The organism is Planotetraspora mira (assembly GCF_016863275.1).
Lineage (GTDB): Bacteria > Actinomycetota > Actinomycetes > Streptosporangiales > Streptosporangiaceae > Planotetraspora > Planotetraspora mira.
In genome coordinates, this window is record NZ_BOOO01000016.1 from 226,400 (window position 1) to 340,508 (window position 114,109).

At 68.9% G+C, this 114,109-nt stretch carries 104 protein-coding genes, 3 tRNA genes and 1 pseudogene (1 of these 108 only partly in view); 46 read left to right on the plus strand and 62 right to left on the minus strand.

The window, feature by feature from the left end; all coding sequences use genetic code 11:
- Positions 1-1,165: the 5' portion of an FIST signal transduction protein gene (locus tag Pmi06nite_RS16075; RefSeq protein ID WP_203953785.1), read on the minus strand. Its footprint begins 23 nt before the window's first position; the window shows 1,165 of its 1,188 coding nt (coding positions 1-1,165); it begins with the start codon at positions 1,163-1,165; the stop codon falls past the left edge of the window.
- Between the two features lie 157 nt (positions 1,166-1,322).
- Here Pmi06nite_RS16075 and Pmi06nite_RS16080 point away from each other — a divergent pair, with 157 nt between their 5' ends.
- From Pmi06nite_RS16080 to Pmi06nite_RS16095, 4 genes are all read left to right on the plus strand, one after another.
- The gene (locus Pmi06nite_RS16080; protein WP_203953786.1) at positions 1,323-2,732 is read left to right on the plus strand and encodes a sigma 54-interacting transcriptional regulator; all 1,410 of its coding nucleotides are present in this window, start codon (positions 1,323-1,325) and stop codon (positions 2,730-2,732) included.
- A 51-nt stretch (positions 2,733-2,783) separates the two neighbouring features.
- Entirely contained in the window at positions 2,784-4,733 is a 1,950-nt protein-coding gene (locus tag Pmi06nite_RS16085; RefSeq protein WP_203953787.1) for a vWA domain-containing protein, read from the plus strand.
- 249 nt (positions 4,734-4,982) lie between these two features.
- Entirely contained in the window at positions 4,983-5,414 is a 432-nt protein-coding gene (locus Pmi06nite_RS16090) for a hypothetical protein (RefSeq protein ID WP_203953788.1), read from the plus strand.
- A 48-nt stretch (positions 5,415-5,462) separates the two neighbouring features.
- On the plus strand, positions 5,463-6,668 hold the full coding sequence (locus Pmi06nite_RS16095; protein ID WP_203953789.1) for an MFS transporter: 1,206 nt from the start codon (positions 5,463-5,465) through the stop codon (positions 6,666-6,668).
- 24 nt (positions 6,669-6,692) lie between these two features.
- Here the strand turns inward: Pmi06nite_RS16095 and Pmi06nite_RS16100 are convergent, their stop codons facing one another.
- Both Pmi06nite_RS16100 and Pmi06nite_RS16105 read right to left on the minus strand, forming a co-directional pair.
- Complete coding sequence (locus tag Pmi06nite_RS16100) at positions 6,693-7,832, minus strand: cystathionine gamma-synthase (RefSeq protein ID WP_203953790.1); 1,140 nt, start codon at positions 7,830-7,832, stop codon at positions 6,693-6,695.
- 25 nt (positions 7,833-7,857) lie between these two features.
- A complete protein-coding gene (locus Pmi06nite_RS16105; RefSeq protein ID WP_203953791.1) occupies positions 7,858-9,228 on the minus strand; it encodes a cystathionine beta-synthase in 1,371 nt (456 codons plus the stop codon).
- 120 nt (positions 9,229-9,348) lie between these two features.
- On the opposite strand from Pmi06nite_RS16105, the gene Pmi06nite_RS16110 reads away from it, so the two are divergent.
- The 3 genes from Pmi06nite_RS16110 to Pmi06nite_RS16120 all read left to right on the plus strand — a co-directional run bounded on the left by Pmi06nite_RS16110 (position 9,349) and on the right by Pmi06nite_RS16120 (position 13,115).
- A complete protein-coding gene (locus Pmi06nite_RS16110; protein ID WP_203953792.1) occupies positions 9,349-10,326 on the plus strand; it encodes an SGNH/GDSL hydrolase family protein in 978 nt (325 codons plus the stop codon).
- Between the two features lie 47 nt (positions 10,327-10,373).
- Positions 10,374-11,744: an outer membrane protein assembly factor BamB family protein gene (locus tag Pmi06nite_RS16115; RefSeq protein WP_203953793.1), complete on the plus strand. Its 1,371-nt coding sequence runs from the start codon at positions 10,374-10,376 to the stop codon at positions 11,742-11,744.
- A 150-nt stretch (positions 11,745-11,894) separates the two neighbouring features.
- Positions 11,895-13,115, plus strand: a complete 1,221-nt coding sequence (locus Pmi06nite_RS16120) for an acetyl-CoA C-acetyltransferase (protein ID WP_203953794.1) — start codon at positions 11,895-11,897, stop codon at positions 13,113-13,115.
- A 133-nt stretch (positions 13,116-13,248) separates the two neighbouring features.
- On the opposite strand, the gene Pmi06nite_RS16125 is transcribed toward Pmi06nite_RS16120, so the two are convergent.
- The 3 genes from Pmi06nite_RS16125 to Pmi06nite_RS16135 form a co-directional block, all read right to left on the minus strand.
- Complete coding sequence (locus Pmi06nite_RS16125) at positions 13,249-13,659, minus strand: PPOX class F420-dependent oxidoreductase (RefSeq protein ID WP_203953795.1); 411 nt, start codon at positions 13,657-13,659, stop codon at positions 13,249-13,251.
- Positions 13,660-13,721: 62 nt separating this feature from the next.
- A complete protein-coding gene (locus Pmi06nite_RS16130) occupies positions 13,722-13,940 on the minus strand; it encodes a DUF4287 domain-containing protein (RefSeq protein WP_203953796.1) in 219 nt (72 codons plus the stop codon).
- Between the two features lie 188 nt (positions 13,941-14,128).
- Complete coding sequence (locus Pmi06nite_RS16135; RefSeq protein ID WP_203953797.1) at positions 14,129-14,914, minus strand: Bax inhibitor-1/YccA family protein; 786 nt, start codon at positions 14,912-14,914, stop codon at positions 14,129-14,131.
- Between the two features lie 886 nt (positions 14,915-15,800).
- On the opposite strand from Pmi06nite_RS16135, the pseudogene Pmi06nite_RS41885 reads away from it, so the two are divergent.
- Positions 15,801-16,709, plus strand: a pseudogene (locus Pmi06nite_RS41885) (sensor histidine kinase); the annotation flags it as partial.
- Positions 16,710-16,781: 72 nt separating this feature from the next.
- Here the strand turns inward: Pmi06nite_RS41885 and Pmi06nite_RS41890 are convergent.
- A complete protein-coding gene (locus Pmi06nite_RS41890; RefSeq protein ID WP_239113948.1) occupies positions 16,782-17,753 on the minus strand; it encodes an asparaginase in 972 nt (323 codons plus the stop codon).
- Position 17,754: 1 nt separating this feature from the next.
- Positions 17,755-18,549, minus strand: a complete 795-nt coding sequence (locus Pmi06nite_RS16145; protein WP_203953799.1) for a Clp protease N-terminal domain-containing protein — start codon at positions 18,547-18,549, stop codon at positions 17,755-17,757.
- Between the two features lie 213 nt (positions 18,550-18,762).
- Here Pmi06nite_RS16145 and Pmi06nite_RS16150 point away from each other — a divergent pair, with 213 nt between their 5' ends.
- Positions 18,763-19,638, plus strand: coding sequence for an SDR family oxidoreductase (locus Pmi06nite_RS16150; RefSeq protein WP_203953800.1), 876 nt, complete (start codon positions 18,763-18,765; stop codon positions 19,636-19,638).
- A 47-nt stretch (positions 19,639-19,685) separates the two neighbouring features.
- Here the strand turns inward: Pmi06nite_RS16150 and Pmi06nite_RS16155 are convergent, their stop codons facing one another.
- The 4 genes from Pmi06nite_RS16155 to Pmi06nite_RS16170 form a co-directional block, all read right to left on the minus strand.
- Positions 19,686-20,705: a CU044_5270 family protein gene (locus Pmi06nite_RS16155; RefSeq protein ID WP_203953801.1), complete on the minus strand. Its 1,020-nt coding sequence runs from the start codon at positions 20,703-20,705 to the stop codon at positions 19,686-19,688.
- The gene (locus Pmi06nite_RS16160; protein WP_308442503.1) at positions 20,698-21,306 is read right to left on the minus strand and encodes an RNA polymerase sigma factor; all 609 of its coding nucleotides are present in this window, start codon (positions 21,304-21,306) and stop codon (positions 20,698-20,700) included. The genes Pmi06nite_RS16155 and Pmi06nite_RS16160 overlap by 8 nt, the downstream gene beginning before the upstream one ends.
- A gap of 379 nt (positions 21,307-21,685) precedes the next feature.
- A tRNA-Leu gene (locus Pmi06nite_RS16165) sits at positions 21,686-21,806 on the minus strand.
- Between the two features lie 54 nt (positions 21,807-21,860).
- Complete coding sequence (locus Pmi06nite_RS16170) at positions 21,861-22,025, minus strand: hypothetical protein (protein WP_203953802.1); 165 nt, start codon at positions 22,023-22,025, stop codon at positions 21,861-21,863.
- A gap of 1,607 nt (positions 22,026-23,632) precedes the next feature.
- Between Pmi06nite_RS16170 and Pmi06nite_RS16175 the strand changes: the two genes are divergently transcribed.
- Complete coding sequence (locus Pmi06nite_RS16175; RefSeq protein ID WP_203953803.1) at positions 23,633-24,775, plus strand: ImmA/IrrE family metallo-endopeptidase; 1,143 nt, start codon at positions 23,633-23,635, stop codon at positions 24,773-24,775.
- Positions 24,775-25,278, plus strand: coding sequence for a hypothetical protein (locus Pmi06nite_RS16180; RefSeq protein WP_203953804.1), 504 nt, complete (start codon positions 24,775-24,777; stop codon positions 25,276-25,278). Before Pmi06nite_RS16175 ends, Pmi06nite_RS16180 begins: the two co-directional genes overlap by 1 nt.
- Here Pmi06nite_RS16180 and Pmi06nite_RS16185 read toward each other — a convergent pair whose 3' ends face one another.
- From Pmi06nite_RS16185 to Pmi06nite_RS16215, 7 genes are all read right to left on the minus strand, one after another.
- On the minus strand, positions 25,279-26,133 hold the full coding sequence (locus Pmi06nite_RS16185; protein ID WP_203953805.1) for a DUF6602 domain-containing protein: 855 nt from the start codon (positions 26,131-26,133) through the stop codon (positions 25,279-25,281).
- Between the two features lie 57 nt (positions 26,134-26,190).
- The gene (locus Pmi06nite_RS42985; protein WP_373317301.1) at positions 26,191-26,457 is read right to left on the minus strand and encodes an HAD family hydrolase; all 267 of its coding nucleotides are present in this window, start codon (positions 26,455-26,457) and stop codon (positions 26,191-26,193) included.
- A 694-nt stretch (positions 26,458-27,151) separates the two neighbouring features.
- Positions 27,152-27,224, minus strand: a tRNA-Leu gene (locus tag Pmi06nite_RS16195).
- Between the two features lie 46 nt (positions 27,225-27,270).
- The gene (locus tag Pmi06nite_RS16200; protein ID WP_203953807.1) at positions 27,271-27,804 is read right to left on the minus strand and encodes a peptide deformylase; all 534 of its coding nucleotides are present in this window, start codon (positions 27,802-27,804) and stop codon (positions 27,271-27,273) included.
- Positions 27,804-28,355, minus strand: coding sequence for an ACT domain-containing protein (locus Pmi06nite_RS16205; protein WP_239113949.1), 552 nt, complete (start codon positions 28,353-28,355; stop codon positions 27,804-27,806). Before Pmi06nite_RS16205 ends, Pmi06nite_RS16200 begins: the two co-directional genes overlap by 1 nt.
- 146 nt (positions 28,356-28,501) lie before the next feature.
- On the minus strand, positions 28,502-29,869 hold the full coding sequence (locus tag Pmi06nite_RS16210; RefSeq protein ID WP_203953808.1) for an NAD(P)/FAD-dependent oxidoreductase: 1,368 nt from the start codon (positions 29,867-29,869) through the stop codon (positions 28,502-28,504).
- A 152-nt stretch (positions 29,870-30,021) separates the two neighbouring features.
- Positions 30,022-30,900 (minus strand): uracil-DNA glycosylase, encoded by an 879-nt coding sequence (locus tag Pmi06nite_RS16215; protein ID WP_203953809.1) that lies wholly within the window; start codon positions 30,898-30,900, stop codon positions 30,022-30,024.
- A gap of 112 nt (positions 30,901-31,012) precedes the next feature.
- Here Pmi06nite_RS16215 and Pmi06nite_RS16220 point away from each other — a divergent pair, with 112 nt between their 5' ends.
- Positions 31,013-32,218 carry a cytochrome P450 family protein gene (locus Pmi06nite_RS16220; RefSeq protein ID WP_203953810.1) on the plus strand — a complete coding sequence of 402 codons (1,206 nt, stop codon included), beginning with the start codon at positions 31,013-31,015 and terminating at the stop codon, positions 32,216-32,218.
- Here Pmi06nite_RS16220 and Pmi06nite_RS16225 read toward each other — a convergent pair.
- The 9 genes from Pmi06nite_RS16225 to mfd form a co-directional block, all read right to left on the minus strand.
- Entirely contained in the window at positions 32,192-33,241 is a 1,050-nt protein-coding gene (locus tag Pmi06nite_RS16225; protein ID WP_203953811.1) for an HAAS signaling domain-containing protein, read from the minus strand. The genes Pmi06nite_RS16220 and Pmi06nite_RS16225 overlap by 27 nt on opposite strands.
- Positions 33,238-33,564, minus strand: coding sequence for a PadR family transcriptional regulator (locus Pmi06nite_RS16230; RefSeq protein ID WP_203953812.1), 327 nt, complete (start codon positions 33,562-33,564; stop codon positions 33,238-33,240). The genes Pmi06nite_RS16225 and Pmi06nite_RS16230 overlap by 4 nt, the downstream gene beginning before the upstream one ends.
- A gap of 68 nt (positions 33,565-33,632) precedes the next feature.
- On the minus strand, positions 33,633-34,619 hold the full coding sequence (locus tag Pmi06nite_RS16235) for a Ppx/GppA phosphatase family protein (protein WP_203953813.1): 987 nt from the start codon (positions 34,617-34,619) through the stop codon (positions 33,633-33,635).
- Positions 34,574-35,101 carry a DUF501 domain-containing protein gene (locus tag Pmi06nite_RS16240; RefSeq protein ID WP_203953814.1) on the minus strand — a complete coding sequence of 176 codons (528 nt, stop codon included), beginning with the start codon at positions 35,099-35,101 and terminating at the stop codon, positions 34,574-34,576. Before Pmi06nite_RS16240 ends, Pmi06nite_RS16235 begins: the two co-directional genes overlap by 46 nt.
- Complete coding sequence (locus Pmi06nite_RS16245) at positions 35,101-35,517, minus strand: FtsB family cell division protein (RefSeq protein ID WP_203953815.1); 417 nt, start codon at positions 35,515-35,517, stop codon at positions 35,101-35,103. Before Pmi06nite_RS16245 ends, Pmi06nite_RS16240 begins: the two co-directional genes overlap by 1 nt.
- Before the next feature lie 59 nt (positions 35,518-35,576).
- Positions 35,577-36,857 (minus strand): phosphopyruvate hydratase, encoded by a 1,281-nt coding sequence (eno, locus tag Pmi06nite_RS16250; RefSeq protein ID WP_203953816.1) that lies wholly within the window; start codon positions 36,855-36,857, stop codon positions 35,577-35,579.
- A 104-nt stretch (positions 36,858-36,961) separates the two neighbouring features.
- Positions 36,962-37,918 carry a nucleoside triphosphate pyrophosphohydrolase gene (locus Pmi06nite_RS16255; RefSeq protein ID WP_203953817.1) on the minus strand — a complete coding sequence of 319 codons (957 nt, stop codon included), beginning with the start codon at positions 37,916-37,918 and terminating at the stop codon, positions 36,962-36,964.
- A 364-nt stretch (positions 37,919-38,282) separates the two neighbouring features.
- Entirely contained in the window at positions 38,283-38,906 is a 624-nt protein-coding gene (locus tag Pmi06nite_RS16260; protein WP_203953818.1) for a hypothetical protein, read from the minus strand.
- A 95-nt stretch (positions 38,907-39,001) separates the two neighbouring features.
- Complete coding sequence (mfd, locus tag Pmi06nite_RS16265; protein WP_203953819.1) at positions 39,002-42,499, minus strand: transcription-repair coupling factor; 3,498 nt, start codon at positions 42,497-42,499, stop codon at positions 39,002-39,004.
- A 172-nt stretch (positions 42,500-42,671) separates the two neighbouring features.
- Here mfd and Pmi06nite_RS16270 point away from each other — a divergent pair, with 172 nt between their 5' ends.
- Positions 42,672-43,403: a methyltransferase domain-containing protein gene (locus Pmi06nite_RS16270; protein WP_203953820.1), complete on the plus strand. Its 732-nt coding sequence runs from the start codon at positions 42,672-42,674 to the stop codon at positions 43,401-43,403.
- On the opposite strand, the gene Pmi06nite_RS16275 is transcribed toward Pmi06nite_RS16270, so the two are convergent.
- Together Pmi06nite_RS16275 and Pmi06nite_RS16280 are read right to left on the minus strand one after the other, a co-directional pair.
- Positions 43,400-44,671 carry a hypothetical protein gene (locus tag Pmi06nite_RS16275; RefSeq protein WP_203953821.1) on the minus strand — a complete coding sequence of 424 codons (1,272 nt, stop codon included), beginning with the start codon at positions 44,669-44,671 and terminating at the stop codon, positions 43,400-43,402. The genes Pmi06nite_RS16270 and Pmi06nite_RS16275 overlap by 4 nt on opposite strands.
- Positions 44,668-45,189, minus strand: a complete 522-nt coding sequence (locus tag Pmi06nite_RS16280) for a SigE family RNA polymerase sigma factor (protein ID WP_203953822.1) — start codon at positions 45,187-45,189, stop codon at positions 44,668-44,670. Before Pmi06nite_RS16280 ends, Pmi06nite_RS16275 begins: the two co-directional genes overlap by 4 nt.
- A gap of 54 nt (positions 45,190-45,243) precedes the next feature.
- Between Pmi06nite_RS16280 and cysC the strand changes: the two genes are divergently transcribed.
- Positions 45,244-46,515, plus strand: a complete 1,272-nt coding sequence (gene cysC, locus Pmi06nite_RS16285; protein WP_203953823.1) for an adenylyl-sulfate kinase — start codon at positions 45,244-45,246, stop codon at positions 46,513-46,515.
- A gap of 24 nt (positions 46,516-46,539) precedes the next feature.
- Here the strand turns inward: cysC and Pmi06nite_RS16290 are convergent, their stop codons facing one another.
- Positions 46,540-47,589 carry a glycoside hydrolase family 26 protein gene (locus Pmi06nite_RS16290; protein WP_239113952.1) on the minus strand — a complete coding sequence of 350 codons (1,050 nt, stop codon included), beginning with the start codon at positions 47,587-47,589 and terminating at the stop codon, positions 46,540-46,542.
- Positions 47,590-47,928: 339 nt separating this feature from the next.
- Between Pmi06nite_RS16290 and Pmi06nite_RS16295 the strand changes: the two genes are divergently transcribed.
- From Pmi06nite_RS16295 to Pmi06nite_RS16320, 6 genes are read left to right on the plus strand one after another with little or no spacing between them, the layout of a single operon-like run.
- On the plus strand, positions 47,929-49,047 hold the full coding sequence (locus Pmi06nite_RS16295; protein ID WP_203953825.1) for a hypothetical protein: 1,119 nt from the start codon (positions 47,929-47,931) through the stop codon (positions 49,045-49,047).
- Positions 49,044-50,300, plus strand: coding sequence for a hypothetical protein (locus Pmi06nite_RS16300; RefSeq protein WP_203953826.1), 1,257 nt, complete (start codon positions 49,044-49,046; stop codon positions 50,298-50,300). The genes Pmi06nite_RS16295 and Pmi06nite_RS16300 overlap by 4 nt, the downstream gene beginning before the upstream one ends.
- The gene (locus tag Pmi06nite_RS16305) at positions 50,297-51,295 is read left to right on the plus strand and encodes a hypothetical protein (protein WP_203953827.1); all 999 of its coding nucleotides are present in this window, start codon (positions 50,297-50,299) and stop codon (positions 51,293-51,295) included. Before Pmi06nite_RS16300 ends, Pmi06nite_RS16305 begins: the two co-directional genes overlap by 4 nt.
- Entirely contained in the window at positions 51,292-52,149 is an 858-nt protein-coding gene (locus tag Pmi06nite_RS16310; RefSeq protein ID WP_239113953.1) for a sulfotransferase, read from the plus strand. The genes Pmi06nite_RS16305 and Pmi06nite_RS16310 overlap by 4 nt, the downstream gene beginning before the upstream one ends.
- Entirely contained in the window at positions 52,146-53,507 is a 1,362-nt protein-coding gene (locus tag Pmi06nite_RS16315; RefSeq protein ID WP_203953909.1) for a lipopolysaccharide biosynthesis protein, read from the plus strand. Before Pmi06nite_RS16310 ends, Pmi06nite_RS16315 begins: the two co-directional genes overlap by 4 nt.
- Entirely contained in the window at positions 53,504-54,427 is a 924-nt protein-coding gene (locus Pmi06nite_RS16320) for a sulfotransferase (RefSeq protein ID WP_203953828.1), read from the plus strand. The genes Pmi06nite_RS16315 and Pmi06nite_RS16320 overlap by 4 nt, the downstream gene beginning before the upstream one ends.
- A gap of 202 nt (positions 54,428-54,629) precedes the next feature.
- On the opposite strand, the gene Pmi06nite_RS16325 is transcribed toward Pmi06nite_RS16320, so the two are convergent.
- From Pmi06nite_RS16325 to Pmi06nite_RS16360, 8 genes are all read right to left on the minus strand, one after another.
- A complete protein-coding gene (locus Pmi06nite_RS16325) occupies positions 54,630-54,977 on the minus strand; it encodes a hypothetical protein (RefSeq protein ID WP_203953829.1) in 348 nt (115 codons plus the stop codon).
- A 25-nt stretch (positions 54,978-55,002) separates the two neighbouring features.
- Positions 55,003-55,818: a WecB/TagA/CpsF family glycosyltransferase gene (locus Pmi06nite_RS16330; RefSeq protein WP_239113954.1), complete on the minus strand. Its 816-nt coding sequence runs from the start codon at positions 55,816-55,818 to the stop codon at positions 55,003-55,005.
- Positions 55,819-55,835: 17 nt separating this feature from the next.
- Complete coding sequence (locus tag Pmi06nite_RS16335) at positions 55,836-56,738, minus strand: glycosyltransferase family 2 protein (protein ID WP_239113955.1); 903 nt, start codon at positions 56,736-56,738, stop codon at positions 55,836-55,838.
- Between the two features lie 26 nt (positions 56,739-56,764).
- Positions 56,765-57,676, minus strand: a complete 912-nt coding sequence (locus Pmi06nite_RS16340) for a sulfotransferase family protein (protein WP_239113956.1) — start codon at positions 57,674-57,676, stop codon at positions 56,765-56,767.
- Between the two features lie 83 nt (positions 57,677-57,759).
- Positions 57,760-59,022 carry a sulfate adenylyltransferase subunit CysN gene (cysN, locus tag Pmi06nite_RS16345; protein ID WP_203953832.1) on the minus strand — a complete coding sequence of 421 codons (1,263 nt, stop codon included), beginning with the start codon at positions 59,020-59,022 and terminating at the stop codon, positions 57,760-57,762.
- Positions 59,023-59,143: 121 nt separating this feature from the next.
- The gene (gene cysD / locus Pmi06nite_RS16350) at positions 59,144-60,058 is read right to left on the minus strand and encodes a sulfate adenylyltransferase subunit CysD (protein ID WP_203953833.1); all 915 of its coding nucleotides are present in this window, start codon (positions 60,056-60,058) and stop codon (positions 59,144-59,146) included.
- A 19-nt stretch (positions 60,059-60,077) separates the two neighbouring features.
- On the minus strand, positions 60,078-60,839 hold the full coding sequence (locus Pmi06nite_RS16355) for a 3'(2'),5'-bisphosphate nucleotidase CysQ (protein WP_203953834.1): 762 nt from the start codon (positions 60,837-60,839) through the stop codon (positions 60,078-60,080).
- Positions 60,840-62,279, minus strand: coding sequence for a sugar transferase (locus Pmi06nite_RS16360; RefSeq protein ID WP_203953911.1), 1,440 nt, complete (start codon positions 62,277-62,279; stop codon positions 60,840-60,842).
- A 120-nt stretch (positions 62,280-62,399) separates the two neighbouring features.
- On the opposite strand from Pmi06nite_RS16360, the gene Pmi06nite_RS16365 reads away from it, so the two are divergent.
- Positions 62,400-63,050 carry a 3'-5' exonuclease family protein gene (locus Pmi06nite_RS16365; RefSeq protein ID WP_203953835.1) on the plus strand — a complete coding sequence of 217 codons (651 nt, stop codon included), beginning with the start codon at positions 62,400-62,402 and terminating at the stop codon, positions 63,048-63,050.
- Here the strand turns inward: Pmi06nite_RS16365 and pth are convergent.
- From pth to Pmi06nite_RS16390, 5 genes are all read right to left on the minus strand, one after another.
- On the minus strand, positions 62,970-63,590 hold the full coding sequence (pth, locus tag Pmi06nite_RS16370) for an aminoacyl-tRNA hydrolase (protein WP_203953836.1): 621 nt from the start codon (positions 63,588-63,590) through the stop codon (positions 62,970-62,972). The genes Pmi06nite_RS16365 and pth overlap by 81 nt on opposite strands.
- A 65-nt stretch (positions 63,591-63,655) precedes the next feature.
- The gene (locus tag Pmi06nite_RS16375; RefSeq protein ID WP_203953837.1) at positions 63,656-64,273 is read right to left on the minus strand and encodes a 50S ribosomal protein L25/general stress protein Ctc; all 618 of its coding nucleotides are present in this window, start codon (positions 64,271-64,273) and stop codon (positions 63,656-63,658) included.
- Positions 64,274-64,606: 333 nt separating this feature from the next.
- A complete protein-coding gene (locus Pmi06nite_RS16380; RefSeq protein ID WP_203883331.1) occupies positions 64,607-65,584 on the minus strand; it encodes a ribose-phosphate diphosphokinase in 978 nt (325 codons plus the stop codon).
- Positions 65,585-65,844: 260 nt separating this feature from the next.
- Positions 65,845-67,308: a bifunctional UDP-N-acetylglucosamine diphosphorylase/glucosamine-1-phosphate N-acetyltransferase GlmU gene (glmU, locus tag Pmi06nite_RS16385; RefSeq protein ID WP_203953838.1), complete on the minus strand. Its 1,464-nt coding sequence runs from the start codon at positions 67,306-67,308 to the stop codon at positions 65,845-65,847.
- Between the two features lie 164 nt (positions 67,309-67,472).
- Positions 67,473-67,544: transfer RNA gene (locus Pmi06nite_RS16390), tRNA-Gln, on the minus strand.
- Between the two features lie 400 nt (positions 67,545-67,944).
- On the opposite strand from Pmi06nite_RS16390, the gene Pmi06nite_RS16395 reads away from it, so the two are divergent.
- The 4 genes from Pmi06nite_RS16395 (at position 67,945) to Pmi06nite_RS16410 (ending at position 73,235) form a co-directional block, all read left to right on the plus strand.
- Complete coding sequence (locus Pmi06nite_RS16395) at positions 67,945-68,883, plus strand: acyl-CoA desaturase (RefSeq protein ID WP_203953839.1); 939 nt, start codon at positions 67,945-67,947, stop codon at positions 68,881-68,883.
- A gap of 232 nt (positions 68,884-69,115) precedes the next feature.
- Positions 69,116-70,165 carry a TetR/AcrR family transcriptional regulator gene (locus tag Pmi06nite_RS16400; protein ID WP_239113957.1) on the plus strand — a complete coding sequence of 350 codons (1,050 nt, stop codon included), beginning with the start codon at positions 69,116-69,118 and terminating at the stop codon, positions 70,163-70,165.
- Positions 70,166-70,223: 58 nt separating this feature from the next.
- A complete protein-coding gene (locus Pmi06nite_RS16405) occupies positions 70,224-72,326 on the plus strand; it encodes an RNA degradosome polyphosphate kinase (RefSeq protein ID WP_203953840.1) in 2,103 nt (700 codons plus the stop codon).
- 39 nt (positions 72,327-72,365) lie between these two features.
- The gene (locus Pmi06nite_RS16410) at positions 72,366-73,235 is read left to right on the plus strand and encodes an NUDIX hydrolase (RefSeq protein WP_239113958.1); all 870 of its coding nucleotides are present in this window, start codon (positions 72,366-72,368) and stop codon (positions 73,233-73,235) included.
- 60 nt (positions 73,236-73,295) lie between these two features.
- Here the strand turns inward: Pmi06nite_RS16410 and Pmi06nite_RS16415 are convergent, their stop codons facing one another.
- Both Pmi06nite_RS16415 and Pmi06nite_RS16420 read right to left on the minus strand, forming a co-directional pair.
- Positions 73,296-74,750: a CYTH and CHAD domain-containing protein gene (locus Pmi06nite_RS16415; protein WP_203953841.1), complete on the minus strand. Its 1,455-nt coding sequence runs from the start codon at positions 74,748-74,750 to the stop codon at positions 73,296-73,298.
- 71 nt (positions 74,751-74,821) lie between these two features.
- Entirely contained in the window at positions 74,822-75,580 is a 759-nt protein-coding gene (locus Pmi06nite_RS16420; protein WP_239113959.1) for a trans-aconitate 2-methyltransferase, read from the minus strand.
- 86 nt (positions 75,581-75,666) lie between these two features.
- On the opposite strand from Pmi06nite_RS16420, the gene Pmi06nite_RS16425 reads away from it, so the two are divergent.
- Positions 75,667-76,191, plus strand: a complete 525-nt coding sequence (locus Pmi06nite_RS16425) for a MarR family winged helix-turn-helix transcriptional regulator (RefSeq protein ID WP_203953842.1) — start codon at positions 75,667-75,669, stop codon at positions 76,189-76,191.
- A gap of 293 nt (positions 76,192-76,484) precedes the next feature.
- Positions 76,485-77,255, plus strand: a complete 771-nt coding sequence (locus Pmi06nite_RS16430; protein WP_203953843.1) for a carbonic anhydrase family protein — start codon at positions 76,485-76,487, stop codon at positions 77,253-77,255.
- Between the two features lie 287 nt (positions 77,256-77,542).
- Here Pmi06nite_RS16430 and Pmi06nite_RS16435 read toward each other — a convergent pair whose 3' ends face one another.
- Together Pmi06nite_RS16435 and Pmi06nite_RS16440 are read right to left on the minus strand one after the other, a co-directional pair.
- Complete coding sequence (locus tag Pmi06nite_RS16435) at positions 77,543-79,363, minus strand: ABC-F family ATP-binding cassette domain-containing protein (RefSeq protein WP_203953844.1); 1,821 nt, start codon at positions 79,361-79,363, stop codon at positions 77,543-77,545.
- Between the two features lie 12 nt (positions 79,364-79,375).
- Positions 79,376-80,293: a 4-(cytidine 5'-diphospho)-2-C-methyl-D-erythritol kinase gene (locus Pmi06nite_RS16440; protein ID WP_203953845.1), complete on the minus strand. Its 918-nt coding sequence runs from the start codon at positions 80,291-80,293 to the stop codon at positions 79,376-79,378.
- A 137-nt stretch (positions 80,294-80,430) separates the two neighbouring features.
- Here Pmi06nite_RS16440 and Pmi06nite_RS16445 point away from each other — a divergent pair, with 137 nt between their 5' ends.
- Together Pmi06nite_RS16445 and Pmi06nite_RS16450 are read left to right on the plus strand one after the other, a co-directional pair.
- Complete coding sequence (locus tag Pmi06nite_RS16445; protein WP_203953846.1) at positions 80,431-81,849, plus strand: serine/threonine-protein kinase; 1,419 nt, start codon at positions 80,431-80,433, stop codon at positions 81,847-81,849.
- On the plus strand, positions 81,846-83,435 hold the full coding sequence (locus tag Pmi06nite_RS16450) for an FG-GAP repeat protein (protein WP_203953847.1): 1,590 nt from the start codon (positions 81,846-81,848) through the stop codon (positions 83,433-83,435). Before Pmi06nite_RS16445 ends, Pmi06nite_RS16450 begins: the two co-directional genes overlap by 4 nt.
- A 27-nt stretch (positions 83,436-83,462) precedes the next feature.
- Here the strand turns inward: Pmi06nite_RS16450 and rsmA are convergent, their stop codons facing one another.
- Positions 83,463-84,395, minus strand: a complete 933-nt coding sequence (rsmA, locus tag Pmi06nite_RS16455) for a 16S rRNA (adenine(1518)-N(6)/adenine(1519)-N(6))-dimethyltransferase RsmA (protein ID WP_239113960.1) — start codon at positions 84,393-84,395, stop codon at positions 83,463-83,465.
- Between the two features lie 145 nt (positions 84,396-84,540).
- Here rsmA and Pmi06nite_RS16460 point away from each other — a divergent pair, with 145 nt between their 5' ends.
- Together Pmi06nite_RS16460 and Pmi06nite_RS16465 are read left to right on the plus strand one after the other, a co-directional pair.
- Positions 84,541-86,157 (plus strand): serine/threonine-protein kinase, encoded by a 1,617-nt coding sequence (locus tag Pmi06nite_RS16460; protein ID WP_373317303.1) that lies wholly within the window; start codon positions 84,541-84,543, stop codon positions 86,155-86,157.
- Positions 86,154-87,557: an FG-GAP repeat protein gene (locus Pmi06nite_RS16465; protein ID WP_203953849.1), complete on the plus strand. Its 1,404-nt coding sequence runs from the start codon at positions 86,154-86,156 to the stop codon at positions 87,555-87,557. The genes Pmi06nite_RS16460 and Pmi06nite_RS16465 overlap by 4 nt, the downstream gene beginning before the upstream one ends.
- A gap of 1 nt (position 87,558) precedes the next feature.
- Here Pmi06nite_RS16465 and Pmi06nite_RS16470 read toward each other — a convergent pair whose 3' ends face one another.
- From Pmi06nite_RS16470 to Pmi06nite_RS16480, 3 genes are all read right to left on the minus strand, one after another.
- Positions 87,559-88,413, minus strand: a complete 855-nt coding sequence (locus Pmi06nite_RS16470) for a TatD family hydrolase (protein WP_203953850.1) — start codon at positions 88,411-88,413, stop codon at positions 87,559-87,561.
- A gap of 440 nt (positions 88,414-88,853) precedes the next feature.
- Positions 88,854-90,635 carry a methionine--tRNA ligase gene (gene metG, locus Pmi06nite_RS16475; protein ID WP_203953851.1) on the minus strand — a complete coding sequence of 594 codons (1,782 nt, stop codon included), beginning with the start codon at positions 90,633-90,635 and terminating at the stop codon, positions 88,854-88,856.
- A gap of 207 nt (positions 90,636-90,842) precedes the next feature.
- Positions 90,843-92,063 carry a glycosyltransferase gene (locus tag Pmi06nite_RS16480; RefSeq protein WP_203953852.1) on the minus strand — a complete coding sequence of 407 codons (1,221 nt, stop codon included), beginning with the start codon at positions 92,061-92,063 and terminating at the stop codon, positions 90,843-90,845.
- Between the two features lie 95 nt (positions 92,064-92,158).
- Here Pmi06nite_RS16480 and Pmi06nite_RS16485 point away from each other — a divergent pair, with 95 nt between their 5' ends.
- Positions 92,159-93,664: a hypothetical protein gene (locus Pmi06nite_RS16485; protein ID WP_203953853.1), complete on the plus strand. Its 1,506-nt coding sequence runs from the start codon at positions 92,159-92,161 to the stop codon at positions 93,662-93,664.
- A gap of 36 nt (positions 93,665-93,700) precedes the next feature.
- Here the strand turns inward: Pmi06nite_RS16485 and rsmI are convergent, their stop codons facing one another.
- A complete protein-coding gene (gene rsmI, locus Pmi06nite_RS16490) occupies positions 93,701-94,489 on the minus strand; it encodes a 16S rRNA (cytidine(1402)-2'-O)-methyltransferase (protein ID WP_203953916.1) in 789 nt (262 codons plus the stop codon).
- Positions 94,490-94,629: 140 nt separating this feature from the next.
- On the opposite strand from rsmI, the gene Pmi06nite_RS16495 reads away from it, so the two are divergent.
- The 5 genes from Pmi06nite_RS16495 to Pmi06nite_RS16515 all read left to right on the plus strand — a co-directional run bounded on the left by Pmi06nite_RS16495 (position 94,630) and on the right by Pmi06nite_RS16515 (position 99,925).
- Positions 94,630-96,237 carry a dolichyl-phosphate-mannose--protein mannosyltransferase gene (locus tag Pmi06nite_RS16495; protein WP_373317304.1) on the plus strand — a complete coding sequence of 536 codons (1,608 nt, stop codon included), beginning with the start codon at positions 94,630-94,632 and terminating at the stop codon, positions 96,235-96,237.
- 85 nt (positions 96,238-96,322) lie between these two features.
- A complete protein-coding gene (locus Pmi06nite_RS16500; RefSeq protein ID WP_203953854.1) occupies positions 96,323-97,621 on the plus strand; it encodes a hypothetical protein in 1,299 nt (432 codons plus the stop codon).
- A gap of 181 nt (positions 97,622-97,802) precedes the next feature.
- Positions 97,803-98,258 (plus strand): DivIVA domain-containing protein, encoded by a 456-nt coding sequence (locus Pmi06nite_RS16505; RefSeq protein WP_203953855.1) that lies wholly within the window; start codon positions 97,803-97,805, stop codon positions 98,256-98,258.
- Between the two features lie 117 nt (positions 98,259-98,375).
- On the plus strand, positions 98,376-98,834 hold the full coding sequence (locus Pmi06nite_RS16510; RefSeq protein WP_203953856.1) for a hypothetical protein: 459 nt from the start codon (positions 98,376-98,378) through the stop codon (positions 98,832-98,834).
- Positions 98,835-98,875: 41 nt separating this feature from the next.
- Positions 98,876-99,925 (plus strand): phosphotransferase enzyme family protein, encoded by a 1,050-nt coding sequence (locus Pmi06nite_RS16515; protein WP_203953857.1) that lies wholly within the window; start codon positions 98,876-98,878, stop codon positions 99,923-99,925.
- 66 nt (positions 99,926-99,991) lie between these two features.
- Here Pmi06nite_RS16515 and Pmi06nite_RS16520 read toward each other — a convergent pair whose 3' ends face one another.
- Positions 99,992-100,870 (minus strand): hypothetical protein, encoded by an 879-nt coding sequence (locus Pmi06nite_RS16520; protein ID WP_203953858.1) that lies wholly within the window; start codon positions 100,868-100,870, stop codon positions 99,992-99,994.
- The gene (locus Pmi06nite_RS16525; protein WP_203953859.1) at positions 100,867-101,187 is read right to left on the minus strand and encodes a PadR family transcriptional regulator; all 321 of its coding nucleotides are present in this window, start codon (positions 101,185-101,187) and stop codon (positions 100,867-100,869) included. The genes Pmi06nite_RS16520 and Pmi06nite_RS16525 overlap by 4 nt, the downstream gene beginning before the upstream one ends.
- A gap of 114 nt (positions 101,188-101,301) precedes the next feature.
- On the opposite strand from Pmi06nite_RS16525, the gene Pmi06nite_RS16530 reads away from it, so the two are divergent.
- From Pmi06nite_RS16530 to Pmi06nite_RS16560, 7 genes are all read left to right on the plus strand, one after another.
- Positions 101,302-102,237, plus strand: coding sequence for an amidohydrolase family protein (locus Pmi06nite_RS16530; RefSeq protein ID WP_203953860.1), 936 nt, complete (start codon positions 101,302-101,304; stop codon positions 102,235-102,237).
- Positions 102,238-102,352: 115 nt separating this feature from the next.
- On the plus strand, positions 102,353-102,946 hold the full coding sequence (locus Pmi06nite_RS16535; RefSeq protein ID WP_203953861.1) for a DinB family protein: 594 nt from the start codon (positions 102,353-102,355) through the stop codon (positions 102,944-102,946).
- A 77-nt stretch (positions 102,947-103,023) separates the two neighbouring features.
- The gene (locus Pmi06nite_RS16540; RefSeq protein ID WP_203953862.1) at positions 103,024-103,797 is read left to right on the plus strand and encodes a maleylpyruvate isomerase N-terminal domain-containing protein; all 774 of its coding nucleotides are present in this window, start codon (positions 103,024-103,026) and stop codon (positions 103,795-103,797) included.
- A gap of 191 nt (positions 103,798-103,988) precedes the next feature.
- Positions 103,989-104,537, plus strand: a complete 549-nt coding sequence (locus Pmi06nite_RS16545) for a hypothetical protein (RefSeq protein WP_203953863.1) — start codon at positions 103,989-103,991, stop codon at positions 104,535-104,537.
- 61 nt (positions 104,538-104,598) lie between these two features.
- Positions 104,599-105,537 carry an aldo/keto reductase gene (locus Pmi06nite_RS16550; protein ID WP_203953864.1) on the plus strand — a complete coding sequence of 313 codons (939 nt, stop codon included), beginning with the start codon at positions 104,599-104,601 and terminating at the stop codon, positions 105,535-105,537.
- Between the two features lie 161 nt (positions 105,538-105,698).
- Positions 105,699-106,580, plus strand: coding sequence for a hypothetical protein (locus Pmi06nite_RS16555; RefSeq protein ID WP_203953865.1), 882 nt, complete (start codon positions 105,699-105,701; stop codon positions 106,578-106,580).
- A complete protein-coding gene (locus Pmi06nite_RS16560; protein WP_239113961.1) occupies positions 106,577-106,948 on the plus strand; it encodes a GntR family transcriptional regulator in 372 nt (123 codons plus the stop codon). Before Pmi06nite_RS16555 ends, Pmi06nite_RS16560 begins: the two co-directional genes overlap by 4 nt.
- A gap of 384 nt (positions 106,949-107,332) precedes the next feature.
- Here the strand turns inward: Pmi06nite_RS16560 and Pmi06nite_RS16565 are convergent, their stop codons facing one another.
- From Pmi06nite_RS16565 to Pmi06nite_RS16580, 4 genes are all read right to left on the minus strand, one after another.
- Positions 107,333-107,950 carry a hypothetical protein gene (locus Pmi06nite_RS16565; protein WP_203953866.1) on the minus strand — a complete coding sequence of 206 codons (618 nt, stop codon included), beginning with the start codon at positions 107,948-107,950 and terminating at the stop codon, positions 107,333-107,335.
- Positions 107,951-108,152: 202 nt separating this feature from the next.
- Positions 108,153-108,758, minus strand: a complete 606-nt coding sequence (locus Pmi06nite_RS16570; protein ID WP_203953867.1) for a GNAT family N-acetyltransferase — start codon at positions 108,756-108,758, stop codon at positions 108,153-108,155.
- A gap of 225 nt (positions 108,759-108,983) precedes the next feature.
- The gene (locus Pmi06nite_RS16575; RefSeq protein ID WP_203953868.1) at positions 108,984-109,877 is read right to left on the minus strand and encodes a hypothetical protein; all 894 of its coding nucleotides are present in this window, start codon (positions 109,875-109,877) and stop codon (positions 108,984-108,986) included.
- 6 nt (positions 109,878-109,883) lie between these two features.
- Complete coding sequence (locus Pmi06nite_RS16580) at positions 109,884-110,399, minus strand: SigE family RNA polymerase sigma factor (RefSeq protein WP_239113962.1); 516 nt, start codon at positions 110,397-110,399, stop codon at positions 109,884-109,886.
- A gap of 125 nt (positions 110,400-110,524) precedes the next feature.
- Between Pmi06nite_RS16580 and Pmi06nite_RS16585 the strand changes: the two genes are divergently transcribed.
- Positions 110,525-111,157, plus strand: a complete 633-nt coding sequence (locus Pmi06nite_RS16585) for a hypothetical protein (RefSeq protein WP_203953870.1) — start codon at positions 110,525-110,527, stop codon at positions 111,155-111,157.
- Between the two features lie 41 nt (positions 111,158-111,198).
- Here Pmi06nite_RS16585 and Pmi06nite_RS16590 read toward each other — a convergent pair whose 3' ends face one another.
- Together Pmi06nite_RS16590 and Pmi06nite_RS16595 are read right to left on the minus strand one after the other, a co-directional pair.
- Complete coding sequence (locus Pmi06nite_RS16590) at positions 111,199-111,618, minus strand: nitroreductase family deazaflavin-dependent oxidoreductase (RefSeq protein WP_203953871.1); 420 nt, start codon at positions 111,616-111,618, stop codon at positions 111,199-111,201.
- Positions 111,615-112,238 carry an NAD(P)-dependent oxidoreductase gene (locus Pmi06nite_RS16595; protein WP_203953872.1) on the minus strand — a complete coding sequence of 208 codons (624 nt, stop codon included), beginning with the start codon at positions 112,236-112,238 and terminating at the stop codon, positions 111,615-111,617. The genes Pmi06nite_RS16590 and Pmi06nite_RS16595 overlap by 4 nt, the downstream gene beginning before the upstream one ends.
- Before the next feature lie 103 nt (positions 112,239-112,341).
- On the opposite strand from Pmi06nite_RS16595, the gene Pmi06nite_RS16600 reads away from it, so the two are divergent.
- Positions 112,342-112,728: a winged helix-turn-helix transcriptional regulator gene (locus tag Pmi06nite_RS16600; protein WP_203953873.1), complete on the plus strand. Its 387-nt coding sequence runs from the start codon at positions 112,342-112,344 to the stop codon at positions 112,726-112,728.
- 373 nt (positions 112,729-113,101) lie between these two features.
- On the opposite strand, the gene Pmi06nite_RS16605 is transcribed toward Pmi06nite_RS16600, so the two are convergent.
- On the minus strand, positions 113,102-113,677 hold the full coding sequence (locus tag Pmi06nite_RS16605) for a hypothetical protein (RefSeq protein ID WP_203953874.1): 576 nt from the start codon (positions 113,675-113,677) through the stop codon (positions 113,102-113,104).
- Between the last annotated feature and the right edge of the window lie 432 nt (positions 113,678-114,109).

A 114,109-nucleotide genomic window follows, 5' to 3' on the forward strand; every position in this document is an offset into this window, starting at 1 on the left:
AGGAGAACACCAGGATCGAGGCGGTGAAGCCGTGCACGTGGTTCTGCCCGCCGACGGGGCCCACCTCCCCCGCGGCGAAGAACCCCGCGACGCCGATCGGACCGAGCGTATCCCGCACGGCCAGAGCGTCATGATCCGGAGTCCCGAACATCGCGGAACCTCGGCCGTTGCAGGAGAACAGCAACGCGCCGTCGACCCGCCCGACCCTCTCCAGGTGGGCGTCGAGCAGCTCGTAGAGGTCCTCGTCGGCGGTCTCCGCGTCCCTCACCTGGAAGCGGACGGTCCTGCCGATCTCCAGCACGTCCCCGACGGCGACCGCCTCACGTTCAGGGTCGATGCCGAGCACCCCGCGGATGAGGAAGTCGCCCCGCTCGTGCCGCTCCGCGTACTCGTCCATCGCGACGCCGATCTGTAACCCCGAGGCGACGAGCTCGCGGTCCTCCTCGTCCAGATCGGTGACGATGTCCTCCAGCCGCGCGAGTGCCGGCTGACCGGCGAGCTCGAGCAGCAGGTTCTCCTCGGCGTGGGTGACGGCCATGGTCGGGCCGATCGGGCGGCATCCCTGGCTGACCACGGTTCCCACGCTCACCGGGCCGCTCAGGAGCACGCCGATCGCGCCTTCGTCGTAGACCTCCCCGTCGGCGAACAGCCGTACGGATCCTCGGCCCTGCATGCCGTTGGCGAGCCCGCCGATGATCGGCAGGGTGCCGAGCACCTCGCTCGAGTGTTCGATGAAGGCATCGGTCGGGAAGCTGTACGGATCGGCGAGCAGGATGGCGACCCGGTCGTCGAGGCCCCGCTCCGGGAGACCCACGACCACGAACCTGTCGCTGGTCCTGAGGGTCTCCAGGGCGAACGTGGTGACCTTGGCCTCCCCGAGGGAAGCGGCCCACGCGCTCACGGCCGGTTTGAGCTCGACCCCTCTGGCATCACCGATCACTCCCGTCGCGCTGCACCCGATCACGTGGGCATCCGGCGCCATGCCCATCGCCCGCCGCCCGGCCCGGCCGACCTCCTCGGGATCGTCCCCGCAGATGAAGAAGCACACCAGGTCGGGCGGACCCGACAGGCCGGCGAGAGCCTGGCGGATCGCGGTCTCCGCGGCCTCCACCAGGTCGGTGCCCACGGCGAGACCATCGGCGAAGCGGCTTGTCAGTACCGCCATAGCCCCGCCCCCTGTTCGCTAGCGGTTCTCCTTGCCCGATTGTCCCCACTCGGAGGACGACAACGCACACAACACGTCACGCGATGGTCAAGATCCGAAATCCGGATCCGCCGAACGGGGATGCCGGATCCCATGATGGGGACGTAGTCTCGGCAGCGTGCACAAATCGCCCGCGCCTGCCAGCAGCACTCTGCGTGAACTGCGCGAGAGTGGACACGTCCACCGGACGGTCAAGGCCGAGATCCGCGAGAACCTCCTGGCCCGGCTCCGGGCCGGGGAGCCCCGGTTCCCCGGGATCATCGGCTTCGACGAGACCGTCCTCCCGCATCTGGAAAGGGCCCTGATCGCCGGGCACGACCTGGTGCTCCTCGGCGAGCGCGGCCAGGGCAAGACCCGCCTCATCCGCACCATCACCGAGCTTCTCGACGAGTGGTCGCCGGTCATCGCGGGATGCGAGATCAACGATCATCCGTACGAGCCGGCCTGTGTCCGCTGCCTGCGGCTCGCCGGGGAACTGGACGACGACCTCCCGGTCGCCTGGAGGCACCGCGACGACCGCTACGGCGAGAAGCTGGCCACTCCGGACACCTCGGTCGGCGACCTCATCGGCGACGTCGACCCGATCAAGATCGCCGAGGGACGCACGCTGGGCGACCCCGAGACCGTCCACTATGGCCTGGTCCCCCGGACCAACCGCGGCGTCTTCTCCGTCAACGAGCTTCCCGACCTGGCCGAGCGCATCCAGGTCTCGCTGCTGAACGTCCTGGAGGAGCGCGACGTCCAGGTCCGCGGCTACAACCTGCGCCTCCCCCTGGACATCCTGCTCATCGCCAGCGCCAACCCCGAGGATTACACGAACCGGGGCCGGATCATCACCCCGCTCAAGGACCGGTTCGGCGCGGAGATCCGCACGCACTACCCCCAGTCCGTCGAGGACGAACTGGTCCTGATCCGCCAGGAGGCCGCTCTCGAGGAGCTCGGCGCCGACCTTCCCGCCCATCTGGTGGAGGTCATCGCCCGGTTCACCCGGCTGGTCAGGGAGTCCACCGCCGTCGACGCCCGCTCGGGCGTCTCCGCGCGCTTCTCCATCGCCGCCGCCGAGACCGCCGCCGCGTCCGCCCTACGGCGGGCCGCCCTGACGGGCGAGGAGCGGCCGGTGACGCGGATCTGCGACCTGCCCGGCGTGGTCCCCACTCTGCGCGGCAAGGTCGAGTTCGAGGTCAGCGAGGAGGGCCGCGAGGTCGAGGTGCTCGCCCACCTGCTCCGCCGGGCGACGGCCGAGACGTTCCGCGGCACCCTGGGCGGGACGGACCTCGCTCCCCTGCTCGAGAAGTTCTCCGAGGGCGTCCAGATCGAGTCGGGCGAGCTGGTCCCGGCCAACGAGTTGCTGCGGCGCATCGGCCGGGTGGACGGCCTGGCGAAGATCATGACGCGGCTGGGCCTGGGCGAGGGCGACGAGTCCCCCGGTCACGCGGCCGCCGCGCTGGAGTTCGCCCTTGAAGGGCTCTACCTGATGCGGCGCCTGTCCAAGGACGACATCGCGGGCGGATCGGTGTACCGCACATGACGGACGGCCTTCGCACGCGCGCACAGGCTCCGGCCGGGTTAGCGTAATCCCGTGGCATACCGGTACGGGGAGTATCACGACGGGCCTGATCCACTGGCTCCGCCGTACGACGTCCGCGGGGCGCTCGACGAGATGGGCGACGCGATCCTTTCGGGTTCGACGCCTCTCGACGCCCTGCGCGACCTGCTCAAGCGCGGCCTTCCCGGCCCCTCCGACCGGCGGGGGCTCGACGACCTGCTCCGCCAGGTACGGCAGCGCCGCCGCGAGCTGAGGGAGAACACACGGCTCGACGGCACGCTCGAGCGCGCCCGCGCCCTGCTCGACAAGGCCATCGGCCAGGAGCGGGCCGAGCTGTTCCCCGACCCGTCGGACGACGCGCGGTTCCGGGAGGCGGCCCTCGACGCGCTGCCCTCCGACACCTCGCGGGCGATCCAGGAGCTCGGTTCGTACGACTGGCGGTCGCAGGCCGCCCGCCAGACGTTCGAGGAGTTGCGCGACCTGCTGCGCCGGGAGGTGCTCGACAGCCAGTTCCGCGGCATGCGGGACGCTCTGGCCAACCCCGACCCCGCCGCGATGGAGCGGGTCCGGCAGATGATGTCGGATCTCAACGACATGCTGGACCGCGACGCGCGCGGCGAGCACACCCAAGAAGATTTCGACCAGTTCATGCAGAAATATCGGGATATGTTTCCCGAGAATCCGCGGAATCTGGAAGAGCTCATCGACATCCTGGCCCGCCGGGCGGCGGCCACGCAGCGGCTGCTGGCCTCGCTGACGCCTCAGCAGCGTGAGGAACTCGCCGGGCTGATCGACCAGACGCTGGAACAGGCGGGGTTGTCGGAGCAGATGCGCCGGCTGGGCAACGCCCTGTACTCCCGCCGCCCCGACCTCGCATGGAACACCCCTGAGCGGGTCTCAGGGGACGAGCCCACGGGGATGGGCGACGCCGTGACCGCTCTGCAGGATCTGGCCGACCTGAGCGACCTCGAGACCGCTCTGCGGCAGGACTATCCGGGCGCGCGGCTCGACGACATCGACGAGGACGCGATCAGGCGGGCCCTCGGCCGCTCCGCCGTCGACGACCTCGACGCCCTCCGCCAGGTGGAACGCGAACTGGAGGAGCAGGGCTACCTGCGACGCCATCGCGGCAAGCTGGAGCTCACTCCCAAGGCCGTCCGCCGCCTCGGCGAGACGGCCCTGCGGCGGGTCTTCTCGTCCCTCGACTCGGGCCGCCGGGGCGACCACGACCAGCGGGACGCCGGCAAGGCGGGCGAGCTCACCGGATCCAGCCGTCCCTGGCGGTTCGGGGACGAGCAGCCCATCGACGTCGTGCGCACCGTGGTCAACGGCGTGCGCCGCACCACCTCACACTCCCGCCGGGTCTCGCTCACCGTCGACGACTTCGAGGTGGCGGAGACCGAACGGCGGTCCGCCGCCGCCGTGTGCCTGCTGGTCGACCTGTCGTACTCCATGGCCCTGCGGGGCACGTGGGCGGCGGCCAAGCAGACGGCGCTGGCCCTGCAGGCCCTGGTGGCCTCGAAGTTCCCGCAGGACGCCGTCCAGATCATCGGGTTCTCGAACTACGCGCGGGTGCTCCAGGCCGACGAACTGGCCGGGCTGGAGTGGGACATGGTGCAGGGCACCAACCTGCACCACGCACTGCTGATCGCCGGTCGCCACCTCGACCGCCACCCGGACTTCGAACCCGTGGTCCTGGTGGTCACCGACGGTGAGCCGACCGCCCATCTGATGCGCAGCGGCGTCCCGCGTTTCGAGTGGCCGCCCTCGGCGGAGACGCTGGAGCTGACCCTGGCCGAGGTCGACAAGATGACCAGGCGGCGGGCGACCCTCAACGTGTTCATGCTCGCCGCCGACGAGCGGCTGAAGGACTTCGTCAACGAGGTCGCCCGGCGCAACGGGGGGCGTGTGTTCTCTGCCAGCGCCGACCGGCTCGGCGAATACGTGGTCAGCGACTTCCTCAAGGTGAGGCGGTCACGCTGACGCGATAATCGATTGCCGATCGGGCTGCGATCGGCGGACGATATTCAGGACTTCCCACTTTCGGTGCTGACCGTTCCACGCCTCGTGGAGGGAGAGCCCAGATGTTCGCCGCCGTCGGCCTGGTCGTCCTGATGGTCGTCACGGGTGTGATGTACGAGATGTGCGTCCACGGTCGTCCCCGTGGCCGCAAGTGACGTCGTCGCGTCATCGTCCTCCCACTTCGATCAACCAGACGATAGCCTCAGCGACATGTCGTTTCTCGACAAGCTGCTCCTGTGGCTGCACATAGGCTTCGCCATCTTCGCTATCGGACCGCTGACGGCGGTGACGAGCGTGACGCCCCGCTACATCCGGGCTCGCGACGTCAACGTCCTGAAGTACCTCAACCGGTCCACCCGGCTCTTCGGCCTCCTGACGCTCGGCGTGTTCTTCTTCGGACTGGCCCTGGGGCGGAGCGCTCTGGCCAAGCCGTACCTGTCGGTCGCCATGACGTTGTTCATCGTGGCGGCGGTCCTGTTGGTGATCATCGATCGCGACCAGCGGTCGGCCATGCAGGCGCTGCTCACGGAGAGCCCGGTCGACGACGCCAAGGTGCAGACCGGGCGGATCGCCGCCCTCTCCGGCCTCACCGCCCTGATCTGGCTGGTGATCCTCTTCCTGATGGTGTTCTTCAACCCCTGACGGGCGGCCCCGGCGAATCCGCGGCCGCTGAACAGAAAGGTGGCGACCGTGGCCTCGGACCACGCGCCGACGACCGGGAACCGGGCGACCTGGGCGCTGGTGGCCCTGGGCATGGCCACTTTCATCTACATCACCGTCGAGCTTCTCCCGATCGGCCTGCTCACGGTGATGGCGGCCGACCTCCACCGGACCCCGTCGGAGATGGGCCTGATCGTCACGGGCTACGCCGCCGTCGTCGTGCTGGCCTCGATCCCGCTCACCCGGCTCGCGTTGCGGGTTCCGCGGCGGACGCTCCTCGCCGTGACCCTCGGCGCGCTCATCATCGGCACGCTGCTCACCGCCGTCGCGCCGAGCTATCCGGTCCTGCTGACCGCCCGGCTGCTGACCGCGCTGACCCAGGCGCTCTTCTGGTCGGTCGTCGCCACGACGGCGATCGGGCTGTTCCCTCCGAAGGAGCAGGGACGCGTGGTCGCCCGCCTCGCGATCGGCAACTCGATCGCCCCCGTCTTCGGCGTGCCCGCCGGGACCTGGCTCGGCCAGCAGGCGGGGTGGCGGGTCTCGTTCGTCGTGATGGCCGTCCTGGCCCTCGTCACCTGCGTCGCGCTGATCGCGCTGCTGCCCGCCGTCAGCGCCGCAGGCGTCGAGCCGACGCGTGGCTCGGCGCCCGACGCCCGGAGGTACGCGCTCCTCGTCGCCGCCACGGTGATCGGCGTCACCGGATTCCTGACGGCCTACACCTACATCACGCCCTACCTGGAGGAGGTCAGCGGATTCGCCCCGCAGGCACTGGGCTCGCTGCTGTTCGCCTCCGGCGTCGCCGGGGTCGTGGGCACGATCGTGGTCGGGGCACATCTCGATCGGCGCCCGCGGGCCGCGCTGATCGTGCCGCTCATAGTGATCACCGGCGCCCTGCTCGGCCTGTACGCCCTGGGCACGGCCCGGCCGCCTGCCGCCGTGGCGCTGTGCCTGACCGGCCTGTCGTTCAGCGCACTGGCGACGGCCATTCAGAACCGCACTCTCCAGGTGGCCCCGGGCAGCACCGACATCGCCTCCGCGGGCATCAGCTCCGCCTTCAACGTCGGCATCGCCTCCGGCTCGCTGCTCGGAGGAGTGCTGATCGACGGGCCGGGAACGCGCAGCGTGGCGCTCACCGGCGCCCTCCTGACCTCCGTGGCCCTCGTGGCCCTGCTCAGCGAGAGGTGGCTGGCCCGGCCCGCGAAGCCCGCCGACGCCGAGACGGCGGTGGCGTGCTGATCGCGGGCCGGATCGCCGGACTCGTCAGGAAAGCGCCTCCGTCAGGTCGGCGAGGAGGTCGTCGACCGTCTCGATGCCGACCGACAGACGGACCAGATCACTGGGCACCTCGAGCGGAGACCCGGCCGCCGAGGCGTGCGTCATCCTGCCCGGGTGCTCGATCAGCGACTCGACCCCGCCGAGCGACTCGCCGAGGGTGAACAGGCGGGTGCGGCCGCAGATCGCGACGGCGTCCTCCTCGCCGCCCGCGACCCGGAAGGAGACCATCCCGCCGAAGCGCCGCATCTGCTTGGCCGCGATCTCGTGTCCCGGGTGCCCGGGCAGTCCGGGGTAGAGCACCTCGGTCACCTTGCGGTGTGACAGCAGCAGGTCGACCACGCGCTCGGCGTTGTCGCAGTGCCGGTCCATCCGGACGCCGAGCGTCTTGAGCCCCCGGAGGGTCAGCCACGCGTCGAAGGGCCCGGCCACCCCTCCGATCGCGTTCTGGTGGTAGGCGAGCCGCTCCCCCACCTCCGCCGAACGGGCGACCAGAGCCCCGCCGACGACGTCCGAGTGGCCTCCGACGTACTTGGTGGTCGAATGGACCACCACGTCCGCGCCGAGCGCTAGCGGCTGCTGCAGGTACGGCGAGGCGAAGGTGTTGTCCACCAGCAGCACCGCGCCCGACTCGTGGGCGATCTGCGCGAGCGCCGCGATGTCGGCGATGCCGAGCAGCGGGTTGGTGGGCGTCTCCACCCAGATCGCCTTGGTCTCCGGCCGTACGGCGGCGCGGACGGCGTCCAGATCCCCCAGCGGCACCGGGTCGAAGCTCAGCCCCCACCTCGAAAGGACCTTGGAGAAGAGCCGATAGGTGCCGCCGTAGGCGTCGTCGGGGATCAGGACGTGATCACCGGGCTCGCAGACCGTCCGGATCAGCGTGTCCTCGGCGGCCAGGCCCGACGCGAACGCCAGACCGCGCGCGCCCCCCTCGACGGCGGCGATCGCCTCCTCGAGGGCGGTCCTGGTCGGGTTCGCGGACCGGCTGTACTCGTAGCCGGCCCGCAGCCCGCCGACGCCGTCCTGCTTGTAGGTCGACACGGCATAGATCGGTGGCACGACCGCACCCGTATATGGGTCAGCCTCCTGGCCCGCGTGGACGGCCAGAGTCTCGAAGCCTTCGTTCATGCCGTCGAGCGTAGCCGCTGCCCGGCTACCGCCCGGCCAGGAAGGCCAGCAGGTCCTGCCGGGTGAGCAGGCCGACGGGCTTGCCGTCGCCGAGGACCACCGCGGCGTCGGCCTTCTCCAGGGCCTCCACCGCGCGGGCCACCGGCTCACCCGAGCCGATCATGGGCAGGGCCGCCGACATGTGGCCCTCGATCGGGTCGTCGGAGCGCATCTTGCCCCGGTACAGGCCCTCCAGGAGGTCGCGCTCGACGATCGAGCCCACCACTTCGGCCGCCATGACCGGCGGCTCCTCCTTCATGACCGGGAGCTGCGACACGCTGTACTCACGCATGATGGAGATCGCCGTGCCGACCGTCTCGTGCGGGTGGACGTGCACGAACTCCGGGAGGCCCGGCGTCTTGCGGCTCAGGACGTCGGCGACCAGGCCCTCGTCGCTCGACGTCGTGAGGAACCCGTAGTCGGCCATCCACTCGTCATTGAAGATCTTCGAAAGGTAGCCGCGGCCGCCGTCGGGCAGCAGCACGACGACCACGTCGTCCGGTCCCGCCGCCTGGGCCACCTGGACGGCCGCCACGACGGCCATGCCGCACGATCCGCCGACGAGCAGCGCCTCCTCGCGGGCCAGGCGCCGGGTCATGTTGAACGAGTCCTTGTCGGAGATCGCGATGACCTCGTCGCAGATCGTGGTGTCGTAGGTGATCGGCCAGATGTCCTCGCCGACGCCCTCGACCAGGTACGGACGACCGCTGCCGCCGGAGTACACCGAGCCCTCGGGATCGGCTCCGATGATCTTCACCCGGCCGCCGGAGACCTCCTTGAGGTACTTCCCGGTCCCGCTGATCGTCCCGCCGGTGCCCACTCCCGCGACGAAGTGGGTGATCCTTCCCTCGGTCTGCTCCCAGATCTCCGGGCCGGTCGAGTGATAGTGACTCGCCGGGTTCTCCGGGTTGGAGTACTGGTCGGGCTTCCACGCGTTCGGCGTCTCACGAGCCAGCCGGTCGGACACCGAGTAGTAGGAGTCCGGGTGGTCCGGAGAGACGGCGGTCGGGCACACCACGACCTCCGCGCCGTACGCCCGCAGGACGGCGATCTTGTCCTGCGCCACCTTGTCCGGGCAGACGAACAGGCAGCGGTATCCCTTCTCCTGGGCCACGATGGCCAGCCCGACGCCGGTGTTGCCCGAGGTGGGCTCCACGATCGTCCCGCCGGGCTTGAGGGCGCCGCTCCGCTCTGCGGCCTCGATCATCCGTACGGCGATCCGGTCCTTCACCGAGCCGCCCGGGTTGAAATACTCCACCTTGGCCAGCACCTGTGCAGGCGCTCCAGCCGTGACCTTGCGCAACCGGACGAGAGGGGTGTTCCCCATAAGCTCGACCAGCGAGTCGTGTACCCGCACCGCGAAGACCGCCTTGGTTTACCGAAGCTTTGTCAGCTTGCCAGGAGCCGGGGTCCCGAGGGGGTGGCCGGGATTCGGCTAGTTTCAATTTCAAACCGTACCGTGACGTGGGGAGAGCGGGTGATCTGGACGACCGGCGCGGCGCGAACCGCGCGACGAATCGCCACGGCCGCCGCACTCGGCGGCGGCGGCCTGACCGCACTGGGAGCGGTCACCTACGGTCTGCTCATCGCCGAGGCCGCGGTGGCCCGCCGGATCGTCGGCCAGCCGCACGGTCTCAACGGACCCGACTCCGACGGGGTCTACGGCGACACCTATCCCGGTGAGCCGATCCGCATGGCCGTCCTCGGGGACTCGACGTCGGTCGGCCTCGGCCTGACCGACCCCGCCGACACCCCGGCCGTCATCATCGCGCGCGGCGTGGCCGCCGTCGCCGAGCGGCCGGTACGGCTGAGCGTCCTCGGCCTGTCGGGAGCGGCATCGGCCGACCTGGACGTCCAGGTGGACCGGGCGCTTGAAGACCGGCCCGAGATCGCCGTCGTCTTCGTCGGGGCCAACGACGTCACGACCGCCACCCTTCCCGCCCGTGCCGTACGGCACCTGCAGAAGGCCGTGCGCCGGCTCACGGACGCGGGCGCGGAGGTCGTCGTGGGCACCTGCCCCGACCTGGGAACCGTCCGGCCGATCGCGCAGCCCCTCCGGTGGGTCACCCGCCGATGGTCGCGGCAGCTCGCCGCCGCCCAGACGGTCGCCGTCGTCGAGGCCGGTGGAAGGACCGTGGCCTTCGCGGACCTCCTCGGGCCCGAATTCGAGACCAACCCGGCAGAGATGTTCGGACCAGATCGTTTTCATCCATCTGCCCGAGGTTACTCACAAGCCGCGTACGCAGTGCTACCGTCTGTATGCGCCGCGTTGGGGTTGTGGCCCGGGCCAGAACCCGTGCGCGTCGAAGGATCGCAATACCTTCTGGCGGCAATGGCCGTGGAGGAACCCGGCACCGAGGTCACCGCGACCCATGTGGCCGGCCGGGCGGTCGGCCCCCACGGACGATGGGCGGCGCTGCTTCGCCGGAAACCTGGGCCGATGACGAGCGGCTAGAGCCGGTTACCCCGCGCGGTCAGGCCATCACCCCCTGTAGGAGTGACATGACCCGGCCTCACGTGAAACCTCCTCTCGCTCTCGCCGCAGCCACCCTCCTGGCCGGCGGGGCTCTGACCTCCTGTTCCAGCAGCGACACCGCCGACAGCCCGTCGAAGGCCTGGTCGAACGTCCAGGTGAACGCCGTCAGCCGCGTCACCACGGGGGCGGGCGTGGCGGCGACCACCTCGATGCGGACCAACGGCGCCCTCGAGACCGTCGCCCTCGACCTGACCACGGGCAAGAAGCTCTGGGCCACCCCCGCGACGATGGCCGGCCGGCTGCCCGGCATGGGCGTGCAGGCCCCGGCCACAGTGGAGACCGGCAAGGGCCAGGCCGTCGTCGTGGCCGTCGATCCCGCGGGCACCGCCCCCAAGACCACCCGGATCAAGGCGACCGTGGTGGCCAGGGACGCCAAGACCGGCAAGCAGAAGTGGGCCCGTCCCATCGAGTCGACCTTCGGCCCGCAGCGCTGCGGGCCCTACATCTGCCTGTCGGAGAACACCTCGCTGAAAACGGCCCGGGTCGTGGTCCTGGATCCGCAGACCGGCAGGACCCAGTGGCAACTCCCCGGCATCGCCGAGGTCGAATGGTCGGACACGACCAACGTCGTGATGTTGCGGCTCGCCTCACACCCCGTCCTGGAGGCGCACTCGCTGAAGACGGGCAAGGTCGTCTGGCAACTCCCGATCGAGCAGGCCCTCGGCCAGGGCGTCGACCTGTCCGGTGGCTGGTCGTTCGGCGCGACCGGCGACAAGCTCGTGGGCTACGTCGCGCCCTACACCAGCCCCGACACCAAGCAGACCTCGGCGTTCGGCCTGTTCTCCGTGCGTCTGGACGACGGCGTCGTCGACTGGATGCGCCCCTCGGTGGTCCGGGTCTACCCCAGCGGCAACCCGGCGTTCGCACCCGTGGTCAGGCCGGTGGACGAGCAGGGACAGTACGGCGGCTTCGCCCGGCTCGACGGGGAGACGGGACGCGTGCTCGGGCAGATCACGCCGACCCAGGTGCCCGGCTCCGGCTGGTGGCTCGCGTTCCCTCCGGCCATGGACAAGCTCGGGTTCCTCAAGCACGACGCCCCCGGCTCGGCCTTCGACCTGAAGACGGGTGAGTCGAGCCCGGTGAAGGACACGACCGGCTGGTCGTTCTGTGCCACGGACCCACGTCCGCTGCCCCTTCCCGGCGTGACCCCCGGGTTCTACGCGATCGCCGCCCTCTGCGAGTTCGACCTGGCCACCGGCAAGCGGACCTCGTCGTCGGCGGCGCCGCCCGCGTGGTTCACCGGCGGCCAGAACGGCTGGCGCCTGTGGCGAGACGAGAAGGGCGCCCTGCACGCCGTCAACGACGGCACCGCCACCACTCCCGGCATGTACGGATGACCAGTGTCCACGGCACACCTCGCTCCTCCGGTACAAAGTTCTGTTCGCGTGGCCCCAGGGCGTGGCGGAAGCCGTACCGGGGGGTAACCTCCTGCGGAGGAGGGCCGCCCGAACCCTGAGTGCGGTGGCCGGAGAAACAGGGAGAGTCACATGCCTGAGGCAGTCATCGTGGCAACTGCGCGGTCACCGATCGGCCGCGCCTTCAAGGGATCTTTGAAGGACATCCGGCCCGACGACCTTGCGGTCCAGATCGTCCAGGCCGCGCTGGCCAAGGTGCCGCAGCTCGACCCGAACGACGTGGACGACCTCATGCTGGGCTGCGGCCTGCCCGGCGGCGAGCAGGGCTTCAACATGGGCCGGGTCGTCTCGGTGCTCCTCGGCCTCGACGGCGTGCCGGGCACCACGGTCACCCGCTACTGCTCGTCGTCGCTGCAGACGACCCGGATGGCCTTCCACGCGATCAAGGCCGGCGAGGGCGACGTCTTCATCTCCGCGGGCGTCGAGACCGTCTCCCGGTTCGCCAAGGGCAGCTCGGACTCCCTCCCCGGCACCACCAACCCTCTCTTCCTGGACGGCAAGTCCCGGACCGACAAGCTCGCCGAGGGCGGCGCCCCGGTCTGGCACGACCCTCGCGAGGACGACGCCATCCCGGACGTCTACATCGCCATGGGCCAGACCGCGGAGAACGTCGCGGGGCTGCGGGGCGTCTCCCGGCACGAGCAGGACGAGTTCGGCGTGCGGTCGCAGAACCTGGCGGAGAAGGCCCTGGCCAACGGGTTCTGGGAGAGCGACATCACCCCGGTCACGCTGCCCGACGGCACCGTGGTGAGCAAGGACGACGGCCCGCGGGCGGGCACGACCTACGAGGCTGTCTCGCAGCTCAAGCCGGTCTTCCGGCCCGACGGCACGGTGACGGCCGGCAACTGCTGCCCCCTCAACGACGGCGCGGCCGCGGTGATCGTCATGAGCGACACCAAGGCGGCCGAGCTGGGGATCACGCCGCTGGCGCGGATCGTCTCGACCGGTGTGACCGGGCTGTCTCCGGAGATCATGGGGCTCGGGCCGGTCGAGGCGTCCAGGCAGGCCCTCGGCCGCGCGGGCATGGCCATCGGCGACGTCGACCTCGTGGAGATCAACGAAGCCTTCGCCGCCCAGGTGATCCCGTCCTACCAGGAGCTCGGCATCGACCTCGACCGCCTCAACGTGAACGGCGGCGCGATCGCCGTCGGTCACCCCTTCGGGATGACCGGCGCGCGCATCACCTCGACGCTCATCAACAGCCTCCGGTTCCACGACAAGTCGCTCGGCCTCGAGACGATGTGCGTCGGCGGCGGCCAGGGCATGGCTATGGTCCTGGAGCGTCTGGCCTAGACGGCCGCGGGGGATCCCGGAGTCGTCCGGGATCCCCTCCGCGGGGGCCGTGCCTCGGCGGGGCCGCAGCAACTGTCCTGGCCGGCCGTGGCGGGGCCTCAGCCATGCTGGGCGGGCCGGCCGTGGCGGGGCGTCAGCCGTGGTGGTCGGGCCCGGCCTTGGTGGGCTCGACCCGGATGAGGACCCGCTTGTCCCGCACCATCGCCTCGCGGTAGTCGTCCCAGTCCGGGTGCTCACCGCTGATGCCCCGGTAATACGCGACCAGGCCGTCCATGGCCTCCGGCAGCGACACGACCTGCGCGGTTCCTTCGATCTGGACCCAGGGGCCGTAGAAGGCGTCGCTCATCACCGTGAGGAGGACCTGGGGGTTCTTGCGGGCGTTGCGGGTCTTCGCCGCGGTCTCGCGGCTGCTGACGATGAGATATCCGTCCTCGTCGAGCCCCACGGTGACCGGTGACGTCTGGGGGCGGCCGTCTGCGTGCCAGGTGAACATGACCGCGCGATGGTTGTTCTTCACGAACTCACGCGCCTCATCGAGATCCATGAACACAATGATGCGCCCACACCGAGGCGGTGCGGGCGCAGGGATTCGGGACCGGTCACTCCCTAGAAGCGACGACGCCGCTCGTGCTCCAGGACGATCGCTGCGGCGTAGCCGTGGCTCAGCCCGTGTTCATCGGCGAGCCAGGCGGCCCGCTCATCACATCTGAGGAACGACGGACCGTTGTCGATGGCTTGGAACCACTCGGGGAGTTCGCGCCCGGTGATGGACGGGACGCGTGCGATCAGCTTTGTCTGTGTCTCCGGTGAGTGGTTCAACGACATGGGCACCTCCACGGATCGGGCTGCTTTGTGTCACAGTGCATCACCAGCCCGTGCTTGACAAGACCCCCGCAGACATCAACTTGTTACAGATTGTTGATCGAAAGTTTTGCACCGTGACGGCACATCCTGTTAAAGGACAAAAAAAGGGCACCCTTCGGAAAAGAAGAGTGCCCTTGTCTCTCGTCAGGCTAGTCGTTGTTTGTGAAATAGCTGATGAAACGGAGAATCTCCAGGTAGAGCCACACGAGGCTCAGCGTGAGGCCGAAGGCCATCAGCCAGGAGTACCGCTCGGGGACGCCCGCCCGGACGCCGCTCTCGATCTGGTCGAAGTCGAGGAGCAGGAAGAAGCAGCCGAGCAGGATCGCGACGACGCTGAAGAGCCAGCCGAGCGGGCTGTCGGTGCGGAGACCGAGGCCCCCGTCCACGAAGAAGCCCGCGACCAGGTTGAGCAGGGCGAGGCCGACGAACGCGAAACCGGCCGCGATGACGAACTTGGTGACCTTCGGCGTCGGCCGGAAGATCTTGAGTGCGTAGACGGCCAGTGTGCCGCCGAAGGCCACCATCGTGCCGAGCACGGCCTGCAGGACGATGCCGTTGAAGCGCAACTCGTACGCGTGGCTGATGTAGCCGATCGCGATGCCGTAACAGAGCGCGTAGCCGAGGATGAGCGCGGGGTTCGTGCTCTGCTTGAACGAGACGATCAGGCCGAGGACCAGCCCCACCAGCATCGCCGGGATGGCGATCCCGGGACCGAAGTCCATGTACCACGACACGGCCGCCGCGACGACCAGTGCGCCAAGCGTCATGAAGCCGCGCACCACGACGTCGTCGATGGTCATCGGGCGCGAGGTCGGCGGAGCGTACGACGGCGCGCCGTACATGGCGTCGAGCTGCTGCACACTCGGGGTCGCCGAGGTCCATTGCTGCTGACCGGTGGACCCACGCCGGCTGAATATCGGGTTTCTGCTCTCCATCGCTGCCTCCGGGACGCGACTCGCTGCTCAGCCTCTTGCGCGGCTTATTCGGGATGGTGCCCACGAAGCGCCGTGCCCACAAGGGACTCGGCGCTCCGCCAACGTCTGCAACGATCAGGCCCCGGCGCGAGTTCCCCGCCACACCGCACGGAATCGGCGCGGTTCCCGGACCTCCCCCAGGCATGGCCGTGCCAATAAACTGGGATGGTTCTTTTACTTGAATAATTCAAGTCAAGTGTTAGCGTATTCAGCAGCGGGTTCGTCTCGGAGACGGATCCACGGCCACCGGTTCGCTCCAATCGCCACGCACGATCGGCCGGGTCGGGCCCATGGCGGCCGACAACCCTCACCACCTCAGCGCCCCGAGGATCTCGGGGTAGCGATCACGTGTGAGGAGGATGCGGTGCACAGCCTTGTTTCACTCCTCGAACCTGAGCGGTCACCTCTGGCGCGGCTGCGGCCGCGGTCGATCCGCGGCCGGATAACCGTTCTGGTCAGTCTTCTGGCGGTGCTGTTGATCGGGCCCACAGGACTGTTGATCGGCTCACTGACCCGTCAGGCGTTCAGTGACACCGTCTGGCTCGACGCACGCCATCAGTCCTCCACGACCGCCCAGGCCGTCCGCACCGGGCGCCTGGGGAACCCGATCGTGCCCGAGGTCCGCGGCGTCACGCTGATCCAGGTCGTGGCGCCCGACCGGCATGTCATCGCGGCGTCGCCGGCAGCCGCCGGGCTGCCCCCGATGAGCACGGTGCTTCCACGCCCTGAGCGCCCGCAGATGGACGTGCGGGCCTGCCCGGACCACGGCGACGGGAGTTGCGTCCGGATCTCCGCGTACCGCGTGTCGCAGGCGGGGGACTCACCCGTGGTCTACGCGGGCAGGCCCATGGCCGGCGTGACGGCCGCCGGGCCGTTCGACTGGATCTTCGCGGCGGAGGTCGTCGTCCTCGTCCTGCTCACCGGCTGGGGCACCTGGAAGATCGCAGGCCGCACCCTCCGGCCGGTCGAGGACATCCGCACCGAACTCGCCTCCATCAATGTCAGGCATGTCGGCAGCAGGGTCGAGGAGCCCGTGGGCCACGACGAGATCGGCCGCCTGGCCAGGACGGTGAACAGCACGCTGGCACGAATCGAGGAGGCCAAGCGCGCGACCGAGAGCGCGCTGCTGCGGCAGCGTCAGTTCGCGGCGGACGCCGCGCACGAGTTGCGCACGCCCCTCGCCGGACTGCGGGCAGAACTCGAGGAGGCTCAACTGCATCCGGACCAGACCGAGATGGCCGACATGCTCCGGCGGACCCTGACCGACGTCGACCGGCTCCAGATGATCATCGCCGACCTGCTTCTGCTCGCGAAGCTCGGGGCCAACGCGCCGCAGGAGCAGCGGCCTGTCGATCTGGGCGCCCTCGTCGAGGAGGAGATCTCTCATCGGCCCCGGCGCGTAGACGTGCGGTTACGGCTCGAACCGGGAGTCGTGGTCGACGGCGTACGGAGTCAGCTCGGCCGGCTGTTCGGCAACCTGCTCGACAACGCCCAGCGCCATGCCGCCCATGCCGTCCTGATCGAGGTGTGCCGGGGCTCCGCCGACGCCGAACTGTCGGTCAGCGACGACGGCACCGGCATCCCGCCCTCGGAACGGGAACGGATCTTCGAACGCTTCACCCGGTTGGACAGTGCCCGCAGCCGCGGTCACGGAGGCACCGGACTGGGCCTCGCCATCGCCCATGAGATCGCGATCGCGCACGGTGGCACGATGCAGGTGACGGACTCGCCGGAGGGCGGTGCGCGATTCGTCCTGCGGCTGCCGCCGGCGGGGTCTCTCGCGAGGGCCCGTGAGCCGAGCCCCGCGACGATCACCGGGCGCGGCGGGTCACAACCCGCCGAACCAGTCACGCACGGCGTCCCTGCCACCCGAGCCCAGAGCGACCATCACGGCGGCACGCGCCTTGACGGGAGCGAGTCCGCGGGCGCCGATCGCGCCCGCTTTCGCGGCGAGCCCCAGTCCGAACGGCAGGGCGTCGAGCGGTAGGCCGGACGTATGACACCGTGACGCGACGACCACCGGGATGTCCCACTCCGACAGCTCGGTGATCGCCGTGAACAGCGTGACCGGGACGTTCGCCTCGCCGGTGCCCTCCAGCACGATTCCGCGCGCGCCCGCGTCGACCACGGCCGTCAGCAGCGCCGGCTCGATGTCCGGATAAGTCTTGATCAAGGCAACGTGCGACTCGGGCTCTCCTTGAGGATCCGGCGGCCTCGGCGGAGGCGCGGCGAGCATCTCGACTCTGCCCTCCACCACGCGGCCCACAGGAGAGAACGGCGCGGAGGAGAACGCCGGAACGCCGGCGGCGTCGGCCAGGGTGACCCATCGGGCCGCGTGCAACTCGCCGCCGAGGCAGACGACCGCTCCCGCCCCGCGGAGGGCCGGATCGGCGGCGGCCGCAAGCGAGGCCGCCAGGTTGCCCGGCCCGTCGGCGGACGGGTCGTCCAGGGGACGCACGGCTCCGGTCAGCACGATCGCCCCCCGGCGGGCCGCGGGCCCCGCGAGCAGGTCGGTGAGGTAGGCGGTGTCCTCCATGGTGTCGATGCCGTGCGTGACCACGACCCCGTCGAAGTCCTCGTCCAAAATGGCCGACCGGACGCGCCGTGCCAGGGCGAGCATGGCGGAGGGCGACATGTCCCAGCTGGGCTCGGCCATGACGTCCTCGGCCACGACCTCCATCGTCCGCATATGGGCGGGCACGGTCCGCAGGAGGTCCGCTCCGGACGCCAGCCCCGGACGCGCAGGGCCGGACGAGTAAGCGATCATGTCGCCCGTCGCGAGCAGCAACACCCGCGCCATGTCAGGCCTCCGGGCCCGGGATGCCCGCGTGCTGTTCGAGCCGTTCGATGCGCTCGGCCAGCGGCCTCAGCTCCTGGCGGACGAGCTCGCCGATCCGCGCGAGCACGCCCTCCTGAGCCGTGGCGTCCATGCCCGGCGCCTGCGCTCCCTGTGTCTGCGGGCTCTGCGTCTGCGCCCGGAGATGGACGTAACCGGCGAGGGCCGCGACGACGGCACGGCGGGTGAGGCGGGCCTCGGCGCCTCTCGTACGGAGGACCTGCCCGGCCGTTCCGTCGGGCTCTGCGACCAACCCCAGCAGCAGGTGTTCACAGCCGATGTAGTTGTGACCGAGCGTCTGCGCCTCCGTGACGGCGAACTCGAGGGCGTTGGCTGCGGGGCCGCTGAACCGCCGGACGGCCTCGTCTCCGGAGGCCTCGGGCGTGTCCGGAAGCTGCCGGGCGAGGTCACGCCCGACCACCTCCGGATCGATCTCCATGGCGCGCAGGACGTGGAGAGCCAGGTTGTTCCCCTCGGCCAGCATGGCGGCGAGCAGGTCCTCCGTCCCGATGGCGGCGGCTCCCCGCTCCCGCGCCCGTTCCAGAGCGAGCTTGAAGACGGCCCTGGCACGCGCGGTGAAGTGCCCCATCCGTCCTGCGGGATCGTCGAGCTCCAGCTCGCCCACGACGGCCTCCCGGATGGCGGTCACCCTGCGTACGGCCTGCTCCAGGGCTCGCTGGCAGACGGCGGAGACCGGCAGGCCCGCCTCCTTGACCGCCTCGGCCAGCTCGTCGGGCAGGTACACGTTGATTTTCGGCATACCCCTTGTATAACCCCTAGGGGGTCATACATCAACCCGAGGGTCGAGCGGACCGGTCGCACGACTGGGCCGCGGCCCTCACCCCGCCACCACCACCGCACCGAAAATGAAATTCGAATACCTGGAAATAGCGCGTTTCCGCAGGTCAGACATGAAATGTGAATGGTACGTTCACGTTTGCCTGGGCGAGCTTTCGCCGTCGAAGATGGAGAAATGCGAATTCTCGTTACCGGCGCAACCGGAAACGTAGGCCGGATCGTCACCGAGCAACTCCTCCAGGCGGGCGTCGCCGTAAGGGCGCTGAGCAGGAATCCCGATCAGGCCGCCCTGCCCCAGGGGGCCGAGGTGGTTCAGGGCGACTTGGCGCGGCCGGAGAGTCTGCGTCAGGCGCTGGACGGCGTGACCAGGATGTATCTGTTTCCGTTCGCGGCGACCGCGCCCGAGGTGGTCGATCTGGCCGAGGAGGCCGGAGTCCGCCGCGTGGTCGTCCTGTCGTCGGGCGCGGTGACCGCCGGCTACGACACCGATTTCCATCTGCCCGTGGAGCAGGCCGTAGAGGCCTCCGGCATGGAGTGGACCCATGTGCGGCCCGGCGAGTTCATGCTGAACAAGCTGTGGCTGTGGGGGCCCTCGATCCGGGCCGAGCGGGTCGTCCGCGATCCGTTCCCCGACCTGGCCTGGCACCCGGTGCACGAGCGGGACATCGCCGACGTCGCCACGGCCGCCCTCCTGGAGGACGGGCATCAGCGCGCCGCCTACACCCTGAACGGCCCCGAATTCATCAGCCGCCGTGACCAGGTCCGCGCCATCGCCGAGGCCATCGGCCAGGACATCCGCCTGGAGGTCGTGACCCCCGCCCAGGCTCGCGAGATGTATCTGGCCCAAGGCGGCTTCGCCGCGGCGAACGCCCGCTTCCTCACCGGGTTCGAGGATTACGCGGGCAACGAAGCCGGCCGATCGGAGACCGAGGACTCCGGCCCCACCGGCCTCACCGCGTCCGACTCGTTGCCCACCGCGGAGCAGGTCACAGGCAAGCCCGCCCGCACGTTCGGCGAATGGGTCCGCGACCACGCCCGGGACTTCGCCTGACCTGGTGTCTTCCGCTCCTGGTACGGCTCGCGCCCGGGTCCCGGGCCTCATGGGCGTTGACCCGGGCCGTCGACCACGGCGGCGTCCATTTTCGCGGTCAACTCGACGACGGTGCCCTTCGCGAAGTGCAGCGGATTGTCGGGGTCGTAGTCGCTGTCCACGCCGGGCGGAGGTGGCGATTCCGTGTAGTCCTCGGTGAACACGGAGCGAGACCCCAGATAACGGTAGGTGCGCCGGTCAAAGACGATCTCCGACCGCACCGACTGCGCGTCGATGATGCCGAACGCCTGGCCGTGCCGCCCGGCCGCGTCCTCGACATCCTCGATCACCGTCACGCCGGGGATGTAGGCCAGCGCGCCGTACAGGGCCGCCTGCTGGCGCGGCGTGACGTAATACCTCTTCAACGCCTCTTTCACCAGTGCGAACGCGGCGACGTCCCGCCCGCGCGAGGTGTCGACAGTCGATGAGCGGATGCCTCCCGCGCGCTCCGCCGCGATGATCCTGTCGACTTCCGCGTAGACGTGCCGTGCCATGCCTTCCGGCTCGGTCGGCGCGCCCAGGAGGAAGGCAGCGGACGGAACGTCACGCTCAGGATCGATTTCCGACACCGTGACACGGCCGTCGTCGTCGACGCCGGCGTTCCAACGGCCATCCGCGGTGTACCAATCCCGCAGGTCCGACAAGTCGTGCGACTCGGTTTCCCGCTGCAGCGTCCGCACGTACGTCCAGGAGTCCGCGGGCACCTTCTCCGTCGACTGCTTCTCCGCCGCGGTACGCGCCCGCTTTGCCACAGCCGCCACGGCGGGTTGCGCCCCGGCCAGCACGGCGACCACGCCCGGCCTTGCGGGGTCTCCGCCGGTGTCCCGCGGCACGGCGATCGCGGTGATGATCGCCGATGCCAGCGCCGCGACCACGCCCGCTCGCACGATGATCGGCCTCAACCGGACGCGGCTTCGGCTGGGAGCCGTCATCTCCTCGAGCAGCCGTGCGCGGGCCGCACCCGAGGCGCCCGCGCGGATCGGCGGCGTGTCCCTGCGCAGCTCGGCGAGCATGTGCAGCTCATCCATCGTGGGTCTCCTTCGTCAGGTCGTTTCGACCGAGCCGGGCGCGTAATTTGTGGCGCGCCCGGTTCAGACGCGAGCGCACGGTTCCCAAGGGGATGTCGAGGGCCCTAGCGGTCTCCTCGTAGGTCAGCTCGCCCCACACCACGAGCAGCAAGGCATCGCGGTCACCCTGTCCCAGCGTCGCCAGCGCCCCCGCCAGCCGCCGCTTCTGGTCATGAGTGACGAGCCGGTTGACGACGCCGTCGGCCAGCGACTCCGGCAGCGGGTCCGCCCCCGTGCGACTCAGAGCCCGCAGGTACCGCACTTCGGAACGCCGGTGACGCGCGACGAGCGTGGTGGCGATGCCGTACAGCCACGGGCGCGCGTCGGAGCGGGACACGTCGTAGACGGACCGTCGCCGGAAGGCCGCCAGAAAGGTCTCCGCGACGATGTCGTCGGCCGCGTCTGTACCGACCCTGCGGGCGATGTAGTGATGGATCTCTTCGACATGCCGATCGAAGATGGTCGCGAAGCGCTCGGAGTCGCTCAAGGAGGCCGCGATCACCTCGGCGTCGTCCGGGGCCGGGGAGGAAACCGCGGGTGGGCTGGTCATCTCAGGCAGCACCGCTTGGGCTCCTTCATCATGAGCGGCCTCTTCTCAGTCGGGGGATGGTTCAGCCCTTCTCTCCCGCAGAGCTTCCAAAAGTTCGCACCACGGCCAAACCAGCAGAATTTCTGCTGGGTTGGCCATCGCGGCCGTCTATGGGCCGGGCCTGCCTGATCTCTCGTCTGCTGTCGACCCACCGCGAAGCGGCAGCGGGCCACCAGGAAGAGCCGGCCAGGAAACGTGTCGATGCCGCCCTGAAAGCGACGTGACCTCACGGGCACACCAGGGGCACGGCCGCCCGTGGTCGGTCGATGTCAGCCATGGACCGCCGGAAAACACAGATCAGCCCGCGACCTGATGTCCATGTCGCGGGCTTGCTCATGCTTGGCGGAAACTGTGCCCCCGGTGGGACTCGAACCCACAACGCAGCCCTTTTAAGGGGCGCCGGGATCGAACCCGAACGACGCTGGGACCTGGACATACATGCCGAGGGCACGCCTCATCTCCACATCGGGGGCACGCGGGGGGCACAGGGGGCACAGCCGCTCTACCCCGTGCCCCCCGTGTCCGGGCTAGCGTCGTCGACGGAAGAAGCGGAGCAGTCGGTCGACCATCTCCGCGGCAGCCTTCCTGCGGAACGGCTTCGTCGACCACACGGCCGGCAGCACCACGCCCGCGAAGATGGAGGCGCTGGCCGCGTACACCCAGGCGTTGGCCCCCATCCACACGTTGGTCACCAGGTCTACCAGGGAGAACGGCTCCGGGGATCCCCCGGCTTCGGACTGGATAACTTCACCAATCCACGTACTAGCGGGTACGATGAGGCTCAAGTCTGACTCCTTTCGAGTCATGCTTCGTGAAGATGGCAGCCGCCCGCTTGCACCGGGCGGCTGTCGCTTTTTATGGCGACAGCCGATGGCCGTAACAGCGTGTCCACGGTGGCTCACGCTGCACTTCGTAGATTAGCGCCCCCAGAAGCCCCGTGCGACACGCAATACGCGCGCCAATGTTTTGCCTGGATCAGATCCCGCACGCGCGCCAGAAGGCTTTACAGAGCCGTATGGAGGGTGCTAGAACGCGCCCGCGCCGCGCGGCGCGCGAGAATATCACTTCGCCGGCCCAGGGCCACCCCCAGCCACATTCGCGATTCCGGACGCCTGAGTGCATATGACGCATACATCGTTGTTCGTGACTACAAGGAATCATGCTCTCATGTCCGACATGCGACGCGATGCGACATTAAATTGAATTGCCCACTTGGTCCGTTTTGCAACTTTCGTGCCACAAGGATTAATTCAATAAATTGGAATCCAACGCTTTGAATCACGCGCAAAACGCAAAACAAATATGCATCTAGCCGAACTTTTGCAAGTCGGAAATCCTTAAACTAGCCGCGTCGCAAGCCTAGTGAATACCTATAGCACGGATGATTCTTCAATCAGATACGGACGCCAATAGTATGAGGCAATCATAGTCCGCAGAACCAGCATCCGGCACAAAATAAGCGCATATACATCGAGGCAAATAAGCTAAAGAATAAAGGTTGGCAAGGCTGACGACAGTCGAGACCTTCCTACACCAGGTTGCAGAGAACCCGACAAGTATGCTATACGCGCGCGTGCGCGCGTTAGGTATAGCGGTATGGAGGCCACGCCGCCCCTGAGGCGATGTCTGGTCGCAGATAGACCGAACAGGCCCGCAAACGCTCAAAGCTCCAGCTCTCCTCCCCTAGCCCTGACCAAATTCAAGGCCGACATATGGACAGCCCTATGCATCTGAGCAGGTACTTAGCGAATGCGTTGGGGCCAGGAGAGCTGCCGTCGCCTGAGACTTCAACCTGTAAGGTTGCTGGAAGACCTCCAGGCGTGCTAACCGCGCGTGCGCGCGCGTTAGGTATAGCGGTGCGGTTACCACGCCATCCCATGCAAGCAGGACCCGCAGGAGGCGAAACTACCGCGCCAACATCCCCCGAAGGTGGCAACCTCACTGCACAGGGACCCGCCCTTTCAATCATCCTGGAGAGATCGCACTCCCCGAAGACGCCCGTATGGTCGAGGTTGGTTTGGCCGGCACCGCGGCAGCACTGAGCCGTCACACAGCTCTCGTGTATCCCTCCTGCACGTCGCCGCCCAATCGGATCGCCAATGCAACACCAGCGTCAGTCAGCTACGACCTCCGCAGGCGCCCAGCCCACGCTTGTGAGAAGAAGCAACAACGCTGCAATTACGAGCCCGTAACGGTTATGACCTACTGGACATTCGGACAACGCGCCGTATCTCGGGATGTACCGATCCTCACCTTATAGATCGATGACATAGCAGATCAACGGATGTAGGGTCTACACATGCCATCCGTTCGACAAGACATCAACCCAGCTCTTCTCGCTTGGGCGATGAAGCAGTCGGACATTGATGAGAACGAGCTGGCCAATAGAGCAAATATAAATGTGGCCGAAGTTCAATCTTGGCTGGCTGGCCACGATAAGCCTGGCCTGACTGCCTTGCGCTCCGTTGCCAAGGTGTTGAAGCGTTCAACATCCTTCTTCTTCTTGCCTAACCCCCCTGCATCTTCTACAACAGTAGCCTCGTTTCGTGCACCAATCGGATCAAGCGGTCCTCGAAAAATCAGCCCAGATGAGCTAAACGAGATTCGAACTGCCGCTCGTCGCCAAAAGATCGCATCCTGGGTTCTCAAGGAAATCAACCCAGAGGAACGGGTCTCATTTCCCATATCAAACGGGGACCCAGAAAAGGCTGCAATCGAGGCTAGGTCCTGGTTGCAGTGGAATACGGTCTATCAGGTTAGAGCGAGCACCAAGGCCGGCGCCAATAAGCGATTGCGTTCCGCCCTTGAAGAGCGCGGAATCCTCGTGCTCCAGATTCAGATGGGGCGCAGCCAATGCCGCGGCTTCTCCATCGCGGACGCCCAGGTTCCACTAATTGCCGTTAACAGTACCGGGCATATAGCTTCCGCTCGGACATTTACAATGCTCCATGAACTTGCTCATCTAACTTTAGGAGAGCAAGCGGTATGCGATCTCCCGGACGATTCACACGAGCGCTGGTGCGACCGGTTTGCAAGCGCCTTCATGATGCCCCGGCAACACCTGAGGGAGTATCTCGGTCGCAACCTTAAAAAGGGATATATCGAAAGCGACGACTTGGATAGCGTTCGCCTAATATCCAACCGCTATAAGGCGAGCTATCAATGCGTTGCTTTGAGACTGATTGAGCTTGGGGCTGCCGACTGGTCGCTATATCAATACATTCGTAGTGGCAGCTATGAGCACGACAAGCCTTTTCCCAACCCGAACGGAGGACAGACCACACCTGAAGTACGCCTGCGTGAGTATGGGACAACATATCCGCGCCTGGTAATCGCTGCCATCGATGATAACAAGATATCAGAGCTCGACGGCAGAAGATTTTTGAATGTGAATGGCGAGCAGCTAGCCAACCTAAGAAGTCGGCTAACGGATGTCGCCTGATGGAATATGAATACCGCTGTGTAGTAGACGCCCACGCCGTATTACATCTTCCTAAACTTTGCCTCGATCAGCGCAGCACTATGCAGGTATTAAATCACCTTACCGACATGGTTAAAGCTGAGCATCTGTTCTTCCCCGACCTAGTTGTTAAGGACTGCGCCAAATACGCCACAGACGAACCCATACATGTATGGATAAAAGCGGTCTCGGGATCCAGAGTTCACAAAAGCGTCGCGGGTGAGTGGCAAGAGGAAGTACTCGGGTTGTGCCCCGATCTGGCTGACTTCGACGACGACCTGGAACAGACACAGGTACATGTGGCGGGCATGGCGCTGATGGCGCGCGAGCAAAATGGGCCGAACCTCGTTGTAGTTACAGAGGATCGTAAGGCGCTACCAACGCGGACATGCCTATATGATGCTTGCGAAAGCTTAAGGCTCAAGGCATTAAGCATGAAGGAGCTGGTTGTTTGCGCTGGCGGCAGCGAGTTCTTGCGTGCCTAGCTAAAGCTCCTCAAGTTCTTGAGCCGGCGGCCTAAGATAATGCGTTAATGACGGCTCACCCAAACTCTTGCCGGACGAGAGTATGCGCAGGAGAGCCGCAGAATAGATCAACAGAGCGCGTCCTGGCTCACCGATAATACGGTCCTCTTGTCGAGCGCTCAGTCGAGTGGCGGGGTACGCTATCGACTCTCGAAGTGCCACGCTACGCTCTTCATTCGTGGGCCTCTCCCACGAGCCTGGCACTCTTTCTCCTTCGCTATTGCGCGCGTGAAGGGGAACAAGCCCCATCTTGTAGTCCGCGCTATCGCCCCCTTCGAGAAATCGCTTCCGACCGCCAAGTATCCCCGGTGTTACTACGCAGAAGACGTCTGGGCGCAGCCGGTCCGAAATAGTTCTTACACTCTTTGCGATAGTGGGAGGTAATTGCGCCTGATAGGCAAGCAAGGCAAAAGCCGGCGGCGATGTGCCCCGATGCGATACAAGCCGGTTCAACTTCTCCTTTTTCTTCGAGAAGTCTTCCAGTTCTTCGCCGTCAAGCGTTGTTTTCACCTCAATTGCCAGCTCGACACTTTCGATAGGGAAGAGCACTTGAGTGGTCTGGGCCATAATCGCAGGCTCGTCCGCTGCGTCATACACGATGATGTCCGTCTGAGCTGACATACTTCCCTCAGCGTCAATGATCATCCCAGAACCTACACCATATCGCTTCGGGAGTAGCCGCTCCAAAAGTTGAACTAGTGATAGTTCATTAGCACGGCCCTGCTCTCCCATATGGCCGATTAGGCGGTTGAAAGTGCCAACTTCCTCTTGCAGACGCCGCGCCACACCGGACCAATATTGTTCCACAATATTCATGTGGTGGATTCTCTTTCAGAGCGCGAAATATCGAAGTCCGCGGAAAATGCAATATCGTTACAGCGCAACTAGTAGTTCATTGATGCTCGTCACCAGCACATCGGCGCCTGCTGCAGAAAGCCGATCTGCCTTGCCTGGCTTGTTGGCATAGCCCACAGCAGTTACACCCGCAGCCTTGGACGCCAGCATGTCCGTTGCTGAGTCCCCGACAAGCAGCGTCAGTGAGGGATCTGCCCCGAGCCCGAGGGTAGCCTGTTGCACTAGGTGAGGATTCGGCTTCATAAGCCCTGGATTGGGGTCTACCCGAGCCGAGATTAGGTCCACAGCGGACAGGAGACCGTGTGGCTGAAACAAAGGCCATCACTGCCGCTTGTGAGTTGTTGCTGACCACTGCGACCGCCTTGCCGGCGTCTCGCGACCGTCGGATCAGCTCCAATGCGCCTGGCGTGGGTTCCGCCGTCGCCACTGCCTCAACTTCGAGGTCTGTCAAGGCTTTAAGCGTTGCCAGATTGAGGTCGTTGCTGAGTTCCGCACTGAAGCGGAAGACCTCCATGGGGTCATCCTCCTCCGCTAGGAGATAGCCCATGGCCACCAGGCCCTTCCCGTGTCCAGCTATGCCCACAGGGCACGGGGAGGGCTCCCTTATTTCCGCAACCTTCTTACGAAAATTGCGGACCCCCGCATTAAATCAGAGATCGTTAGGCGCGGTAGAAAATCATCCCCCGAAAATCTCGCCTAGGGCGCCCAATCGACCCCATAAGGGCACTCATCACCACCAGCTTTCCCGCAGGCAGGGAGGAATCTCTTCTACTCTTGTTGATCTTGTGCTGGCTCACACCCGCGGCAGTCTCTCTGTGAGTGATGTGCATCACACCGATCGACCACAGGAGTCCGGGGCAAGCCGGGGGCACAGCCCGTCGCAACAGACCGGTGACAGCCGTAGATCGCTGGACAAAACAAATCAGCCCGTGACCGCATGTCTGCTGGTCACGGGCTTGCTCATGCTTGGCGGAAACTGTGCCCCCGGTGGGACTCGAACCCACAACGCAGCCCTTTTAAGGGGCTTGCCTCTGCCGTTGGGCTACGGGGGCGCCGCGATCATATGCCACGGACCACTCATCTGTAACTGGTTAGCCCTTACGCCGCTTGTCCCCCTTTCCGGACAGCGTGCATGGCTCTCGTTCCGGCGACCCGGTCCAGGAAGAGCAGGCCGTCCAGATGATCGATCTGATGCTGGACGCAACGGGCCTCGAAGGCGTCGGCGTGAAGCGTCATCGGCTCACCCGTGCCTGGTCGTACGCCCTGGACCGTGATCTGAGTGGCCCGGGCGACCTCCGCGGCCAGGCCCGGCACCGACAGGCAGCCTTCGCGGGCCACGTCCCAGTCGGCCGCCTCGACGACCTCCGGGTTGGCGATGACCAGTTCCCCCGAACACGACCGGGTCGAGGGATGGCCGGAGACGTCGAGGCACATCAGCCGCCATCCGACGCCGAGTTGGGGGGCCGTCAGGCCGCGGCACCCCGGCGTACTGCGCATGACCTCCAGCAGATGGCGCACGACGGAGGACACCACGGCATCGGACGGGTCCACAGAGGCCGCCGGTGTCACGAGCAGATGGTGCGGCGCGGTGACCACCCCCTCGATCAGACAGGTACGCCTGTCGTCTTCCATCACATCACCGCCGGGTCGGCCGGCCGGAAGGCGATCCGGAATCCGTCCAGGGCCGCGGCCATCGCCCGCATCAGCGAGGCCACGTCAGCCTGGGCGGGCAGTTCCACATCCGCCACCAGGACGAACAGGTTCCCGGCGACTCGTGTGGTCATCGAGGTGACGGCACAGCCGACCTCTGCGAGCAGGCCGGTGGCCACCGGGAGGACGTCGGTCCTGGTGGGGCCGTGGAGAGTCAGTGCGTAGGCGAGCCCGGGAGGACCGTCGTCCGTGAGATCCCCGGACGACGCCACCGGGACAGGTGGGACGGCCGAGCCGGGGGCGGCGGACGGGGCGACCGGCGCGGGAGCGAGATCCGTCACGGCGACGGTCAACTCGGGGATGCCCCGGGTCAGGCTCTCACCGAGGAGATCGCCCGAGATGCCGGCCGAGACGACGAAGGTCATCGCGAGATGGCCGCCGAGCAGGCTCATCGAGGAGTCACCGATGGCACCACCACCGGCGACCGCTCTCGTGACCTCGGCGACTGTGCCCGGGCGGTCCCTCCCGATCACAGTTACAGCGTAGAGCCCCACCTTCGTCCCACCCTCCGTCGCAGTCACGTTTGACCGCACCGCCGACGGAAGGGGTGGCCGGCATCGTGCTCGGGCGCCGGACGGCTCGCGCCCCGGATGCGGAGCGCGGGCCGTACGGTGACGATCTAGCGTGCGGGACCGCTCTGAGCGGCGGCCCTGAACTCGTCGCGGGGGTTCTCGAGCTGGCCGAGCGAGACGGTCTCCCTCTTGAAGAACAGCGACAACGTCCAGTCGGCCACCACGCGGACCTTACGATTCACCGTAGGCACCCGCGACAGATGATACGTCCTGTGCATGAACCACGCCGGGATCCCGCGTAGCTTCACCCCGTAGACGTTCGCGACGCCCTTGTGGAGCCCCAGGCCGGCGACCGATCCGGCGTACTTGTGCCGGTAATCCTTCAGCTTCTCCCCGCGGAGGTAGGCCGTGATGTTGTCGCCCAGGACCTTGGACTGGCGGACGGCGTGCTGGGCGTTGGGCGCGCAGTACTGGCCCGGGTTGGTCACGTCGGGCACGCCGGCGACGTCTCCGGCCGCGAAGGCGCCCTTGACCCCGGCCACCGTGAGGCGGGTCGTGGTCATGATCCGGCCGCGCTCGTCGAGCGGGAGGTCGCCGGAGTTGACGACCGGGCTGGGCTTGACGCCCGCCGTCCAGACGATCGTGGCCGACTCGAAGGAGTCTCCGTCCGAGGTCTTCACCAGGCCACCCTCGCAGGACTTGAGGAGGGTCTTCATCTTGAGCTCGATGCCGCGCTCGCGGAGCTCCTCCGCCGTCCACTCGCCCATCTCGGGGCCGACCTCGGGCAGGATACGGTCGCTCGCCTCGATGAGGACCCAGCGCAGGTCCTTCTGCTGGATGCTCGGGTAGTACTTGATCGCGTCCTCGGTCATGTCCTCGAGCTCGGCGAGCGCCTCGATGCCCGCGAAGCCGCCGCCGACCACGACGAAGGTCAGGGCGCGGCGGCGCACCTCCTCGTCCTCGCTCGAGTCGGCCCGGTCGAGCAGGGCCAGCACGCGGTTGCGCAGTGCGATGGCCTCACCGACGGTCTTGAAGCCGATCGCGGCGTCCGCCAGGCCGGGGATCGGCAGCGTGCGCGAGATGGAGCCGGCGGCCATGACGACGACGTCGTACTCGATCTCCCGCGACTGACCGACGGAGGGCTCGAAGGTCACCGTCCTGGCCTCGTGGTGGACCTTGGAGACCTTGCCGTTGAGGACCCGGACCTTGGGGAGCACCCGGCGCAGCGGGGCCACGACGTGGCGCGGCGAGATGTTGCCCGCCGCGGCCTCGGGAAGGAATGGCTGGTAGGTCATGTAGGACTGCGGATCGATGAGCGTGATCCGAACGCTCCCGTCACGCAGCTCACGGCGGAGCGTGCGCTGGAGGCGCAGGCTGGTGTAGAGGCCCACGTATCCACCGCCGACGATGACAATGTGCTTCGGCTTGCGGTTCACCACGGATGCCCTTCGTGCCTCGATTGCTTGTGAAAGCATTCACAAGGTTACGTCACGAGACGGCATCGGCGCCAATCCGCTCAGAGCGAAACTTCTTCGATATTTTCCGATTCAGCCTGGTCAGCGCCTTCTTCCTTTACGAAGGTCGCGAGAATTTCTCTTCGTGACCGACTTCACACTCGTGAAAGCATTCACAAGCGATCGTCGGCGGTGTGAGCAGGGGCCTCGCCTGCGGCCGTCGAAGGGGGCGTTCGGCGAGGGTGGTGACCAGGGTGCGGACCGCCCAGCGCGACCGCCCGCGCGAACACCGCGTCGAGCATCTCCGCCGTGACCCGTCCCGTGAACGTGTTCTGCTGGCTCGGGTGGTAGCAGCCGAGCAGCGTCACGGGTGCCGAGCCGTACGAGAGGGGAACCTCGACTCCGTGGCCGAAGGGCGGGCGTCGCCGGGGCAGTGAGAAACCGGCCTCACGCAGCGCCGGCCACACCGCCTGCCAGGCGAAGCCGCCGAGGGCCACGACGACCCGTGTGGACTCCGCCACCAGCGCGAGTTCGCGGGTGAGCCACGGGAAGCAGGAGTCCCGCTCCTCCGGCGTCGGCTTGTTGGCGGGCGGCGCACACCGTACAGCCGCCATCATCCGCGCGCCGATCAGACGCTGGCCGTCGCCCGCGCGGACGCTCGTCTCCTGTACGGCGAGGCCGGTCCGGTACAGCGACGCGAAGAGCCAGTCCCCGCTGCGGTCCCCCGTGAAGATCCGGCCGGTACGGTTCCCACCGTGCGCGGCGGGGGCGAGCCCCACGATGAGCGTGTGCGGCCTGTCGTCCCCCCAGCCGGCGATGGGGCGGCCCCAGTAGGTCTCCTCCGCGAACGCCCGCCGCTTGACGTCGGCGACGGACTCCCGCCACTCGACCAGTCGCGGGCAGGCCCGGCACACCGACTGCCGGGCGGTGAGTTCCGCCAGCGTCCCGCTGTCCGTCGCCAGCGCGGCGACCTCCAGGGGGTCGTGCGCGACAGGGGTGTCGGGCCGGGCGGGATCGTCCGGCCAACCGGTTCCGGGAGGTACGCGACTCATGGATCCGATCGTGCCAGCAAGGGGGCCGGCGGCGTGGCCGCGGTCTCGCTGATCACCGGATATTGCCCTTCTCCACGACTTTTCTCCGGTATGCCGGGGTAAATACTCGCCCGTGTCCACCGACTCGTGCCCCCCACTGTTCGGCCCCGCATTCGACGCCGACCCCTATCCCGCGTTCGAGTGGCTGCGGCGCAACGCCCCCGTCACCCGAGTCCCGCTGCCCGGGTGCGAGGCCTGGCTTGTCACCCGATACGAGGACGCCGTCGAGGCGCTCACCCACCCGTCCCTGTCCAAGGATCCGGCGTCGGGCTCACCCGAGTGGCGCGCCGCGAGCCTCGGGCTGCCGCTGGACCACCGCCCCTCCCTCGCTCGCCACATGATCAACGCGGACGGCGAGGACCACACCCGGCTTCGGCGGCTGGTCAGCGCCACCTTCACTCCCCGGCGCATGGAGGGCCTGCGAACCCGCGCGCAGGAGGTGACGGACGGCCTGCTCGACCGCCTGGACGGCGACGAGGCCGATCTGGTCGCCGACCTCGCCTACCCGCTGCCGATCACGATCATCTGCGACCTGCTCGGCGTGCCCGAGGAGGACCGTGAGGCCTTCCACCACCTCGCCTCGGTGATCGACTCGGCGGCGGCGTCCGAGGTCGAGCAGATCTCCCTCGCCACCGACGGGCTGGAGAAGTTCCTGAGCGATCTCGTCACGCTCAAGCGCACCCGGCCGGGCGACGACCTGCTCACCGAGCTCGTCCGGCGCTCCCACCGGGGCGAGATCCATCCCGACGAGCTGACGTCGACGGCGTTCCTGTTGCTCATCGCGGGCCACGAGACGACGGTCGCGTTGATCGGCAACGGGCTTCTCGCGCTCTTACGGCACCCGGAGCAGCTCGCGGCGCTCCGCGCCGACTTCTCCCTGCTCCCCGATGTCGTCGACGAGATGCTCCGCTACGACGGCCCGGTGCGGAACGCCACCTGGCGATTCCCCACCGAACCCGTCGTCATCGGCGGGCAGCGGATGCTCCCCGGAGATCCGATTCTGGTGTCCCTGCTCGCGGCCAACCGGGACCCCTCCGTGTTCCCCGACCCCGACGCGTTCTCCCCCGGCAGGATCGGCGAACCGCATCTCGGGTTCGGGCGAGGGCCGCACTACTGCATCGGCGCGGCCCTCGCGAAGGTCGAGGCGGAGGTCGCGATCGGCAGCGTGCTGCGCCGGTTCCCCCGTCTCGCGCTCGCCACCGACCCCGGTGAGCTGGTGTGGTGGCCGAGCGCCATCATGCGGGGCCTGTTCTCACTTCCCGTTCGCCTTGGTGGGTGACGCGGACGGTGTGGCGGAGGGCGACGGAGAGGGCGTTGCTCCCTCCGGTGAAGACGGAGTGGCTCCGTCCGACGGAGAGCCGGTCGACGACGGCGTGACCGTCGGCGACGCCACGGGGCTCGGCGTGACGCACGCGGAGGCGTCGCCCGGCGGCGGGTCGACCCAGGCCCCTTCCGGCATGAGCGGAAGCGGATAGGAGTTGCGCATGGGCGGCTCGCCCTCGCAGGGGACGGCGATCGCCCGGCCGTACGACTCCGGGTCGGTGGTGATCGGCCTGCCGTCCTGGTCGTAGAGCCGCACGTTGTGCAGCGGGGCCCCGTTCTCGTCGTACGGGATGATGTTGTAGACGCTGCCCCCGTCCAGGACGGCGACATTCTCCACCTGCACGCCGTAGGGAACGGGTGCTCCGCCGTCGAAGGCGACGGATCCCGAGCTCTGAACCGGCGGATCGATCATCGTGGCCAGCACCACGATCGCGGCGACGACGTTGGCGCCGAGCAGCAGCGCCCGCTCCCAGCCGGGGACTCCGGGCACGGCCCGGCGCCCGGCCCATACCGACGCCCAGACCAGCGCGAGGGTGAACACCCACGCCGCCACGTCTCCGGGGACCAGCCGACGCGGTCCGATCCCGGACAGGATGAGCAGCGCCGCCGCGTAGCCGCGCAGGACCCACCAGGCGGGCCGTAACTCGGGCGCGAAGGCGGCGGCCTGCCGGTACGGCGGCAGTTGCATCAACCGGGCGTGAGCTGTGCCGAGGAGGCCGGCGGCTCGGTTGCGCGTCCGCTCGGTGAGACGACGTCGCGGACGGGCGGGCCGGCCCCCATAGGCGGCCCGCAACTCCGCGGCGTACGCCTCGGGAGAGCCGAGGCGATCCTCCAGGGTCAGGCCGGGCTCGGCGGCCACCTCCATGAGATGGTCGTCGAGATCCTCGAGCATCTCCTCTCTGTCCGCGGCGGGCAGGTCGGCGAGCGCCGCCCGCACCGCCTCGGCGTACGCGCCCGGGCTCAACGGGGGGGTGGTCACGAGGCAACCTCCTTGAGCAGGTGGTTCATGGTGGCGGCGAACGAGGCCCACGTCGTCGCCGACGAGGTGAGGAGCGACCTGCCCACGTCGTTCAGGCCGTAGTACTTGCGGTGCGGGCCCTCGTCGGACGCGACCACATAGGAGTTGAGCGCCCCGGCCTTGAAGAGCCGGCGCAGTGTGCCGTACACCGAGGCGTCGCCCACGTCCTCCAGGCCGGCCTCACGCAGACTGCGCACGACGTCATAGCCGTAGCTGTCCCGCTTGGCGAGCACCGCGAGGACGGCGACATCGAGGACCCCTTTGAGGAGCTGGCTGCTGTCCACGCGACGCACAGTACTATGCATTGCGTAATAGCGGCAAGATCTTCACGATTCGAGGAGACGAATCGTGGTCAGACCAGGGACCAGGCGATCCCGTCGAGGATGTCGTGCTCGCTGACGACGACCTCGGCGAAGCCGTACCGGCGGACGATGCGGTCGAGGATGAGCGCGCCCGCCCCGATGACGTCCACGCGCCCGGGATGCATGACCGGGATGGCCGCGCGCTCCTCCCGGGTCATCTCGAGCAACCGCGCGGAGACCTCGTGGACCTGCGCGGCGGGGATGCGGGAGTGGTGGATCCTCGCGGGGTCGTAGGCGGGCAGGCCGAGGGCGATGCCCGAGACCGTGGTGACCGAGCCCGCGAGACCGACCAGGGTCCGCGCGTCCCTGACGGGCACGACGGCCTCCACCCGGTCCATGGCCGCCTCGATGTCCGCGATCGCCGCCTCCACCGTCTCAGGCTCCGGCGGATCTGCCTTGAGATGCCGTTCGGTCAGCCGTACGCAGCCGATGTCCACCGACAACGCCCCCTCGACGGCGCCGGAGCCGACGACGAACTCGGTCGACCCGCCGCCGATGTCCACCACGAGGTACGGAGGCTCCCCGGTGTCCTGGCCTCTCGTGGCGCCGGTGAAGGACAGCCGCGCCTCCTCCTCGCCCGTCACCACCTCGGGTTCGACGCCGAAGATCTCGGTGACCCCGGCCACGAACTCGCTCCGGTTGGACGCGTCCCTGGTCGCGGACGTGGCCACGACCCGGACCGGCATCCATCCGGACGGCCCCGCGTGCTCGGCGATGAGCTTGGCGTAGCTCCGCATCGCCGTGAACGTGCGCTCCAGGGCCTCGGGCGCGAGCCGTCCGGTGCGGTCGACGCCCTGACCCAGGCGGACGATCTCCATCCGGCGCTCGATGTCGACCGGTTCGTTGGCCTCTCGTGCGGTGTCTGCGATGTCTGCGATGTCGGCTATGAGGAGGCGCACCGAGTTCGTGCCGCAGTCGACGGCCGCGACCCTCACGACGACTCCCCGGCTTCGGCGCAGGGCCCTTCCGCCCACCATTCGGGCAGGGCGTCGAGGGCCTCACGGCCGAACGGGTTGGCTCCCGGGACGGCCAGCTCGTGGGCGACCAGGGCGTGCAGGCACTTGACCCGGTCAGGCATGCCGCCGGCGGTCTGCATGTCGCGGGGAAGCGGCTCCAGGCCGTCCTCGCTCGCGGCCCGATCCCGCCGGGCGAGGTAGTCCTCGTGGGCCGCCAGATACGCCGCGGCCAGATCGGGGTCCTCCGCCAGCCTGGCCTGCATGAGCTTCATCAGGCCCGACGACTCCAGCGTGCCGATGGCCGACGCCGCCTTGGGACAGGTCAGGTAGAACAGCGTGGGAAACGGCGATCCGTCGGGCAACCGCGGAGCGGTCTCCAGCACGTCGGGCAGGCCGCAGCGGCACCTGTGCGCGACGGCCCGCACCCCGCGCGGAGAACGCCCGAGCTGGGCCTCCACCGCGGCCAGATCGGCCTGATCCACCACTGTCGAACTCCTCGCCATCACTCCTGGCCCGTCTGCACACTCGCTTGGACGGCGTCCTGCCCGCTGTCGGCCGCCTCGACCGACTGCCACAGCGTGAGATACCACGGGGCCTTCTCCGCCGGCTTGGCCCCCGCCTTCGCTGCGGCCTTGCCCTCTCCCGCGTCGAGCACCACGAAGCACTTGGCGCCGGGCTCGCAGTAATGGAGCCGCTCCTTGGCCTGGCGCTTGATGTACTCCGGGTCCTCCAGCTGCCTGCGGCGCTCCTCGAGCTTCTGCAGGTTCCTGAGGGCCTGGGTCTGCTGCTGCTCGAGCTGCGCGATCTGCCGCCGCTGCGCGACGTACTCCCGGATGGGGTAGGCGAGGCTCATCGAAATCGCGCACACGACCACCGCGAGGATGGCCGCTCGCCCGGTGAGCTGCGGTCGCTTCGCCAACGCGACACCCCTTCCGGTTTCCGTCTCCGGTTCCGTACGGCTTGCTGCGCCCCTCCGGGTTACCCCTGGAAGCGGGGGAACGCGCCGCGACCCGCGTAACGGGCGGCGTCGTCGAGGAGCTCCTCGATGCGGAGCAGCTGGTTGTATTTGGCCACCCGGTCGGACCGCGCGGGCGCGCCGGTCTTGATCTGGCCGCAGTTGGTGGCGACGGCCAGGTCGGCGATCGTGGTGTCCTCGGTCTCGCCCGAGCGGTGGCTCATCATGCAGCGGTAGCCGCTGCGGTGGGCCAGGTCCACCGCGTCGAGGGTCTCCGACAGGGTGCCGATCTGGTTGACCTTGACGAGCAACGCGTTGGCGGCGGCCTCGCGGATGCCGCGCTCCAGCCGCTCCGGGTTGGTGACGAACAGGTCGTCGCCCACGATCTGGACCTTGGTGCCGAGGGAGGCGGTGATGGCCTTCCAGCCCTCCCAGTCCTCCTCGTCCAGCGGGTCCTCGATGGAGACCAGGGGGTAGGAGCGGACCAGGTCCTCGTAGAACGAGATCAGCTCGCCCGCCGAGACGCCCTTGCCGTCGATCGTGTAGACGCCGCCGGAGTGGAACTCGGTGGCCGCCACGTCGAGCGCGAGCGCGATGTCCTCGCCCGGCGTGTAGCCGGCCTTCTCGATCGCCACCATGATCAGGTCGAGCGCGTCGCGGTTGGACGGCAGGCTCGGCGCGAAGCCGCCCTCGTCGCCCAGGCCCGTGGCGTAGCCCTTCTCCTTGAGCACGGACTTCAGCGTGTGGTAGGTCTCCGCGCCCATCCGGACGGCCTCGGAGAAGGTCTCCGCGCCGATCGGGGCGATCATGAACTCCTGGATGTCCACATTGGAGTCGGCGTGCGCGCCGCCGTTCAGGATGTTCATCATCGGCACGGGCAGGATGTGGGCGTTCGGCCCGCCGATGTAGCGGAACAGCGGCAGGTCGGAGCTGTCCGCCGCGGCCTTGGCCACGGCGAGCGAGACGCCGAGCAGCGCGTTGGCGCCGAGCCTGGCCTTGTTGGGCGTGCCGTCCAGGTCGAGCATGGTCTGGTCGATCAGGCGCTGCTCTTCGGCGTCGAAGCCGATGATCTCGTCGGCGATCTCGTCGGTCACCCCGAGGACGGCCTTCTCGACGCCCTTGCCGAGGTAGCGCTTCTTGTCACCGTCACGAAGCTCCACGGCCTCGAACTGGCCGGTGGAAGCACCGCTCGGGACGGCGGCGCGGCCGGTGCTGTAGTCGTCCAGCAATACCTCGACCTCGACCGTGGGGTTCCCCCGGGAGTCGAGGATCTCGCGGGCGGTAACGGCCTCGATGGCAGCCACGAACGCTCCTAGCAAAGTCGCGGGCAGTTTGCCTGCTGAGCCTACCGGTCCTTACCAGCCCTCACGGCTCGGGGGCAGCCCATTCTCCCGGCGTGTCTCATCTGTCAGGATTCGGTCTCCCACTCCTCGATCCGCCGGCGGTACTCGCGCGTCACAGCCCTCAGTTCGGCCTCGGGATCGAGCCCTCCGTCCTGCGCGAGCCGTACGAGCTCGAACAGGCGCGCGCCCACCGTGTCGGGGAGGTCGTCGGCGAGTGAGACGGGGACGCCGGCGCGTCCGGCCCGGCGGAGCATCTGCGCGGCGAGAGAGAGCGCGGGCTGCCCCATGGGCACGCCGCTCAGCACGGAGTCGGTCTCGCCCTTGGCCGCGCGCTCGGCCGACTTGATCGTCTCCCAGTTGTCGCTCACCTCGCCGGCGCCGGAGACCGCGGTGTCGGCGAAGACGTGCGGATGGCGGCGGACCAGCTTCTCGACGATCCCCGTCGCGACGTCGTCGATGTCGAAGCCGCTCTCCTGACCCCGTTCCTGGGCCAGCCGGGAGTGGAACATCACCTGGAGCAGCAGATCGCCCAGCTCTTCCCTGAGCGCCGTGAAGTCCCCCTGGTCGATCGTCTCCAGGACCTCGTAGGCCTCCTCGACGAGATAGGGGACGAGCGACTCGTGGGTCTGCTTGCGATCCCACGGGCATTCGCGGCGGAGCCTGTCCATGACCTGGACGAGGTCGAGCAACCTGGCGCCCGGAAGGTCGTACGAGCCGGGGATCACCTCGATGACGGGCGGGTCGGCCATGGCGATGGCGGCGTGGCCGACGGAGCGCATCAGGTCCTCGTCGCCGTCCTGGGCGGCGAGCCAGACGACCGTGCCCGTACTGCCCTCGGCGGCGAGGGCAGCCGGGTCGGGGGTCACTACGTCGACGTGGATTCCGGCCTCTTCCAGATAGGGGAGGACGGGATGGCCGGCGGACCCGGTGAGGACGCGCTCCGAACGGAGTGCCGCCCATGCCTGCCCGGTCAGCAACCCCGGAGCCACGCGCGGAGAAGTGGTGACAACGACCAACGCCATACCCTCAGCCTCCCTCTCCCTCTTTGCCGTGATCATGCACAGGTTCGTGAATCGGCCCCTGACCGGCCACTTCCCCGCGCGTGATCATGCACAGGTTCGTGAATTCGGCTCCGACCAGCCACTTCTCCGTGCGTGATCATGCGCAGGTTCGTTGGAAGGTGCGTCACGCAGGGGAAACGCGATTCGTGATCATGCAATTGCATGATCACGAATCTTCTTCCCGCAGGTCAGCGTGGAACTTTACGAATCCGCGCATGATCACGAAATGAGTTGTGGCAGGCGAGGGGGCCTTTTCACGAACTTGTGCATGATCACGCTGTGAGTTCGCGCAGGTCCGTACGGCCGGCACCGAATGTGTGCATGATCACGCGGGAGGGGCGGCGGCGGGGGGCTGCTCGGGGGCGGGAACCTTGCCGAAGCGTTCGTCGGGCAGGAACCCCTGCTGGGCGTCGAACTTGCCGTACCGCGGGCTGAAGCGCATCGGGACCTTGGAGTCGGCCTCCTGGGTCACCTTCTGCAGAGCGAGCTGCTGGCTCTGCTGGTCGACCCCGCCGCCCGCCTGCTCGACCAGCTTCTGCTGGATGATCAGCGAGCTGATGAACTCCCGGCCCATGGACAGCGGGACACCGCTCTGCAGCAGCGCCGCGTCCGTCTGCGACTGGCCGCCCTGCGACGCGATGACGTCGTCGATGTCCCGCTGGGTTACGGCGATGCCCCGCTGCTTGCCAAGCTGTATGTACTGCTCGTCGTTGGCCAGCCGAAGCAGGATCAGCTGCGTCAACGGGATCCGGAGGCCGAGCTGGTCCTCGGTCATCTTGTGGGCGGCCAGATCCTTACGGAAGTCCTGGATCTTGGTGTCCAAGTCGCTGGCGGCGATGCGTTCCTTGCCCACGATGGCCGCGGCGCCGGCCTGCACGGGGCCACACGCGCTCAATGCGACACCGGCCACCGCGACGGCCACGGCGACGCGCACTTGATATGACTTCACGAACGATCCTCCCGAGGACACCGGCCAGGCAATTGTGCCGGTTCTCTGTCTTTTGCGCGATCTCGCGCGAGCGCCGTGAGACCGCCAATCCGCGGTCACTGTACCCGTATCGGTTCAAGGAACATGGCGTCGACCAGGTCTCCACACCATTTCAGCAGCTCCAGGTCCCGCAGGGGCTGACCGCCGATGGGCTTGGTCTTCGGCACCGGAACCAGCAGGACCTCGGTGGCCTGCTTGACGATCGACCGCGGGTACAGCCGCTGCAGCCGCACCTGCTGAGAGTCCCGCAGGACCACGGGGGCGAACCTGATCTGCTGGCCCTGCAGGGTGACGTCCGTCAGCCCGGCCTTGCGGGCCTTGATCCGGAACCGCGCCACCTCCAGGAGGTTGTCCACCTCCTGCGGCGGCCTGCCGTACCGGTCGGTCAGCTCGTCGCGGACGGCGGCGATGTCGTCCTCGGACGCGATCGCGGCGATGCGCTTGTACGCCTCGAGCCGCAGCCGCTCCGACGTCACGTAACCGTGGGGCACATGCCCGTTGATCGGCAACTCGACCTTGACGTCGGTCCGCTCCTCGACCTCGGGCTCCCCGGAGAGCTTCGACTTCTGCTCCTGCACGGCCTCGGACATCATCCGCACATAGAGGTCGAAGCCGACGCCGGCGATGAATCCCGACTGCTCCGCCCCGAGGATGTTGCCGGCCCCGCGGATCTCCAGGTCCTTCATCGCGACGTACATGCCCGCACCCATCTCGGTGTGCTGCGCGATCGTCGCGAGCCGCTCGTGGGCGGTCTCGGTCAGCGGGGACTCCGGCGGGTAGAGGAAGTAGGCGTAGCCGCGCTCGCGTCCCCGCCCGACCCGGCCGCGGAGCTGGTGCAGCTGCGACAGGCCGTAGTTGTCCGCCCGGTCCACGATGAGCGTGTTGGCGTTGGGCACGTCGAGGCCGGACTCGACGATCGTGGTGCAGACGAGCACGTCGAAGTTGCGCTCCCAGAAGTCCACCATGATCTTTTCGAGCTGGTGCTCGTTCATCTGGCCGTGGGCGACGGCGATCCGCGCCTCGGGGACCAGCTCGTGGAGCCGCGCGGCCACCCTGTCGATGCTGCGCACACGGTTGTGCACGAAGAAGGTCTGCCCGTCGCGCATCAGCTCGCGCCTGATCGCCGCCGCGATCTGCTTCTCGTCGTACGGTCCGACGAACGTGAGGATCGGGTGGCGCTCCTCAGGCGGGGTGAGGATCGTGGACATCTCGCGGATGCCGGTCAGGCCCATCTCCAGCGTGCGCGGGATCGGTGTGGCCGACATGGCGAGCACGTCGACCTGGGTGCGGAGGTGCTTCATGGCCTCCTTGTGCTCGACGCCGAACCGCTGCTCCTCGTCCACGATGATCAGGCCGAGGTCCTTGAACCTGACCTCGGGCGACAGCAGCCGATGGGTGCCGATCACGACGTCGACGGCGCCGTTCCTGACCCCCTCCATCGTCTCCTTGACCTCGCCGTCGGTCTGGAAGCGGGACATCGGCTTCACCGTGACGGGGAAGCTGGCGAACCGCTCGCCGAACGTCGACAGGTGCTGCTGGACGAGCAGCGTGGTCGGCACGAGCACGGCGACCTGCTTGCCGTCCTGTACCGCCTTGAACGCGGCCCGCACCGCGATCTCGGTCTTGCCGTACCCGACGTCGCCGCAGATCAGGCGGTCCATCGGGACCGGCCGTTCCATGTCCCGCTTGACCTCGTCGATCGCCTCCAGCTGGTCGCCGGTCTCGGCGTACGGGAAGGCGTCCTCCATCTCGCGCTGCCAGGGGCTGTCGGACGCGAAGGCGTGGCCGGGGGACGCCATCCGGGCCGAGTAGAGCCGGATCAGCTCGCCCGCGATCTCCCTGACGGCCTTCCTGGCCTTGGTCTTGGCCTTGGCCCAGTCGGCGCCCCCCATGCGGTTGAGGGTCGGGGCCTCTCCTCCGACGTAGCGGGTGACCTCGTCGAGCTGGTCGGTCGGCACGTAGAGCCGGTCGCCCTTGGCGTACTCGATGACGAGATACTCCCGGGTCGCCCCTTGGATCGTGCGTTGGACCATCTCGATGTAGCGCCCCACGCCGTGCTGCTCGTGCACGACGTGGTCGCCGACCTTCAGCTGGAGCGGGTCCACCATGTTGCGGCGCCGCGACGGCAGCCGGCGCATGTCCTTGGTCGACGCCTTCTGCCCGACCAGGTCGAGATGGGTCAGTACGGCCAGGCCGGGGATGACGAATCCGTGGTCGAGGCGGCCGGTGGTGACCTGGACGACGTCGCGCGGCGGCGGGGCGTCGAGCGAGGGCGCCAGCCTGGCCGCCACGTCGACGCCCTTGAGCAGCTCGACCATGCGGTCGGCCGGACCGTGGCCCTCGCTGAGCAGCACTACCGACTTGCCCGCACCCAGCCAGCCCTTGATGTCGGCCAGCGCGCGCTGGGTGTCGCCGCGGTAGGCCTCGACGTCATGGGCGTCCAGCTCGGTACCGTCGCCGAAGGGCGCGATGCTCCACCACGCCTGGCCCAGCTCGCGGGCGTGGCCCTGAACGTCCTCCAGCGTCCGGAACGCGGCCGCCTCGAGGTCGATCGGCGCCTCCCCGCCCGCGGCGGCGGTGATCCAGGACGCCTCCATGAACTCCTGACTGGTCCGCACCAGCTCGACGGCCCGGCTCCGGATGCGCTCGGGGTCGCAGACGAACACGGCGGAGCGGACGGCCAGGTGATCGAGCAGCAGGTCCATCGAGCCGGCCAGGACCGGGGCGAACGCCTCCATGCCCTCCACCGGCACACCCTCGGCGAGCTGGTCGAGCACCTCCTTCAGCGCCGGGTGCTCCTCCCCCAGCTCGCGGGCGCGTAGCCGTACGTCGTCGGTGAGCAGCAGCTCACGGCAGGGCGCGGCGAACAGGCCGTCCTGCGCGATCTCCAGCGAGCGCTGGTCGGCGACCTTGAACCAGCGGATCTCCTCGACCGTGTCGCCCCAGAACTCCAGCCGCAGCGGGTGCTCCTCGGTGGGCGGGAAGACGTCGAGCAGGCCGCCGCGGACGGCGACCTCGCCGCGCTTTTCGACCATGTCGACGCGGTGGTAGCCGTTGCCGACCAACTGCGCCACGACGTCGTCGAGGTCGGCGTCGTCGCCCGCGCTGAGCCGTACGGGCTCGAGGTCGCCGAGGCCGGACACGATCGGCTGCAGCAACGAGCGGACCGGGGCGACGACGACCTGGAGCGGCCCGGCGTTCGGGTCGCCCGCGACCGGGTGGGCCAGGCGGCGCAGTACGGCGAGCCGCTGGCCGACCGTGTCGCTCCGGGGCGAGAGCCGTTCGTGCGGAAGGGTCTCCCACGCGGGGAAGACCGCCACAGAGCTCTCGTCGACCAGCCCGGTGAGGGCGGCGGCGAGGTCCTCGGCCTCCCTGCCGGTCGCGGTCACCGCGAGCACGGGACGGACACGGGAGAGGGCGGCCACGGCCAGCGGCCGGAGCGCGGACGGCGCGATCAGGTCGGCGCCGGGATCGGCGGAGCCGCCGGCTCCTTCGAGAACGGCGGCAAGTTTCGGTTCGGCGGCGACAAGATCGAGCAGTCCGGAAAGAGACATTTATGCCTTCAGAGCCCCACGACGGCAAGCGAAATGGCCCGAGCCAGAAATGGACCGGGGTTACCCAGGCTACGCCCGTCGGCCCCCGCACCGGGCAGGAGCCCCGAAGCCGCCGAAACCCCGGCACCGCAAATGCTCTACTCATCGCACTTGGATGGTTACGCTCAGTGGCATGCCTGAGGTTCAGTGGTCGCCCGTCGGCGAGGATGACGTTTTCGGTCAGCGAGTCCGCGAGCAGTGGACCGAGCAGCTGGGACGGCGCCTCGACATCCTGGTCGCCGGATGCGGACGGGGCGGCACGCTGGACGTCGGCCGATCCGATCCCCTGGTCACGGGGGTGGACGAGGACCTGCCGCCGCTGCGTGCCCACACCGCCTCACGCCAGGACCTGGACGCGTGGCACCTCGACGACATGCGCAAGGTGCCCGTCCCGCCCCGCTCCTTCGACGTGGTCTACGTGTCGTTCCTGCTGGAACGCATCCACAACGCCGAACTCGTGCTCGACCGTCTGGTCGGAGGGCTCCGGCCCGGCGGCCTGCTGCTGATCAAGGCCAGGGATCGCCGGTCGGCGTACGGCTTCTGCGACCGGATGACGCCCTCCTGGTTGCGGGGGGCCCTGTGGAGGAGCCTGATGCCCGCCGGATCCGTGGGCCCGCTGCCGGCGGTCTACGAGCCGATCGCCTCCCGCGAGGGCATCCAGGCGTACTGCCTGATGCGCGGCCTGATGATCGCCGAGGACTACTCCGGCGCGACCGGGCCGGCCCGGAGTGGGCCGCACGCCGGGCTCGTCAAAGCGGTCTGCGGCGCCGTCGCCGCCCTGTCCGGTGACCGCCTCTCCGGCACGAACGACGAGGTCTGCATGGTCATCCGCAAGCCCCAGAACCATTTCGCCCGCCTCATCTAGCGGAGGGTGAGGGCCGTCAGCCACCACATCCGGGACTGCGGGTCCCAGCGGTGGCGCCACAGCTGGACGGCCCGCCTGCCGTCCACGCTCACCAGAACCAGCCCGTCGTCGAACTTGTCGCCGCACCCGCCCGCGCAGCCCCGTCCGATGAGATGGTCGTCGTCCGCCCAGGCCGACAACGGAAGTTCCCGGTGGCGCGCGACGACCTTCCCCGTCGCCAGTTCGGTGATCGACGTCGGCGGGCCCTGCTCCCCCACGAGCAGCTTCCCGTCCGGCGACACGCCGGCCTGTGACTGCCCGGCGTAATCGACGCCGGGGTCGTGCGGCCTGCCGTTCAGGTCGTAGAAGAGTTCGGGCCGTTCCCCGGTGCCACCCAGCTCGTACAGGAGGCTGCCGTCCCGGCTCCAGGCGAAGTCGCGCCGCGATCTCGAGGACGGGGCCGAGCAGGGATCGACGGCGTGGAAGTCACCCGCGGTCGCGGTCGCCACGTCGATGACGTAGAACCCGGTGCGGCTGGTGTGGATCCGATTCGCGCTCGGGGCACGGCTCCCCGATCCCGGGACCCGATCCCCGCCGCCCGGTGGGCACTGTGTGGAAGCCTCAGGCAGGTCGGGATCCCCGTCATAGGTCGTGGCGACCAGCCTGGTGCCGTCCGGCGACCAGACGACCCCGCCGACGGGGCGCTCGACCGGGATCCAGGCGAGCACCCTGCGTGTCTCCGTGTCGTAGACGCCGATCCTGCTTGCGGGAAGGGTCTTCTCCAGCACCGCCGCGTACCGCAGCCCCGGCGCGACGTTGAGGTACGCCCACGGGGTCTTCTGGTACGTCCGGGTGGCCGGGTCGAGGAGGTACCACGTGCCCCCGCGCATATCGGGGCCGTTGCGGGTATCGCGCCCTGTCCCCGTCCAGTAGGCCGACAGGGCCAGGCGCCCGGCCGCGACCATCTTCTGGGGCGGGGAGTTCTCCATGTCCGTCAGGACGCTGCCGTCGGTGTCGTCCCCGCTGGTGACCTTGGCGGGCGGCCGGTGTGCCGGAGCCAGATGGATCACCTCGTGCCGGGTGGGCGTGGCGGCGGGCTCGCGCGGGCCGAGCCGGGGCACGACCAGCGCAACCGAGACGATCACGGCGGCCGTCGCGACGGCGGCGATCGTCACGATCCCGAGTCGCCCGCGGCGGCGCCCCCGCAACGCCCGATCGGCCAGATCCGTGGGAACCCGCGCCTCCCGTGACCACTCGTCCATGGCCTCTTTGAGGATTCGCGGCGTCATGAGGTCACCTCGCTGGCGGAAAGTCGGAAATCGGCGAGTTCGGGCGCGGTCACGCGCAGCCGGGCCAGCGCCCGGTGCGCCGTGCTGCGGATCGTCCCGACGGAACAGCCGAGAAGCCGGGCGACCGTCTCCTCAGGCAGGTCCTCGGCGTACCGGAGGACGAGCACGGCCCGCTGGCGGGGCGTGAGGCGGGCGAGCGCGTGCCGCAGCACGAGCCGCAACTCGGCCCCGCTCGTGTCGTCGGCCGTCGCGCCCTCCGGCAGGCTGGCCGTCGTGGTCTCCCGCTGTCTCCAGGCCAGGCGCCACCAGCTGATCTGCTGCCGGTACATGATCTGCTTGACGTACGCCTCGGGGTCGTCGATGCGCTGCCATTTCACGACCGCCTTCGCGAGGGCGGTCTGCACGAGATCCTCGGCGGTGTACTGATCGCCTCCGGTCAGGAGGAACGCCAGCCTCATCAGTGCCGGCGAGCGTGCCGACACGAACTCGCGGAAACGTCGCTCGTCTGCGGCGTCCACAGTCACCTCCAAGGAATACTGTCGGCTTCTAGACGCCGTGCGCACCCTCCCGCTATGCGTCCGAACGACACGAAGTGTGTTGCCGACCGAATCGATCGGAATAGACGAATGACTGAGTGGACTCCCGACGCCCGGGAGCTGGCCGATCTGGAGTTGCTGCTCTCCGGGGCCTTCGCGCCGCTGACCGGCTTCCTGACCTCGGCCGACGCGAGCGCGGTGGCCGAGAACGGCACGCTGTCCGACGGGACGCCCTGGCCGGACCCGATCACGCTCGCCCTTCCGGACGACGTCCCGCCCGGCGCCCGGGTGACGCTCAAGGATCCCGAGGGTGCGGCGGTGGCCGTGCTGACCGTGGAGGAGCGGGACGGCCACCACGCGGCAGGCCCCGTGAAGGCGCTCGACGTGCCCGCCTTCGGGCCGTTCGCCCGGCTGCGCCGTACGCCCGACGAGGTCCGGAAGGATCTGCCGGACGGGGAGATCCTCGCCGTGACCATGCGGGGGCCTCTCGACTCGACCGTCCTCGAGGACGTGGCGGCGACCGCCGAGGAGTTGGAGGCCACCGTCGTGCTGATGCCGCTGGTGTTCGGCGAGGGCGGGCCCGCGGTGGTGCGCGCCGCGCTCAAGGCGTCGGAGCGGCTTCCCGGATCGACCGTGGTCGCCGTGCCGCTGGCGCCCCGCGAGGACACCGAGATCGACCTGGAGTTGCGCGAGCACGTGGCGCGCAACTACGGAGCGACCGAGCACTACGCCGGTCCCGCCCCCATCGTCATCCCGGGACCGCCGCACCGGCGGGGACTCGTGGTGTTCTTCACCGGCCTGTCGGGCTCGGGCAAGTCGACGGTCGCGCGCGGCCTGCGCGACACGTTGCTCGAACGGGGCGGGCGCACGGTCACCTACCTGGACGGCGACGTGGTGCGGCGACTGCTGTCCGCCGGGCTCACCTTCTCCCGGGAGGATCGCGACCTGAACATCCGGCGCATCGGCTTCGTCGCGGCGGAGGTCGCCCGGCACGGCGGCCTCGCCATCTGCGCGCCGATCGCGCCCTACGCGTCCACGCGCGACGAGGTGCGGGCCATGGCGGAGGAGGTCGGCGCCGACTTCCTGCTGATCCACGTCGCGACGCCGTTGGAGGAGTGCGAGCGCCGCGACAGGAAGGGCCTGTACGCCAAGGCCCGGGCGGGCCTGATCCCCGAGTTCACGGGGATCTCCGATCCGTATGAGGAGCCCGACGACGCCGAACTTGTGCTCGACACCACGGGGATGACGGTCGAGCGCTCCGTGAGCACGGTGCTCAACCTGCTCACCTCCGGGGGCTGGATCCGCTGAGCCGCGGCGTCCCCGCTCTCGATGTCAGCGGGTGGGGACGCGCGTGCCGGTGAACTCGGGCTCCCGGCCGAGTTCGGCGAACGCGCGGCTGCCCCCCGGAGTCGTGTCGAACCGGGTGTCGCCGCGCGGAGCCACCGGCGAGTCGAAGTACACCAGCGCCTTGATCTGCGGGTAGTCGTCGATCTGCCGCGCGACGGACTGGTAGAAGTCGCGCTTGAACCTGGGCGATCCCGACCGCTCGAAGGCCCCCCACTCGGCGATCATGATCGGCTTGCCCGGGAAGCGTCCCTGCATCCACCGATAGAAGCCCGGCCACTTGGGATAGTCCGGGCGCGTCTTGTTCACCATGCCGGCGAAGTCGGACACCTGGGAGTCGGCATAGGGGTCGATGGCGACCCAGTCGACCACGTCGTCGCCCGGGTAGAGCGACTCGAACCACGGTTTGGACGCCCAGTTGGGCGCCCCCATGTAGGTCATCACCGTCACGGCGTTCTGCACCCCCCTGGCCCGGAGGCGGGAGACGACGTGCCGGTACATGGCCACGTAGTCGGCGGCCGAGAACCCCGCGCCCGAGCGGACGTCGTCCTCGGGTTCGTGGTGGATCGTCAGGAAGAAGCGACTGGGGAAGGTCCGGGTGATGTAGCCGGCGAGAGCGTCGATGCGTTCGTCCACCTCGCCCCGGGCCACCTGGGCCCACGAACGGTCCGGCGCCGGCTTCCAGTTGACGAGCAGCAGACGGGGACCCTGAGCGATCGCGCGCTCCTGCGGCGTGGGGAACAGTTCGTCACCCCGGTGGTAGACGTGCACGATGTCCGCTCGGCGGCCCATCCGCCGCTCGGCCGTCTGGACGGACTGCAGCGGACGCCTGCCGGAGAAGACGTCGGGCGCGATCCCCCACCACGCCCCGCACGTCGGAATCAGCTTCTCCGTCACCACGCAACTGGCGACCTTCGGCGGCCTGTGCGTCTGGTCGAGGAACGTCCCGACCCCCCGTGACGTCGACGTGCCCGACGCGGCCGAGCAGCCCACCGCGCCCGCCCCCATCAGTACGGCCAGGCCGGCAAGTGCGGCCAAGCCGGCGCCCCCAGTTCGTCGCACCGTTTCCCCCCATCGTGTGGTCCGGATCCCCGCGGGGGTTCACCTTCCCACCAAGAGGGGGAGGTCGGTGGGCCATTCTTGCCAACTCATCTGTCTAGAAATTTCCGAGAAAAGTCGGCCGCTATCCGGTCATTCTTGTGTGGAAAATCTTCAATAGTGGATGGGGAAAACCTCTCACCGGCCTATAGTTCGACTCCGGGCGAGGGGCACGGAGAGTTGGCCATGATTCTTTCACCGCATAGCAGAGACATCGCGGAGTACGGTTCCGTCCTGCGCAGGCGGTGGCAAGTATTCCTGTCATGCCTGGTCACAGGGATGATTGGCGGTGCCGTGTTGTTGTCGGAGACGCCTGCCGCATATACGTCCGCCGCCCAGGTGCAGGTTTTCCCCACCGGGATGCAGGAACAGGTCAATCTGATAACCCCGCGGCAGAAAGAACCCCTCAATCTCGACACCGAGTCACAGATCGCGCAATCCACCGTGGTCGCCTCTATAGCCGCCCAGGCCCTGAAATATACGGATCCCGATGGCTTGCGCGAAATGGTCGAAGTCGACGTGCCTCCCAATTCGGCCATTCTTTCCATCTCGTTCACCACTGCCGATCCCGAATCGGCAGCGAAGGGCGCCCAGGCGTTCGCCGACGCGTATCTGCGAAACCGTCTCCGCTCGGCCACGGACGCGCTGACCGCCGAGCAGAAGGTCCTCGCGGCCAAACTGCGCCAGGTGAACGCCGATCTGGCGAAGGCCGCCGCCGCCGTGCCCACGCAGGCCCGAGGATCGGCCGCGCGGGCGATCGCCGCGCACCGGCAGACGGTGCTGGCCCGCCAGGCGTCCAGCCTCACGGTCAAGTACGACGCCCTCAAGACCGTCGCGATCACGCCGGGGACCGTCATCAGCCCCGCGCGGCCGCCCACGGAGCCGAGCGCCCCCAGCGCCCCGATCTACCTCGGCAGCGGGCTCTTCCTCGGCCTGCTCTGCGGCGCGGGAGCGGCGTTCGCCCGGGACCGGCTCGACACCCGGCTCCGCCGGTCCGGTGACGTGGAACGCCTGACCGGACTGCCCCTGCTCGCCGAAACCGCGACCCGGCCGGAAACGACGATCTTCCACGAACTCGCGGCCGTCGCGGTGACCGCGCTGGGCGACGGTCGCCACACGCTGCTCCTCGAAGAACTCAGCGACGAGGGCCGCGGCCCGTCCATGGCCGCGGGGCTCGACGCGGCGCTCGCCCGCCTCGCCCCCATCTCCGTCGTGACGGGGCGCGGCGCCCGCCCGGACGCGGCGATGCTCCTTGCGGGACTCGGCCGGACCACGTCCGCCGACGTGGCGGGAGCCGTACGGAACCTGGCCCGCCAGGGAGTGCGGGTCCTGGGCGTCGTGGCCGTGCCGACGGGGCCGACGGTGTCCGTACCCGGCCAGGCGGAGCAGGTCACGTGAGGCCGGCGGTGTGGCCGGTCGCCGCGCTGCTGATCGGCTATCCCGTCTGGTGGGCACTCGGACTCGGCGGCCTCGCGGTCGTCGTCCTCGCCGTGCCGATGGCCGTGATCCTGTGGCGCAGGCGGCCGATCAGGGTGCCCAAGGGCTTCGGCCTGTGGCTGTTGTTGCTGGCGGGATACCTCATCAGCGCCGTCACGCTGGCCGAGACGCCCGACGGCACCTACGGCGACCTCAGCCCCGGCCGGATCACCGGCTACCTCGTGCGCCTCGCCGTCTACGCCTCGCTGCTCGTCATGGTCGTCTATCTGGGCAACCTCTCGCTCGACGAGCTTCCCCAGCTCACCCTCGTGCGGATGCTGGGTGTTCTGTTCATCACGACGGTCGCCGGCGGACTGCTGGGCGTCCTGGCTCCCGGCTTCCAGTTCACCTCGCCGCTCGAGACGGTCCTGCCGGGGTGGATCGGCGACAACTCGTTCGTGCGCAACCTCATCCACCCGACGGCCGCGCAGGTGCAGCACGTGCTCGGCCACAGCTCGCCCCGTCCCGAGGCGCCGTTCGAATGGGCCAACGCCTGGGGCAGCAACGTGTCGGTCCTGGTCATCTGGTTCGTGGTCGGATGGTGGGCGTACGGCGGGCCGTACCGGCGGGCGATGGCGGCGGTGCTGATCGCGGCGGCCGCCGTGCCGATCGTCTACTCGCTGAACCGCGGCCTGTGGATCGGGCTCGCCATCTCCGCCGCCTACCTCGCCCTGCGCGGCCGCCCGTTGCTCGTCGGGGCGGCCGCCGCCCTCGCGGGCGCGGCGTTCTTCCTGTCGCCGCTGAGCGCGATCGTCGCCCAGCGCATCGACAGCCCGCACAGCAACGACATCCGGGCGTTCACCGTCTCCTCCACCGTGCGCGTGGCCGCCGCGTCTCCCCTCATCGGCTACGGCAACACCCGCAACGCCTTCGGCAACCAGCGCACGATCACGACGGGCAAGACGCGCTGGTGCGAGGAGTGCGGCCATCCCCCGCTGGGCAGCGACGGCCAGTTGTGGCTGCTGCTGATCAGCCAGGGTTTCGCCGGGGCCCTGCTGTACGTGGGCTTCTTCGCGGGTGCGGTCCGCCGGTTCTGGCACGACCGCACGCCCATCGGCCAGGCGGGGACCCTCGTCATGATCCTCGTGCTGTTCTACATGCTCGTCTACGACGGCCTGATCAGCGCGCTGAGCCTGTATCTGATCTCCTTCGCCCTCCTCTGGCGGAACGCATGAGAGACACCCCGACACGTCTGCGCTACCTCCACGAGGTGCTGGCCCAGCTGTACCCGCCTGGCACCTCGAAGGGTGCCCGCACGCTGCTCCCGCATCGGCTCGTGCCGCGGCGACTGGTCCCCCGCACACGGTGGCACGCGGCACTCGGCCGCGGCGTTCCCGTGTGGGACGGCCCGGACACGATCGAGACCCACCTCAGCCAGGTGCTCGACCGGCGGGTCCACGCGGTCGTCCACGTACGGCCCGCCCGCCGGGCGAACCGCAAGCCCGTGCTGGAGGCGCACGGCGAGGACGGGCTCATCGCGTTCGTGAAGATCGGCGACTCGGACCGGACCAGGGAACTCGTCCGCCACGAGGGCGCGGTGCTGCGGATGCTGACGGACCACCCCATGAAGGTGGTCGTGCCGCCTTCCGTCGTCCATCACGGAACGTGGCGCGGGCTCGAGGTGCTCGTGGTCTCCCCTCTTCCCGTCACCGCGGCGCCGGTGCCCCGCGGGCTGCGCGACGCCGCCGTGGCCGAGATCGCCTCACTCGGCCGGCGGAGCATGGCCGCGCGCGGACGCGGGCGGGGTGAGCCGGCCCGGCCACGATCACTGTCCGCGCAGATGAGCGGCAGGCCACTGCACGACCACGCGGGGTGGGGATGGCACGGCGACTTCGCTCCCTGGAACCTGTCCGCGGCCCCCGACGGGCGGCTGCTCGTCTGGGACTGGGAACGGTTCGCCACCGGCGTCCCCCTCGGATTCGACGCCCTCCACTACTACTTCAACCGGGCGCTGCGCCGTATGCGTCCTGCCGTGGCGGCCCGCTCCTGCCTGGCACAGGCCGGCCTGCTCCTGGAGCCGTTCGGACTGTCCTCCGCGGAGGCCCGCCGGGCGGCCGCCCACTACCTGATCACCCTTGCCGATCGGCACCACCGGGACGGCCACGAGCCGCTCGGCCCCTCGTCCCTCTGGCTCAACCCCCTTGTCGATCATCTGGAGAGCCTGCTGTGAGGTCAACGTTGAAACGCTCGGCTCATGCCGTCTCCCTCACCACGGGCATGCTCACGACGCGTGCGCGGATATTGCCGTCGTTCCTGATCGTCGGAGCGCAGCGGTGCGGCACCACCTCGCTCTACCGCGCCCTCTCCCGGCATCCGCTGATCGTCAAGCCGGTGTTGCGCAAGGGCGTGCACTACTTCGACGTGAGTTACGACCACGACATGTCCTGGTACCAGGCGCACTTCCCGCTCAAGGCCACCGCGCAGCGGCTCCAGCGCCGGTACGGCCACCGCACCCAGGCCTTCGAGTCGTCGCCGTACTACCTCTTCCACCCGCTCGCGGCCGCCCGGATCGCCTGGAACCTCCCGGGTGTCAAGCTGATCGCGCTGGTCAGGGATCCGATCGAGCGGGCAGCGTCGGCGCACGCCCACGAACTCGCCCGGGGGTTCGAGACCGAGCCGTCGTTCGAGCGCGCACTGGACATGGAGAGCGCGCGGCTCGCGGGCGAGGCCGAGCGGCTGCGCGAATCCCCCCACTACCTGAGCCACGCCCATCGTCACCACGCCTATGTCGCCCGCGGCAGGTACGCCGAGCAGCTGAACCGGATGGAGCTTCTCGTCGGCCGCGACCGGATCCTCGTCCTCGACAGTGGCGCGTTCTTCCGCGAGCCCGACCCCGTCTATGACCGCGTCCTGGAGTTCCTGGGACTGCCGCGGATGGGCGACCCGGTGTTCGAGGTGCACAACGCGCAGCCGCGGACCTCCGAGATGCCACTGTCGCTGCGCCAACGGCTGGGCGCGCACTTCGCCCCGTGGGACGCCCTTCTCCAGCAGTGGCTCGGGACGGAGCCCTCGTGGCGCCGATGAGCGCCCTCGGAACACGTCGACCCGGTTCCGGCCTGGCACGCGGTAGCCTCGCCGGGCTCGCCGCCGCAGGGGGCGGAGCGGCGAGCCAGTTCCTCATCGTGCTGCTCATCACGCGATCGCTCGATCCCGACGCGGCGGGGGCGTTCTTCACCGCGACGGCGCTGTGCCTCATGCTCGCCGGAATCCTGCGGCTCGACGCCGGGAACGGCCTGATCTACGCGCTGGCGAGGCGACCACGCGAGCCATCGGGCCGCACGGTGTTGTGGGCGGCGCTCACCCCGGTCGCGACGGTCTCCGCGCTCGCCGCGTGCGCCGTCACGATCTTCGATGCGGAGCTGGCGGAGCTGACCGGCGTCCCGGACGGTGTCTGGCCGGCGCTGGCCGCGACCCTGCCCGCCGTCGTGCTGGCGGACGTGCTGGTGTCGGCCACTCGGGGGCTCGGCTCGATGCGGCCGACGCTCCTGCTCGACGGCCTCGGCCGGCCGATGGGCCAGCTCCTCCTCGTCGCCGCCGGTGTCCTCGTGGGCACCTCCCTGCCGATCCTGACGGCGGCGTGGGCCCTGCCGGCGGTCCCCGCCACCGTGTTGGCGGCGGTGTGGCTCCGGCGGCACCTGCCTGGTCCGACCGCTCCCCCACTCGGCCACGGCGGAGGCGGGACGACGGCGTTCAGGCTCGGGCGCGCCGAGGGCGGGATGGCGGCGTTCTGGCGGTACACCGGGCCGAGGTCGGCCGCAGCGGCGATCCAGGCGGTGTTCCAACGGCTCGACATCGTGATCGTCGCGGTGCTGGCGGGCCCGGCCCCCGCGGCCGTCTACACGGCGGCCACGCGGTTCAAGGTCGTCGGGCAGCTGGCCAACCAGGGGCTGGTGCAGGCCGTGCAACCCCATCTCGTCAGGGCGCTCGCCGACGGCGACCTCGCGCGGGCCCGGCGCCTCTACCAGACCACGACCATGTGGCTGGTCGCCCTCACCTGGCCGATCTGGCTCGGGTACGCGGCCCTCGCGCCGTGGTTGCTGCCGTTGTTCGGCCCCTCCTACGCCGACGGCGTGACCATCGCTCTGGTGCTGTCCGGGACCATGGTGGTCGCCACCGCCTGCGGCATGGTCGACGTCGTCCTCATCGCGTCCGGACGCACGGCGGCCAGCCTGGTCAACACCACCTGCGCCGTGGCGGTGACCATCGTGGTCGACGTGCTGCTGGTGCCGTCCCACGGCGCGCTGGGAGCGGCTCTCGGCTGGTCGGCCGGGGTGCTGGCGAAGAACGCGTTGCCGCTGGTCCAGATCTCCCGCCGCTACGGCCTGCGCCCCTTCGGCAGGCACTCCGCGAGCGCGTTCCGCCTGCGCGGGGTCGCCGCGTGAAGGCCTCCGGACCACCTGTCCTGGTCACCGGGCTGCCCCGAAGCGGCACGAGTTGGGTGGGCAAGATGCTCGCGGCGAGCGGGCACCTGGTCTACGTCAACGAGCCGCTCAACCCTGAACGCCCGCCCGGCCGCTCCCCCGGGGTGCTCGCCGCGTCCGTGACCCACCGGTTCCAGTACATCTGCGCGGACGACGAGACCCCCTGGCTGGACGCCTTCTCCGGAACGGTCGCGCTCCGCTATCACTGGCTGGCCGAGCTTCGCCGTAACAGGCGGCCACGCGACCTGGCCAGGATGGCCAAGTACGGCACGGCGTTCGGGATGGGCGCACTCCGCGGCAGGCGCGCCCTGCTCGACGATCCCTTCGCGCTCCTGTCCGCGGAATGGTTCGCCGAACGGCTCGGCTGCCAGGTGATCATCCTGGTCCGGGATCCCGTTTCGTTCGTGGCGAGTTGGCAGCGGCTCGGCTGGACCGTCTCCTTCGACGAACTCCTGGGACAGCCGCTGCTCCTGCGCGACCACCCCGGTATCGAACGGCTCCGCCCGCTGGCAGGCTCGAAGGACCGCATCGCCAAGACGGCCGCGCTGTGGAGTGCGGCCCGTCAGGTGACCGACGCGGTGGCCGCCCGCTCGACCGGCATCCGCGTGGTGGGCTTCGAACACCTCGCCTCCGCGCCCCTGGACGGCTTTCGCGACCTCTACGAGTGGTGCGGGCTGCCGTGGACCTCCCGGGCCGCCCGGCGCATCACCACGGCCTGTACGGCACGGCGCTCCCGATCGGGCGGCTTCGCCTGGACGGGCCTGTCACGCACGGCCTTCCGCCCCATGGACTCCCGCCAGGCCCTCAGCGCCTACCGCCGGCGCCTGTCCCCTGAAGAGATCGCCCGCATCCAGTCCCTGACCTGCCTGCCGACCGCCTGAGCTGCTCTTCCAGGAAGGGCCTCAATACGAACCGGGCCAAAGATCTATTGGATGACCTTCGGCGATCAACTTTCGAGGACTCTACTGACGATCACAGAGGTGATCTCGTCGTCGTCGACTGGCTCGCCGTCCCCCTCAAAGGCGGGCCAGTCCAACGGCTCGTCCGACGCCCGGTTCTCCATCGCAACCAAGTGGATCCCTCTCAGCTGTTCCGCACCACGAGCGGTGCCGACCTGCATTGATGAGGTGTCGCGGCCACGCCGGGATAGGCGAGTCCATCGAACCCGTCCGGGAGGCGAACGATCGCGACATCCACCTCGAAAAGGTCCTCAACGACTTCGGACAGATCACGCCGCCGACAAAGATCGATCCCGCCGCTTCGTGCGAGATCCCGAGCCTCGGCGGCAAGGTTGCGTCCTTGGTCGATCGGTCGTCCCGCCTTCAGAACCGGCGTAAAGGCGGACGACTCCTGCCGATATCCGAGAAATGCCAGATCCGCCCGGATCTGGGCGAGCCGTTCCGCCTCACGGATAGCCGTATCCGATGACATTGCGAAAATCGCAAAGACGTATTGATCATTGACGTCCTCGAAGCGACCGACGAGCCCGCCAAAGGCGTTTCAGCAGGCAGACGGCCAGCAGGCGGAGGGCGAACGGCAGGTCGTCGACGAGGTAACGCCGTGCCAGCCTGCCGGGCTCGCTCAGCAACCGGAACAACCACTCCAGCCCGTGATCTCCCATCCACGCGGGAGCCCGCCGTACGGCGCCGGCGGTGAAGGCGATCGCGGAGCCGCAGCCCACGAACCACGCCCCGGGCAGGTCGGCCCTGACCATGTCGATCAGCCGATCCTGCTTCGGGAACCCGAGCCCGACGAAGACCAGCCGCGGCCCGGCCGCGACGAGCCTCCTCCTCACCTCGGCGAGAGCCTCCGGACACGTCTCGAACCCGTACGGCGGGGCGTCGATTCCGGCCACCACCAACCCCGGGTAGCGCTCACACAAGACGTCTCGCGCCGTCTCCGCCACCCCGGGCGGCCCGCCGAGCAGGTAGACCGGGATGCCACCGGCGGCCGCGGCCTCGGAGAGCGACCAGATCAGATCGGCTCCGGTGACCCGCTCAGGTAGGGGCCGGCCGAGCAGCCGGGCCGCCCACACCAGCGGCATGCCGTCCGCGACCGCCAGGTCGGCCCGGGTGACCAGGGCGCGCAGGTCGGCGTGGCGCGAAATCGCCCGGCAGATGTCCACATTGGGGGTGACGAGGTGGCCGCCCCGACCTCGGCCGAGCGCGGCGACGACGTGCTCCACCACCTGGGCCTCGGTCAGCGGATCGACCTTGACCCCGGCGACCGCCACTCGCCCCTGCCGACGCCGGCGGGCCGGAGCGGGCGCCACCCCCGAACGAGGGGCCATCAGATGCCGTGACCGCGGGCGTTGAGCAGGCTCAGCACCGCGCTCGCGGAGACCAGCCGGCCGGCCACCGCCAGGGCGACGGCGGCGCGAGGCTCGCTCCTGCGGGCCGCGAAGGCCCTGAGCGCCCAGCGGGCGGCCTCACGGCGGTGTCCGAGCGCCGCGTGCGAGAAGGCCAACTGGCCGTAGATCCGGGCGGCGCCATGCGCGTCCGCCGCCAGTTCGGGATGGCGGGCCAGCATCCAGTCGAGGCCCGCGATGCGATCCGCCCACTTCATGACGTACTGCGAGGCGCCCCAGCGCACGCGGACGAGCGGACGGTCGACATGGACGATCGGGTGCCGCCACGCGGCGCGCAGCGCGAGGTCCCAGTCCTCGTTCTGACCACCGGGGGCGCTCTCGTCCACCCAGATGGAGCCCCGCCGGAACAGGAACGTGGAGGAGTGGACCATCATCATCCGCGAGCGCGTCAGGTGGTCGCGCGTCACCCGGGCGGTTCCGGCGAGGCGGGGGACGCGGCGTGAGCCGTACTCGACCTCGATCGCGCAGCTGGCGAAGTCGGCCTCCGGCTCCTCGGCCAGCGCGGCCGCCTGCGCGGCGAGCTTGCCGGGCAGCCAGAGATCGTCGTCGTCGCAGAAGGCCACCAGCTCGGTCTCGAGTGCGGCGATTCCGGAGTTCCTGGCGCCGGGCAGGCCGGGTCGCTGGCGGTTCGGCAGGATCCGCACGCTGCCCCGGGAGGAGCCGATGCTCCCCACCTGCTCGGCCACCTGCTCGACCGACGCGCCTCCCGCGTCGACGACCACGACGACCTGCAACCGGCGGCTGTACGCCTGGTCCAGCACGCCGGCCACCGCGGCGGCGAGCGAGCCTGGCCGGTCTCCTCGGGTGGGGATCACGACACCCACGGACGGATTCAAATCACGAGCTCCGATCAGTATGCGAGGGGGTAGCCGTACATCAGCAGCAGCGGCCAGGTCAGCGCGGTGACCAGCCAGCGCTGCCGGAACGGCAGTGCGGCGCGGCGGTCGTGGAACTCGATGTGGCCCACAGCGAACCGCATGGGATTGCCGGAGACCGTGTGCGCGACCCCGAGCCGCGCCTGCCCGTCCTCGATGAAGCCGAGCGTCTCGTGAGAGTCGGTCAACTCCAGGTCGCCGGCCAGTTCCGTCAGCGTCGCGACGGGGTCCTGCACCAGATCCTCGTAGTGGACGCGGACGACCTGGACGCCCTTCCAGCGCAGGACCTCGAAGGCGAGGTTCTGCGCGAGCCAGTGCATCGCCGTCCGGGCGGGCGCCCACCGGGCCATCGGCCGCCCGTCCTCGGGCCGCCGCACTCTCCTGCGCCAGGACGCCGCGACCGCGCGGGGGTCGCGCACCACGTGGACGACCCGGAGGTCCATGGTCGCGGACAGGCAGTACGCCAGGGAGGCGTGCTTGCTGGAGTCGATGACGACGCGCGCCGCCGCGACCTCGGCCGCGGCGGCATAGATCCGTGAGTACGCCGAGACGTACTCGGCGAGCTCGGCCTCCCGGGTCAGCAGCCCGACGGCGAAACCCGGGATGCGGCGTGTGCGGTCCACCCGGGCGCGGAGCTCCTGCAGCATGACGGCACGGCTCTCACGCCAGTAACCGAACGCACGGGAGCCGACCTTGCTCCAGAACGTGCACTGGGAGAACGGCTGACCGCAACCACAGGGCTCGTCGGCGCGAACGCCACGCGCCCACAGATGGACGACCTCTCCGAGCGGTGCCACACCCGGAATCTCACCGAGCAGGCGCTCGAGCAGGGTGGTGCCGCTACGGCCCAGCCCCCCTACAAAGATCACCGGCTGAGCGTCGGCCACGTGCCCTCCACCTAGTGGATGCGGAACGTGATGACACTAGCGCGGAGAGTAATCGAGCGCCTGATGATCCCTAAAGGATCTACTCAGTGAGCGTCGACGATCATCCCTGCTCCGACCGTGCCGTTGGTGGCCTCGTCGATCAGGATGAATCCGCCGGTGAGGCGGTTCCTGGCGTAGTCGTCCACGAACAGCGGCTGCGTGGTGCGCAGCGTCACCCGGCCGATCTCGTTGAGCCCCAGCGAGGTCGCCGTCTCGTCACGGTGGAGGGTGTTGACGTCCAGGCGGTACTGCAGGTCCCTGACCACGGTCCGCGCGGTCCTCGTGGTGTGCTTGAGAACCAGCTTGGACCGGGGCTGCAGCCTCACGCCGTCGGCCATCCACGAGACCATCGCGTCGATCTCCTGGGCCACGTGTGGCTGGTTGTGCGGACGGCAGATCATGTCGCCGCGCGAGATGTCGATGTCGTCCTCCAGCCGGATGGTGACCGACATGGGCGCAAAGGCCTCGTCGAGCGCGCCGTCGAAGCTGTCGATCGACTTGATCCGCGTGGTGAGGCCCGACGGCAGGTGCATGACCTCGTCGCCCGGCTTGAGGACGCCCCCGGCCACCTGGCCCGCGTATCCGCGGTAGTCGTGCAGCGACTGGTTCGTCGCGTTGTGCGGGCGGATGACGTACTGCACCGGGAAGCGGACGTCGACGAGATTGCGGTCGGAGGCGATGTGCACGTGCTCCAGGTGATGGAGCAGCGCGGTGCCCTCATACCACGGCATATTCTCCGAGCGGGAGACCACGTTGTCGCCGTGCAGTGCGGAGATCGGGATGAAGGTGAGGTCGCTGGCGTTCAGCTTCGACGCGAAGGCGGTGAACTCCTCGCGGATCTCCTCGAACCGGGCCTCGGAGTAGTCGACGAGGTCCATCTTGTTGACCGCGAGGACGAGGTGGGGCACCCGCAGGAGCGTCGTCAGGAACGCGTGCCGCCGCGACTGCTCCAGCACGCCCTTACGGGCGTCGATCAGGATGATCGCCAGGTCGGCGGTCGAGGCGCCGGTGACCATGTTCCGGGTGTACTGAATATGGCCCGGGGTGTCGGCGATGATGAACTTCCGCCGCGGCGTCGCGAAGTAGCGGTAGGCGACGTCGATCGTGATCCCCTGCTCGCGCTCCGCCCTGAGGCCGTCGGTGAGCAGGGACAGGTCGGTGTACTCGGTGCCCCGGTCGCGCGAGGTGCGCTCGACCGCTTCCAACTGGTCCTCGAAGATCGCCTTGGAGTCGAAGAGCAGCCGCCCGATCAGCGTCGACTTGCCGTCGTCCACGCTGCCCGCCGTAGCGAAACGAAGGATGTCCATTACTCGTGCTCCCCAAGGTTCGTACGGCCGGCATCAGGAAGATCAGCGCGCATCGGAAGTAGCCTTCGAGTCTGACGCAGCCGATCTTCCATGATCCCGCCACGCAAGGAATGACCGTTCATCAGAAGTAGCCTTCCTTTTTGCGATCTTCCATGGCGGCCTCGGACGCGCGGTCGTCGGCGCGGGTGGCTCCCCGTTCGGTGATCCTGGTCGCCGCCACCTCTTCGATGATCTGCTCGACCGTCGTGGCCGTGGAGGCCACCGCGCCGGTGCACGTCATGTCGCCGACCGTGCGGTAACGGACCACCGCCTCGAAGATCGGCTCGTCGTCGCCCCGCTGGACGACCTCGTCATCGCTGAGCAGCATGCCGTCCCGCTCGAACACCTTGCGGGTGTGGGCGAAGTAGATCGAGGGGATCTCGATGCCCTCGCGCTGGATGTAGTACCAGATGTCCAGCTCGGTCCAGTTGGACAGCGGGAACACGCGGATGTGCTCGCCCTTGCGGATCCGGGTGTTGTAGAGGTTCCACAGCTCGGGCCGCTGGTTCTTCGGGTCCCACTGCCCGAAGTCGTCGCGGAAGGAGAACACGCGCTCCTTGGCCCTGGCCTTCTCCTCGTCGCGGCGGGCCCCGCCGAACACGGCGTCGTACTCGTTCTCCTCGATCGCGTCGAGCAGGGTCGTGGTCTGCAGCCGGTTGCGCGAGGCGCGCCGCCCGGTCTCCTCCATCACCCGTCCCGCGTCGATGGACGCCTGGACCGAGGCCACGACCAGCCGTGCGTTCAGTTCGGCGACGCGGCGGTCCCGGAAGTCGATCACCTCGAGGAAGTTGTGCCCCGTGTCCACGTGCATCAGCGGGAAGGGGATCGGCGCCGGCCAGAACGCCTTCTCGGCGACGCGCAGCATGACGATCGAGTCCTTGCCACCGGAGAAGAGCAGACAGGGCCGCTCGAACTCGGCCGCGACCTCGCGCATGACGTGGATCGCCTCGGCCTCGAGCACGTCGAGCTGTGACGTCGTGTAGTCACGCTGGAGCATTGGTGCTTCCTCCGGGAGATTAGCGATGAAGGTCACGGATGCCAGCGAGCAACGTTGGCGCCAGATCCGGTAGGCAAACAAGGATATCCGGCAGGGAGGGGTCTGCCTGGTTGTAGACCAGCGGCGTGCCGTCGATCCTGCTCGCGTGCGCCCCCGCGGCGAGCGCCACGGCGACCGGCGCGGCGGAGTCCCACTCGTACTGGCCGCCCGCGTGGACGTACGCCTCGACCTCTCCGGTGAGGACGGCCGAGATCTTGGCCCCGGCCGAGCCGATCGGGACGAGATCGGCGCCCGCGAGGAACGCGAGCTTCCGCACGAACTCGGGGGGCCGGGTGCGGCTGACCGCGATCCGGAACCGCTCGCCGGGCTTGGCCAGCACGGGCGGAAGGGCCGCCGTCAGAGTCCTGCCCTGGGCCGGGAGCGCCACCGCCCCCGCCGTCAGCGAGCCTTTCTCCCACAGCGCGACATGGACCGCCCAGTCGGACCGGCCCTCCTCGGAGAACTCGCGGGTGCCGTCGAGTGGATCCACGATCCACACCCGGTCGGCCGACAGGCGCCGCGGATCCATCCGCTCCTCGCGGGTCGCCTCCTCCGACAGCACGCTGTCGCTCGGCCTGAGCCGCTGCAGGGCCTCGGTGAGGAACCGGTGCGCCATCAGGTCGCCCGCGTCCTTCAGCGCACGCTGGTCGGCGAACCCGTGCTCGGCCCGGAGTGCGAGCAGCCGTTCCCCCGCCTCCGTGGCGAGGTCACCCGCGAGGGCGTGGTCGTCCCTAATCGTCATTCAGTAAGCTCCCGCACCGCCCGCGACCGCCGACCAGGTCTTCCAGAGAATCTGCAGATCCAGCATCAGCGACCAATTCTCGATGTAACGCAGGTCCAACCGTACCGATTCCTCCCAGGAAAGATCAGACCTGCCGTTGACCTGCCAGAGGCCCGTCATTCCAGGGCGTACGACCAGCCGGCGGCGGACGTCGTCGCGGTACCGCGCGACCTCCTCCGGCAGCGGCGGGCGCGGCCCGACCAGCGACATGTGACCCCGCAGCACATTGATCAACTGGGGCAGCTCGTCGAGCGAGTGCCTCCTCAGCCGGACACCCATGCGGGTGACCCGCGGATCCTGGCGGATCTTGAACAGCAGGCCGTGGCCGTCGTTGACGAGCTCCACCTTGCGGGCCTCCGCGTCGTTCCGCATGGTCCTGAACTTCAGGATCGTGAACTCCACGCCGTCCTTGCCCACCCGCGTCTGCCTGAACAGCACCGGCCCGGGGCTCGACGCCCGTACGGCTATCGCGACGACGAGCATCAGCGGAGCGAGCAGGACCAGGGCGACGCCCGCGACCAGCCGGTCGAAGGCCGTTTTGATCAACTGGCGCGCGCCGGCGAGGTCCGGGTGCTCGACGTGGAGCAGGGGAAGCCCCGCCACCGGCCGGATCGCGGTGCGCGGTCCCGCCACCTCCATGAGGGCGGGGGCGACGACGAGGTCGGTGCGGGTCCGTTCCAGCCGCCAGGCCAGCCTGCGCAGCGCCGTGCCGTCGAGTTCGGGACACGCGAGCACCGCCACGGTGTCCGCCCCCACCTGCTGCACGACGAGGGGGACGTCGGTGAAGTCGCCCAGGATGGGGACCTCCTCGATCTCCCCCGGCGAGTCGGTGGGCAGGCAGGCCGCGACGATCTCCATCCCGTGATAGCGCTCGCGCCGGAATCTCATGGTCAGCTCGGCGATGCCCGCGCGATGGCCCACCGCGACCACCCGGCGCATGCAGTCCTCGCCCCGGCGCCGGCGCCCGTGCAGGCGGCGGCGTAAGCCGTACCGGGCGAGGAGGGTCAGGACGGTCATCAGCGGCAACGCCGCGACCACGTAACCGCGGGCGAGGTCGGTCTTGGTCACGTAGGCCGCGATGGCGACCGCGGCGATGAGGGTGAACCCGCACTGCGCGATCCGGCGGAACTCCTCCGACCCCACTCCGATCAGGCGGGGTTCGTAGCCCCGGTTCAGGCCGATCATGCCGGCCCACACGGGCGGGAGCACTCCGCTCAGCACCACATACGGGACCGCATAAGGAGTAACCTCGCCGAACCTGAGCAGTACTGCGGCGACCCCGGCCAGAAGGGCACACGTCATGTCGGACAGAGCCGCATGGAATCGGTATCGCGTCGCCCAGCGCGGCGGCCGCGGGATCGGATGCGCCGGCGTCACCCGCGCCCGGCCGGCGGCGACCATGGAAACTTCGCCGTCCAGCACGCACCCTCCACACTCGTCGCCTTGCGCCGTCACGTAACGGCATCGTCACTGACAGTGAGGAATGCTAGCGGTCATCCGGTGGGGCTTAGAGGAGAATTCGTGAAAGCCGAAACGTACATCTCTGTCGATATCGAGGCCGACGGCCCGATTCCGGGCCCATATTCCATGATCAGCATCGGCATGACGGTGGCGGGGAGGATGGTCGGCAGGAGGTTCGAGAAGACCGATCCCGAATCGGCGACCTTCTACGCGGAGCTCAGGCCCATCAGCGACGACTTCGTCGCCGAATCGCTGGCGGTCAGCGGGCTCGACCGCGACACCCTACTAAAGGAGGGGCGTGACCCCGCCGAGGCCATGGCCGCCGCCACGGCCTGGATCCGGGAGGTGTGCGGCGCCGACCTCCCCGTGCTGGCGGCGTTCCCGCTGGCCTACGACTGGATGTGGATGTACTGGTACTTCCTGCGTTTCACCGGGGAGAGCCCGTTCGGCCACTCCCGGTGCATCGACATCAAGACCCTCTACACCGCCAAGGCGGGCGTCCCCGTCGCGTGGTCGACCAAGCGGCAGATGCCGCGCGAGGTGCGATCGGACCGCCGCCACACCCACAACGCGCTGGACGACGCCGTGGAGCAGGCCGAGCTGTTCCAGAACCTGATGCTCTGGCCGGGATCAGCGGGGCGGCTTCACAGGGTTGAGATCCCCCGCGTGGAACCTGTTCTGGGTGGCCTCGACGCCGCTCGTGATCAGTGACTCCACCATGTCGGCCGCACGATCGACCAGGAACGGCAGGTCCTTGCGCTCGGCGGTGGCGAAGTCCTTCAGCACGTAGGCCGCCGGATCCATCCGTCCCGGGGGGCGGCCGATGCCGAAGCGGATCCGCGGATAGTCCTTCGTCCCGAGCGACTTGGTGATCGACTTCAACCCGTTGTGGCCGTTGTCCCCGCCGCCCAGCTTCGTGCGCAGCGCGCCGTAGGGGATGTCCAGCTCGTCATGGATGACGATGACGTTCACGGGCGCGACCTTGTAGAAGTCGGCCAGCGCCTTCACCGGACCACCGGACAGGTTCATGTACGACAACGGCTTGGCCAGCACGGCGCGGGCGCCGGCCGACCGCCCCTCGACGATCTCGGCGCGCGACTTGTGGACCTTGAAACGGCCGCCCATCCGGGCCGCAAGCTCCTCGACCACCATGAAGCCCGCGTTGTGCCGGTTCCCGGCGTACTCGGGCCCCGGATTGCCCAGGCCGACGACAAGCCATCGCTGATCACCGGGCTCGGCGATCCCAGACATCACGGTCTCCTCACATGAAGAAGTCCTCCACAGGAGGTCCTGTGGAGGACTGTCTCACATCGGTGCTACTCGGCGGACTCAGCCGAAGCGGCCTCGCCCTCGGCAGCGCCCTCGGCGGCGGCCTCGCCCTCCGCGGGCAGCTCGGCCGTCGGAGCGGCGATCACGTGCAGGACCAGCGCCTCGGGGTCGCCCTGGAGGGTGGTGCCCGCCGGGAGCGGGAGGTCGGCCGCGTGGACGACGAAGCCGACGTCCTTGCCGTCGACGTCGACGGTGACGCCGGTCGGGATGTGCGTCGCCTCGGCCTCCACCGACAGCGTGATCAGCTGCTGGTCGAGGATGGCGCCGCCGATCACGTCACCGGTGACGTTGACCGGGATCTCGACGGTGACCTTCTCGCCCCGCTTGACCAGGAGCAGGTCGATGTGCTCGATGTAACCCCTGATCGGGTCACGCTGGACGCCCTTGGGCAGCGCGATCTCGTCGACCCCGTCGCCGTGGACGCGGATGAGGACGTTGGCCTGACGCAGCGCGAGCAGCAGCTCGTGGCCCGGCAGGGTCAGGTGCTTGGGCTCGGTGCCATGGCCGTACAGCACGGCGGGAACCTTGTTCCCGCGGCGGATCGCACGGGCGGCGCCCTTACCGAACTCCGTGCGGAGCTCAGCGGCGATTCGAACTTCGGACATGGCACATCTCCTAGGGGTCGCTTGACGATTGGTGAGCACCCACCCTGATCCGCCCTAGCGGAAGGCGTTACGGGCGCAGCGTGAACAGCCTACCGTGTGGATTGCGCTCGCTCCGCTCGCGCGGGCTCGGGGCGCCTTAGAGGCCGTCGGTCGTGCCGGAGGCGCGCCATGAACGCAGCCCTCGCCGTTCGGGGTCGCTCGTACCTCGCTCCCCGCTCACTCCTCAGTCCAGACACGGCCGCGCCCCTCGCGAACCACTCCCCACGCGAACCAACGGCCGCGCACCTCGCGAACCAGACCCCTTGCGGGCCAACGGCCGTGGCCTCTCGCGAACTAGCTGTCGCCTTCGAAGAGGCTGGTGACCGAGCCGTCGGTGAAGACCTCGGTGATCGCACGGGCGATCAGCGGGGCGATCGACATCACGGTCAGGCTGTCGAACCTCTTCTCCACGGGGATCGGCAGCGTGTTCGTCACGACCACCTCAGAGATCCGCGAGTTCTTGAGGCGATCCACCGCGGGGTCGGAGAACACCGCGTGCGTCGCCGCCACGATGACGTCGGTGGCCCCGTGCTCGTAGAGCGCGTCGGCCGCCTTGCAGATCGAGCCCCCCGTGTCGATCATGTCGTCGATCAGCACGCAGGTCCGGCCCTGGACCTTGCCGACCACCTCGTGCACCTTCACCTGGTTGGCCACGTCGAGGTCGCGGCGCTTGTGGATGAACGCCACCGGGGTGCCGAGCGAGTCCGACCAGCGCTCCGCCAGCCGTACACGGCCGGTGTCCGGCGAGACGATCGTCGTGGTCGCCGGGTCGAGCTTGCCCCGCAGGTAGTTGATCAGCACCGGCATCGCGAACAGGTGGTCCACCGGGCCGTCGAAGAAGCCCTGGATCTGAGAGGTGTGCAGGTCGATCGACATCAGCCGGTCGGCGCCCGCCTGCTTGAACATGTCGGCCATCAGCCTGGCCGTGATCGGCTCTCGCCCGCGGCCCTTCTTGTCCTGCCGCGCATAGCCGTAGAAGGGCATGATGACCGTGATCCGCTTGGCCGAGGCGCGCTTGAGCGCGTCGACCATGATCAGCTGCTCCATGATCCACTGGTTGATCGGCGCGGTGTGACTCTGCATCACGAAGGCGTCGCAACCGCGGACGGACTCCAGGTAGCGCACGTAGATCTCGCCGTTCGCGAAGTCGCGCAGCGCCGTGGGCGTGATCTCGACCGCGAGGTTCGCGGCCACCTCGTCGGCCAACTCGGGGTGGGCGCGTCCGGAGAAGAACATGAGGTTCCGCTCACCCATCGTCTTCTTGCCGCTCATGCCACACTCCTCGACTGCCGAGCCCCCCGGCCGGCCGTTCCGTAACGGGTCGCCTGGTCCCGCACACACGGCTCGACGCCGTGCCGTCCTGTTCGCTCGCCCCGCTGAACCACGGTGTCCTCCTGGCCTGCCCCTGAGGGCGTTACGCGGTCAGACCGCGCCTTGTTCTCATTACCGATGCCGTACGGCTCATGCCGCGGACGCCGCACGCCGTCCGGCGGTGCCGCTTGTCCGTGACCACTCAGAACTGTGCCTCGCGACTACTCCGCGCCCGTCTCCGGCTCCGCCTGTTCATCCCGCTCGGCGACGGCCTGTTCGGCCGCCTTGGCCGAGGCCGTCCCCGGGCGGCGGCGGACGACCCACCCCTCGATGTTGCGCTGCTTGCTCCTGGCCACGGCCATCGCCCCCGGAGGAACGTCGCCGGTGATGACGGAGCCGGCGGCGGTGTAGGCACCGTCGCCGATGGTCACCGGAGCGATCAGCATGTTGTCGCTACCCACCCGGACGTGGTCGCCCACGGTGGTGCGGTGCTTGTTGATCCCGTCGTAGTTCACGAAGACACAGGCCGCGCCCACGTTGGAGCCCGTCCCGATGGTGGCGTCGCCGACGTACGACAGGTGGGGGATCTTGGAGCCCTCGCCGACGGACGAGTTCTTGGCCTCGACGAAGGTGCCGATCTTGCTCTTGCGCCCGAGGACCGTCCCGGGCCGGAGGTAGGCGTAGGGGCCGACGGACGCCTGCGGGCCGATCTCGGCCCGGTCGCAGACCGCGTTGCGCACCACGGCGTCCGCGCCGACGACGGTGTCCGTCAGCGTGGTCGCGGGGCCGACCTCGGCCCCTGACGCGACTCTCGTGGAGCCGTGGAGCTGGGTCGCCGGGTGGATCACCGCGTCCGCCTCGAGCCTGACCTCGGCGTCGATCCAGGTGCTTGCGGGGTCGATGATGGTCACGCCTGCCCGCATGTGCGCCTGGAGGATCCGGTCGTTGAGGACCCGGCGCGCGAAGGCGAGCTGGACGCGGTCGTTCACGCCCTCCACCTCGACATAGTCGGACGCGACGTACGCCCCGACCCGGTGCCCGTCCTCGCGGAGGATGGCCAGGACGTCGGTGAGGTACTCCTCGCCCTGCGCGTTGGCCGCGCCGACCCGCTTGACGCCGTCGGCGAGGAGCGGCCCGTCGAACGCGTAGACGCCCGAGTTCATCTCGTGGATCGCCCGCTGCTCGGGGCTCGCGTCCTTCTCTTCGACGATCTCCAGGACGGCTCCGCCCGCGTCGCGGACGATCCGGCCGTACCCGGCCGGGTCGGGGACCTCCGCGGTGAGGACCGTGACGGCGTTGCCGTCCGCGGCATGCCTTTCCAGCAGCGCGGCGAGGGTCTCCGTGCGCAGCAGGGGCGTGTCGCCGTACGTGACGAGGACCGTTCCTCTGATGTCGCCCACTGCTTCGAGGGCGGTTCTCACGGCGTGGCCGGTGCCGTTCTGCTTCTCCTGGACGACCGGGAGAGCGTCGGGCGCCGTGGTGGCGAGGTGGCTTTCGACCTGGTCGCGGGCGTGTCCGATGACCACGACCAACTGCTCGGGGTCGAGGCCGCGGGCGGCGGCGAGCATGTGGTCCACAAGCGCGCGGCCACAGAGCTCATGGAGGACTTTGGGGGTGTTCGACTTCATCCGAGTGCCCTCGCCGGCGGCGAGGACGATGACGGCGGCCGGACGCGGCACACTCACGGACTGAGGCTCCCTCGGCGTCACGATAGAGACGAGTCGGCTTCCGGTTCACGGGCGGCCACCCACAGGGCACCGCACGGTCACCCGCTCGACAAGGTGAGCTTACCTGTCGGGCCTGAGATCGAATCCAGCCCCACCCATAACCACCCGATCCTCAGCTGCCGCTCCGGCGCCAGGACTCGAACCTGGACAACAGGGACCAAAACCCTGCGGGCTGCCAATTACCCAACGCCGGAAAGGTTTGGCGAACGCCCGATGATCCCGGCCGCAAGCCGCCTCCTACGATACCGATCCCGCCGGATCTGTGACGCCAAGACGCTCTGTGACGCCAGGACACGGTCGGCCGATGATTCCGAATTCGGGGCCGTTCGGCTCGGCGGCTTTCCGGGCACGGCGGTTATCCGGCCGAACCCTCCGGGCAGACCATCCGATATCCGCGCAGTCGACGGACCGGATCTCACGCCGCGAGCGATGGCCCGTGTAGCAGATGACCTGCCGATCTAGCAAGACGTGGATTCGCCACCAGATGTGCGTGGGAGCGTCACCTTCCCCACATTCAGTCGGCGAAATTCCTAACTTACGATGGCGTAGGTTACGGTGGCGTAGCCAGACATCTTCCCCACACGCGAGGTGCCAATGACCGTCCTGACCGAACGGCCCGGACCGCAGCCCAAACCGGACTTCGAGCCCCAAGGCAAGTCCCGGGGCGATCTGATCATCTTCGGCGTCGTCGTCGGAGCCCCCATCCTCGCGGTCATCGCCGCGGTGCCCTTCGCCTGGGGATGGGGTCTGGGCTGGACGGACATCGCGATCGCCTTCGTGTTCTACGTCATCTCCGGACTGGGTGTCACGGTCGGATTCCATCGCTACTTCACCCACGGCTCCTTCAAGGCCAAGCGGCCCCTGAAGATCGCCCTGGCGATCGCGGGCAGCCTCTCGCTCGAGATGTCCGTCCTCGACTGGGTCGCCGCACACCGCAAGCACCACAAGTTCTCGGACAAGGAAGGCGACCCGCACTCGCCGTGGCGCTTCGGCACCAGCGTCTGGGCTCTGTCCAAGGGGCTGCTCTGGGCGCACATGGGCTGGCTGTTCGAAGTGGAGCGGGTCAACCGGCAGAAGTACGCCCCGGACCTGGCCAAGGACCCGGACATCATCAAGCTGCACAAGTGGTTCCCCGCCCTGGCGCTCACCTCGCTCCTGCTGCCCGGCGCGCTGGGCGGCCTGCTGACCTGGTCCTGGCAGGGCATCGTGACCGCCCTCTTCTGGGGCACGGTCGTCCGCATCGGTCTGCTGCACCACGTCACCTGGTCCATCAACTCGATCTGCCACGTGTTCGGCGACGAGGAGTTCGAGTCGCGCGACAAGTCCCGCCAGGTGTGGTGGCTCGCCATCCCGTCCTTCGGCGAGTCCTGGCACAACCTGCACCACGCCGACCCGACCTGCGCCCGGCACGGCGCGCTCAAGGGCCAGATCGACCTGAGCGCCGGGACGATCCGCCTGTTCGAGAAGGCCGGCTGGGCCTACGACGTGCGCTGGCCCACCCCCGAGCGACTGGCGGCGAAGCGTCTTGGCTGACGCCATCGGTACGGATGACAGGGCCGCCGTCGACGTGGCGGCCCTGGCTTCTCCGCGTTCCACCTCTGACGACGACGATTCCGGTAGGGCCGCCGCCTTACCCCTGACCAGGGCGACAGCGGTGGCCGTACGCGCACATATCCAGCCCGTGCCCGCCGATGCGGGCACTTCCGTGCCCGCGAAAGCCGTACGGAAGGCGGCTGAGGGCCGAGAACAGGCCATGATTGAAGCCGTGAGCGACTCCTCCCGATCCCGCAAGCGCATGACTGGCGCGGAACGGCGCGAGCAGCTGATCCAGATCGGCCGGACCCTGTTCGCCGAGAAGGGCTTCGACGGCACCTCCGTCGAAGAGATCGCGGCGACCGCCAAGGTCTCCAAGCCCGTGGTCTACGAGCACTTCGGCGGCAAGGAGGGCATCTACGCGGTCGTCATCGACCGCGAGATGCAGCGACTGCTGAGCCTCGTCTCGCAGGCCCTGGTGGCGTCGCACGCGCGGGTGAAGCTGGAACGTGCCGCGCTCGCCCTCCTCCAGTACATCGAGGAGAGCAGCGAGGGCTTCCAGATCCTGGTCCGCGACTCCCACGCCGCCTCCGGCACGGGCACGTTCGCGAGCCTGATCAGCGACATAGCCGGTCAGGTGGAAGACGTGCTCGCCGACGAGTTCAGGGAACGGGGCTACGACCCGAACCTCGCGCCGATGTACGCCCAGATGCTGGTGGGGATGACCGCGCTGACCGGGCAGTGGTGGCTCGAGGAGCGCCGGCCCCGCCGCGAGGAGGTCGCCGCCCACCTGGTCAACCTCTCCTGGAACGGTCTCACGGGTCTCGACCCGAATCCCGGCCTCACGGCCGCGTCCCGCGGTCTGGTGCTGACGCCCACGACGGAGCCCCGTACGGCGCCCCGGCCGAACGAGCGCGAGCTCAAAGAGCAGGAGAAGGCCCGGCGCGAGCACGAGAAGCTGCGCGAGCGGGAGCTCAAGGAACAGGAGAAGGCCCGCGAGCGCGAGCTCAAGGAGCTCGAACGAGCCCGGGAACGCGAGCTCAAGGAGCAGGAGAAGGTCCGGCGCGAGCAGGAGAAGGCCCGCGAGCGGGAGCTCAAGGAACAGGAGAAGGCCCGGGAACGGGAGCTCAAGGAGCTCGAGCGAGCCCGCGAGCGCGAGCAGAGGGAACGGGACAGGCAGCGGGAACGCGAAGAGCGGGAAGAGCAGCGGTCGCAGGAGGCCAGGGCACGGGCGAAAGCGGCCGAGGACCCGGCGGACACCGAAGCCGACAGGGTGCCCTGACGGTTTCGTTGCGTCGTAGTTAACGTACCGTTCAACGAATTAGGGCATATTTTGTCATATGTCCGCCGAATTCGCTTCCGTGCCCGAACCCGAGGATGCCACCCTGCCCGAAGACGCACCGCTGCCCCAGGATCGGTTCCTCAACCGAGAGGAGAGTTGGCTCCAGTTCAACGAACGTGTGCTGGAGTTGGCGGAGGACCCGTCTGTCCCCCTGCTCGAACGCGTCAGATTCCTGGCGATCTTCGCGAGCAACCTGGACGAGTTCTTCCGCGTCCGGGTGGCCGGCCTCAAGCGCCGGATGGCGACCGGCCTGCTCCTGCGGACAAAGAGCGGCCTGAAGCCCAGCGAGGAGTTGGCGCGGATCGCGGCCATCGCCGACGACCTCGCCCGCCGGCACGCCGGAGACTTCCACGACGTCGTGCTGCCCCAGCTTGCCGCGGAGGGGATCGAGATCGTCCGCTGGGACGACCTCGGCCGGGACGAGCGGACGGCGCTGCGGAAGCTGTTCCAGGAGCGGATCCGGCCCGTGCTCACCCCGCTCGCGGTGGACCCCGCACACCCCTTCCCCTACATTTCCGGTCTTTCCCTCAACCTCGCCGTGACCGTCCGTAACCCGATCAGCGGGAACACGGTCTTCGCCCGAGTGAAGGTGCCGTCGCAGCTGCCGAGGTTCGTCACCGCGTCGCAGAACCGGTTCGTCCCGATGGAGGACGTCATCGCCGCCCATCTGGGCGAGCTCTTCAAGGGCATGGAGATCGTCGAGCACCACGCCTTCCGGGTGACCAGGAACGAGGACCTCGAGGTCGACGAGGACGTCACGGAGAACCTGATGCAGGCGCTGGAGCGTGAGCTCCGGCACCGGCGGTTCGGACCGCCGGTCCGCCTGGAGGTCGAGGACACCATCACCCCCGAGGTGCTGGACCTGCTCGTCGACGAACTGCGGGTGGCCGACCACGAGATTTACCGGCTCCCCGGCCCACTGGACCTGACCGGCCTGCACGCCATCGCCGACCTCGACCGGAGCGAGCTGAAGTTCAACCGGTTCGTGCCGGCGGAGGCCGTGAGCGCCGAGGACGGCCTGTTCGCCACGCTGCGGGAGCGGGACATCCTGCTGCACCACCCGTACGACTCGTTCGCCACGAGCGTCCAGCGGTTCGTGGAGGAGGCGGCGGCTGACCCGGACGTGCTGGCGATCAAGCAGACGCTCTACCGGACCAGCGGCGACTCCCCCATCGTGGACGCCCTGATCGACGCCGCCGAGGCCGGCAAGCAGGTCGTCGTCGTCGTGGAGATCAAGGCCAGGTTCGACGAGCACGCGAACATCTCCTGGGCGCGGAAGCTGGAGAAGGCGGGCTGCCACGTCGTCTACGGCGTGCTCGGCCTGAAGACGCACTCCAAGCTGGCCCTGGTGGTCCGGCAGGAGGCGAACGGCGAACTGCGGCGCTACTGCCACATCGGCACCGGGAACTACAACCCGAAGACGGCCAGGCAGTACGAGGACTTCGGGCTGCTGACGGCCGACCCCCAGGTGGGTGAGGACGTCACGGATCTGTTCATCCACCTCACCGGCTATTCGATCCAGGAGGACTACCGCAGGCTGCTCGTCGCGCCCGACTCGCTCAGGCAGGGCCTGCTGTCCAGGATCGAAGGCGAGGTCGAGCACCACAAGAACGGCCGTCCGGCGCGGATCCGCATCAAGACGAACTCGATGGTCGACGAGCCGCTCATCGACGCGCTCTACCGGGCGTCGCGGGCCGGCGTGCCGGTGGATCTCTGGGTCAGGGGAATCTGCACGCTCAGGCCGGATATCCCCGGATTATCGGAGACGATCCGGGTCAGAAGCATCCTGGGCCGCTTCCTCGAGCACTCGAGGGTGTACGAGTTCGGCGAGGGCGACCGGTCGGAGATATGGATCGGCAGCGCCGACCTCATGCGCCGCAACCTGGACCGGCGCGTCGAGGCTCTGGTGAGGGTGACCAGCGGCCAGCAGCGTGAGTACCTGTCCGACCTCCTCGATCTCGCCATGAGCGACACCACGACGGCGTGGACGCTGAACTCCGACGGGAAATGGCTGCGTCACCGCGGCGAGATCGATCTGCAGCACCACCTGATCGCGCGCAGGCGCTGGCGAGCCGTGGACGACACGACCAGCCTGGACTGAGGGATGCTCATGTTCGAACCCGAGGTTCGATCCACCGGCATGACCGACATGATCCGCGCGGCCGGAGCCGTCGTGTGGCGTGGTGACGAGACCGACCCCGAGGTCGCCCTCGTCCACCGGCCGAAGTACGACGACTGGAGCTTTCCCAAGGGGAAGCTCAAGCCCGGCGAGCACATGATCGCCGCGGCCCTCCGCGAAGTGCGGGAGGAGACCGGCCTGGACGTGGTGTTCGGCCGGTCCCTGCCCCCGAGCCACTACCTCAAGGACGGCCGCCTCAAGCGGGTGGACTACTGGGCGGCGCGGGCCTCCGGCCCCGGCGGTGAGATCATCACGGTCGACGAGGTGGACGAGGTCGTCTGGCTTCCACTGAACGAGGCCAGACGCCGGCTGACCTACGAGTGGGACGCGGGCCTGCTCAGGGCGCTGACCGCTCTGCCGCTCGCGACCGTGCCCCTGATCTTCGTACGGCACGGCCTGGCCGGGTCCCGCCAGGAGTGGAAGGGCGACGACGATCTCCGCCCGCTCGACGAGTTCGGGTGGGCGCAGTCGGCGGCCTTCACGGCGGTGCTCGACGCCTACCGCCCGGCGACTCTGGTGAGCTCCCCCAGCCTGCGCTGCGTCGAGATGCTGAAGCCGTACGCCGGCGGCCGGGGGATGCGCGTCCGCGAGGACAGGGCTCTGTCCGAGGACGGCTACGACTCGCACGCCGCCGAGCGGCTGGTGAGCGAGCTCATCGAGTCGGGCGAGCCGTCCGTGGTGTGCAGCCACGGCAAGGTGCTGCCGGAACTGCTGGCGATGTCGGGTGAGAGCCGCCTGAACGACGCCGAGGGCCAACTCGGCAAGGGGGCCTTCGCCGTGCTGAACCGGGCGGCCGGGCGCCTCGTGAGCGTCGAGCGTTACATCACGTGACCCTCAGGTGACCTGACCCTCGTCCTTGGTCAGGCGTCAGGTCACCTGCGGGCCGCAGGGTCACCCGTTGACGTCCGCCCAGACGTTCGGGAACTCCTCGTGAGCCCGTTCGGCGGCCGCATGCTCCAGGCCGACCAGGACCCCGTAGGTGAAGGTGTCCTCGCCCGCGCCGCGGGCGGCCCCGGCCTCGTCGGCGAGCACCCCCTGGGCCACCACGCCGTCCTGGTGCCTGCCCAGCACCTCCTGCACGGTCTCGGCACGCTTGGCCAGCCCGGACAGCCCGACCGCCTCCGCGGTGTAGCGGGCCCGCTTGGCGGCCTTGCGGACGTCGTGCATGGCGATCTCGCGCTGGTCGGGGTCCTCCATGGCCTGCGCGACGTCGTAGGCGTCGCCGACCCGCTTCCACCCCTTGTCCGCGATCTTCTCCAGCACCTTGCCCGCGTCGCTGGCCGCGCGATCGGTCAGCGGAGGGCGGGCCACGAACTCCTCCAGGCTGTCGAGCAGCGCGAAGTAGCGCTCGCCACTCAGCGCCTCGCGGATCCGGCCGTAGGCCTCATGCTCCTTCGCCAGCAGGTCGTCGCCCAGCCGCCGCCGTACGGGCCCCACGACGAGCGAGGGGTCGAGGGCGTCGAGACGCCGGGCGAACCTGTCCCTGATGACCTCCAGATCGCGCGCCTCGCCCAGCACCTCACCGATCCACCTGAGCTCCTCCTGCAGCTCGGTGGTTTCACCGAGGATCGACTTGAATGCCTTGAACGCGCTCCGCAGCCGCCTGCTGGCGACTCTCGCCTGGTGGACGGCGTCCTCCTCGGCCCGCCGCACCCGAGGGTCCTGGGCGGTCAGCGCCTTGACGTGGCCTCTCAGGTAAGCGACGACGACCTCGCCCGCGGACCCCGGGGCGAGCGCGGTCTCCGGCCGGGACGAGACGTCGCCGAGGAGGCGGGCCAGTTTGCTGCTCGCGTCCGCGGGGGTCGCCCCGGCCTTGAGAAGGCGTTTCCCGACGCGCCTGAGCACGTCGCGGTCGCCGTCCTTCAGCTCGGCCTCGACCTCGCGCCATCGGACGACGCGGGGCTCGTCACCGAGCACGGTGCCCTTGACGCGGTCGTCCGCGACCTCCACGAGCGCCTGACCTTCGGGGCCGATGAGCCGGGTGACGCCGCGCCGCGTCTCGAGCTGGGCGACGGGGGCGAGGTCCGCGCCCCTGGTGTAGGCGAGGACGAGCTCGGCGAGCTCCGGAGGCACGATCTTGGCGCTGCGCGTCAGCGGGAGAGTGATCTCCTGCCTGGCGCGCTTGGCCTTGGGCAGCTTGAGGTGCCAGCCCTCGTCGTCGCCGCCACGACGGCGGCGCAGGGTGATCCCGCGTGCGGCCAGCCGCAGGTCCGGGGTGTCGAAGTACAGCGCGACGAGCTTGTGGCTGAGAGGCTGGGCCACTTCGGCGCAACCCTTGACATCACTCAGGTCCGGCAGGCCGAACTCGGATGGCACGTCGAACTTGTCTTCGATCTCGATCGTCATGATCACCCCTAGCGTCGGAACCTTATTTGACGCGGTAATTCCACCCTAAATGGAATATATGCGGCCATCGGCTATTTATGGGCGACCACGAAGATTCTTCTGAAAGGGAACGCCGTGCCGTACGGCTCACGCGGGTAGGCCTCGCGGAGACGGCGGCCGCACTCGGCGAGGAAGGCCTCCTGCTCCCCGGCGGACAGCCGGTCGAGGATCGGCCGCAGGGCCGTGCCCCTCACCCACGTGAGCGCCGCGTCCTCCCCCTGGAGCACGTGTACGTAGGTCGTCTCCCAGGCGTCGACCGCGCATCCAAGGGCGGCGAGCCTGCTCAGGTACTCGACCGGTTCCGCGACCGGCGCCCGCTGGGCCAGGTCGCCCAGCCGGTCCCGCCATTCCGTACGGCACAGCTCCCGGATGATCGAATGGCTCGGCGAGCCGAAGTTCCCGGGGACCTGGAAGGCCAGCCAGCCACCCTCGGCCAGGTCGCCGATCCAGCGTTCGAGCAGGTCGAGATGCCCGGGCACCCATTGCAGCACGGCGTTCGAGACGATCACATCGACGGGCCGGGCGGGTCGCCAGTCGCGGACGTCGGCGACCTCGAACGTCGGCCCCGCAGGGGCGTCCTCGATCATCGCGGGTGAGGAGTCCACCCCGTGCACCGCCGCCGCCGGCCAGCGCCGGCACAACGACGCGGTCAACTCGCCGCTGCCGCAGCCCAGATCGACCACGTATTCGGGCGTTTCGGCCCCCACGCGCGCGACCAGGTCGAAGAATGGCCTCGAACGCTCCCCGGCGTAGGCTCGGTAGATCGCCGGGTCCCAGATATCGTGATCCATCAGCATCCTCCCCGATACTTATCTTGACATCAAGATAATCGATATCGCGGAAGATATCTCGACGTCAAGAAAGCTAGACTCTGCGCATGACCTTCTCGAGGCCCGTCGAGGACGAGGTGGACCGTCTGGTCGCCGCCTGGCAGCAGGAGCGGCCCGACCTGGACGTCGCGCCGCTGGAGGTGCTGAGCCGGGTCTCACGGCTGAGCAGGCATCTTGAGCGCGAACGACGTGCCGCCTTCTCCGAACACGGCGTCGAGTCGTGGGAGTTCGACGTGCTGACCGCGCTTCGCCGGTCAGGCGAGCCGTACGAACTGAGCCCCGGCGCGCTGCTGCGGGCCACGCTGGTCACCTCCGGCACGATGACCAACCGGATCGACCGGCTCGCGGCCTCCGGCCTCGTGGTCCGGCGCCCCGACCCCGAGGACCGGCGCGGCGTGCTGGTGCGTCTCACCCCCGCCGGACTTGAGCGGGTGGACGCCGCCTTCGCCGACCTGCTCCGCCGCGAGCGGGAGCTCCTGGCCGGGCTGGACGAGGACGAGCGGCAGGTGCTCGCCGGACTGCTGCGGACGCTGCTCGTGCCGTTCGACGCCTCCGCGGAAGCCGCGCACTAGCTTTTCGTTTCCTCTCGTCTCCTCTCGCGATGACCTTAAGGTTGCGGCCTCCCCGCGGCCGGAACTGAGTGCCGCACTAAGCGAGCGACTTATCGCCGTTTTTTCTGAAATGCGCAAGACCTCATTGACGGATTCGCGCTGTGATTGATGACACATTGGTGTCAAGCGGTCGGCAATCTATAAAGGTTGAAATGCCACGCATATCCCCCCGGATGTGAGCAAAGAGGCTCGCGCTCTGTGCCCATTCGGTGCCGACCACTGAGGGGTTCCCGCGCATGCTTCCTCGTTTCGCCGTGTTATCGACGGCTGCCATCATCGGCCTCGCCCCGCTCGTCACCCCTGTCCACGCCACGGCGCACAGGCCGTCGTGTGGGCGCGCCGGGACCGACGCGGCCGTCCGGTCCCCCGTGGAGATCGACCGCTCGGCCGCCTGCCGGCGCGCCGTTCCCGGCCTCGTCATCCACTATCCGCGCAACGTGGACGGGGAGATCCTCTTTCAGGACAGGGCTCCCATCGGAGGCCGGCCGAGCGAGCACGACGACATCAGGTTCGTCGTCGATGACAAGCGCGCCCGGCCGTACATCACTCTCGGCGGCGAGCGGTACGACCTGAGCAACGTGCACTTTCACGGCCATGCGGAGCACAAATTCGCCGGTGAGCCGTTCGCCCCCGTAGAGGCGCACCTCGTCCACGAGAAGACCTCGGGCGAGAGGGGTTATGCCGTCCTCTCCGTCCTGCTCGACCAGAGAAAGGACGGTCGGCCCTCCGAACACGACCGTCTCCTCACGTCACCTCCGGCATTGGGGGTGTCCAGAAAAGTCCAGAACATTCACCTTTGGGACTTACTGCCCACCGGACGCACGACCTTTCGCTACACGGGGTCGCTCACCACCCCCGACGAGGAGGGGACCTACTTCCAACCCGTGAACTGGGTCGTGTTCGGCCAGCGGGCGAAGGCGGGCCGAGAGGGCATCCGGACGTTCAGGTCGTTGTGGCCGACCGGCGAAGGCAACTCACGGCAGCTCCAGTCCAACACCCCACCCCCCAACATCTCCACCCACTAACCCCCTCGTGGGCGTGATCATGCACAGGTTCGTGATCAAGCCCCATGACCAGGCGTTTCCTCCGCCGTGATCATGCACAGGTTCGTGATCACATCGCATGAGCTGGGGCGATGCCATCCGTGATCATGCACTCGGCCATTGCCAGATCACGAACCGCGTTTCCGCTGGTCGCGGCATAGATACACGAAGATGTGCATGATCACGAACTGAATGTGCGCAGGTCAGGCATGCTTCTTCCGAACCTGTGCATGATCACGCGCGGTGGGGTGGGGTGGGATGGGGTGGGGTCAGGAGGAGGTGGAGTCGAGGCGTTCGGCCAGTTCCATCCATTCGAGCTCGACCGAGTCCTTCTGCGCGCCGATCTCGCGGAGTTCCGCGTCGAGCTTGCCGAGCCGTTCGAAGTCGCTGGCCGCCGTGGCCATCTCGGCGTGCAGCTTCGCCTCCCGCTCACCCAGCTTGTCGAGCTGCCGCTCCAGCCGGTTCAGCTCCTTCTGGAGCTCCCGCAGCTCCTTGGCCGACAACCCCGCGTCCACCGCGACCTGGGCGGCCGCCGGAGCCTGCGCGGGGGCGGCAGCCGTACCGGCTGAGGCCGCGCGGGCGGACAGCGCCGCCCCGGACGCCCGGCGCTCCAGATACTCGTCCACACCGCCCGGCAACATCGACAACCTGCCGTCGCCCAGCAGGGCCACGCAGCGGTCGGCGACCCGCTCCAGGAAGTAGCGGTCGTGGCTGACGACGATCAGCGTGCCGGGCCAGGCGTCGAGCAGATCCTCAAGCTCGGTCAGCGTCTCGATGTCGAGGTCGTTCGTCGGCTCGTCCAGGAGCAGCACGTTGGGCTCGTCCATGATCAGCCTGAGCAGCTGGAGACGTCGCCGCTCGCCGCCCGACAGGTCGCCGACGACCTTCCACTGCGCCTCGCCCTTGAAGCCGAGGATCTCGAGCAGCTGGGACGCCGACCATTCCTTCTTGCCGACGGTGACGTACTTGCGGATCTCTTCCACCGTCTCGAGCACGCGGCGCCGGGGATCGAGTTCGACCAGTTCCTGCGAGAGGTGCGCGAGCCGTACCGTCTTGCCCTCGACGACCCGGCCGGAGTCGGGTGCGACCATCCCGGAGAGCAGGCGTAACACCGACGACTTGCCTGAGCCGTTGACACCGATCAGGCCGACCCGATCACCGGGGCCGAACTGCCAGGTGCAGTGGTCGAGCACGAGCGGGCCCGCGTCGGGACCGCCCGCGTGCAGCGTCACGTCCTCGAGGTCGTAGACGGTCTTGCCGAGCCGTGCGGAGGCGAACTTCAGCAGTTCGACGCTCTCCCGCGCCGGCGGCACGTCCGCGATCAGGGCCTCGGCGGCGTTGATGCGGAACTTGGGCTTGGAGGTCCGGGCGGGCGGCCCGCGCCGCAGCCACGCGATCTCCTTGCGCATCAGGTTCTGCCTGCGGTCCTCCGCCGCCTGCGCGATCCGGGCCCGCTCCGCCTTGGCCAGGACGTAGGCGGCGTACCCGCCTTCGTAGCGCTCGACGCCCCCGTCCACGACCTCCCACGTCCGGGTCGAGACCGCGTCGAGGAACCAGCGGTCGTGGGTGACGACCAGGAGCGCCGACTTGCGCTGGGAGAGATGACCGGCGAGCCAGGCGATGGCCTCGATGTCGAGGTGGTTGGTCGGCTCGTCGAGGATGATCAGGTCGTGCTCGCCGATGAGCAGCCTGGCCAGGGCCGTGCGACGTCGCTCACCGCCCGACAGCGCGGCCGCCTTCGCCGACAGGTCGATGTCGCCGAGCAGGTTGGCCAGGATCTCCCGGATGGCCGGGTCCCCGGCCCACTCGTGCTCCGCCCTGTCCGCGAGGACCAGATCCCGTACGGCGGCCGCCGGGTCGAGGTCGTCCCGCTGGGACAGGCCGCCCACACGCAGGCCACGGTTGTGGGTCACCCGTCCGCTGTCGGGCTTCAACTCTCCGGCGATGATCGAGACCAGAGTGGTCTTGCCGCCGCCGTTGCGGCCGACGACACCGACCCGATCGCCCTGCTCGATGCCGAGGGAGACACCGGAGAGCAGCGGTTTGGGCCCGAAGGCTTGGGAGACGGATTCGAGATTGACCAGGTTCATCGCCCGTAAAGCCTATCCGGCGACGACGGCTCCCGGGACGGGCCCTGAAGCGGTGACGACGGACCGGCAGACGCCCGCACCCGTGAGCGCGAGCGCCACCTCGGCGGCGTGCGTCCCGGAACCGGCCAGGAAGGCGCAGGTGGGCCCGGAGCCCGACACGATCGCGCCGAGCGCGCCCGCGTCGCGACCCGCGTCGAGCGTGCGGCCGAGAGACGGGCGGAGCGCGAGCGCGGCGGGCTGCAGGTCGTTGACCAGCGCCAGGCCGAGCGCCTTCGCGTCCCCCTCGTGGAGGGCCGCCATGAGCGGCTCACTGGCGATCGGCCAGGCGGCCTCCTCGCCCGCGGCCTCGCGCAGCCTGTCGCATTCGCCGTAGACCTTGGGCGTGGACAGCCCGCCGTCCGCGAGCGCGAAGACCCAGTGGAAGGTGCCGCCCGTCTCGACCGGCGTGAGCAACTCGCCCTTGCCCCTGCCCACCGCCGTGCCGCCGAGGAGGGCGAACGGCACGTCGCTGCCGATGTCGGCACCGATCTCCATCAGGTTCTCCAGAGGCAGCCCGAGGCCCCACAACTCGTTGCACGCCACCAGGGCGGCCGCGGCGTCCGCGCTGCCGCCGGCCATTCCGCCGGCCACCGGGATCGCCTTACGGATCAGCAGGTCGGCGCCGCGAGAGGCGCCCGCCCGTGCCGCGAGGGCCCGGGCCGCCTTCGACGCCAGGTTGTCCTCACCCGTGGGCACGCTCCCCGCCGACTCGCCCTCGACCCGCACCGTCAGCGTCTCCGCCGACGCGGCCGGCTCGGACGCCGTCAACTCGTCGAACAACGACACGGCGTGGAAGACGTTCACCAGGTCGTGGAAGCCGTCATCGCGAAGAGGCCCCACGGCCAGTTGGAGGTTGACCTTGGCGGGCACGCGCACGGTGACCTCGATCATCGCCCGCTCACCGCTTCCCCGACTCGTCCTGTCACTGCGGCCATGGGATCCGAGCCTAACGTGGCCTGGACCTGCGACCAGCCAATAGATCCTCCTAAATGAGGGCGAAAGGCATACACGCAGACGGTACGGTTTGGATGATCCCCCCCGGTCCATGGAGCACACCGATAGACGGCCCCAGCGCGACGAGCGCGCCTCTGTCCCCGAGCGACCCGGCCGCCATCGGCGGTTACACGCTGCTCGGGCGGCTCGGCACGGGCGGCATGGGAACGGTCTACCTCGGTTCCTCTGACGACGACCGGCTGGTCGCCGTGAAGGTCGTCCGGCGGGAGTACTCGGAGGACCCCGACTTCACCTCGCGGTTCCACTCGGAGGTCGAGCACGCGCAGGCGGTGGCGTCCTTCTGCACCGCCGAGGTCATCGGGCACGGCGAGGCCGCGGACGGCCGGCCGTACATGGTCACCGAGTTCATCCCGGGCACGCCGCTCGACCGTCAGATCTCGACGTACGGCAAGCTCGAGCCGGCGACCCTGCACGGCGTCGCGTTCGGGGTCGCGGCGGCACTGACCGCCATCCACTCGGCCGGGCTGGTGCACCGGGACCTGAAACCGGCCAACGTCATCCTGTCGATGTCGGGGCCCCGGGTCATCGACTTCGGCATCGCGCGGGCCGTTGACGCGACCCACGGGCACACCAAGACGGGCGAGGTCGTCGGAACCCCCGGCTGGTGGGCGCCCGAACACCTGCAGGCGCACCCCGTGGGCCCGCCGGCCGACATCTTCACCTGGGGCTGCCTGGTGGCCTATGCGGGAACCGGCCGCCATCCCTTCGGGGAGGGCCCTCCGATGGTCCTCGCCCATCGCATCCTGGAGACCGAGCCCGACACCGCCGGCCTCCCGGAGGGGCTCGCCCACCTCGTGCGCCGGGCGCTGAACCGCTGGCCCGCGAACCGGCCGACCGCCCAGGAACTGCTGCTCGCCCTCGTCGGCGGGCAGACGGAGCAGACGACCGAGGCGATCGAGGAACTCTGGGATCCGCCGCAGAACCTCCTGCCCGTCACCACTCCCGCGCCGCTGCCGTCGCTCCGCCGGAGGAGACCGCCCATGGCCGTGCTCCTGGTCGCGGGCCTCGTGGCGGTCATCGCCGCCGGTCTGTTCATCGGGCTGCGCACCGGGAAACAGGGCGTCGTTACGGCCGGCGTGCCCCATGCCCGGGCGAACGACATCGGCCGCCGCCTCGAAGTCGGGGACGTCCAGCTCGTCGTCCAGCGGCCCTCCTGCCGGGGAGCGGCGGATCGGGGCCAGACGTGCCTGGTCGAATGGGCGCTGCTCAACATGGGCGGCTCCAAGGTCGATCTGGCCGGGCCGCTCGACCTCGTCGACGACGAAGGGATCACCCGCGCCGCCGTGGGCGCCGTCAAGGACTCGCCCGCCTCCATCCAGCCCGGGGACATGATCTCCCTGGCCACGGAGTACACGCTTCCCGCGGATCGCCGGGCCGTACGGCTGATCGGGCCGGTGATCACGGGTGGCGGCGACATCGAGGTGCGTCTATGACCGGCGCACGAGTGGGACGCCTGATCCTCACGGCGGCGATCACGCTGGCCTGCGTCGCGGCCGTGTCCCCCTCCCCGCCGGCGACGCCCGACCCCACGCCGGAGGTCACGCCGACGGTCACTCCCGAGCCCACCCCCAGCGTCTCGCTCGAACCCACACCGACTCCGACGGTCGTCGTCCCCACGCGGGGGTTCACTCCGCGGCCTCCCCAACCGGGCAACCCTCGGCCCCCCGCACATGATCCGTCTGACAGGTGCCCGGGCGCGGGCGAGTTCGACTTCGACGGGGACGGCCAGGACGACGCCGTGGTGGGCGACCCGTTCGCCGGCTTCGGATCCGCGCGCGGCGGAAGGCTCTTCCTCCTGCGGGGACGGCCCGGCACTCCCCTCGACCCGGCCATTCAGGCCTTCGAGGCCGGCACACCCGGCTGGATCGCCCGCCCCGGACACATCGACGGGGACCGGTGCATGGATCTGGTGGTCGCCAACCCGTTCGCGGACGGCAGGCGCGGCTCCGCCACGGTGCACGGTTCCGGCATCGCCTACGTCTACTGGGGCGGTCCCGACTTCGGCCGCGTCGCCACCCGGCTGGAGCTGAAGCCGCCCGTGGCGCGATCATCCGCGCATTTCGGCTGGTCCGTGGCCGTGCGAGACGGCCTCGTGGCGATCGGCGCGCCGTATGAGGACGCCGACGACACCATCGACTCCGGCGCGGTGTACGTCTTCGATCTCAGGGATCGCAAGCCGGGCGAACCTCAGCGGATCACACAGGACTCACCGGGTGTCCCGGGCATCAGCCAGCCCGGCGACATGTTCGGCTGGGCGGTCACCCTGGGCAGGCTCGGCGGCTCCCCCGGTGCCGCAGACCTGGTGATGGGCGTGCCCTTCGAGGACAACGAGGAGACGGGCCAGGCCGACACCGGAGGCGTCACCCTGGTCTACGACGTGTCCTTCCGCCACTCGCGCTATCGCGGCAAGAAGTGGGATCTCGCCTCCGTCACCGACGAGGTCCCCTCCAACGCGGGCGACGACTTCGGTTACTCCCTGCGGTACGGCAAGGACGGCGACCAGGGTTATCTGGCGGTCGGCGTGCCCAAGGCGGACCCGGAGGGCGCGCGGGACGCCGGGGCGGTCGTGCTCTTCGAGGCGACCGACGCCGGCCCGCGCTTCCTCCGGGTGCTGCACCAGGGACTCGACATCGTGGGCGACAGTCCCGACCCCGGGGACAGGTTCGGCTGGTCCGTGGCTCTCAGCGGCCCGTACGTCCTCGTCGGCGCCCCCGGCGAGAGCGGGCCCACCACGGCGGAGAGCGGCGCCGTGAACGTCGTCCCGCTCGGGAACGGCTCCGCCGGCCTGATGGCGACGCTGGGCGACCCCCGGCCGTACGACCATTTCGGATGGAGCGTGAGCCCGTTCGGGGACGGCCGGTTCCTGATCGGCGCTCCCGATCGGGGAACCACCGGCACGGTCACCGTCGTGACCACGGCGACCGCCGCGAGCGGCCGCAACCTTCGCGAGATGTCGCCCGAGCAGGCAGGTCCGACGGGTACGGAGTCTCTGGACTTCGGGGCCTCCGTGGCGGGCTAGCCGAGCCGTCCGGCCCGGCGGTCCGGCTCAGACCCCCGTCTCAGGGTCCCTTTCGCGGTCCGTCTCAGAGTCCGTCTCGAGGTCCGTCTCGAGGTCCGTCTCCGGGTCCGTCTCGAGGGGCGGCCGGTGCTCGGCGATGCGCGCGAAGTCCTCGATGCCGAGTTGCTCGCCCCTCTTCGACGGGTCGATCCCCGCCTTGACGAGCGCGCCTTCGGCGGCGGCAGCCGTACCGGCCCAGGACGCGAGAGCGGCGCGCAGCGTCTTGCGGCGCTGAGCGAAGGCGGCGTCGATGGCCGCGAAGACCTCCGTGCGCGGCGCCGAGGTCTCCGGCGGGTCCCTGCGGACGAGGGAGACCAGGCCGGAGTCGACGTTCGGCGCCGGCCAGAAGACGTTGCGGCCCACCGGTCCGGCCCTGCGGACATCGGCGTACCACGCGGCCTTGAGCGACGGGATGCCGTAGATCTTCGATCCCGGTGAGGCCGCGAGCCGGTCGGCGACCTCCGACTGGACCATGACCAGGCCCCGGCGCAGCGACGGCAACGCCTCCAGAAGGTGCAGCAACACCGGCACGGACACGTTGTACGGCAGGTTGGCCACGAGCGCGGTCGGCTCGATGCCCAGATCGGCGGGCCGCACCCGGAGGGCGTCGGCGTGCAGGACCGTCAGCCGGTCGGCCAGTTCGGGAGCGTGCTCGGCCACCGTCAGCGGCAGTTGTGCCGCGAGCACCGGATCGATCTCCACCGCGACGACCCGCGCGACCTCGGGGAGCAGCGCCAGCGTCAACGAGCCGAGGCCGGGACCGACCTCGATGGCCACGTCGTCCGGGGACAACTCGGCCGTCCGGACGATCCTGCGCACTGTGCCGCCGTCGATGACGAAGTTCTGCCCGAGCTTCTTCGTCGGCCGGATGTTCAGCTTCTTCGCCAGCGTGCGTACTTCTACCGGACCGAGCAGGCTCATCCCTCCAGTGTGGTGCATGCGTCGGGTCGATTCGCCAGGCGACTCCGCCGTCGCGCGCTCCCCGTTTCCCGGACTTTTCCCGATGGGGCAATCCACCCCGCCTCCGGCGTCGAAACCCCTATATACCGAAAAGGGGCGGGCAAACGTGGACGACGTACTTACGGTCAAGATCGACAGACACGGGCTCTCTCGATCCCCCGGAGCCGAGCCGCTCCGAGCGGGCGATCCGCCGGTCATCGGCCCCTACCGGCTGCTGGGGAGACTCGGCGAAGGCGGAATGGGAACCGTCTACCTCGCCACCGCCCCCACAGGCCGGGTGGTCGCGGTGAAGGTGGTGAAGGCCGAGTTCACCCAGGACGAGAACTTCGCCGCCAGGTTCCACGCGGAGGTGGACAACGCCAGGAGAGTCGCCTCGTTCTGCACGGCCCAGGTGCTGGACAACGGCGACGCCGAGGACGGCCGGCCGTACATGGTCACCGAGTACATCGCCGGAGTGCCGCTGTCGCGGCAGATCGCGACGTACGGCCCGCTGGAGCCGGGGGCGCTCACCGGGGTCGCGCTCGGCGTCGCGGCCGCGCTGGCCGCCATCCATGTCGCGGGGCTCGTCCATCGTGACCTCAAGCCGGCGAACGTGATGCTCTCCATGTCCGGGCCACGGGTGATCGATTTCGGGATCGCCCGGGCACTCGACGCCACGCAGGGCTTCACCCGGGCGGGCGAACTGCTCGGCAGCCCGGGATGGTGGGCTCCCGAGCAGGTCCGCGGCGAGGAGGTGACCCCGGCGACGGACATCTTCGCGTGGGGCTGCCTGGTGGCCTACGCGGGAAGCGGCCGCCGTCCCTACGGTTTCGGTGACGCGCCGGCGCTGGCCGCCCGCGTCCTCAACACTTCGCCAGATCTGGGGTCCCTGCCTGCCCCGTTGGACGAACTCGTCCGCCGCACCACCCATCTCGACGCCTCGCGCCGGCCCACCGCACAGGACCTGCTCATCGCGCTCGTCGGCGGGGTCGCGCCCGCCCTTTCCCCGATGGACGCAGAGGCGTCGGCCGCCGAAATGACGGTCACGGAGGCGCTGGTCACGGGAGTGTGGGCAGGCGCGTGGGAGCCCCCGCCCAGCGTGACATCACAACCCGACGCCGCGCAGGTCCTGGGCCCGCCCTCCGTCGATGCGGTGACGGTCGGCGCCCCCTCCGTTCCCAGCGCGCCGTCCCCGGGTGTCGACCCGGGCGATGTCGCGCGGCGTGCCAAGAAGATCCGGCTGCTGGCCGTCGCCGCCTCGGCTGTGATCGCGCTGACCCTCGTCCTCGGTGGACTGATCACGTTGTCCGGCGGCGATGCGCGGGGCGGGGAAGCGGCCGCCGCCCCTCCTGGGAACACGGCCCCCATGAAGGAGGCGCCCGTCGCCGTCTCGGACGTCGGCAGGCGGATCCGGCTCGCGGGGTCCGACACGCAACTCCTCGTGCCGCAGCGGCCGCGCTGCGGGCTGCCCACCTACGAGGACACCGCCAGCAGGCGCGGCGGCCTGTGCCTCGTCCGCTGGACGATGGTGAACCTGGGCGGCGATCTGGCGCCGGTCAGCACCGTGCCGCCGCGCCTGGTCGACGACGTGGGCGACGAGCATGCCGCCGACGAGGCCTCCACACTCCTGCCCACGGCCCTCGTGCCGGGCGGCAAGGTCGACGGAATCCTGATCTTCGATCTCCCGCTCCGCCGTACGCCCATGAAACTGGTCCTCGCCGACGATCTGGAGGTGCGGCTATGAGGCTCCTGCGCACAGTCCCGGCGGTCCTGCTACTGGTCACCGCGTTGACCATTCCTGGTACGGCTCTCGCCCAGACCGGCTGTTCGTCGGCCGGCTCAGCCGACTTCAACGGCGACGGGCTGGACGACGCCGTCGTGGGAGATCCGTTCGCCGACGTCCAGGGCAAGGAAGGGGCGGGAGTCGTCCACGTCCTGCTCGGCGCCGGGCGGTCCGGCGTCCTGGTGCTCCAGAGCCCTGACGCCGCCTCCGGTGACAGCTTCGGATGGTCCGTACGGACCGCCCATGTCGACGGCGACCGGTGTTTGGACGTCGTGGTCGGCGCGCCGTACAGCGACGGGGACGGCAGCAGGGACGCCGGGGCGGCCTATGTGTTCCACGGCACGCCGAGCGGCCCGCCCAAGGTCACGCGGCTCTTCCCGGAACGGCAGCCGGACGCCCATTTCGGCTGGTCGCTGTCGGCGGCCGAGTTGCCATCGGGCGGCGCGCTCGTCGCCGTGGGAGAGCCCCATGCCGACCGTGCCGGTGTGAGCGACTCGGGAGCGGTCCACCTGTTCCAGGTGGGCGACATCGCGGAGGCTTCAGCGATCATCACGCAGGAGTCCGAGGGCGTCCCCGGTAACAGCGAGATCGGCGACATGTACGGCTGGGCTCTCGCCCTCGGCCACCTCGGCGGCCGGCCCGGTGAGCTCGACCTGGCCGTAGGAGTGCCGTTCGAGAACGACGACGGCGCCGGCAGGCAGGTGGCCTCCGGGAAGGCCGACTCCGGCACGGTCGGAGTCGTCTTCGACGTGCAGGCCGCGCGAGGCCGCTACGCCGGCACGACGTTGAGGCTCGACCGGAGCGGGCCGGACACGCCGGAGAGCTCGGACGACCGGTTCGGCTACGCCCTGGACTACGCCGAGTGGCGCGGTGACGGCTTTCTCGCGGCGAGCGCGCCGCTGGCCGACACGGCTGCGAAGGACTCCGGGGTCGTGGAGTTGTTCGTCAGAAAGGGCGCCGGTGAGGTGTCGCCGCTGCGGACGTTCCAGTCGGAATCCGGCGAGCTGGGCGGCTGGAGCCTCGCCTTCTGGAGTCCCCAGGGTGTCCTGTCTCTGGCGATCGGCTCCCGCATGACCTCCGCGACCGATCCCGGGGAATCAGACGTGCTGCGGCCGATACTCCCGCAGAGCCCCGGGGCGTACGGCACGCCCGCCGTCCCCTATACGCACGTCGGCGCGGCGGCCGACGACGTCGGCGGCCGGAGTGCGCTCGAGCCCGGCGCGGGCCTGCTCGTGGGCCTTCCGGACGCCGGTCCCACCGGCTCGGTCGCCGTACTCGATCGAGGCGCCTCGACGTATCGCGGCCCAGGGACGATCGACGGTGGCGCCTCCGCCGATTTCGGCGCGGCCGTCGCCGGCTGAGTCACCAGGCGCCGAAGGTGGCCTCGCCGTTGGCGGTGATGGCGGCGGCCAGGTCGCGGACGTCCATGCCCTTGACCTCCGCCAGGCAGCGGAGGGTCAGCGGAATGAGGTAGGGGGCGTTCGGCTTGCCGCGGTGGGGCACGGGCGGCAGGTAGGGCGCGTCGGTCTCGACCAGCATGAGTTCCTGGGGGGCGACGCCGGCGGCCTCCCTCAGGTATCCGGCGTTCTTGTAGGTCACCGGCCCGGAGAAGGACATGAAATATCCGGCATCCGAACAACGCTTGGCCAGGTCGGCATCCCCGGAAAAGCTATGAAAAATAACGACATCGGGAGCGCCTTCGTCGGCGAGGACCCTGAGGACGTCGTCGTGGGCGTCACGATCATGGATGACCAACGCCTTGCCGGTCCGCTTGGCGATCTCGATGTGCGCGCGGAAGCTCGCCTGCTGGTCGTCATGGGAGGCCCAGTCGCGGAAGTAGTCGAGCCCGGTCTCCCCCACCGCCCGGACGTGCGGCAGGCGCGCCAGTTCCTCGATCTCGCCGAGAACCTCCGGCGTGGACGCGTGCGCCTCGTTGGGATGGATCGCCACGCCTGCGTAGACATCGTCGTGATCGGCGGCCGCCGCGGCGTTCCAGCGGGAGGACGGCAGGTCGTACCCGATGGTCACGAGCCTGGTCACGCCCACGGATCTGGCCTGCTCGAGGATCGCCCTGACGGACGCGCCGGCAGCCTGGGCGGCCTGGGCCACCGGATCTCCCGAGGACGCCTGCCGCTCACCGACCATGATGTCGAGATGGCAGTGGCTGTCGAACACCTCACCCGGCAGCCCCTCAGGCACCGGCGGAATCCCACTCACGCCCCCAAACCCTACCCGCCCCCCTTGTGGTGATCATGCACACCTTCGGATTCGGCCCGCATGACCTGCCCCAACACGAGCCGTGATCATGCACACCTTCGGAGAGATGCGGGCCTACCTGGGCCAATCCAGCTCGTGATCATGCACACGTTCGGAGGGATGCAGGTCTACCTGGGGAGACCCTGTTCGTGATCATGCACACCTTCGGCGACTTGTGCCCCTAGCAGCGAAGACGTCCTTCGTGACCATGCACGCGACCATTGCCAGATCACGAACCACGTTTCCGCTGGTCACAGTATGGATCGACGAAAGTGCGCATGATCACGAAGTGGATCCGCGCAGGTCAGACATGGTTCTTCCGAACCCGTGCATGATCACGAACAGGGTTGAGGCTGGTCAGGCGGCACTTCGCCGAACCTGTGCATGATCACGCCCGGGGGTCAGGGTTCGAGGCGGGCCAGTTCCTCATCGACGATCTTGTTGTCGAGCTTGGCGAACAGCGGCGTGGGCGGAGCCAGCGGGACGCCGGCCTTGATCGGACGGTGCTCCCACTTGGCCGCTCCGTCGTAGTCGCCCGTGATGATCGGGTAGGACGGGCCGCCGTCCTCATTGACCTCACGGATCTCCGGCATGCCGGTCCATACGCCCTCGCCGCCCAGCATCTCGAAGATCTTGTTCGACGAGGTCGGCACGAAGGGGGTCAGCAGGGTCTTGACGTCGTCCACGATCTGGAGGGCCACGTGCAGGATCGATCCCTGCCGCTCGGGGTCGTCCTTGATCTTCCAGGGCTCCTGCTCGGCGAGGTACTTGTTCGCATCACGCACCACGTCGAACGCCTCGGTGACCGCGTTCTTGAACCGGGATCGCTGGAGCTCGCCGCCGACGGCAGTGAAGGCCCCACGGGATCTTTCCAGCAGCGCGCGGTCGGCATCGGTGAGGTGGACGGCCTCCGGGATGGCGCCGAAGTTCCTCGCGGCCATGGAGATCGACCGGTTGACCAGGTTGCCCCAGGCCGCGACCAGTTCGCCGTTGTTGCGGTTGACGAACTCCGACCAGGTGAAGTCGGTGTCCTGGTTCTCCGGGCCCGCGACGGCGATGTAGTAGCGCAGGGCGTCCGCCGAGTAACGCTCGAGGAAGTCGCGGACGTAGATCACGACCTGGCGGGACGACGAGAACTTCTTGCCCTCCATCGTCAGGAACTCGCTCGACACCACCTCGGACGGCAGAGCCAGCTTCCCGAGTGATCCGGGCGCGCCGCCCCTTACGCCCTCGCCGTTGTAGCCCATGAGCATCGCCGGCCAGATCTCGGCGTGGAAGACGATGTTGTCCTTGCCCATGAAGTAGTAGCCCCGGGCGTCCGGGTTCTGCCACCACTGCCGCCACGCGTCCGGATCGCCGCTGCGCCTGGCCCATTCGACGGACGCCGACAGATAGCCGACGACCGCGTCGAACCAGACATAGAGCCGCTTGTCCGAACGGTCGCTCCAGCCGTCCAGCGGGATGGGGACACCCCAGTCGAGGTCACGGGTGATCGCCCGCGGCTGGAGGTCGCCGAGCAGGTTGAGCGAGAACTTCAGCACGTTGGGCCGCCACTCGCCCTGCTTGGACTGCAGGTAGGTGCCCAGCGCCTCGGCGAACGCCGGCAGGTCGAGCATGAAGTGCTCGGTCTCGACGAAGGCGGGCGTCTCGCCGTTGATCCGCGACCGCGGGTTGATCAGGTCGATCGGGTCGAGCTGGTTGCCGCAGTTGTCGCACTGGTCACCGCGGGCGCCGTCGTAGCCGCAGATGGGGCAGGTGCCCTCGATGTACCGGTCCGGAAGGGTGCGGCCGGTCGACGGGGAGACCGCCCCCATCGTGGTCTTGGGGAAGACGTAGCCGTTCTTGTAGAGACCCAGGAAGATCTCCTGCGCCACGGAGTAGTGATTCTTCGTGGTGGTCCGCGTGAACAGGTCGTAGGACAGGCCCAGACCGGTGAGGTCCTCCGCGATGACGCGGTTGTACCGGTCGGCGAGCTGGCGGGCGGTCACGCCCTCTTTGTCGGCCTGCACCTGGATGGGCGTGCCGTGCTCGTCGGTGCCGGAGACCATCAGCACCTTGTTGCCCGCCATCCGCTGGTAGCGGCTGAAAACGTCAGAGGGCACCCCGAAGCCGGAGACGTGCCCGATGTGACGAGGACCGTTGGCGTACGGCCAGGCGACGGCGGTCAAGATGTGCTGGGACATGCCCACAAGCCTAGAGCCCTCCCGGTGCCGCCTCACACCGGTTTGCCGTCGTCGAGCTCAAGCCCTCGGTCTGTAAAGCTCAAGCCCTCGGTCCCGTCGAGCTCAACCTCCGGGCCGCCGACCCCAAGCCCCGGCTCGCCGCGCTCAAGCCCCGGCCCGTAGAGCTCAAGCCCCGGCTCAAAGCGCTCAAGCCCCGGTCCGTCGGGCTCAGGCCTCGGCGGGCGTGCGCGTGACGGCCTCCGCGGCCTCCTCGGCGGCGGACGCGGCGATGTCGGTCGGCGTCTCGCGAGACCGGCGGATGCCGAGGATGCTGATGAACAGCGACGCGAAGATCGTCTGGAAGCTCATGATGAACGCGGTCGCGGACGGCACCACCAGGCGGAGCGACTCCGCCGGGATCAGCTCACCGAAGCCCCTGCCGCCCCAGTGCACCAGGGACGCCACCAGGCCGCCGAGACCGGCGATCCCCAGCAGGCCGCCGGCGATCAGGCCCTTCTCCAGCGTGACGATGTCGACGAGCTTCCTGATCCTCTTGTCCTCCGGGAGGAAGCCCTCCTCCGCGGCGTACACCTTGGTGAACAAGGCGAACAGGACGGCCTGGAAGCCGATCACGACGATCGCCGAGGCGCCCACGAGGGTGTCGACGTCGAAGGCCAGGTTGCCGATGTAGACCGGGCCGAAGGTCAGCGCGGCGCCCGCGAGCAGGCCGAGGATCATCAGCGCGAGGCCGGGGATGAAGAACAGCCAGCGGGGGCTGTACAGCAGCAGGAAGCGCAGGTGGCGCCAGCCGTCCCGCCACGAACGCAGGTGCGGCGGGCGCGAGCGGCCGTCGGGCGACAGCGTGGTCGGGACCTCGCGGACGTCGAGCCCCTGGAGCGTGGACTTGACGACGACCTCGGAGGCGAACTCCATGCCCCCGGTCTGCAGGCCCAGCCGCAGGATCGAGTCGCGGCGGAAGCCCCGCAGGCCGCAGTGGAAGTCGCCGATGGCGCTCGGGAAGAACAGGCGCCCCACGAACGACAACACCGGGTTGCCCAGGTAACGGTGGAGCGGAGGCATCGCTCCCGGGGCGATGCCGCCCTTGAACCGGTTGCCCATCACGAGCTCGGCGCCGTCGCGCAACTGCTCGACGAACGGCATCAGGTTCGTGAAGTCATAGGAGTCGTCGGCGTCTCCCATGATCACATACTTGCCGCGAGCGGCCCGGATGCCGCCCAGGAGGGCGTTGCCGTAGCCCTTCTCGGCGATGTGCACCACGCGAGCGCCCGCATCCCGTGCGAGCTGCTGCGATCCGTCGGTGCTGCCGTTGTCGGCGATCACCACCTCGCCGTCTATCCCATGCTCATGCATGCAGGCAAGAGCCTTGCGAACGCATGTCTCGACGGTCTCGGCCTCGTTGAGGCACGGCATGACGACAGTCAGCTCCACGTCGCAACTCCTTGCATATGACGGCAGGACACCATGATGCCCGCTTCCCCCAGGTGCCCGAGTCAAGTCCACAAAAGGGCTGGCATTCTGTAACCATGGTCGCGGTCGCGGAGCCACCGGTAGTCGACGCCTCCCCAGTCAGTGGATGGGGGCGTCTTTTCGCGTTTCTGCGCCGCCACAAGGTCTTCGCCGTCGCGGTCGGCCTGGCGGCACTGCTCCGGATCATCACCATGCTGGGATTCGGCCCGGCCATGTGGTTCAACGACTCCTACGACTACATCTCGGTGGCCCTGCGCCCCCGGCCGCACCCGATCCGCCCGGACGGATACGGGTTCTGGCTGCTGATCCTCCGCCCGTTCCACAGCCTCGCCCTGGTCGTCTTCACCCAGCACCTGATGGGAATCGCGGCAGGCGTACTGATCTATGCCCTTCTGACCAGAAAATTTGGCATCCCAGGCTGGGGGGCGACGCTCGCCGCGGCGCCGATCCTGTTCGACGCCTACCAGATCCAGCTCGAGCAGCTGGTCATGTCGGACGCGATGTTCATCCTGCTCGTCGTGGGCGTGATCACGCTGGTCCTGTGGCACCGGACGATGTCGTGGCGGGTGGGGGCGGTCGTCGGCGTCCTGCTGGCGCTGACGGCCCTGACCCGGAGCATCGGGCTGCCGATCCTCGCCCTGGTCGTCGGCTACCTGCTCATCAAGCGGGCCGGGTGGAAGCCCATCATCGCGATGATCGTCGCCTGTGCCATCCCCGTCGGGGTCTACATGGGCTGGTTCAAGGCCGTCAACGGTCAGTTCGCGATGACCAACAGCGACGGGGTGATCCTCTACATGAGGACCTCCCTGTTCGCGGACTGCCACGAGATGAACCTCGACAAGCGCAAGGAACTCGAGCTCGTCCTGCTGTGCATCAACACGCCACGTGACAAGCGCGAGCCCTCCGCCCAGGCCTACCTGTGGTGGGACAACGAGAACCAGTTGCACGTCTTCGGCTCGGGCATGAAGTTCACCTCCGAGATCAACGCGAACGCGAGCGCCTTCGCGAAGAAGGCGATCCTCTCGCAGCCGGGCGACTATCTCGCGGCCGTGTCCAAGGACTTCTTCCGCGCGTTCCGCTGGGACCGGCCGCAGTTCCCCGACTACAAGACCTACATGCTGTACGAGTTCAGCAACTCGTTCACGCGGGAGCTCCCGAAGTGGAGTTCGTACCACAGCACGACCGACAAGGACGCCGAGGCCTACGAGAACGGCCCCGCGGCGACGCACGTCGTCGCGCCCTGGTCCGACATCATGATCGGCTACCAGAAGGTGGTGCGGCTGCCCGGCCTCGCGCTCGGGCTGCTGCTGCTCGTCGGCCTGTACGGCGTGGCCGTGCGATGGCGAGAGCTCGGCGGAGCCGTCCTGCTGCCCTGGCTGGGCGCAGTCGGCCTCGTCCTGGCCCCGGCCGCCACGGCGGAGTTCGACTACCGCTATCTGCTGCCCGCGGCCCCGCTGGCCTGCATGGCCGCCGCCATCACCATCGCGGCGCTACGCGGACGCGGACGTGGACGGCCGGACACGGCCGAAGCCGTCGATCAGCAGCCCGCCGAGAGCGCCTGACCCCGGAGAGCGCCTGACCGAGAGTGCCTGACCGCCTCAGGAGCCGTGGACGGCGTTGTAGAGCTCACGCTTGGGGATGCCCGCCGACTTCGCGACGTCGACGATCGCCTGCTTGCGCGGCACCCCTGACTCCTCGAGCCGGGCCACCTCGCCGACCAGGTCCTCCATCACCGGAGGGGCGTCCGCGACGGTCCGTCCCGCGATCACGAGGGTGATCTCGCCCCTGACCTCGCCCGCCGCCCACTCGGCCAGTTCGGCGAGCGTGCCCCGCCGTACCTCCTCGTAGGTCTTGGTGAGCTCGCGGCAGACGGCGGCGCGCCGGTCGGCCCCGAACGCCTCCGCCATGGCCTCCAGAGCGGCGCCCACGCGATGGGGCGCCTCGAAGAAGACCATCGTGCGTTCCTCGCCGGCCAGGGCGGCCAGCCTCCGCGCCCGCTCGCCCGACTTGCGCGGCGGGAACCCCTCGAAGCAGAACCGGTCGCTGGGCAGGCCCGACACGGCCAGAGCCGTGGTGACGGCCGACGGGCCCGGGAGGGCGGTCACCGGCACCCCGGCCTCGACCGCGAGGTGCGTGAGGCGGTAGCCGGGATCGGACACGCCGGGCATGCCCGCGTCCGTGATCACGACGACGGTCTGCCCCGCGAGCAGGGCCTCCAGCAGTTCCTTCGCCCGGCCGGCCTCGTTGGCGTCGTAGTACGACACGACGCGGCCGGTGACGGTCACCTCCAGATCGGAGGCGAGCCTCCGGAACCTGCGGGTGTCCTCCGCCGCGATCACGTCGGCCTTCGCGAGCGCCTCGCGGAGCCTGGGTGAGGCGTCCCCCATTTGTCCGATCGGCGCTCCCGCGAGAATAAGCACCCGCTCAGCCTATGACTTCCTGAAACGTTCACACGCGAACGGCCAGATGTTCCCAATCAGCGCGTACGCCATGTTCCGCGCCCACCCTCACCAGTACTCTGTCGCAGGTGGCCGTAACCGACTTCCCATACCAGGCGTTCGAGGAGCCGGACCAGGGGCCGAGTACGGCTTCGCAGGTCTCCCTCCGCGATCGGCTGGTGCCGCCCATGCCCGGCAGCGCCTGGTGGGGCTGGATCGGTCCGATCGCGGTCGCCGTGTTCGGCGCGGTCCTCCGGTTCACCCGGCTCGGGACCCCGCACTCCGTCGTGTTCGACGAGACCTACTACGCGAAGGACGCCTGGGCGATCGCCAAGTACGGCGTCGAGCGGCAGTTCGTCGACGGCGCGGACAAGCTGATGTTGTCCGGCAACGCGAACATCTTCAAGACGTGCCAGCAGGTGGACCAGTGCGCCAACTACGTGGTGCACCCGCCGCTCGGGAAGTGGCTCATCGGCCTCGGCGAGCTGATCTTCGGCCTCGACCCGTTCGGGTGGCGATTCGCCACCGCCGTCATCGGATCGCTCTCGATCCTGATCCTCGCCAGGGTGGCGCGGCGCATGACGCGCTCGACCCTGCTGGGCTGCCTCGCCGGCTTCCTGCTCTCCCTTGAGGGCCTGCACTTCGTGTTGTCCCGTACGGCACTGCTGGACATCTTCGTGATGTTCTGGGTGCTGGCCGGGTTCGCCTGCCTGGTGGTCGACCGCGACCGCATGCGGGAACGCCTGGCCGACTGGCACGAGTCGCGGAGCGAGGGCGACGAGTTCGGGCCGTCTCTGGGTCTTCGGCCATGGCGACTGGCCGCCGGGCTCTGCCTGGGCGCGGCGATGGCCAGCAAGTGGACCGCGGTCTTCTTCATCATCGGCTTCCTGCTGCTGACGATCTTCTGGGACTTCGGCGCGCGGCGGGCCGTCGGCCTTCGCCGGCCCTACGCCGGAGCATTCCTCAGGGACGTGCCGCTGGCCGCGGGCTGGGTGGCCGCGCTGCCCGGGGTGGTCTACGTCGTCTCCTTCACCGGGTGGTTCCTGTCCGCCAAGGGCTACGGCCGCAACTGGGCGGAGGCGACCTCTGGCGGCCCGCTGCACTTCGTCGTCGATTCGCTGCACTCGTGGTTCACCTACCAGTGGCAGGTGCTGAGCTTCCACGAGGGCCTGGACGCCACCCACCCGTACCAGTCCCAGCCCTGGCAGTGGCCCCTGCTGCTGCGGCCGGTCGCGTTCTTCTACGAGTCACCCACGAACTGCGGGGCCTCCTCGTGTTCCTGGGCCGTGCTCGGGACCGGGACGCCGGTGATCTGGTTCGGCGGCGCGGCGGCCCTCATCGCGATGATCGCCTGGTACGTGTCGACCCGGGACTGGCGCGCGGGCGCGGTGCTGCTCGCCTACGGGGCCGGCTGGCTGCCGTGGTTCTACTTCGCCATCGTCAACCACCGGACGATGTTCCTGTTCTACGCGCTGCCGATGGTGCCGTTCATGATCCTCGCCATCGTGCTCGCCTGCGGTCTCATGATCGGCCGGGGAGACGCCAGGCCGTCCAGGCGCGTGGTCGGAACGGTGTTCGCGGGCGGCTTCGTCCTACTCGCCTTGGTCAACTTCTGGTGGCTCTATCCCATCCTTTCCGCCCAGATCGTGCCTTACGACGAATGGCACGCACGAATGCTCTTCACATCGTGGATCTGACCTTCCGTATCGTTGGTCACAGGGGTGGTCACCAGTGAGGCATGGTCGTCGTCAACGATGGGTCGCATACGGCAGACTTCGAGTCATGCCCGCACCTGACGTGGCCGCTCTCCTCGCCGAGCTGGAGCGCGCCGAGCCGGACACCGCCGACGCGGCACGTGTGGCCGTCGAATGGCTGACCGGCGGCGAAGCGCTGGAGACCATCAGCCAGCTCGATGTGTGCGAGTTCCTCTGGTACACGTTGCCGATCAAGGTCTCGGGCGACCGGCCGACCATCGCCCGGGCACTCGGAGAGCTCCTCCGCCTCGGCGGAATGGGACGGTACGCCGCGTTGTGCGACTCCCCCCTCACGGCCGACATCCTCCGTGTCTACGCCCGGGACGGCGAGGAGGCGGGTGCCACCGCCTACCACCAGGCGCTGGAGGAGACGGGGGTGCTGCCGCCCAATGTCGCGGAGCTCTCCTGGAGCTCGATCATGGGGCCGGAGGAGCTGGGCGCGCACCTCGCCTGCGCCGCCGCTCTGGAGCTCGCCATCGTGTCGGGTGACCCGATCGACCGCATAGTGCTGACCACCCGCTGGCTGACCTCCCCTCGGCCCGAGCTCGGCGGCGACTGCTGGCTGCACCGGGTCCACGGGGAGCGGCTCAACCGCTGGGTCCTCGGACGCGGCAGCGCCCGCCGTGAGCTGGCCCAGCCCTTCGAGGTACGGCTGCACGCCCCCGTGCCTGCGCCGGCGGGCACGCATCTCGAGCCGCTCCGCTGGCTTTTGGCCCTCGCGGTGAAAGGCGCGCCGCTGACGGAGAGGTTCAACCTCACCCGGGCACTCGTCCTGGACGCCGTCGACCGTTTCGGCTGGGACGCCATGAGCACCCGGTCGGTGCGGAGCGAGGCCGACGTCCCCGCGCTGACCACCCTGAAGGAGATCGCCGTCCACGAACTCGGGGCGCTGAGCCGTACGGGCCGAAGGCTCGAGCTGACGCCCGCGGGACGCGCGCTGCTCGACGACCCGGAGGCGTTGTGGAGTGAGGCGGCCGCCTCGCTGCTGCTCCCGGCCCGGGGCGAGCACGACTTCGAGATCTCCATCCGCGAGTCGGCTCTGATGTTGCTGGTGGACAACGGGCCGTTGCCGTACCGGGAGCTGAGCGAACGCGTCGCCGACGTCGTCAACGGCGAGGGGTGGCGCACGGCCGAGGGCGGCCAGGTTGCCCCGCCCGACCTGGCGGCGCCGCTCGGCGAGCTCCAGCGCCGTCTCGACGCCCTGGCCCTGCGCGCCGACTGCTCGTGGGACGCACCCTGGCGGCTGACCGAGGTCGGCCGCTCCGCGTCGCTCGCCGCGCTGCGTGCCCGGGCGCTGCGGCCCCGGCAGTACGCCGGCATGGGCTGAGCGGCCCTGACGCCGATCTCCTGCCGCTCCGGTATGGACAGCGCACCAAAACAGTCGTACACCGTACAATCCGATCATTTCGCCAGCGGAACGGCGGTCGCCATGGCACCATCGTGGCGGCGCCGCGCGCGCGGATGTGAGTCGTCATCGCCCTGTGGCGGAGAGATGGGCCGGTCATCTGATGAACGAAGAATTCGATGTGGTCCTCCGGGGTTATGACCGGAAGCAGGTGGACGCGTTCTTCGAGCGACTCGACGCGAGTGCCGTCACCGCCGAAGAGTTGCAGAAGCCGTCGTTCCGCGTGGCGATGATCGGCTATGACCGGCACCAGGTGTGGGACGCCGTCGAGGACCGTTTCGCGGGCCCGGATGGAGAGGCCGAGGCTCACGCTGTCGTCGCTCCCGCGCAACCCCTGCCCGGCGGGCCGGCGAGCGGCAGGGAGTTCGACGTGGTGCTCCGGGGTTATGACCGCCACCAGGTCAACGTGGTCCTGGCGCGAGTCGACGCCGGCACCATCACCGCCGAAGAACTGCGCCAGAGTTCGTTCACGGTCGCGATGCGCGGTTACGACCGGCATCAGGTGTGGGACGCCATCAAGGGCTTCGCCAAGGCGCTCGAAGACGGCGCAGAGGAATAGACCCCGCCGTACGGCTTCCGCGTCGTGCGGGGAAGACGACCCGGCTGAGTACGCACGCACGGAGATTTGAGCGTTCGCACTCAGGCGCTCACGCGCCGCCGCGCCGAGGATCGCGGCATGCGCGAGTTCCTGAAAGCGATCTGCTGGCTGGCGGCGGTGACCTTCGGTCTCCCCGGCCTGTGCCTGCTGCTGTGGACGTTCCTGTCGGCTGACGGCCCCACCGGCGAGTTCGCCCTGTTCTACGGCATCTTCCTGGTGGTGGAGTTCATCGCCGCGGCGTTGCTCGTGGTGGTTCTCTCCGCGATCCGGATGTGGTCCGCTCCGCCGCGTGCCTTCCTCTCGATCGGTGCCGTCTACCTGGCATCACTGTTCACGCCTCTGGTCGACACCATGGCCCGCTATCCGCTGTACGTCGTCGAATGCGGGGGCGCTCCGGTCGTGGTGACCGACTTCGCCGCCGCTTACACCTATCGGGTTCTCGGGGACGAGGGATATTCGGTGACCCCGTTGGATACCGGTTTCTTCTGCACGCCCCAGGAGGCGGAACATCTCCGCTACCGCCACTCCCCTGTCTGAACGCCTCTCCATGAGAGAGATCTCCCCGATGAGGAGTTCCCATGAGCCCCGCCGTGCGAGCCGTACGGCCGTATGAGGAACTCGGCCGCACCGGTCAGGTCCGCAGGATGCGGCGGCTGGCGCAGGTCGCGGTCGAGGCGTATCCCGTCGAGACCGTGCGGATCACGCCGCTGATGCGCGGATACAACACGACGTTCCGGATCGACACCGCCGGCGGCGGGCGTCATGTCCTGCGGATCCAGCGGACCGGCGGGCCCACGGCCGAGATGGTCCGCTCCGAGATGACCTGGCTCGCGGCGCTGCGCCGTGACACGGACCTCGTGGTTCCCGAGCCGGTGCCCACGCGCGACGGCGACCTCCTGACCGTCGCCGAGTCCGACGGCGTTCCCGGGGCACGAAGCTGCGTGCTGTACCGATGGGTCCACGGAAGGTTCGTCGACGATCGGCTGACCCCCGCGCATCTCGAGCGGGTCGGCGTGCTCATGGCTCGCCTGCAGTCGCACGGCGCCCGGTTCGGCGCTCCCGATGGATTCCACCGCGGCCCGGTCGACCACGTCACCTCGTTCGGGCGCACCCAGGACGACGGCCTCTCACCCGAGGTGGCCGCACGTGCCGCGACGCTCGTCGACGACGTGCACCGGGCCGGTGGCGGACCGATCGTCCGGGCGACGATCGAGCGTGCCCGGGCGGCACGCGACTCGCTCGGCGGTGACCCGGAGGTGTCCGGGCTGATCCACGCCGACCTCCACCAGGAGAACTACCTGTTCCGGCAGGGCGAGGCCCGCGCCATCGACTTCGACGACTGCGGCTACGGGCCGTACGTCTACGACCTCGCGGTGACGCTCGGCGAGCTGAAGCGCAGGCCCGACTATCCGGGCCTGCGCTCCGCCCTGCTGTACGGCTACCGCAGCGTCCGGCCGCTGGCCGCGGAGCACGAGCGGCTGATCGACGTCTTCATCGCGTTGCGGGCGGTCCAACTGATGATGTGGACGGTCGAGCACCGGGATCAGCCGATGTTCCGGAAGACATGGGACGCGTCGGCGACTCGGACGCTGGAGTGGTTGAGAACATTTCTGGACCGCGACGCCTGAGCCGGCGGGGTGAACCTGCTCGCCCCGGCGCCGCGAGGTAGACGACGAATCGGTCGCGCGGCGGGCTCAGACCTTCTGCCTGGTGCGCCGGGCCACCACGAACGACGCGAACACGAGCAGGGTGAGCAGGCCCCAGTAGGCGAAGCCCTTTCTGCCGTGCATGGACAGGTTCTCGCCCAGGTATGTCAGGCCGGGGATCAGGTAGACGGCCGCCGCGAGGGCCCACCTGGCGTCCCTGACCGCGACCGTGGCCCAGAGCGCGGCACTGAGCACCAGCACCTCGACACCCGCCCGGAAAAGCATCCAGGGCAACATGCCGTCGTAGTACGGGTAGACGAACTGGAACCCCCAGCAGAGCGCCGGAATCAGGAGCCACGCCCACGATCGGACGGGGAGACCCTTCCCTGGCCGTACCGCGAGCACGGCCAGGCCGGCGACGATCACCCAGTAGGGAATCATGTTCGATGCTTCGACATAGGTCGGACCGAAGTCGGCCACCTGCCACGCGTCGCCATGCAGGACCAGGAGACGGCTGGCCTCGAGCGCGGCGATCAGAGCAAGGGGAAGTGCCAGCCGCACCCATCCACGGATGATCGCCACCATCAGCACGACCGCGCCGAGCGTCCAGATCGGCCGGACGGCATACCCCGGGGACGGCCAGACGTAGATTGTCATCGCGAATGTGGTCGTCGCGACGGCGAGCACGCCCAACTGCAGCCCGTCCACCCACCAGGGCGCCCCCGCGGCCCTGGCGTTTCTCGCACGGGCGGCGAACCCCCCGGCGATGAGGGCGAACGTCTCCCGGAGCGCGGGACGGCGGGCCTCAGGATCGGACGCCGCCATCAGCGTCCCGATGAGCTCCTCACCGTGCCACTGGCGATAGACCTTCGGATAGGCCCGGAGCAGGTTGCGGTAGCGCCGTTCCAGCGCGGCCGTCGCGCTCATGCGCCCATCACCGCGATCTGGCCCGTGACGACCCTGGCGGCCTGCTGGAGGCGCACCGCCTCCTGGCGGACGGCGACGACGCCGTCCTCGGTGATCCGGTAGTAGCGTCTCGGCCGGCCGTCGACGACCTCCTCCCTGTCCAGCACCACCAGGCCGGCCTCAGTGAGCCGGTCGAGCGCGCCGTACAGGGTGCCGACGGCGAGTTTCACTCTTCCGGCCGACTGATCACCCGCACGTTTGATGATCCCGTAGCCGTGAAGCGGGGCTTCGAGGAGTGCGGCGAGTATGAAGTACGTCGCCTCCGTCATCTTGGTCATGGACGGGACCATATATCGGGACCCGATATATGGTCCAGCGTTTTCGGCCGAATGCCGTCCCGGAGGCACCCTGACAGCGAGCGGCCCGAACCGCCACGGCTAGCGTGTGGCGTTATGACGGAGGCGACCCGACGGGCCATCCCCCTTCCGGACGATCATGCTCACGGCGATGCGCAGGCGGACGTGGCGCCCGTGATCGCATTCTGGCGGGACCTCGGCCTCCCTGGCCTGATCGACGTGCACACCCATTTCATGCCGGAGCGCGTGCTCGCCAAGGTGTGGGCCTACTTCGACTCCGCCGGGCCTCTGGTGGGCCGCGACTGGCCGATCTCCTACCGGCTCGCGGAGGAGGACCGGGTCGAACGCCTCCGGGCCTTCGGCCTGCGCGCGTTCACCTCGATGCTCTATCCCCACAAGCCCGACATGGCGACGTGGCTGAACTCCTGGTCCGCCGACTTCGCCGCCCGCACCCCCGACTGCCTGCACACCGCGACGTTCTTCCCCGAACCAAGCGCCACGCAGTACGTGACGCGCGCGATCAAGTCGGGCGCCCGTGTGTTCAAGGCGCATCTCCAGGTGGGCGCCTACGACCCGAACGACCCGCTGCTCGACGAGGTCTGGAGCCTGCTGGAAGACCAGGGCATCCCGGTCGTGACGCACTGTGGTTCCGGCCCGGCCCCCGGTCCGCACACCGGCCCGGAACCGATCGCCGCCCTGCTCGCCAGGCACCCCGGGTTGCGGCTGGTCATCGCCCACATGGGGACCCCCGAATACGCCGAGTTCCTCGCGCTGGCCGGCCGGTACCCGCGGGTCCACCTGGACACGACGATGGCCTTCACCCGATTCACCGAGGAGACCGCACCGTTCCCGCGCGAGGCGATCCCGCGCCTGCTGGACCTCCAGGACCGCATCCTGCTCGGCACCGACTTCCCCAACATCCCCTACCCGTACGGCGAGGCCCTGCGGGCACTGGCCGACCTGGATCTCGGGGACGACTGGCTGCGCGACGTCTGCCACGACAACGCCGCCAGGCTCTTCACGATCGGCTGAGCCCCTCCTGGCCGGAGGACTCGTTGTCACTCAGCCGGTCATCGAGACTCCGACTTTTCGCCGCGAACTCCCGTACGGTGCTTGTTTCGACCTTGAAGGAGCCGAGGAGTTCACCATGACGGTCACCGCCGACGACTTGGACGCCGCGATCTCCCATGCAGCCGCCGCCCTCGGCCCGGCTGCCGATCGCGACTGGTCCGTGCAGGCGGGCACGTTGGAGTGGAGCTGCCGGCAGACGGCCGAGCACATCGGCGACTGCTTGATGTCATACGCCGGCCAGATCGTGGTCCGGCCCACCGGCAGGTACGTGCGATTCATGGCCGACGCCGACGAGGAGGCCTCCCCTGCCGAGGTGCTGGAGTTCGCCGAGGCCGGTGGACGCATCCTGGTGGCGACGGTGCGCACGGCCTCGCCGCATGTGCGGGCATACCACCCCTCCGGGATGGCCGATCCTGAGGGCTTCGCCGCCATGGGGTGCGTTGAGGCGCTGCTCCATGGCCAGGACATCGCGCAGGGTCTCGGCCTCCCGTTCGAGCCTCCACGCGATGTGTGCGCACGCGTACTCGCTCGACTGTTCCCGCAAGCCACCGCCGATGCCGGCGCCGTCGACCCGTGGCGCGCGCTGCTGTGGTCCACGGGGCGCATCGAGTTGCCCGGCCTTGCGCGACTGCGGGAATGGCGGTGGCACGGCGCCCCGCTGAGCGATTGAACCGCAGCCGGCAGGGAGAGCGCGCGCCCGCTGGAAACTCGGTTCAGAATTCCGGGCGCGGCTGGTTCGATGGGCGGATGGACTTCTCCCGGCTTCTCAGCTGTCTTGAGGACGACTTCGCCCTGTTGCGTACCGCCGTCGTCAGTGCCGATCCGTCGGCACGCGTACCGTCGTGCCCTGACTGGTCCGCCGGCGACCTCGCGCGACACGTCGCGGAGGTCTACCTGCACAAAGCCGAGTGCATCCGCCTCGGGGCCTTCCCCGAGGAGTGGCCGCCCGGAGTACTCGACTCCGATCCTGTGACCTCTCTGGACAGGGCCCATGCGGTGTTGTCCGGGCAGTTCTCCGCGCACTCTCCGGCCGACCCCGCGGCCACGTGGCACGAGCCCGATCAGACCGTCGGCTTCTGGATCCGCCGCATGGCTCAGGAGACGGTGATCCATCGCATCGACGCCGAGCTCGCGGCCGGGCGGCCCGTGTCCCCGATCCCGGACGATCTCGCCCTCGACGGTGTCGACGAGGTCCTGAAGCTCTTCTTGGGCTACGGAAGCACCCGCTGGCTGGACGACTTCGGCACCCTTCTCGACGACCCGGACGAGCGCCCGGTCACGGTCTCCACGAGCCACCACGCCTGGACGCTGACGGCCGTGGCCGGCGAGGGCGCACAGCCCGGCCATGTGGACGTGAAGGACGCGGCCACGGGCTTCGACGGAGAAGCGCTGGTGAGCGGGGACGCGGCCCCGCTCCTCCGCTGGCTCTGGAACCGGGACGACGACGCGTCCGTCCGCATCTCCGGCGACGCGGCCCTGCTGAAGCAGTTCCACGCCCTGCGAACCGCCGCCACGCAGTGAATCGGCCTCCGGCTTCGATCGAGATCCCATGCAGCCACGACCGCTCCTTCTCGGGAGCGGATGATCTCTTCAAGCCGTAAGGCGTTCAGAAGATCAGAAAGGCCGGTTCCAGTGATCGGAACCGGCCTCTGACATTGGCGGAGCCATGGGGGCGCTCGGCGAGGATATGGCGACATAGGCCAGTTCTTGGCATGTCATACGGCAAGATCGCGCTCATGGGCTTCTGGGGAGTATTCGTGGTTGCGCGGACTGAAGCGCCGCTCATCAGGCTGGATGCTCTGAAGAGCTATGACGGTCGTCCACATGAGTGCGCACGTCCGCTGGATGGCTGGCAGATCTGGCAGTTGGATGCGGTGGAGTCATTGCCGGATCCGCCCGACCTCGCGGTGAATCTCGCTCACGAGACTGGCGGCCCTGCCCTTGTGGGATTCGTGTTCGACAGCGACTGCATGGGAGTCGATGCCTACAGTCGCAGCACCGGCTCATGGGCGACCTGCCTGGACCGACAGAACATGGACGCGTACTACCGGCTCGACGGCCTGGCGGTCGATGACTGTTACCTCTCGTGCGAGAAGTCCGCGGAAGAGGCGGTGAAGTGGGCAGCCGACGCCGGATACCGCGTTCCCGCCGAACCCATCGCAGAAGTGCTCCGGAGCAGGTCTGACCCATTCGCCGAGGATCTCTTCTTCGAATTCGTCCAGCGATTGGGGATCCCGTACCCGGCCGACGAGAGTGAGTAGCGGCTACTTCCACGCGGAGCGACTCGGCCGGAAACGGGATTCGGCTGCCAGGATGATCTATATGAAATACATCCCCCTCGCCCTGGGCACCATCCCGTTCGGCACCGTCCTCGACGACAGGGACGTGTTCGCGATCCTCGATCGGTTCGCCGAGGCCGGAGGCACCCTGCTGGACACCGCGAACAACTATCCGTTCTGGACCGAGGGTGCCACCGGCGACGAGAGCGAGCTGTCCATCGGCCGCTGGCTGGCCGCACGGGGCAACCGCGACCGGATGGTGCTGAGCACCAAATGCGGCGCTCGGCCGACCGTTCCCGGCGACCGGACCATGAACTCCGCAGAAGGCCTGTCCGCCGCGACGATCGCCGCGGCCGCCGAAGGCAGCCTGAGGCGGCTCGGCACCGATCACATCGACGTGTACTGGGCCCACATCGAGGACCGCGCCGTTGCTCTGGAGGAGACCCTGGGCGCCTTCGCCGCACTGGCGGAGGCGGGCAAGGTCCGCGAGATCGGCGCGAGCAACGTGGCGGCCTGGCGCCTGGAGCGTGCCCGTGCCACCTCGCGGGCAGGCGGCCGGCCGCTCTACACCAACGTGCAACTCCGCCACACCTACCTGCGGCCCCGGCCCGGAGTGCGGCTGCCCGAGTCCGGCCACGTCCTGGCCCAGGACGACATGCTCGACTACCTGCGCTCGGAGCCCGACCTGACCCTGTGGGCGTACAACACGCTCATGGCCGGCGCCTACACCCGCGAGGACCGGCCGATCCCGGAGGCCTACGACCACCCCGGCACCGTACGCGGGCTCGCCGTTCTACGGGAGATCGCGCGCGAGCTGGACGCAACCGTCAACCAGGTGGTGCTGGCCTGGCTGATCGGCGGAGACGTCACGACGGTTCCCATCGTGGGCGTGAGCTCCCTCGCTCAGCTGGACGAGGCCCTGGGCGCCCTGGACATCAGGCTCGACGATGAACACCGCGCCCGCCTGGACGCCGCCCGCTGATTCACTAGGAACCCCGGCGGGGCCACGGTTCGGCCCGGTGGGGAGGTCATGGGCAGGTGACAGGAGCGTCGCCGGCCGGTGCGGGTTTGTATCAATAACTTGCCACAAGTGGGCCGAATTGGGCATTGTTTGTATCGTCTGGTTGATACAAAGGAGCCGCAGTGGCCGCCGCGATCCCCCTGGCCTTCACCGTGTTGCTGGTGCTGGTGTCCGTGCTCCTCGCAGCGCTCGTCTCATCGACCCGGGCGGTGGCGTCTCCCAGCGGTGTCGATTCCGGGTTGCGCACCACGGCGAGGCGCCTCCTGTGGGCCAGGCTCGCGGGGCTGGGTCTCGGGCTCACGGCGTCCTGGCTCGTCCTGAATTGGGACGGCCTCGGTCGCGGGCCGTTGCTCGCGACCCCCGCCCTGGGCCTGGGCATCCTGTTCGGCACGCTGACGGGAGAGGCCGCCGCACCGCGGCCGCACGGGGCGGTCCGCGGCGCGTCATTGGAGATCAGGACGGCCCGTGATTACCTGTCCAGGTTTTCCGCGCCGCTGGCCGGCGCACTCTCGCTGGTCACCGTCGTCCTGCTGGCCGTCACCACCGCCACGGCGAGCGCCGACGACATGGGCCGTCCCGGCCGGGTGCTGGCCGCGGACAGCCCGGACGGAACCGTGCGCAGTGCGGTAAGCCCGTGGCCAGGCTGGTTCTACGCCTGGCCGTTGCTGTCCGTGCTCGCGGTCGCGTTCCTGCTCTCCGCGCTGGTGGTCCACCGAGTCGTACGACGCGGACGCCTGGACCTCGACGCGGCGGCGAAGGCCCTGGATGACGCACAGCGAGCGCACTCGGCCCGTGTGGTCACCGCGGCCTACGGCATCTGCGTGGCCCTGCCGCTGACGGGAATCGCCGTCGTCGCCGGAGACGCTCTCCACCGGCAGAGCGAGTTCATCGGCTGGGCCACGGCCGGAACGTGCGCACTCCTGGGCGTCGCCGTCCTCTCTGCGTGTTCGGCCGTCTGGTACCTGGCCGAACTGCTCTCCCGTCCGGGGATCACGCCGTCGTGATCAAGGTAGATGTCACCAGTCCCTCGCCGCCGTACGAGCAGATCCGGGCACAGCTCGCGGAGCTGATCCGGTGCGGGGTGGTGAGCGTGGGCACTCGTCTGCCCCCGGTTCGCCAACTCGCCGCCGACCTGGGTCTGGCCACGGGCACGGTGGCACGGGCGTACAGGGAGCTGGAACGGGCCGGTTACGTCAGCGGGAAACGCGGTGGTGGCACCCGGGTGCTGCCACAGCCCGAGCCCCAGATGACGCGAGCGGACCTGATCGAACGGCACGCCCGCGCCTACCTCAGCGAAGTCGCCCGGCTCGGCGGCTCGGCCGAGGAAGCGGTCGAGGCCGTCCGGGCGGCCGCGCACGCCGACCCTCTCTGACGAGGTACGGCGTGGCGCCGTGGAATTCGAACCAGAGCGCGGGCCCCACCACGTCCAAATCGAGGTGACAGCATGCGTCGAACCCGTTAATTTCGACCCTTCTTGATGTTCCTCCTCAAATGGAGCCTTACATGGGGAGCAACGAGATCGACGTCGACGAGCACGCCGTGCGGGGCCGTGGCCGATCCCGCGGCCGTCGCGAGCCTGCGCGACTGGTTCACCCAGATGGGCATCCCCGCCGACTACCGCCCTCCGATGCCAGCCAACGGCTGACCGGACGATCCCGCTTGCTCGGTGTTCTTTCACCAATTCGGCGGGGGCGAGGGAGCTGTCGCGTGTGACTTCCGATGGCGATCCCCCTGCTCCCGCCTCGGGTCCAGATCGCTATTTCGGCAGAAGCGCCAGAACGGCGCGGTCGGAGTTCAGCTCTGCCAGGCGCAGTTGGATTGTGTTGATGCGTCCTGGTCTGTCGGTGGTCAGCGACATCTCTGCTTCGTCACGGCAGCGACCGTTGGTGCAGGCGCTATTGACGCTGACATTCCGTCCTTCGACATGGAGCCCGCCCGAGGAGCCTTGGAGAGCCAGCCTGATCTCGTCTCTCCCAAAGGATTTGACGGTGATCGCGTCCAAACCGAACTTGGCATCGATCTTCAGCCGGTCACCCGGCCGGACCTCCACTTCACAGTCGGCGTCCTTGCACGCCGCAAGGTCGGTCCCGTTGGACGCTTTCGGCAACGCCGGCGAAGTGGACGTCTCCTGCGGCAGTGGTGACGCCTGCCCCGCCCCGGGTGTCGGCGCCGAGTCGCTCGACGCGGCGGCGGATCGCCGCGTCGGCGCCTCGCCCGAGCCGCAGCCGGCGAGCAACGCGACCGCCGCGACGGCGGCGGCGAACCGAACGAGGCTGACATGGGCAGGAGTGGTCAGTCTGGTCCGCATGACAGCCTTTCGGGAATCCAACAGAACGAAATCGGCTATTACCGGCAATCCATCCGGCCATGCCACAGCGGAACTCTTCCCCACGTCCGCACTGGGTGCATCTCACCGATGGACGGGTTTCCTTCCCCATACCCGACGACCGAATCCGAGGTGCGCTCGTTGGCGGTAGGGCACCTCGTCGCAGACAGCGGGTTCACCGGTTTCTCGTACGGCCGGCGCTCGCCGCGCGCTCTTCGAGATCCCGGACCCAGATGATCGCCGGCTGCGGCTAGAAGTCGATCCGCATCACGACGCGCCTGGGCGTAGGCCTGCTGACCTCGGCGAACCCGGCGGCGGCGAAGATGCTTCTGCTGCCGACGTAGAGCTCTCCCCAGGCCACCTCCTGCCCCGGCTGCGTGATCATCGGATAGCCCTCGATGGCACGGGCGCCGCGCTCCCGCGCGAAGTCGACGGCACCGAGCGCGAGCGCGCGGCCGACGCCGCGGCGCCGGAAGCCCGAGCGAGTGACGAAGCAGGTCACGGCCCAGACGCCGTCATCGGTCTTGTCTTCATCGCGGCCGGTCCACGGGACCCGGGCGCGCAGCAGACGCTCGTACGCTGTGCGCGGTTCGACCGCGCACCAGCCGACGGGTTCGCCGTCGAGGTAGGCGACAAGGCCGCTCGTCGTACGAGCCTTGGGGTCATCGCAGCCGGTCTGCTCGCGCAGCCGCTCGGCGCGTTCCTCAACGGGAACCGATTTCCACTGGAAGTCCCGGATCTTGAAGTACTGGCACTGGCACCTCGACGCATCGCCGCGCGCGCCGAAGACGGCCCGCAGGTCGTCCCAGCTCGCCTCGTTGGCGGGCACGATGGAGATCCCGGTATCCGCCGTCATTCTTGTCGTGTCCGCCATCACCGCACCGTTCCTCCCGATTCGGCCGAGCCCGCTCGGCCGACAACGATGAAGAGGCTGCCCGCGCCGTACGAGGGCGTCAACTCGGACCTTTCGCTGGGGAAACGGCCCGGAGCCGGCTGGCAGACACGACAAAGCTGCCCGCGACCCGTCGGGTTCGCGGGCAGCTCATCAAGGGAATGGGCCCGTGGCCGTCGCGGAGTATGCCTACTTGGCCTTGACCACGTCGGCGGGACGCTTCACCTTCACCTTGACGCCGTAGTCGAACAGCTCGAGCGTCGCGGTGAACGTGCCCGTGTCGAGCCGGCCCTTCGCCGTCGTCTGCCACCGTCCGGCGAGTGCCACCTTCGCGATCCGGCCGTCGGCGTCGAGGGTGACGTCGCCGGACGTGGTGCTCGAGCCGACCTTGGACTTCGCGGCGTACTCGAAGTGCAGCGTGCCGTCGGGGTTCTCCGCAGTGGTCGCGTTCGCGCTCTTCAGCGCCTTGAACAGCGCCGCCGGGTCGGGCTCCGCGGCGCCCAGAACGGTGTCCGGGTCGCCGTAGAGGGACAGCCGGTCGTACTTGCCCGGGTACTGGCCGTAGCGGCCGTACGTCTCGCCGGGGCCCTTGTCGGCGGGCAGCGGGCCCAGCGGCGGTTCCCCGCCGACGTACCTGGTGCCGTTTATCAGCAGCTCGGTGATGACCGAGTCGTCCTGCGGCTGACGGACGTACCCGGTCGCCGTCTTCGGGTCGAACGCACCCTCATACGTCAGTCCGCCCTGCCCCGACTGATTGCCGGTCTTCAGCCGCATCCGGTAACTGATGTTCTCGCTGGCGGTTACGGCCGAGGCCAGTTCCATGGCCGGCGAGGTCAGTTTCAGCGGCGACGTCGGCTCGGCCGTGACGCCAGGCCGGACCTGCGCCGGGCCCGTCGCGACGGTCGCCGCCGTGGCGACGCCCAGCGCCAGCACCGCGCACGTCGCACCGGCCACAGCGGTCGTGCGCCGGCGACGTGCGCGCCGGCCGCGTTCGAGCAGCATCCCGGTCGGGGGCGCGGAGTCCGGCTCACCGTCGACGATGCCGTGCAGCCGGTTGGCGAGTCGCTCATCAAGTGTGTTCATGGCAGGTCACCTGCTTCTTACGTTGGAGGGTTGATCGACAATGTGGCGAAGCTTGTCCAGGGCGCGAGCGTTCTGGCTCTTGACCGTGCCCACCGAGCAGCCCAGAACCTGGGCGACCTCGCGCTCAGACAGGTCCTCGTAGTGGCGCAGCACCACGACCGCGCGCTGTCGCGGTGGCAGCGACCGCAACGCCGCGTGCAGAGCGACGGCCTCGGGATCGACGCCGTTCGGGGGTGCGGCCCGGTCGGGGACCTCCGCGACGAGGCTTTCGCGGCGACGCCGTCGCCACATGGACGTGTGGTTGTTGACCAGGACCCGGCGCAGGTAGGCGTGCAGATCGTCGAGCCGCGACAGCCGCCGCCACCGCTCGTACACCTTGACCAAGCTGTCCTGCAGCAGTTCCTCGGCGCGCCACCGGTCGCCGGCGAGCAGCACGGCCAGCCGCATGTGGCGCTGCCAGGCCACCTCAACGAATGCCACGTACGACTCGTCCGCCGACGGTGGCTTGGTTTGGTCTGTCACGCTCCTACCACGAGGCTGCGGCGCAAAAGGTTGCCTCGGGTGGCCGCCCGATTCGTCCGCGCTCATATGAGGGATTGTTAGCCTGAGCCGGGTAGGCCTGCTTTGCAGGACCACAGGGAGATGCGATGCGCGCAGCGGGGACCCGGATGCTGGCCTGCGTGACGCTGCTCGCGACCGCGGTGGCGTGTGGCCAGGAACGACCGGTCGCGCGAGCGACCGTCACCCCGTCCGCGCAGATTCGCACGCCCACGCCGAACCCGTCGCCGCCGGGCGGCGACGAACCGCGTGAAAGCGACGTCGAGGGGTCGGATCCCCGTTGGTTCGAGGGCGAAGTAGGGCTCGCGGACGGTCGCCGGGTGGCGATGCACTACCGGCGTGGTGAAGGGCTGTTCGAGCAGCACTACAACCCGAAAGCCGGGGAATGGACGAAGCCACACCTGATCTACCGGACGAAGACCGACGCCTGCCAGAGCATCAAACTCCAAGCCAGGGGCGGCACGGTCACGGCGATCGCGAACTTCGGCCGCTACTGCGCGGACGGCGAGCCGCCAACGGAGTCCATCGCCGCGGTGGGGCTGGGAGACCTGCGCGAATGGGATCACCATCTCACCAAGAACTTCGACGGCTGGAAGCGCGCCGATATCACCGATGACGGCAGGAAGGCCACCTTCGTCCTCAAGTCCACAGTGCTCCAGAGCACGCTCGTCTGGACCTCGACCGGCGGCTTCTCCGACCCCGTGTTCAAGTATTCCGGCTGACCTCCGCCATACCGGTCTGACACGGATGGCCGCGGCCGGCGTTAGACGCGTTCCAGGAGAACCACGGGGATCTCGCGGGTGGTTCGCTCCTGGTAGGCCGCGTACTGCGGCATGGCCGACACGATCAGGCGCCACAGATGTGGGCGCTCTGCCTCAGCGGCAGGGCGCGCTCGTGCGGTGAAGGTCTCCGTACCGACCTGCACGGTGACATACGGGTCGGCGAGCAGGTTCAGGTACCAGGCCGGGTGGTGGTTTGCGCCGCGGTTTGAGGCCGCCAGGACGTAACGGTCGCCGTCGCGTCCGTAGACCAGTGCAGTGCGGCGCAGCTCACCCGTTTTCCGGCCCCGGGTCGTCAGCAACAGGTCGTTCACGCCCGGCCGTGGTCGGCCGCCGGTCTCCTCGAAACGGCGGATGTGCTCGGCGACCCAGGGGTTCGGATTGTCGTGGACCTCGGGCATCATGCCTCCCGGACGCTGATGGCGGCGCGGTGGTGGGAGGGCGCGTCGATCTCGTCGAGCAGTGCGATCGCGAAGTCCGCGTATGTGATCCGGCTGGCTGGGTCGCCATGATCGGCGACCAGGTACCGGCCGGTGCGCGTGCCGTCATGGTTGAAGTCGCCTGCGGGCGCCACGTACGCCCAGTCGAGGTCACGGGTCCGAAGCTCATCGAGGCCTGCGGCGTGGCCGAGGTAGAAGGAGCGGTACTCGTTGGGGTAGCCGGGCTCGTCCATCAGGGGAGCGCCGGAAGCACCGGGCATGATCGATGCGAGGCCGACCACCACCAGGCGGGGCACGCCCGCCTTCGCCAGGCCGGTGGTCAGGGCACAGGCCGACGTGGTGAAGAAGTCGTGGGGTGGCACGGACAGGTCCACGGCGGCGCTGATGGCGGCGTCATGCCCGGCGGCGGCATGCTCGATGCTCACCGGGTCCGTGACGTCGCCGGCCACTACCCGCACGTCGGACAGGTCATTGTGGCTTGCGGGGTCGCGCACCACCGCGGTGACCTGGTGGCCGCGGCGACGCGCCTCCGCGACCGCCTGCAGGCCAGCCCGGCCACCCGCGCCGAAGACCACGATGTTCATGGTGAACCGCCTCTCACCAGGGCCGGATCCCCTTGTTTCCGGCCGTTTCCCGGAAGCTATCCGGGGCCGCGGTTACCACCGGGATACCGGTTATCGTGAGGCCATGAGGGAACCCCTGCCCGCCGACATGTTCGACGAGCTGTGTCCGTCCTCGCTCAATCCGATCCGATTCGGCGACAAGTGGGCGCCCCTCGTCATCCGCTGCCTCGAGCACGGGCCGCGCCGGTTCTCCGAGCTACGCGTGCCGCTGAACCGCGTCACTCCCAAGGTCCTCACCCAATCGCTTCGGTCCCTCGAACGGGACGGCCTGGTCAAGCGCACCGTCTACGCCCAGGCCACCCCACATGTCGAGTACGAGCTGACTCCGCTCGGCCGCAGCATGCTCGAACCGATGGCGGTCGCCTGCGCCTGGGCTGAGGGGCACTGGGACGAACTGCTCGACGCCCGTGAGTCGTACGACAACGCCGCTCACCTCGATCGCGCCGGCTGACCCGGCGGCCACGGCCCCCGCGCAAAGGAAGATCGGCCCGAGGCTCCTTGAACGGCTCCTGAGCAGCAAAAAGGCCCGCCAGGCGTTCACCTGGCGGGCCTTTCGTCATGGTGGAGCTATGGGGATTTGAACCCCAGACCCCTTCGATGCGAACTATTGGCAAGCCCCCGGTGCAAGGCCTTCGCCCGCGCTGAGGTGTGGGATTGGGTTCGGCCCGCGCCGGTGTTGTGCGGTCCTGTTGCTGTATTTCTCTGCTGTACACAGCTTCGGCTTGGCAGACCTGGACGGGGTGCTTTGGCGCTTGTCTGCCTGGGCTGCGCCGACCGTCAGCCGTGGCCAACGCGAGCGTCGACGTACCTTCGACAAGTCGTGATCACCTACGTTCAGCAGCCTGTGAGTCCCACCAGCGTGGCAATTCATCATCAGGTGTGTCTGGGCTGGCGAAGTAGAACGGCACGCCAAGGCTGCGGGCTACCGCCTGGCCTTTCTCGACAGCCTCGGCGGCTTCCGGCCAAGGAGGAACAGCACCGTTTAACAAGCGCAGGTCACCCCCGCGACTAAACAGCGCCAGTGGCTGCTCGTCGAAGCGGTGATGTTCCCTGCCCGGTCGTTGCACGATCGCGAACAGTCGCACAAACCAGCCCTGCGTATCGCCGTCCCACAGCGCCTCAACCGCTACCACCGGGTCGGTGATCGCATTGACCGCCTCAACCATCTGCGGCACCTGGGCAGGCGGTTCTTCGGGATCGACCAATCCCTGCTCGGCCAACCACACGAATCGTTCCTGCAGCATGTCCTGTGCGTCATACAGCCCAGGCACAGGATCCAACCCGCCTTCGGAACGCAACAGCCGGATGGCTGCTATCAGGCGCCGACGACGAAGTTGCTCGTCAATCTGATCACGAACCTGTGGGGATAACGCCGCCCGCCACCCATCTCGCTCTTGCACACCAAGCAGTCTCGCCACCGCAGATCACGGGGTCGCAACACCGGTACGTTTCTAGCTCCTGATCCCCGGGTTCACGGCGCCACTGCCCAGCAGACAGGCCGGCGCGACACTGCGTCGACCCCTTCTATGCGAACCCGGGTTCAGCGTCCCAACCTGTGTCGGCGGATGTCAACGCACGCTGTCCAGCACGCTGCATTCACCATGCACTGCCGCTCGATGCAACACGGTCTCAGCCAGTTCGCTGACTTTCCACTGACTTCATTCGCTTCAAAAACCAGTCCGACGAACCCCGGATGGCTCTCGCCCTGTCCACCGACTGGTACAGAAGGCCGGGTTCAAATTCCGCACGCTCCCCACCTGCACGTATCCGTTCTGACCTACGGGCAACCTGCGCAAACGCTTACGTTCGTTGTCATCGTTTGCCAGCGCTTT

Bases quoted from the DNA above. Each gene is read 5' to 3' on its own strand.
- Pmi06nite_RS16090 (WP_203953788.1), top strand. From the start codon at position 4,983: ATGTCGTTTCTCGACAAGCTGCTCCTGTGGCTGCACATAGGCTTCGCC.
- Pmi06nite_RS16100 (WP_203953790.1), bottom strand. From the start codon at position 7,832: ATGAACGAAGGCTTCGAGACTCTGGCCGTCCACGCGGGCCAGGAGGCT.
- Pmi06nite_RS16115 (WP_203953793.1), top strand. From the start codon at position 10,374: ATGACCCGGCCTCACGTGAAACCTCCTCTCGCTCTCGCCGCAGCCACC.
- Pmi06nite_RS16120 (WP_203953794.1), top strand. From the start codon at position 11,895: ATGCCTGAGGCAGTCATCGTGGCAACTGCGCGGTCACCGATCGGCCGC.
- Pmi06nite_RS16125 (WP_203953795.1), bottom strand. From the start codon at position 13,659: ATGGATCTCGATGAGGCGCGTGAGTTCGTGAAGAACAACCATCGCGCG.
- Pmi06nite_RS16130 (WP_203953796.1), bottom strand. From the start codon at position 13,940: ATGTCGTTGAACCACTCACCGGAGACACAGACAAAGCTGATCGCACGC.
- Pmi06nite_RS16135 (WP_203953797.1), bottom strand. From the start codon at position 14,914: ATGGAGAGCAGAAACCCGATATTCAGCCGGCGTGGGTCCACCGGTCAG.
- Pmi06nite_RS41890 (WP_239113948.1), bottom strand. From the start codon at position 17,753: ATGGCGCGGGTGTTGCTGCTCGCGACGGGCGACATGATCGCTTACTCG.
- Pmi06nite_RS16145 (WP_203953799.1), bottom strand. From the start codon at position 18,549: ATGCCGAAAATCAACGTGTACCTGCCCGACGAGCTGGCCGAGGCGGTC.
- Pmi06nite_RS16150 (WP_203953800.1), top strand. From the start codon at position 18,763: ATGCGAATTCTCGTTACCGGCGCAACCGGAAACGTAGGCCGGATCGTC.
- Pmi06nite_RS16155 (WP_203953801.1), bottom strand. From the start codon at position 20,705: ATGGATGAGCTGCACATGCTCGCCGAGCTGCGCAGGGACACGCCGCCG.
- Pmi06nite_RS16175 (WP_203953803.1), top strand. From the start codon at position 23,633: ATGCCATCCGTTCGACAAGACATCAACCCAGCTCTTCTCGCTTGGGCG.
- Pmi06nite_RS16180 (WP_203953804.1), top strand. From the start codon at position 24,775: ATGGAATATGAATACCGCTGTGTAGTAGACGCCCACGCCGTATTACAT.
- Pmi06nite_RS16185 (WP_203953805.1), bottom strand. From the start codon at position 26,133: ATGAATATTGTGGAACAATATTGGTCCGGTGTGGCGCGGCGTCTGCAA.
- Pmi06nite_RS16200 (WP_203953807.1), bottom strand. From the start codon at position 27,804: ATGGAAGACGACAGGCGTACCTGTCTGATCGAGGGGGTGGTCACCGCG.
- Pmi06nite_RS16210 (WP_203953808.1), bottom strand. From the start codon at position 29,869: ATGCTTTCACAAGCAATCGAGGCACGAAGGGCATCCGTGGTGAACCGC.
- Pmi06nite_RS16215 (WP_203953809.1), bottom strand. From the start codon at position 30,900: ATGAGTCGCGTACCTCCCGGAACCGGTTGGCCGGACGATCCCGCCCGG.
- Pmi06nite_RS16235 (WP_203953813.1), bottom strand. From the start codon at position 34,619: ATGGTGGGCGGAAGGGCCCTGCGCCGAAGCCGGGGAGTCGTCGTGAGG.
- Pmi06nite_RS16240 (WP_203953814.1), bottom strand. From the start codon at position 35,101: ATGGCGAGGAGTTCGACAGTGGTGGATCAGGCCGATCTGGCCGCGGTG.
- Pmi06nite_RS16255 (WP_203953817.1), bottom strand. From the start codon at position 37,918: ATGGCGTTGGTCGTTGTCACCACTTCTCCGCGCGTGGCTCCGGGGTTG.
- mfd (WP_203953819.1), bottom strand. From the start codon at position 42,499: ATGTCTCTTTCCGGACTGCTCGATCTTGTCGCCGCCGAACCGAAACTT.
- Pmi06nite_RS16270 (WP_203953820.1), top strand. From the start codon at position 42,672: ATGCCTGAGGTTCAGTGGTCGCCCGTCGGCGAGGATGACGTTTTCGGT.
- Pmi06nite_RS16275 (WP_203953821.1), bottom strand. From the start codon at position 44,671: ATGACGCCGCGAATCCTCAAAGAGGCCATGGACGAGTGGTCACGGGAG.
- cysC (WP_203953823.1), top strand. From the start codon at position 45,244: ATGCGTCCGAACGACACGAAGTGTGTTGCCGACCGAATCGATCGGAAT.
- Pmi06nite_RS16295 (WP_203953825.1), top strand. From the start codon at position 47,929: ATGATTGGCGGTGCCGTGTTGTTGTCGGAGACGCCTGCCGCATATACG.
- Pmi06nite_RS16305 (WP_203953827.1), top strand. From the start codon at position 50,297: ATGAGAGACACCCCGACACGTCTGCGCTACCTCCACGAGGTGCTGGCC.
- Pmi06nite_RS16315 (WP_203953909.1), top strand. From the start codon at position 52,146: ATGAGCGCCCTCGGAACACGTCGACCCGGTTCCGGCCTGGCACGCGGT.
- Pmi06nite_RS16325 (WP_203953829.1), bottom strand. From the start codon at position 54,977: ATGTCATCGGATACGGCTATCCGTGAGGCGGAACGGCTCGCCCAGATC.
- cysN (WP_203953832.1), bottom strand. From the start codon at position 59,022: ATGGACATCCTTCGTTTCGCTACGGCGGGCAGCGTGGACGACGGCAAG.
- cysD (WP_203953833.1), bottom strand. From the start codon at position 60,058: ATGCTCCAGCGTGACTACACGACGTCACAGCTCGACGTGCTCGAGGCC.
- Pmi06nite_RS16355 (WP_203953834.1), bottom strand. From the start codon at position 60,839: ATGACGATTAGGGACGACCACGCCCTCGCGGGTGACCTCGCCACGGAG.
- Pmi06nite_RS16360 (WP_203953911.1), bottom strand. From the start codon at position 62,279: ATGGTCGCCGCCGGCCGGGCGCGGGTGACGCCGGCGCATCCGATCCCG.
- pth (WP_203953836.1), bottom strand. From the start codon at position 63,590: ATGTCTGGGATCGCCGAGCCCGGTGATCAGCGATGGCTTGTCGTCGGC.
- Pmi06nite_RS16375 (WP_203953837.1), bottom strand. From the start codon at position 64,273: ATGTCCGAAGTTCGAATCGCCGCTGAGCTCCGCACGGAGTTCGGTAAG.
- Pmi06nite_RS16380 (WP_203883331.1), bottom strand. From the start codon at position 65,584: ATGAGCGGCAAGAAGACGATGGGTGAGCGGAACCTCATGTTCTTCTCC.
- Pmi06nite_RS16395 (WP_203953839.1), top strand. From the start codon at position 67,945: ATGACCGTCCTGACCGAACGGCCCGGACCGCAGCCCAAACCGGACTTC.
- Pmi06nite_RS16405 (WP_203953840.1), top strand. From the start codon at position 70,224: ATGTCCGCCGAATTCGCTTCCGTGCCCGAACCCGAGGATGCCACCCTG.
- Pmi06nite_RS16410 (WP_239113958.1), top strand. From the start codon at position 72,366: ATGACCGACATGATCCGCGCGGCCGGAGCCGTCGTGTGGCGTGGTGAC.
- Pmi06nite_RS16415 (WP_203953841.1), bottom strand. From the start codon at position 74,750: ATGACGATCGAGATCGAAGACAAGTTCGACGTGCCATCCGAGTTCGGC.
- Pmi06nite_RS16420 (WP_239113959.1), bottom strand. From the start codon at position 75,580: ATGGATCACGATATCTGGGACCCGGCGATCTACCGAGCCTACGCCGGG.
- Pmi06nite_RS16425 (WP_203953842.1), top strand. From the start codon at position 75,667: ATGACCTTCTCGAGGCCCGTCGAGGACGAGGTGGACCGTCTGGTCGCC.
- Pmi06nite_RS16435 (WP_203953844.1), bottom strand. From the start codon at position 79,363: ATGAACCTGGTCAATCTCGAATCCGTCTCCCAAGCCTTCGGGCCCAAA.
- Pmi06nite_RS16440 (WP_203953845.1), bottom strand. From the start codon at position 80,293: ATGATCGAGGTCACCGTGCGCGTGCCCGCCAAGGTCAACCTCCAACTG.
- Pmi06nite_RS16445 (WP_203953846.1), top strand. From the start codon at position 80,431: ATGATCCCCCCCGGTCCATGGAGCACACCGATAGACGGCCCCAGCGCG.
- Pmi06nite_RS16450 (WP_203953847.1), top strand. From the start codon at position 81,846: ATGACCGGCGCACGAGTGGGACGCCTGATCCTCACGGCGGCGATCACG.
- rsmA (WP_239113960.1), bottom strand. From the start codon at position 84,395: ATGAGCCTGCTCGGTCCGGTAGAAGTACGCACGCTGGCGAAGAAGCTG.
- Pmi06nite_RS16465 (WP_203953849.1), top strand. From the start codon at position 86,154: ATGAGGCTCCTGCGCACAGTCCCGGCGGTCCTGCTACTGGTCACCGCG.
- metG (WP_203953851.1), bottom strand. From the start codon at position 90,635: ATGTCCCAGCACATCTTGACCGCCGTCGCCTGGCCGTACGCCAACGGT.
- Pmi06nite_RS16485 (WP_203953853.1), top strand. From the start codon at position 92,159: ATGGTCGCGGTCGCGGAGCCACCGGTAGTCGACGCCTCCCCAGTCAGT.
- rsmI (WP_203953916.1), bottom strand. From the start codon at position 94,489: ATGGGGGACGCCTCACCCAGGCTCCGCGAGGCGCTCGCGAAGGCCGAC.
- Pmi06nite_RS16500 (WP_203953854.1), top strand. From the start codon at position 96,323: ATGCCCGCACCTGACGTGGCCGCTCTCCTCGCCGAGCTGGAGCGCGCC.
- Pmi06nite_RS16505 (WP_203953855.1), top strand. From the start codon at position 97,803: ATGAACGAAGAATTCGATGTGGTCCTCCGGGGTTATGACCGGAAGCAG.
- Pmi06nite_RS16510 (WP_203953856.1), top strand. From the start codon at position 98,376: ATGCGCGAGTTCCTGAAAGCGATCTGCTGGCTGGCGGCGGTGACCTTC.
- Pmi06nite_RS16515 (WP_203953857.1), top strand. From the start codon at position 98,876: ATGAGCCCCGCCGTGCGAGCCGTACGGCCGTATGAGGAACTCGGCCGC.
- Pmi06nite_RS16520 (WP_203953858.1), bottom strand. From the start codon at position 100,870: ATGAGCGCGACGGCCGCGCTGGAACGGCGCTACCGCAACCTGCTCCGG.
- Pmi06nite_RS16525 (WP_203953859.1), bottom strand. From the start codon at position 101,187: ATGACCAAGATGACGGAGGCGACGTACTTCATACTCGCCGCACTCCTC.
- Pmi06nite_RS16530 (WP_203953860.1), top strand. From the start codon at position 101,302: ATGACGGAGGCGACCCGACGGGCCATCCCCCTTCCGGACGATCATGCT.
- Pmi06nite_RS16535 (WP_203953861.1), top strand. From the start codon at position 102,353: ATGACGGTCACCGCCGACGACTTGGACGCCGCGATCTCCCATGCAGCC.
- Pmi06nite_RS16540 (WP_203953862.1), top strand. From the start codon at position 103,024: ATGGACTTCTCCCGGCTTCTCAGCTGTCTTGAGGACGACTTCGCCCTG.
- Pmi06nite_RS16545 (WP_203953863.1), top strand. From the start codon at position 103,989: ATGTCATACGGCAAGATCGCGCTCATGGGCTTCTGGGGAGTATTCGTG.
- Pmi06nite_RS16550 (WP_203953864.1), top strand. From the start codon at position 104,599: ATGAAATACATCCCCCTCGCCCTGGGCACCATCCCGTTCGGCACCGTC.
- Pmi06nite_RS16570 (WP_203953867.1), bottom strand. From the start codon at position 108,758: ATGACGGCGGATACCGGGATCTCCATCGTGCCCGCCAACGAGGCGAGC.
- Pmi06nite_RS16575 (WP_203953868.1), bottom strand. From the start codon at position 109,877: ATGAACACACTTGATGAGCGACTCGCCAACCGGCTGCACGGCATCGTC.
- Pmi06nite_RS16585 (WP_203953870.1), top strand. From the start codon at position 110,525: ATGCGCGCAGCGGGGACCCGGATGCTGGCCTGCGTGACGCTGCTCGCG.
- Pmi06nite_RS16590 (WP_203953871.1), bottom strand. From the start codon at position 111,618: ATGATGCCCGAGGTCCACGACAATCCGAACCCCTGGGTCGCCGAGCAC.
- Pmi06nite_RS16595 (WP_203953872.1), bottom strand. From the start codon at position 112,238: ATGAACATCGTGGTCTTCGGCGCGGGTGGCCGGGCTGGCCTGCAGGCG.
- Pmi06nite_RS16600 (WP_203953873.1), top strand. From the start codon at position 112,342: ATGAGGGAACCCCTGCCCGCCGACATGTTCGACGAGCTGTGTCCGTCC.